The organism is Aquabacter sp. DMC10, from assembly GCF_056314145.1.
In genome coordinates this window covers 226657-341999 of the sequence record NZ_JBQUYX010000004.1, presented here as the reverse complement: position 1 = coordinate 341999, position 115343 = coordinate 226657, and the positions used below count along the sequence as shown (strand labels likewise).

The 115343-nt window shown below is 67.8% G+C and carries 74 protein-coding genes (1 of these 74 running past the window's edge); 42 read left to right on the top strand and 32 right to left on the bottom strand.

All coding sequences use genetic code 11. The features are described 5' to 3' along the window. Positions 1 to 82 precede the first annotated feature (82 nt). From ACT54L_RS13185 to ACT54L_RS13140, 10 genes are all read right to left on the bottom strand, one after another. Positions 83 to 787, bottom strand: a complete 705-nt coding sequence (locus ACT54L_RS13185; RefSeq protein WP_476086041.1) for an invasion associated locus B family protein — start codon at positions 785 to 787, stop codon at positions 83 to 85. Positions 788 to 866: 79 nt separating this feature from the next. After that, complete coding sequence (locus tag ACT54L_RS13180; protein ID WP_476086040.1) at positions 867 to 1109, bottom strand: hypothetical protein; 243 nt, start codon at positions 1107 to 1109, stop codon at positions 867 to 869. 11 nt (positions 1110 to 1120) lie between these two features. After that, positions 1121 to 3469 carry a trypsin-like serine protease gene (locus tag ACT54L_RS13175; protein ID WP_476086039.1) on the bottom strand — a complete coding sequence of 783 codons (2349 nt, stop codon included), beginning with the start codon at positions 3467 to 3469 and terminating at the stop codon, positions 1121 to 1123. Positions 3470 to 3963: 494 nt separating this feature from the next. Then, the gene (locus ACT54L_RS13170; protein WP_476086038.1) at positions 3964 to 4398 is read right to left on the bottom strand and encodes a hypothetical protein; all 435 of its coding nucleotides are present in this window, start codon (positions 4396 to 4398) and stop codon (positions 3964 to 3966) included. After that, positions 4382 to 4819 (bottom strand): hypothetical protein, encoded by a 438-nt coding sequence (locus ACT54L_RS13165; RefSeq protein WP_476086037.1) that lies wholly within the window; start codon positions 4817 to 4819, stop codon positions 4382 to 4384. The genes ACT54L_RS13170 and ACT54L_RS13165 overlap by 17 nt, the downstream gene beginning before the upstream one ends. Then, positions 4819 to 6183, bottom strand: coding sequence for a hypothetical protein (locus tag ACT54L_RS13160; RefSeq protein WP_476086036.1), 1365 nt, complete (start codon positions 6181 to 6183; stop codon positions 4819 to 4821). The genes ACT54L_RS13165 and ACT54L_RS13160 overlap by 1 nt, the downstream gene beginning before the upstream one ends. 318 nt (positions 6184 to 6501) lie before the next feature. Next, a complete protein-coding gene (locus tag ACT54L_RS13155) occupies positions 6502 to 8358 on the bottom strand; it encodes a serine/threonine-protein kinase (protein ID WP_476086035.1) in 1857 nt (618 codons plus the stop codon). Beyond that, positions 8355 to 9128: a PP2C family protein-serine/threonine phosphatase gene (locus ACT54L_RS13150; protein ID WP_476086034.1), complete on the bottom strand. Its 774-nt coding sequence runs from the start codon at positions 9126 to 9128 to the stop codon at positions 8355 to 8357. Before ACT54L_RS13150 ends, ACT54L_RS13155 begins: the two co-directional genes overlap by 4 nt. Before the next feature lie 86 nt (positions 9129 to 9214). Next, the gene (locus tag ACT54L_RS13145) at positions 9215 to 11632 is read right to left on the bottom strand and encodes a caspase family protein (RefSeq protein ID WP_476086033.1); all 2418 of its coding nucleotides are present in this window, start codon (positions 11630 to 11632) and stop codon (positions 9215 to 9217) included. Positions 11633 to 11716: 84 nt separating this feature from the next. After that, positions 11717 to 13273: a hypothetical protein gene (locus ACT54L_RS13140; protein ID WP_476086032.1), complete on the bottom strand. Its 1557-nt coding sequence runs from the start codon at positions 13271 to 13273 to the stop codon at positions 11717 to 11719. Positions 13274 to 15188: 1915 nt separating this feature from the next. Between ACT54L_RS13140 and ACT54L_RS13135 the strand changes: the two genes are divergently transcribed. Continuing rightward, positions 15189 to 20972, top strand: coding sequence for a hypothetical protein (locus ACT54L_RS13135; RefSeq protein ID WP_476086031.1), 5784 nt, complete (start codon positions 15189 to 15191; stop codon positions 20970 to 20972). A 395-nt stretch (positions 20973 to 21367) separates the two neighbouring features. Then, complete coding sequence (locus ACT54L_RS13130) at positions 21368 to 22096, top strand: hypothetical protein (protein WP_476086030.1); 729 nt, start codon at positions 21368 to 21370, stop codon at positions 22094 to 22096. Between the two features lie 154 nt (positions 22097 to 22250). On the opposite strand, the gene ACT54L_RS13125 is transcribed toward ACT54L_RS13130, so the two are convergent. Further along, complete coding sequence (locus tag ACT54L_RS13125; protein WP_476086029.1) at positions 22251 to 23333, bottom strand: helix-turn-helix transcriptional regulator; 1083 nt, start codon at positions 23331 to 23333, stop codon at positions 22251 to 22253. 400 nt (positions 23334 to 23733) lie between these two features. Further along, positions 23734 to 24822, bottom strand: a complete 1089-nt coding sequence (locus ACT54L_RS13120; RefSeq protein ID WP_476086028.1) for a helix-turn-helix transcriptional regulator — start codon at positions 24820 to 24822, stop codon at positions 23734 to 23736. Between the two features lie 452 nt (positions 24823 to 25274). On the opposite strand from ACT54L_RS13120, the gene ACT54L_RS13115 reads away from it, so the two are divergent. Both ACT54L_RS13115 and ACT54L_RS13110 read left to right on the top strand, forming a co-directional pair. Next, positions 25275 to 26396 carry a helix-turn-helix transcriptional regulator gene (locus ACT54L_RS13115; protein WP_476086027.1) on the top strand — a complete coding sequence of 374 codons (1122 nt, stop codon included), beginning with the start codon at positions 25275 to 25277 and terminating at the stop codon, positions 26394 to 26396. A 74-nt stretch (positions 26397 to 26470) separates the two neighbouring features. Then, entirely contained in the window at positions 26471 to 26899 is a 429-nt protein-coding gene (locus tag ACT54L_RS13110; protein ID WP_476086026.1) for a PaaI family thioesterase, read from the top strand. Here the strand turns inward: ACT54L_RS13110 and ACT54L_RS13105 are convergent. Then, positions 26893 to 28269, bottom strand: a complete 1377-nt coding sequence (locus tag ACT54L_RS13105; protein WP_476086025.1) for an aminotransferase-like domain-containing protein — start codon at positions 28267 to 28269, stop codon at positions 26893 to 26895. The genes ACT54L_RS13110 and ACT54L_RS13105 overlap by 7 nt on opposite strands. 314 nt (positions 28270 to 28583) lie before the next feature. Here ACT54L_RS13105 and ACT54L_RS13100 point away from each other — a divergent pair, with 314 nt between their 5' ends. The 11 genes from ACT54L_RS13100 (at position 28584) to ACT54L_RS13050 (ending at position 38359) form a co-directional block, all read left to right on the top strand. Continuing rightward, entirely contained in the window at positions 28584 to 29066 is a 483-nt protein-coding gene (locus ACT54L_RS13100) for an MSMEG_0572/Sll0783 family nitrogen starvation response protein (RefSeq protein ID WP_476086024.1), read from the top strand. 76 nt (positions 29067 to 29142) lie between these two features. Continuing rightward, positions 29143 to 30186 carry a Nit6803 family nitrilase gene (locus ACT54L_RS13095; protein ID WP_476086023.1) on the top strand — a complete coding sequence of 348 codons (1044 nt, stop codon included), beginning with the start codon at positions 29143 to 29145 and terminating at the stop codon, positions 30184 to 30186. Further along, positions 30113 to 31231, top strand: a complete 1119-nt coding sequence (locus ACT54L_RS13090) for an MSMEG_0568 family radical SAM protein (protein ID WP_476086022.1) — start codon at positions 30113 to 30115, stop codon at positions 31229 to 31231. Before ACT54L_RS13095 ends, ACT54L_RS13090 begins: the two co-directional genes overlap by 74 nt. Further along, positions 31228 to 31767: an MSMEG_0567/Sll0786 family nitrogen starvation N-acetyltransferase gene (locus tag ACT54L_RS13085; RefSeq protein WP_476086021.1), complete on the top strand. Its 540-nt coding sequence runs from the start codon at positions 31228 to 31230 to the stop codon at positions 31765 to 31767. Before ACT54L_RS13090 ends, ACT54L_RS13085 begins: the two co-directional genes overlap by 4 nt. Position 31768: 1 nt before the next feature. Then, complete coding sequence (locus tag ACT54L_RS13080; RefSeq protein WP_476086020.1) at positions 31769 to 32746, top strand: sll0787 family AIR synthase-like protein; 978 nt, start codon at positions 31769 to 31771, stop codon at positions 32744 to 32746. Beyond that, positions 32746 to 33915 (top strand): MSMEG_0565 family glycosyltransferase, encoded by a 1170-nt coding sequence (locus ACT54L_RS13075; RefSeq protein WP_476086019.1) that lies wholly within the window; start codon positions 32746 to 32748, stop codon positions 33913 to 33915. Before ACT54L_RS13080 ends, ACT54L_RS13075 begins: the two co-directional genes overlap by 1 nt. After that, positions 33908 to 34216 (top strand): MSMEG_0570 family nitrogen starvation response protein, encoded by a 309-nt coding sequence (locus ACT54L_RS13070; RefSeq protein ID WP_476086018.1) that lies wholly within the window; start codon positions 33908 to 33910, stop codon positions 34214 to 34216. Before ACT54L_RS13075 ends, ACT54L_RS13070 begins: the two co-directional genes overlap by 8 nt. Further along, a complete protein-coding gene (locus ACT54L_RS13065; RefSeq protein ID WP_476086017.1) occupies positions 34213 to 35466 on the top strand; it encodes an MSMEG_0569 family flavin-dependent oxidoreductase in 1254 nt (417 codons plus the stop codon). The genes ACT54L_RS13070 and ACT54L_RS13065 overlap by 4 nt, the downstream gene beginning before the upstream one ends. Before the next feature lie 77 nt (positions 35467 to 35543). Then, positions 35544 to 36359 carry a Pnap_2097 family protein gene (locus ACT54L_RS13060; RefSeq protein ID WP_476086016.1) on the top strand — a complete coding sequence of 272 codons (816 nt, stop codon included), beginning with the start codon at positions 35544 to 35546 and terminating at the stop codon, positions 36357 to 36359. Positions 36360 to 36512: 153 nt separating this feature from the next. Continuing rightward, positions 36513 to 36902 carry a DUF983 domain-containing protein gene (locus tag ACT54L_RS13055; protein WP_476086015.1) on the top strand — a complete coding sequence of 130 codons (390 nt, stop codon included), beginning with the start codon at positions 36513 to 36515 and terminating at the stop codon, positions 36900 to 36902. Positions 36903 to 36979: 77 nt separating this feature from the next. Continuing rightward, on the top strand, positions 36980 to 38359 hold the full coding sequence (locus ACT54L_RS13050) for an aminotransferase-like domain-containing protein (protein WP_476086014.1): 1380 nt from the start codon (positions 36980 to 36982) through the stop codon (positions 38357 to 38359). Between the two features lie 7 nt (positions 38360 to 38366). Here ACT54L_RS13050 and ACT54L_RS13045 read toward each other — a convergent pair whose 3' ends face one another. Then, a complete protein-coding gene (locus tag ACT54L_RS13045; protein ID WP_476086013.1) occupies positions 38367 to 39065 on the bottom strand; it encodes a GntR family transcriptional regulator in 699 nt (232 codons plus the stop codon). Between the two features lie 450 nt (positions 39066 to 39515). Here ACT54L_RS13045 and ACT54L_RS13040 point away from each other — a divergent pair, with 450 nt between their 5' ends. The 4 genes from ACT54L_RS13040 (at position 39516) to ACT54L_RS13025 (ending at position 45733) form a co-directional block, all read left to right on the top strand. After that, positions 39516 to 40709, top strand: a complete 1194-nt coding sequence (locus tag ACT54L_RS13040) for an ABC transporter substrate-binding protein (RefSeq protein WP_476086012.1) — start codon at positions 39516 to 39518, stop codon at positions 40707 to 40709. A gap of 431 nt (positions 40710 to 41140) precedes the next feature. Beyond that, positions 41141 to 42010, top strand: a complete 870-nt coding sequence (locus ACT54L_RS13035) for a branched-chain amino acid ABC transporter permease (RefSeq protein ID WP_476086345.1) — start codon at positions 41141 to 41143, stop codon at positions 42008 to 42010. 1 nt (position 42011) lies between these two features. Beyond that, positions 42012 to 44462: a branched-chain amino acid ABC transporter ATP-binding protein/permease gene (locus tag ACT54L_RS13030; RefSeq protein ID WP_476086011.1), complete on the top strand. Its 2451-nt coding sequence runs from the start codon at positions 42012 to 42014 to the stop codon at positions 44460 to 44462. A gap of 38 nt (positions 44463 to 44500) precedes the next feature. Beyond that, the gene (locus tag ACT54L_RS13025) at positions 44501 to 45733 is read left to right on the top strand and encodes an amidohydrolase family protein (RefSeq protein WP_476086010.1); all 1233 of its coding nucleotides are present in this window, start codon (positions 44501 to 44503) and stop codon (positions 45731 to 45733) included. 4 nt (positions 45734 to 45737) lie between these two features. Here ACT54L_RS13025 and ACT54L_RS13020 read toward each other — a convergent pair whose 3' ends face one another. Further along, positions 45738 to 48023, bottom strand: a complete 2286-nt coding sequence (locus ACT54L_RS13020; RefSeq protein WP_476086009.1) for a transglycosylase domain-containing protein — start codon at positions 48021 to 48023, stop codon at positions 45738 to 45740. A 488-nt stretch (positions 48024 to 48511) separates the two neighbouring features. Between ACT54L_RS13020 and ACT54L_RS13015 the strand changes: the two genes are divergently transcribed. Continuing rightward, positions 48512 to 51316 carry a [protein-PII] uridylyltransferase gene (locus ACT54L_RS13015; RefSeq protein WP_476086008.1) on the top strand — a complete coding sequence of 935 codons (2805 nt, stop codon included), beginning with the start codon at positions 48512 to 48514 and terminating at the stop codon, positions 51314 to 51316. Between the two features lie 15 nt (positions 51317 to 51331). Here ACT54L_RS13015 and ACT54L_RS13010 read toward each other — a convergent pair whose 3' ends face one another. The 8 genes from ACT54L_RS13010 to ACT54L_RS12975 all read right to left on the bottom strand — a co-directional run bounded on the left by ACT54L_RS13010 (position 51332) and on the right by ACT54L_RS12975 (position 69753). Next, positions 51332 to 52486, bottom strand: a complete 1155-nt coding sequence (locus ACT54L_RS13010; RefSeq protein ID WP_476086007.1) for a TIGR03032 family protein — start codon at positions 52484 to 52486, stop codon at positions 51332 to 51334. After that, complete coding sequence (locus ACT54L_RS13005) at positions 52486 to 64380, bottom strand: hypothetical protein (protein WP_476086006.1); 11895 nt, start codon at positions 64378 to 64380, stop codon at positions 52486 to 52488. Before ACT54L_RS13005 ends, ACT54L_RS13010 begins: the two co-directional genes overlap by 1 nt. A gap of 363 nt (positions 64381 to 64743) precedes the next feature. After that, entirely contained in the window at positions 64744 to 65454 is a 711-nt protein-coding gene (locus ACT54L_RS13000; protein ID WP_476086344.1) for an amino acid ABC transporter ATP-binding protein, read from the bottom strand. Between the two features lie 91 nt (positions 65455 to 65545). Further along, positions 65546 to 66427 (bottom strand): amino acid ABC transporter permease, encoded by an 882-nt coding sequence (locus tag ACT54L_RS12995; protein WP_476086005.1) that lies wholly within the window; start codon positions 66425 to 66427, stop codon positions 65546 to 65548. Beyond that, entirely contained in the window at positions 66424 to 67182 is a 759-nt protein-coding gene (locus ACT54L_RS12990; RefSeq protein WP_476086004.1) for an amino acid ABC transporter permease, read from the bottom strand. The genes ACT54L_RS12995 and ACT54L_RS12990 overlap by 4 nt, the downstream gene beginning before the upstream one ends. 150 nt (positions 67183 to 67332) lie before the next feature. Next, entirely contained in the window at positions 67333 to 68151 is an 819-nt protein-coding gene (locus tag ACT54L_RS12985; protein ID WP_476086343.1) for a transporter substrate-binding domain-containing protein, read from the bottom strand. 332 nt (positions 68152 to 68483) lie between these two features. After that, positions 68484 to 69188 (bottom strand): hypothetical protein, encoded by a 705-nt coding sequence (locus tag ACT54L_RS12980; protein WP_476086003.1) that lies wholly within the window; start codon positions 69186 to 69188, stop codon positions 68484 to 68486. 130 nt (positions 69189 to 69318) lie between these two features. Continuing rightward, positions 69319 to 69753 carry a VOC family protein gene (locus tag ACT54L_RS12975; protein ID WP_476086002.1) on the bottom strand — a complete coding sequence of 145 codons (435 nt, stop codon included), beginning with the start codon at positions 69751 to 69753 and terminating at the stop codon, positions 69319 to 69321. A 341-nt stretch (positions 69754 to 70094) separates the two neighbouring features. On the opposite strand from ACT54L_RS12975, the gene ACT54L_RS12970 reads away from it, so the two are divergent. Further along, complete coding sequence (locus ACT54L_RS12970) at positions 70095 to 71594, top strand: phosphomannomutase/phosphoglucomutase (RefSeq protein ID WP_476086001.1); 1500 nt, start codon at positions 70095 to 70097, stop codon at positions 71592 to 71594. A 401-nt stretch (positions 71595 to 71995) separates the two neighbouring features. Then, the gene (locus tag ACT54L_RS12965; protein ID WP_476086000.1) at positions 71996 to 72508 is read left to right on the top strand and encodes a prolyl-tRNA synthetase associated domain-containing protein; all 513 of its coding nucleotides are present in this window, start codon (positions 71996 to 71998) and stop codon (positions 72506 to 72508) included. Positions 72509 to 73000: 492 nt separating this feature from the next. On the opposite strand, the gene ACT54L_RS12960 is transcribed toward ACT54L_RS12965, so the two are convergent. The 5 genes from ACT54L_RS12960 to secA all read right to left on the bottom strand — a co-directional run bounded on the left by ACT54L_RS12960 (position 73001) and on the right by secA (position 85046). Then, positions 73001 to 76135: an efflux RND transporter permease subunit gene (locus ACT54L_RS12960; RefSeq protein ID WP_476085999.1), complete on the bottom strand. Its 3135-nt coding sequence runs from the start codon at positions 76133 to 76135 to the stop codon at positions 73001 to 73003. A gap of 14 nt (positions 76136 to 76149) precedes the next feature. Then, positions 76150 to 77319: an efflux RND transporter periplasmic adaptor subunit gene (locus ACT54L_RS12955; RefSeq protein WP_476085998.1), complete on the bottom strand. Its 1170-nt coding sequence runs from the start codon at positions 77317 to 77319 to the stop codon at positions 76150 to 76152. 109 nt (positions 77320 to 77428) lie between these two features. After that, the gene (locus ACT54L_RS12950) at positions 77429 to 78043 is read right to left on the bottom strand and encodes a TetR/AcrR family transcriptional regulator (protein WP_476085997.1); all 615 of its coding nucleotides are present in this window, start codon (positions 78041 to 78043) and stop codon (positions 77429 to 77431) included. A 155-nt stretch (positions 78044 to 78198) separates the two neighbouring features. Then, on the bottom strand, positions 78199 to 82068 hold the full coding sequence (gene putA / locus ACT54L_RS12945) for a trifunctional transcriptional regulator/proline dehydrogenase/L-glutamate gamma-semialdehyde dehydrogenase (protein ID WP_476085996.1): 3870 nt from the start codon (positions 82066 to 82068) through the stop codon (positions 78199 to 78201). A 197-nt stretch (positions 82069 to 82265) separates the two neighbouring features. Next, the gene (gene secA, locus ACT54L_RS12940; RefSeq protein WP_476085995.1) at positions 82266 to 85046 is read right to left on the bottom strand and encodes a preprotein translocase subunit SecA; all 2781 of its coding nucleotides are present in this window, start codon (positions 85044 to 85046) and stop codon (positions 82266 to 82268) included. Between the two features lie 479 nt (positions 85047 to 85525). Here secA and ACT54L_RS12935 point away from each other — a divergent pair, with 479 nt between their 5' ends. The 4 genes from ACT54L_RS12935 (at position 85526) to ACT54L_RS12920 (ending at position 94306) form a co-directional block, all read left to right on the top strand. Beyond that, positions 85526 to 86788 (top strand): efflux RND transporter periplasmic adaptor subunit, encoded by a 1263-nt coding sequence (locus ACT54L_RS12935; protein WP_476086342.1) that lies wholly within the window; start codon positions 85526 to 85528, stop codon positions 86786 to 86788. Positions 86789 to 86818: 30 nt separating this feature from the next. Next, on the top strand, positions 86819 to 90010 hold the full coding sequence (locus ACT54L_RS12930) for an efflux RND transporter permease subunit (protein ID WP_476085994.1): 3192 nt from the start codon (positions 86819 to 86821) through the stop codon (positions 90008 to 90010). Between the two features lie 132 nt (positions 90011 to 90142). Next, on the top strand, positions 90143 to 93478 hold the full coding sequence (locus tag ACT54L_RS12925) for a transglutaminase family protein (RefSeq protein WP_476085993.1): 3336 nt from the start codon (positions 90143 to 90145) through the stop codon (positions 93476 to 93478). Between the two features lie 318 nt (positions 93479 to 93796). Beyond that, the gene (locus tag ACT54L_RS12920) at positions 93797 to 94306 is read left to right on the top strand and encodes a hypothetical protein (protein ID WP_476085992.1); all 510 of its coding nucleotides are present in this window, start codon (positions 93797 to 93799) and stop codon (positions 94304 to 94306) included. Between the two features lie 73 nt (positions 94307 to 94379). On the opposite strand, the gene ACT54L_RS12915 is transcribed toward ACT54L_RS12920, so the two are convergent. After that, positions 94380 to 94970, bottom strand: a complete 591-nt coding sequence (locus ACT54L_RS12915; protein WP_476085991.1) for a hypothetical protein — start codon at positions 94968 to 94970, stop codon at positions 94380 to 94382. Between the two features lie 437 nt (positions 94971 to 95407). Here ACT54L_RS12915 and nifH point away from each other — a divergent pair, with 437 nt between their 5' ends. From nifH to ACT54L_RS12865, 10 genes are all read left to right on the top strand, one after another. Beyond that, positions 95408 to 96307, top strand: a complete 900-nt coding sequence (gene nifH, locus ACT54L_RS12910; protein WP_476085990.1) for a nitrogenase iron protein — start codon at positions 95408 to 95410, stop codon at positions 96305 to 96307. Positions 96308 to 96368: 61 nt separating this feature from the next. After that, a complete protein-coding gene (nifD, locus tag ACT54L_RS12905) occupies positions 96369 to 97889 on the top strand; it encodes a nitrogenase molybdenum-iron protein alpha chain (RefSeq protein ID WP_476085989.1) in 1521 nt (506 codons plus the stop codon). Positions 97890 to 98083: 194 nt separating this feature from the next. Continuing rightward, positions 98084 to 99622: a nitrogenase molybdenum-iron protein subunit beta gene (nifK, locus tag ACT54L_RS12900; protein ID WP_476085988.1), complete on the top strand. Its 1539-nt coding sequence runs from the start codon at positions 98084 to 98086 to the stop codon at positions 99620 to 99622. A 142-nt stretch (positions 99623 to 99764) separates the two neighbouring features. After that, entirely contained in the window at positions 99765 to 101285 is a 1521-nt protein-coding gene (gene nifE, locus ACT54L_RS12895) for a nitrogenase iron-molybdenum cofactor biosynthesis protein NifE (RefSeq protein WP_476085987.1), read from the top strand. Between the two features lie 10 nt (positions 101286 to 101295). Next, a complete protein-coding gene (gene nifN, locus ACT54L_RS12890; protein WP_476085986.1) occupies positions 101296 to 102678 on the top strand; it encodes a nitrogenase iron-molybdenum cofactor biosynthesis protein NifN in 1383 nt (460 codons plus the stop codon). Further along, the gene (gene nifX, locus ACT54L_RS12885; protein ID WP_209103570.1) at positions 102647 to 103141 is read left to right on the top strand and encodes a nitrogen fixation protein NifX; all 495 of its coding nucleotides are present in this window, start codon (positions 102647 to 102649) and stop codon (positions 103139 to 103141) included. The genes nifN and nifX overlap by 32 nt, the downstream gene beginning before the upstream one ends. 17 nt (positions 103142 to 103158) lie before the next feature. After that, complete coding sequence (locus ACT54L_RS12880) at positions 103159 to 103638, top strand: NifX-associated nitrogen fixation protein (RefSeq protein WP_476085985.1); 480 nt, start codon at positions 103159 to 103161, stop codon at positions 103636 to 103638. 12 nt (positions 103639 to 103650) lie between these two features. Continuing rightward, complete coding sequence (locus tag ACT54L_RS12875) at positions 103651 to 103857, top strand: CCE_0567 family metalloprotein (RefSeq protein ID WP_209103572.1); 207 nt, start codon at positions 103651 to 103653, stop codon at positions 103855 to 103857. Positions 103858 to 103903: 46 nt separating this feature from the next. Next, complete coding sequence (gene fdxB / locus ACT54L_RS12870; protein WP_476085984.1) at positions 103904 to 104218, top strand: ferredoxin III, nif-specific; 315 nt, start codon at positions 103904 to 103906, stop codon at positions 104216 to 104218. Between the two features lie 11 nt (positions 104219 to 104229). Further along, positions 104230 to 104982 carry a nitrogen fixation protein NifQ gene (locus ACT54L_RS12865; protein ID WP_476085983.1) on the top strand — a complete coding sequence of 251 codons (753 nt, stop codon included), beginning with the start codon at positions 104230 to 104232 and terminating at the stop codon, positions 104980 to 104982. On the opposite strand, the gene ACT54L_RS12860 is transcribed toward ACT54L_RS12865, so the two are convergent. Beyond that, positions 104954 to 106411, bottom strand: a complete 1458-nt coding sequence (locus ACT54L_RS12860; protein ID WP_476085982.1) for a peptide MFS transporter — start codon at positions 106409 to 106411, stop codon at positions 104954 to 104956. The genes ACT54L_RS12865 and ACT54L_RS12860 overlap by 29 nt on opposite strands. 212 nt (positions 106412 to 106623) lie before the next feature. Then, complete coding sequence (chpT, locus tag ACT54L_RS12855) at positions 106624 to 107283, bottom strand: histidine phosphotransferase ChpT (RefSeq protein ID WP_476085981.1); 660 nt, start codon at positions 107281 to 107283, stop codon at positions 106624 to 106626. A gap of 282 nt (positions 107284 to 107565) precedes the next feature. Between chpT and ACT54L_RS12850 the strand changes: the two genes are divergently transcribed. Together ACT54L_RS12850 and ACT54L_RS12845 are read left to right on the top strand one after the other, a co-directional pair. Continuing rightward, positions 107566 to 108171: a DUF1134 domain-containing protein gene (locus ACT54L_RS12850; RefSeq protein WP_476085980.1), complete on the top strand. Its 606-nt coding sequence runs from the start codon at positions 107566 to 107568 to the stop codon at positions 108169 to 108171. A 182-nt stretch (positions 108172 to 108353) separates the two neighbouring features. Then, positions 108354 to 109139 (top strand): hypothetical protein, encoded by a 786-nt coding sequence (locus ACT54L_RS12845; protein WP_476085979.1) that lies wholly within the window; start codon positions 108354 to 108356, stop codon positions 109137 to 109139. 34 nt (positions 109140 to 109173) lie between these two features. Here the strand turns inward: ACT54L_RS12845 and ACT54L_RS12840 are convergent, their stop codons facing one another. After that, entirely contained in the window at positions 109174 to 109326 is a 153-nt protein-coding gene (locus tag ACT54L_RS12840) for a hypothetical protein (RefSeq protein ID WP_476085978.1), read from the bottom strand. Between the two features lie 199 nt (positions 109327 to 109525). On the opposite strand from ACT54L_RS12840, the gene ACT54L_RS12835 reads away from it, so the two are divergent. The 4 genes from ACT54L_RS12835 to fdhF all read left to right on the top strand — a co-directional run. Continuing rightward, entirely contained in the window at positions 109526 to 110458 is a 933-nt protein-coding gene (locus ACT54L_RS12835; protein ID WP_476085977.1) for a LysR family transcriptional regulator, read from the top strand. Between the two features lie 247 nt (positions 110459 to 110705). Next, positions 110706 to 111185, top strand: a complete 480-nt coding sequence (locus tag ACT54L_RS12830) for a formate dehydrogenase subunit gamma (RefSeq protein WP_476085976.1) — start codon at positions 110706 to 110708, stop codon at positions 111183 to 111185. Next, positions 111182 to 112744, top strand: coding sequence for a formate dehydrogenase beta subunit (locus ACT54L_RS12825; RefSeq protein ID WP_476085975.1), 1563 nt, complete (start codon positions 111182 to 111184; stop codon positions 112742 to 112744). The genes ACT54L_RS12830 and ACT54L_RS12825 overlap by 4 nt, the downstream gene beginning before the upstream one ends. Positions 112745 to 112754: 10 nt before the next feature. Then, positions 112755 to 115343, top strand: the 5' portion of a protein-coding gene (gene fdhF / locus ACT54L_RS12820; RefSeq protein ID WP_476085974.1) for a formate dehydrogenase subunit alpha. It continues 249 nt past the right edge of the window; only the first 2589 of its 2838 coding nucleotides appear in the window; the start codon lies at positions 112755 to 112757; its stop codon lies beyond the right edge, outside the window.

Genomic DNA, 115343 nt, shown 5'->3' with positions numbered 1-115343 from the left:
CCCTTCCCAAGCGGCAGGCGACGCCGGCCAAGGCGGGGCGAAGCGTGCCCGCCCCGGCAGCCCCGGGCCGAGGAGCAAGCGCCTACTTCATCAACGCAGCGACGCGATCCAGAGCGGGTCCGAATCCCTTGAGCGAGACGGTGAAGCTCTGAACCGGTCCGCCATCGGCGAAGGCATCGATCCGCAGGGTTGCGGCTTTCTTGATATTGGCCAAGGCCTTGGCATCAAAGGTCACCGGCACCAGGCAGCCCTGCGGCAGGCAGGTGGAAAAGCGCAGGGCGGCAAGGTCGGTTTCGCCGAGCTTCAGGGTCACGCCCTTGTCGATGGCCAGCCCGAAGGGCAGGAAAAGCAGCCCCTCCGCCTTGTCGCCCTTGGCCTGCAGCTCAACTGCCAGCAGCCGCTGCTGGCTGCGCGGATCCATCTGCTGCTGAAGGACGGCGCAGCGCTTCACGCTCTGCTGGATGGCGCATTGCACCCGCCAATCCTGGAAATCCTCGCTGACCGACTGGGCACCGCCCGGAAAGGAAAGCGGCGCCTGCGCCAGAGCCGGCGCGGCCGCTGCGGAGAGAAAAAGGCCGGCCATCAGGAGACCGGCCGGGACCGGAAGTTGGGACGCGGCGGCGACCTTGCGCATTCCGGCCCGGAACGCGGCGGCACATGGGGCGAGGAGCATCGTTTTCCTTCGGGTGTCGTGGCGCGTCGATGCGCACGGGGAGGAGTGAGGGTGTGCGTGGCGGGCATGGCGCCATGGAGCGGGGAGCCTCGCGCTGCGCGTCAGGTGCGGCATGGGGGCGTTCAGTGGAAACCACCCCGCCAAAACGGTCCGTTGGCCGTCGCACCACCGGGCGCGTCCACGGCCACCGTCCTCAGAACCCGGTTCCGAGGACGATGAAGGTGGGGCAGCGCATATCACTGCAGGCGCGGGCAAGAGGGCGCTCGCTGCGCGCCACCGGCAGGGGCACCGGCGCCGGCAGGGACTTTTGCGCGTCGGCCAGCCTTGTGGCCGTGGGCGCACGCGGCGCGGTCTCGGCGGTGTCCGCCCGGGTCTCGGCCAGAGCCGGCAGCGAGACCAGCAGGAGCATGGCGGTGGCAAGGGATGTGTTTCTCATTTCATGCATTCCTATCGCGCGTTCGTCTTGGCTTGGCCATCCCGGGTGGCCGCCCGCAGGGTCACGCCCGCCGCCGCGCTGGCGCCCGCGTCGGCCCCGCGCCCGGTGAAGGTGGCGAAGGACCAGGTCCCGTCCACGAGAAGGCCGGTCACCGGATCTGGAAAGCGCAAGCCCTTGATATGGTCGTGCAGGAAGATCAGTGCGCCCATCTTGTCGCCCGCCTCCCCGGCCCGCTCGGGCACATCCAGCACCTGGACGGCCTTCTCGGAGAAGACGGCCAGAAAGATGCCGTCGCGCCGTTCGCCTTCGGACAGGTCCATGAGCGGGATCAAGGTGGGCACATCCGCGCGCACCCGATTGATGTCGCGGGCCGCCCGCCCCGCGGCCACAAGGCGCGCGCGGGCGGGAAAGATCTGGCGCACGCTGCCATCCGGCGCGATGGCGAGCACCACGAGGTAGCCCGCCTTGCGGCTATCCACGCGCAGGGCGCGACCGGGCTCGTCCGCAACCACGGCCAAGCCCGCGGGATTGTCGGCGGCGGGCAGGCTGCGCGCCGCTGCCTGAAGCAGGCTGGCCTTCTTCTCTCCCGGCACCCCCTCTGTCATGGGCACGACCTGGGGCGCGAGGCCAAGGCGGCACAGGCTTGCCTGGGCGGCACAGAACTGGTCCAAGCTGTCCCGCACCATCTGATAGAGGGCGGCCACGTCGCCGGACTGGTTCACCAGATGCAGCGCGCGCACCGCATTCACCCAGCGCCGCGTGAAGGCGCCCATGGGCCGGTCGCCTTGCGCGTCCACAAGGGCCCATTGGTCGGGCGCCGCCGCAAACCACACGGTTGAGCCGGCCGCCGGCGGAAGGGGAAGGCGGGTGGCGCCAGCCGCCACATCGCGCTGCGCGGGCGCAAGGTCCACCACCGCCTCCACCGCGCGCACGACGCCGACCTCGCCGGACCGTGCGGGGGCGGGACGCTGGAGGGCACGCCTGGAGATTTGAGTGGTATCGAAGATGGCGGTGACGCTGCGGCCGGACAGGCGCTCCAGGGTCCGGGCCAGCTCGGCGGGGGAAATGGCGCGGCCCACGTCGCGCACCGTTCCGTCGGCGGCGCGGATCAGCTCCAGGTCCACCGGTGCGATGCCGGCGCCCTCGCGGCCATCCCGGAGCGCTGGAAAGGCCCGGGTCTGAAAGCCCTGGCCGCTGTAGAACAGGAACACCCGGCTGCCCGGTGCCGAGCCGCGCACCAGCCAGGCATCGATCGCGGCCAGGATGTTGCTGCGCGTGGCCCGCTCCTGGGTGAGCACCATGACCTGGTCCCGGCGAAAGCCCAGTGCCTCCACCAACAAGGCCGACACCGCCTCGGCATCACCGACCGACCCGGTCAGGGTCAGAGGCGCCGGATAGGCATCGATGCCGATCACGAGGGCCCGGTCGCCCGGAGGAACGGACATGGCCGCGCGCTCCACGTCATCGGGCGCGAGCGCGGCCGGAGCCCCGGCCGCCTGCGAAGCGGCGGCGCTCGCGGCGTGGGGCGCGGCGGCGGACAAGGTGAAGGCGCGGGACGGCAGCGCGCCGGGCGCCATCTCCGCGCCCGTGACCTGGCGCAGCCACGGCTCATAGGCGGCAACGCGGGTGTAGACGCCATAGCGGCCTTGCCGGCCGCAGCCCTCCCCCCAGCTCACCACCCCCGCCTGCGCCCATCCGCCGGCGGCGGCACGCAGCATCAGGGGGCCGCCGCTGTCGCCCCGGCAGGCATCGCGCCCGCCGGCTGCAAAGCCCGCGCACAAAGTCTGCGCGCCGATGACGTTGCCTTCCAGCACGCTGCCAGCATAAGCCGCGCGGCAGGCGGCGCTGGACACCAGGGGCAATTCGGCTTCCTGCAGATCCGCCGGCAGGAGGTCGGCATCGGCGCCCGGTGCCTCCCGCGTCAGGCCCCAGCCCAGCACCGTGCCCGCCAGACCCGCCAGGTCGTCGTCCTTCTCCTCCGCGCCGAGAACCGGAACCACCGGCACTTCCGCCGGCTCCTTCAGCTCGATGACGGCAATGTCATTGGCAAAGGTGCCCGGCTGAAACTCCGGGTGATAGATCACGGCCCGCGCGCCGATCCCCTTGCGCGCAACGGCGTCGCCCTCGGTGATAATGGGGGGCAAGCGCGCGGCGCCCGCCACCACGAGCACTTGCTGGGCAGCGAGCGCCTGCCTCCGACCGCCGCCGGCGGTGGCGCTGACGAAGCAATGGGCCGCCGTGAGCACCCACCGCGCACCGATGACGGTGCCGCCACAATGGGATCTCAAGCGCCCGCGCCCCGCAGGATCGGGCGCATAAATCTTCACTTGCGAGGGCCAGTCGCCATCCCGAGCGCTCATGCCGCCCACCACGCGGGTGAGACGCCGGCCGGCCGGTTCCCCCGTGAGCGCACCCGGCGCCGCCTGTGGCGAACCCTGGGCCGGACTTGGGGCGATATTTGGGGCGATATTTGGGGCGATATTCGGGGCCGTACTTGCGGCCGTACTTGGGGCCGTACTTAGGGCCGAACCTTGGGCAGCGGCTTGGCACGGGGCGAAGAGGGCAAGGCAGAGGCTCAGGGCGCGCGCCAAATGCGCCAGAGGAACCCAGCCTTTGCTTGGGAGGTCGCCAAATTTATTGGAATTTAGACTTAAGGGGCTTGGTCGATGAGAAAGGGTGAGTTTCGTCGCCTGTCTCCACAATCCGGGCCAAGACCCGGTGCGGGACATGGGACCGAGTGCACGGCCGTCTCGCATACCATCCCATGTTCCGCGGCCCCGGCGCGCCGTCGCGCCGATTGCCGCAGCGTTTCACTTATAAAGGGCAATCGGACCCGGCGCCAGGGCCGGACCGGTCACGCGGGGGGCGAAGAAGACCCTGCATCCGCCGGCAAGGGGGCGACAATACGCAGGCGCCATTCCCCGTCCTCTTCCAGATGGCCGCTATAGCTCAACTGGGGCCACGGCCGCTTCTCGCGCTCGAGCACGGCAATGATGTCTCCCACGAGCCGCTCCACCTCGGCGCCGGGCGCGCCGACGGCATCCGCACGGTCCGGGTTGAACAGCGCAATAACCGGCGGCGCCCCCGCTGTTTCCGGCGGTGAGACCGTCAGACGAAAGGCCCGCCAGTCTTCAGGAACGACCTCGAAGAGGGCGTCGACGAGATGGTGATCGAGGGTGGTTTGACTATTGCTATCGCGATGCATTTCGAACTCCGCTTCAGAAGACCAAGCCGAGGAAATGAAATTCAAATTCAACCCGATGTGCCAGTTCTCAAAGCTGCGACCCATAGTCGAAGTCCACATGAACCCAGATCTCACCAGAAACAATCTGGAAGAGCACTTCGTAAAAAATCCTCTTAATTTCAAGAATTTTATGCGAATTATTAACAATCAAATCCGAATCAATACAAAAATCAAATAAGTGCTCGTCAAAAATAATATTATGTAGTTTCAAGAAGTCCGGAACGTAAAACTTATCGCCATTATCCATATTACCCACAATGACATATATTCGGCACGAAACATCAGGATGATTAAAATAGAAAGAAAAATTGATATACCGCCGCAATTTCTCCGATGAAAATTTAACCTCGTATTCAAAGTCATAAATTTTTGAATATTCGCGACCTACAACAGGCCCAACATAACCCATATCTCGCAAAAACGAGACCTCTAGTGCAAAATATTTTGCAAAGTCTCCCTGATCCATCAGAACCACCTCCGATCACTCAACGCACCTCGTTCCATGTCGTAAAAAATGCTTTCACCGGCCTTATTCGGATCCCCAATGTCAATCACGGAATAATTTCCACTTTTTAACCTCTGTATCCACAACCTGTTTTCTTTGTAAATTTTGCTATTAACAATTACATCATCCGGTATTATTCCGTATTTGTCACGCAAACTCCTCCATTCGCTCAACGCACCTGGCGAAATTTGCGGCCCATCGAAAATCTCAACGTCGTATCCTTCTTGTTTCAGTTTTTTCGCATACTTTTTTACACCGGGCGTCTCCCCATCCCCCATACTCCTGCCAATCACCGCGATCTTCTTACCAGTCCCTTCCGATATTCTCTGAGCTTTCACTCCACCCGCGTCAATCTCGCGGAGGCGGAGGAAAGTCTCGCTTAGCCCCGAAGACGGGCGCGGCCTTGATCCGCCTTCACGGGAATCAGCTTCCGCGCTTCCCCTCCCCTTCCCCGCCATCTCCTCCCTGGAGACCGTCTCAACCTTTCGCTGTCCGCCCGCTTTCTTCAGCGAATCCGTGAAGCGGCCGGCGATGCGGGCAAGCGCGGCGGAGAGGATGCCGACACCGACCGCGCTCAGCCCGGCGGCCAGCTTCTCCGCGGCCCGGTCGAGGTCTTTATCGTCGCGGGCGGCGAGGGTGGTGGTGAGGAAGTCCACCAGGTTCGCCGCAGCCTCCAGCGCGGAAAGAGTCGCCTGGAAGACGCCCATGCCCTCCATGACCGCACAGGCGATGATGGCGGTGAGCACGATGCCATCGATCACCTCCCCCGCCGCCACCGCATGCAGCTGAACGAGAATGACGACGGTGCCGACCATGAAAGCGAGGTCGGTGGGATTCTCCACCAGGGTGCGAAGCTGACGTCCCAGTTCCGGCCCCACCCGTGGAACGGTGCGGTGGAAGACCTCGACAAAGCGCTCCGCCCCCCCCATCTGCGCGACGTTCAGCTGCCGCCCCATGGCCGCTGATCCGGGCCGGGTCGGACTGCGCGCCGCGCGGTCTGCCTCGCCACGAAGGGCCTGATGACTGGCCTGGCTGATGTAGGCGGGCTCTTTGAACACATAGGCGCGCAGGCGCCCCGCCTCCACGGCGGCCACCACGGCGGCCACCAGCTCCGCCGGCCTCAGAACGGACAGCACCGGCCCTCCCGCCGCCAGCCAGAAGGTGGACAGCAGCTGGGCGTCCACGCTGTCGCCGGACAGGTGCGCATCCAAGGCGCCCCGAAGCTCGCCGCCGCTGGTCTGCCGCATCTGCGCCGCGCGCGCCGGGACGAGGCTGCGGGTGATGACAATGGTCTGGTGTTGGGAGCGCAGAACGAGCGCGTCCATAGCCGTCATCGGCCACCGGCGGCCACGATGCGGCAAGACAGGACGGCTGGCGAGATCATAGCAAAGAGCCCTGCACTCCCATGCGTCGGCGCGCGGTGATGGTCATCTGGGTTGTCACGGCGAGAGGGTGGAATGGGCCCTTCAGGCGCGCCGTTGCGACGCGCGAGACGGTGCCGCCCCTCATCCACCAGGCCAAGACAGAAATGTTGGCAGCACAGATGAGGCCGCCCCCGCGATCTACCGCCTCCAGTGTGTTAAATCGTCAACCGCCCGGGATTTTCTGTCAATATCTCCAATTATATTGGAGGCCTGGAACGATTACTTAGCCTCCACATAGGCGGGGACAGCGGCGAGGCGCATGCCAGTGGCTTCGACCCGTTCCTGCATCTGGGCGAGCAGGCGTTCCGCGGGCTGCACGGCATCGGGCCGCAATATATCCAGCGGCGCGCTGGAGGCGATGGCCACCAGCAGCAGCGCGGCGCCGGAAGGCAGAAGTCGGGCATCCGGGGTGAAGGCGAAAGGCGTGCTCTGCCCGGTCAGGCGCATGGACGACACAACCACGCGCACCGACCCGTCCGCGAAGGCCGCCAGAAGGCTGACATAGGCCCCCGGCGGACCAAACAGCTCGCCGCTGATCGCCCCGCCCGCAGCGACGGTATAGCCCACCAGTTCGATGGCGGGCACGAGGCTCGCGTTGCCGCGCGCGCCGGACACGAAGGCCAGCATCGGGCATTGCGCCGCCGTGACCGGGTTGAGCCGCACGTCCAGCCTCACGTCATGTGCGGACCGCAAGTCGGATCGCAGCGTGGAAAAAGCCTCCACCGAGCGGGCATAGCCGTCGATGGCGGCGCGGTCGTCGCCGACAATGACCGGGTCCACCAAGGCGCAGGGATCAGCGACTTTCTCTCCCAGGCGCCGGGCAATCTGGGTGGCGGCCGCCTGCATATCGCCGGGTGTGACCTGCAGGACCGCAAAGGCGGGAGGGGCCGGCGGCTCGGGCGCCACCGGGCGAGGCTCGGGGCGCGCGACCACCGGCGCCGGTCCCGGTCCTTGGGCGAACCAATAGGCGCCTCCCCCCACTGCCCCCAGCGCAAGCAGTGCCGCCGCAAGGCCGATCCAAAGCCCAAGCCGGCGCCGGGGCGGCACGGGCGGCGGCAGAGGCTGGGGCGGCGGCTGGGGCGGCGCGGAAGGGTTCGAAAGGGCGGTGCCGGCCATGGTCTGCGGGCGCACCGAGACCACCGTGGGCTCATAAAATTCGGTGCCAAAGCCGCGGGTGAGGCCAGTGAGCGTGCCCCGGCGCAGCCAGGCGGCCACCTCGGTCATGGACCCCAGCCGCTGACCCGGATCGGGCGTCAGCATGCGCTCCAGAAGCGCACGCAGCCTGTCATCCACCCCCGACAGGTCTGGGACGACGCGGCGCTTCTCGATGACCTCCACCGGCGACCCGCGCATGTCGAGCGCGCGCCCGGTGGCCGCCTCCACGAGGACGAGGCCGAGGCTGTAGATGTCAGAGGTCGCGCCCACGTCGCCCCCGAACAGGCCGAGTTGCTCGGGGGAGACATAATTATACTTGCCGGCGAAGCCGTCGCCGACAACCGTCCCTTCGCCGCCCCGGGTCTGCCGGGCAATGCCGAAATCGATGATCTTGGCCTGGGCCACATCGCCATGGGGCAGGATCACATTGTCTGGCGAGATGTCGCGATGGATGATCCCGCGCTCATGGGCGGCCTGGAGGCCCGAGGCGAGGCGAGCGCCGAGCACGCGGACGGCTTCGTATCCCAGCGGGCCGTTGCGCACCATGTTGGACAGGGACGGCCCGGAGACATACTCCATGGCCAGATAGGGCCGCTGGACGGTCGGATCCACCGAGAAGACGTAATAGCGGACGATGGCCTCGTGATAGAGGTTGTGCAGCGCCTGCGCTTCCTTTCGGAACATGGTCATCGCAGCTTCCGTCTCGGCCACGTCCGAGCGGATCGTCTTGATGGCCACGGGATCGCCGGTGAGAATGGCGTGGCCGCGATAGATTTCTCCCATGCCGCCGGAGGCGATGCCTTCGTCGATCTCGTAGAGGTCGTTGAGCCGCGTGCCCGGCTCGAGCCAACTGCCCCTTTGCGTGGTGCCCTTCGGGCCGGTGCCCCTCGGGGCGCCGCTCTGGGCGGGACCGCCGGTCATGCGGGCTGGCTCCAGTCTGGCGCCAGCTTGCGATCGGGCGAGAGCACGGTGGGTTCACGCGGGTCACACCTCACCACCACCACCGTCACATTGTCGAGACCGCCCCGGTCGAGCGCGAGGGCCACCAGGGCGTCGGATGCGGCCTTCGGCTCCTGGCCCGTCACGGCCTCCTGGATTTCCGCGTCCGACACGTGGCCGGTCAGGCCGTCACTGCACAGGACGAAGATGTCGCCCACCTCGGCGCGGCCGTCGACGATCTCAAGCTCCACCTCCCCGGTGACACCCACCGCCCGCGTCACCACATTGCGGCGTGGCCAGTGGCGGGATTCCTCCCGGGTGAGGACCCCCTCGGCCACCAGGTCCTCCGCTTCCGAATGGTCGCGGGTGAGCTGGGTGATCTCCCCGCCATGAATCCGGTAGATGCGGCTGTCCCCCGACCAGATGCAGGCATAGGCGCCGGCATGCACCAGGAGGATCACCACGGTGGCACCGATGAGATCGAGGTTCATGGCCGCCGCCTGGGCCCGCAGCCGCTGGTGCGCGCGCTCCATCCCCCGGGTGCATTCCGCCAGGAGCTCGCTGGCCGTGGCCGCATCATTCACACGCCCCAATTCCTCCACCACCACGGAACTGGCCATCCGGCCGGCGCTGTGACCGCCCATGCCGTCCGACACCGCCCAAAGGCCGCTGCCGGGACGCAGCAGAAAGCTGTCTTCGTTGACGGTCCGCACCCGCCCCTCATGGGTGAGCGCGGCGGACTCAAAAACCATGCTCAATCTGTCCATGCGGCACCTCCCTGCCGTTTCCTGTGGCCACCCGGGGCCGGAGCCCCGGCCAGGTCGCTTTCCGTTCTGCGCTAGTTGCCGAGGATGATGCTGGGTGTCCGCTTCGGCGGCGCGCTTGAGGCCACGGGCGGCGCCGGCTTGGGCGCCTGCTCCTGCCGCGGCGCTTCCGCCTGGGGCGGCTTGGCTTGCTGCGGCTTGGCCTGGGGCGGCTTGGCGTTGGGCGGAGAGCCACTTGGCGCCGTGGCCGGCTTCGCTGCGGGCTTGGCGGGGGGTGGCGACCCCGCGCTCGGACGCGCGGGAACACATTTGCCGTCGCGCTCCACCTCGTCGCCCGTGCAGGTCAGGGGACACACGCGCTGGTCGCCTTCGCCATCGAGGCGCCGGAGGAGGTCGTCCCCGATATCCAGCGAGACCGGCTCCACCCGGCGCGCGGCAAAATAGCGGGCAAGGCCCTTGCGGACGGCCTCGATCGGGAGATCGCCCGCCTCGGCAAGGCAGCCGATACGGCGCAGCGCCGCCGCCCCACGTCGCACCTGCTCGCGCGTGTTCTGCTGCGGCAGGGGCGTGAGAGCGCCGAGCGCGGCCACCACCTGGGGCTTGATGGTCGGGCAGGTGCTCACCGTGCCCAGCCGCTCCAGCTGGTCCCGCCCCTCGCTGCCCAGGCGCCGAAGCCGATCCATTTCCTGCATATCGCGGGCGCAGGCCTGCGCCGCCTGCTCGCGCTCGGCCTGAAGGTGCTGAACCTGCGCCCGCACCGCCACGGCCACCTCAGGGCATTGCACCCGCCCGGCGAAGGCCGACAGGGCCGCCGCATCGGCACGGTCGATCCGTGCATATTGATCCGCCTCGCGCGCGCAGGCCGCACGGGCGGCCTCGTCCACGGCGGCATAGGCCTTGGCGACGAGGGCGGCATTTTCCGGGCAGGTCAGCCCCTTCAGCAGGGCGGAGAGCGCGTCCTTGGGCGCCGCGCCAGAGGCGGCAGCGGTGATCCGGCCGGCTTCCAGCTCGCAGGCCGCCCGGCGCTGGCGCTCGGCGGCCTCCTTTTCCTGCCGCTGACGGTCAAGGGCCGCCGCCTCCTTCTGGCGCCCGAGCTCGGCCTCCTGCTCCAGGCGCTTGCGCTCCAGTTCCGCCTTGCGGGCGGCCTCCGCTTCGTCACGCTGGCGCTGCGCAAGCGCCTGAGCCTGAGCCTGAGCCTGCACTTGCGCTTGCGCTTGGGCCTCTTGCTCCAGCCGCTGGCGGTCGAGCTCCGCCCGCCGCGCCACCTCCGCCTCCTCCCGCCGCCTGCGCTGCTCGGCCTCCTGAGCCGCCTGAGCCGCCGCTTGGGCCGCCGCTTGTGCGTCTTGCGCCTCCTTGGCCCGCTTGGCTTCCTGGGCGGCGAGGACGGCCAGGGCGGCATCCACCCGCGCCGCCGTATCTTTTGGGCAGGCGGCGGCGGCCTTCAGGCGCAGAAGATCCTCCCGGCGGCCCGCCTGACGCAAGCTCTCCACCTCCGCCGCCTCCTTGGTGCACAGGGCCCGCCGACGCTCGGCTTCCCGCATCTCCTGCTCCTCGCGTGCCCGCCGCTGGGCCTCGCGCCGACTGCGCTCGAGCATGTCGAGACGCCGGCTGGCGCTCGGAGCGTGAATTGACAGGGGGAAGCGGGCCAGGAAATCGCGGAAGTCGGCGGGGTCCGAGGAATGGCGGATCCTGAGCCAGACGGCATCGTGGGAGTCCGCCCCGTTGAAGAAATAGTCCCCCTGCATGGCCAGCGTGATCTCCGGCATCTGCCGGCCGCCCGTATCCGCATAGACTTCGCTGGACACCTTGCGGAACAAGGATCGGATCTCGATCCCCGGCTCCTTCAGCCATTTCAGCAGAGTCGCGGTGAACGGGCTGTTTCGCGCCTTGCCATCCTCCGCCACATCGAAGGGGGCCGTGGCATAGGCGACCACCATGCCCTTCCCCCCTTCGGCACCGGCGAGGGCCTTCTGCACCTCCTCGCGGCGGGCCGCGCGGGCCGCTTCCGGCGTCAGGTTTGCCGCCCCTTCGATGGGATCATTGCGGCACGCATCGAAGATCATCACGCGCAGCCCCTTCGCGCCAGAAATCACATCGCGCAAGTCGGCCACGGGCATCATGACATATCTGAGATTGCTTCCCGCCTCGATGGTCGCATCTACCGGAACGAGGTAATACTGCCCGCGAACCTCCAGGGCATGGCCCGCATAATAGACGAGTGCCGTATCCGCCCCCGCCGCCATGCTGGAAAACTTCGCCAGAACGTCTCTCACGTCGGCGCGCTTCATGTCGGTGCTCACCATCACCTCGAAGCCGAGATCGCGCAGGGCGGCCGCCACGTCATTGGCGTCATTGCGTGGGTTCTGCAGGGCCGGCATTCCATTATAGGACGCATTGCCGATCACCAGCGCCACCCGGCGCTCGGCGTGCGCGGCGGATGCGCCGGCGATCACCAGGCCCCACAGGGTGCACAGGAGCAGGGCCCATTGCACTGCCCGCAGGCCCGCTCGACCGGATGGGCGGACCCGCCGGCCGGACGGTCCCCTGGAACGGATCCCGCGCGCCCCCATGGCGGCTCAATCCGTCAACAGCGGGTAACGGACGGGGACGTAGCCCCGGGCCAGCAGCACCGAAAGCGGGTAGATGTTGCGGCACACACGTCCATTGCAGGTCCCGGTGGCCGCTTCCAGCACCTCCACCTTGCGGTCGGGGGTGAACTGGACGAAGAGCATCACATGGCTCCCCGCCTTGTTCAGGGCATCGCCGGGCCGCAGATCCCAGGGATTGTCCAGGCGGCGCGTGATGCTGGGAATGTCGACCGTCGTATATTGACGCTGCAGCCCCCAGGCGGCGCTCACGAAGGCCGAGCAATCCACTCCCACCGGTTCAGGAAGGGGGTCTTCCCGCGTGCACCAGTTGCCAGCCAGCGCGCCATTCTCGATGCGACGCTGCACCTGGGCGAGGGTGCCGAAGCACCCCCAGCAATAGGGAACCCCGCGCACCTCCTGGTTGACCTTGCCCTGCAGGTAGGAGGGTCGGCGCCCCCGTCCGTCAAACCCCAGGCACGCCTTGTCGGGATCGGTGCCATAATTGGCCGGCCGCACCCGCCATTTCAGCCCCTCGAAGGCGAGCCCCGTCTGGATGACACCGGCCCGCGAGTTCGCCCGCACCGCGGTCACATAGCCCGGCCCGGCATCGGGGGCGGTGCCCCCCTTCGCCGCTGGCCGCTTTTCCGGCTCGAGCACGGCGGAGCGCGGGCGGCGCGACGGAAGGTCGAGGATCGACACGCCCGAAGCATCGGAGCGCAGGAACAGCACCTTTCCCTCGGGCGAGATGGTGACGAAGCGGCGCGTGGAAATCTGGTCGGGCGTGATGGGCAGGTCGAAGACCGCCTCCAGCCGGCCCCGGCCGGAATAACGCGCCACAAAGGTGGAGGGGGGCTGATCGGGCTTTGCCGGAACGTTCTCGGTGAAGACGAAGAGGCGCCCGCTGCTGTCCAGATCGAGCACTTCCACCAGTCCGAGCTTGTCGGCGACGCGCACCTCGATCCGGCGGGCGTTCAGGGGGTCGGCCTCCCGGCGCACCTCCACGAGCGCCGTCCGGCCGTCCTTCTGGGGCAGGATGTCCGCATTCACTTTGCCCAAGGTGCGCGTCATCAGGACCTGGCGGACGGGTCTTTCGAGCGCATCCCCCGGCATGCTGCGCCCTGCGGCAGCAAGGGCTTCTCCATCGCTGGCGGGGGCCTGGGACCCCATCTGCGCGAAGGCGGAGCGGGCCACGTCATCGTCATCAGATACGGCGCGCGCTTCCAGCCTCTGGGCCGAGACGCCCGCCCCCCCGGACGCGCCCGCCCGCTCCAGCGCATAGGGGCGGCCATCCCAGACATAAAGCCTGTTCTGCATGGCGACGAGATCGCTGGGGGCCACGGTTTCCGGCAGGCGAATGGAACCGGGCGGGCCCGCGCCGCCGCCGGCATCCAGGCTGAGAATGCGCCCATTCACCTGGTCCAGCAGATAAAGCTTGCCATCGTCATCGGCATAGAAGGCCGCGGGCCCCACCGCCTCGGCATCCACCCCACCGGGCACGAGGCCGACCGCGCCAGCGCCGGTGCCGGCCGGGAGATGGCGGAGCACCTTGCCGCCCTGGGCATGGGCACCAGACGCGGCGGCGAGAACAAGTCCAAGGGCAAGAGCAAATCCAAGGCTAAGAGCAAGTCCAAGACTAAGAGCAAGTACAAGGCTAAGCGCCAGTCGAAGGTTAAGCGCTAGTCCAAGGCGAAGGCGGCGAGCAATCATCATCGCCCGAGCGGCGCAGGCGATGCGGGCTTTAGCGCGCGGGGCCTTCGGGAGTGGGGGGGGGGCGATGGCGGTGCGGGCAGGTCGGGGGCGGGCGTGTCCCGGCGCGGCGGGTCGCGCCTCGGTGCGGCCGGCCTGGGAGCGGACTGGCTTTGCCCGGGCGATCCCGTGCGGTGCGTCGGCATGCCCCGCCCGGCGCTTTCCGGCCGCCAGCGCACGCAGACCGCCTCCCGGCCCCGCCCCGACCATAGCCACAATTTGCGGCGCGACGGGCCCCTCGACCAAACGCCCCTCCGCAAGGACATGACCCGCAGGCCCACCCAAGGCGGCCGGCCGATCGTCCGTCCGACGGCGGGGAGCGGGGCACAGACCTCGCGCCTCAGGCGCGACGCCAGGCGTAAGTCCCCGCTCCGCCCCATGGCCGCCATCAGCAGCCGGGCGGCCAACACCGCGCACGCATCTGCCGGTCTTTCTGGTGGGCGTCCGGGAGGCCGACATTCTCAGACACGCACCCCCGTCCCCACCGCGATCGCGCCTGCTTTTGAGCGTGCGGTCCGCTCGGATTGACGCCGTCCGGCACGTGGACCGCCGCCGATTTCCCTGAAAGGACATACGGTGCGCGAAGACCACCGGCCCCTTAAGGTCCAGCCCTCGCGAACCCGTTTCCCGCTGCGCATGCGCCCTGCGCCGCTCCGAGGCATGCGGCGCCTCCGCACGCTCATGGCAGGCAGCCGCGCCTGAAAGCACCCGCCCCGCCCGTCCGGGCTCATCACAGTGCGACACCGAAGAAGGCGACACCGAACAAGGCGACACCGAACCGGAACGACGTCGCCGCTGTTCAGTTGAATTTTCTACCATGCCCCTCCCGCACACGGGAGGGTTCAATTTACTTTGAGCCCTCCCAGTTCTTTTTCATCCGGGGCAGCATTGCTCGCCTCTGTCGGGGCGCCGCGCCACTTCACTTAAAGACTTGCATCCGACAGCCGTGGGCCAGAGCGTCAGAACGGACCTACGTCCCGCAAGGAGCATGCACTGCCGCTGACCTGCCGCCCGCCCAATAGACACGGGGCACCAGGACTGTGAGGGGCTCGGCTGCGCGCGATCAATAGACGGGCCGTTCGCGAGATCATACGGGACCTGTAATGCCTCGATTCCTGATCGACGGCGTTTATCTGCTTAGGCCGCGAACGGAAGCATGAAGTTTCCCGCCCGGATTACAGATCTTAACGCGCACAGAGACGTATCGACCGCCTCAATCGCGCGATTCGACGGATTGAATCACCTTACCATTTTGTTGGCGCCCTGCATGCTACACGCCAATGTTGCAGTTGCGCCACAATGGCACGGAAGCGCGCGGTGGGACGGATCGCGGCACACGGTCGAATAATCGGTATCATATAGCCTCTACCGTGCCGAAACCGGGAACCGTCCGGTGCTCAAGAGGCGGTAACCGCCTTTAATACCTGCATATCCTGCCCGCTTCATCATTCGGAAGACAGAAGGCAAACAAGTATTTCCCCACACATTTGCTAGCCTCCAACTTTTTTGCAAGCATATAGCGACACTTGTTCGTCACTTCCGTTGCGTTTAGCTTCCCAGATTGAAGCATCATGCCGGTTGTCATCGGCTTGCGGGTCAGGGGCAAATAATGACACGCGGAATTTCGGTTCAGGCGACGGGTGCGTCTGCGCGCGCGCACATCTCCATTTTTAAATCGTTGCAACATGAAGTGCAGATCACGCCTGCGCGAAGCTTGCGCCAGACCCTGAAGAGCAGCACCATTCTCGCGCTCTCCCTCGGCGCGGGCCTGTTGCTGGCGGGACCGCGGACGGTCTCGGCCGCCAACGTCACGCTTAACCTTGACGGAACCCCCGCGACATTCACCGTTCCCGCCGGCGGAGCGGGAACTGCCTGGAACGACACCTTCCTCTTTACGTCCGTTAATCCCGCCCAGGTCACGGTAATCTCGGTCAGCCCTGACACCCAGCGCTACCGGGTGACCGACTACGGCGCGACGAAGGCGGACAGCAATTCGCCCCCGCCCACACCGGTCTCCGCGTCTTTCGAGGTCTCTTCCGGCTCCCACGAGATCACTGGAACTAGCATTGCCGCAGCCACGGCGGGATCAGGCGAGATTTCGGTCAACTCCCTTTGGATCGACCAGACACGGGCCACTTTTAATCAGAATTCCCTTGCGGTGACGTCCGTTATCCCAACGGACATCACCTTTGCGGGTGGCGTGCTGAAAGTGACGTCGGCCTCGACATTTTCCAAGCCCGTCGTGATCCGCGGCACATCCTACGATGGCACGCCTCTGCCAGCCGGCACGCCCGGCGGAACGGTGGATACGACCGATGGGGCGGTGACGTTCAGCGGCGAGGTCTCGAACGTCGCCAATGGGTCGTTTGTCAAGACGGGTGCCAACACCCTGACCTTCAGTGGCGGCGGCACGTTCGCGGCCATCGACAACCAGGCGGGCAGCTTCGTCTTCGCCGGCCCCGCAACGACCATCTACACTGCGGACAGCATCTCCAATTCGGGCACCATGAGTGCCGAAGCCGGAGTCAGCCTCGTCACGGGTGTCATCACCAACACGGCCACCGGCACATTCACAGGTAAATCCGGTGCGCGGGTCATGGCAGACCTCGCCAATTCCGGCGCGGCGAGCAATTCCGGCATCTATGTCGGCAACGTCAACAGCAACGCCGCCGGCGGCACCATCACCAATACCGGTTCAAGCGCCAATTGGACCGGCACCGTCGTCACCAATGCCGGAACCCTCAACAATGAGGCCGGCGGCAAGTGGGTTGGCGGTGTGACGACCAATTCCGGCACCATCACCAATACCGGGTCCGGCACGAGCTGGAATGGCGACATCGCCGCGAACGGGGCGACCGGCACCATCACCAACACCACCGGCGCCACATGGGGCGGCAAGGTCGTGTCCAATAACGGCACGATCAACAATGATCAGGGCGCCACGTGGAACGGCGATGTGGTCGCCAACGCGAGCCAGATCACCAACGGCAACGGGTCGACCTGGAACGGCACGGTTGAAGGCAACACCGGCACCATCACCAACAGCGCCTCCACTTGGAACGGGGCTGTCGCCGGCAATGGCGGGACGATCCTCAACACGCTCGGCGCGACCTGGACGGGCGCGCTCGGGACGGTGAGCCCGAACACCGGTACCGTCACCAATACCGGCACGGGAACCACCTGGACCGGCGCCGTGACCGCCAATGCGGGCACCATCTCGAACGCGGCCGGCGCGAAATGGACGGGCGACGTCGTCGACAACCAGGCGGCGGGGAGCATCACCAACACCGGAGCCGGGACGACCTGGATCGGCAACATCGCCAATTCCGGCACCATCCAGAACACGGCCGGTGCCACCTGGAGCGGGACACTCACGTCCAACGCGGTGAGCTTCGACAACAACGCTTCGACGTTCAACGGGAATGTGGCCGCCAACAGCGGCACCATCCTCAATCGCAACATCGCCTCCTGGAATGGCAACGTCGTGTCCAACGGCGGCACCATCACGAACTCCACCGGCTCCACCTGGACCGGCAATGTGGTGGCCAATTCCTCCGGCAGCCAGATCACCAATGACGGCACCGGGACCAAATGGACCGGCACCGTCGACAGCAATGCCGGCAGCATCACCAACCAGAACGGCGCGACCTGGCAGAACGGCACGGTCGTGGAAAATGCCAACACGATCTTCAACACCTCCAGCGCCCAATGGACCGGAGACGTGAAGAAGAACCTCGCGGGCGGCCAGATCACCAACGACGGCGCCGGGACCACCTGGACCGGCACGGTGGAGAACAATGCCGGCACCGTCCTGAACCAGAACGGGGCGACCTGGCTGAACGCCACCGTGATCGGGAACGTCGGCACGCTGACCAATAGCAGCGCGTCCAGCTGGGCCGGCGAGGTGCGGACGAACCTTGCGGGCGGCCAGATCACCAATAGCGGCGCCGGCACCACGTGGACGGGAGCGGTCGCGGACAATGCCGGCACGGTCGCCAACCAGAATGGCGCCAGCTGGCTCGCGGGAACGGTGGGCCAGAATTCCGGCACCCTGACCAACGCCGCCGCCGCCCAATGGACGGGCGACGTTCAGAGGAATCTGGCGGGCGGGCAGATCACCAATACCGGTACCGGTTCCACGTGGACCGGCGCGGTGGCCTCCAATGCCGGCACCCTGTTCAACCAGAACGGCGCCACCTGGCTCGGCGGCGTGGTGGGCGAGAATTCCGGCACGCTGACCAACAGCGCCAGCGCGAAATGGACCGGTGACGTCCAGAAAAACCTGGCCGGGGGTCAGATCACCAATACCGGTACCGGCTCCACCTGGACCGGGGCGGTCGCTTCCAATGCCGGCACGGTGACCAACAGCGGCAGCGCCGCTTGGACCGGCGACGTGCAGAAGAATCTGGCAGGCGGGCAGATCGCCAATACCGGCGCAGGGTCCACCTGGACCGGAGCGGTAGAGTCCAATGCGGGCGCCCTGTTCAACCAGACCGGCGCCACCTGGCTGGGCGGCGTGGTGGGCGAGAATTCCGGCACCCTGACCAACAGCGGCGCCGCCCAATGGACCGGCGACGTGAAGAAGAACCTGGCCGGCGGCCAGGTCACCAATACCGGCACCGGCTCCACCTGGACGGGCGCGGTTGACAGCAATGCCGGCGTTCTCTCGAACCAGAGCGGCGCCAGCTGGCTGGGCGGGGTCGTGGGTGAGAATTCCGGCACCCTGACCAACAGCGGCAGCGCCACCTGGACCGGCGACGTCCAAAAGAACCTGGCGGGCGGGCAGATCACCAATGACGGCGCCGGGTCCAGCTGGACCGGCGCGGTCGCCTCCAATGCCGGCGCCCTGTTCAACCAGAACGGCGCCATCTGGCAGAACGGCACTGTCGGCGAGAATTCGGGCACCCTGACCAATAGCGGCGGCGCCCAATGGACCGGCGACGTGACGAAGAACCTGGCCGGCGGCCAGATTACCAATACCGGCGCGGGCTCCACCTGGACCGGGGCTGTGGTGGCCAATGCGGGCGTGCTGGCGAACCAGAACGGCGCGACCTGGCTGGCCGGCGCCGTCGGCGAGAATTCCGGCACCCTGATCAATAGCGCCGGCGCCCAATGGACCGGCGCCGTCGCGAAGAACCTGGCCGGCGGCCAGATCACCAATACCGGCGCAGGGTCCACCTGGACCGGCCTCGTCACCGCCAATGCCGGCACCCTCACCAATGCGGATGGCGCCAAGTGGACCGGCGATGTCCTCGGCAACGCGGTCGGAGCCCTCATTACCAATACCGGGGCCGGCACCCTGTGGATCGGCGACATCACCAATGATGGCACCATCCACAATTATGCGGGCGCGGTCTGGACCGGAACGCTCAAGACCAACACCTCCAACAATACGTTCGACAACAACGGGTCGACCTATAACGGCGACGTGGTCTCCAACAGCGGCACGATCCTCAATCGCAACGCGGCCACCTGGAACGGCAATGTGCTGTCCAACAGCGGCACCATCGCCAATTCCACCGGATCGGCCTGGAACGGCAATGTGGTCGCCAACCTGGCGGGCGGGCAGATCAGCAATGATGGGGTCGGCACCACGTGGACGGGGACGGTGCAGAGCAATGCCGGCACCATCTCGAACCAGAATGGCGCGGCCTGGCTGAACGGCACCGTCAGCCAGAATTCCGGCGCGATCTTCAACCTGTCCGGGGCACAATGGACCGGCGCCGTGACGGCGAACCTGGCCGGCGGCCAGATCACCAATGACGGCACCGGCACCACATGGACCGGCGGCCTCGACAGCAATGCGGGCTCCGTTTGGAACCAGAACGGCGCCGTCTGGAAGGGCGATGCCCTCAACAGCTCCCTCGGCCGCATCGTCACTACCTCCACATGGGACGGCAGCATCTTCAACAGCGGCTATGTGGCGGCGTCCGGCACCATCTCCCAGAACCTGACGAACGTTGCGTCCAGTGGCACCATCGAGGTGACTGGCGGACTGACGGTCGGACAAGCTCTGGCCAATGCCGGCACCCTGAGCATGCTCGCCCCCACCGGCAATCTGACCGTCACGCAGGGACTGACCAATTCCGGCACGATCAATATGGGGGCCACGGGCGGCACCCTCCAGGTCGGGCAGAATTTCACCAATTCCGGCACCCTCAACATGTCATCCGCCTCCGGCTCGGCGCTCTACAGCCAGGTGTCGGTCGGCGGAACGTTCAAGGGCGACGCGGGCTCCAACGCCACCATGGACATCAATCTGTCCAGCTCCGGCACCGGCATCCGCTCGGACCAGATCCATGCCGCAACCGTTGAAGGCACGACGGCCATCAACTTCAACAGCATCGCCACCAAGGGGCTCTTCAGCGAGAACATCGTGGTTGCCACCGGCAAGGGCGCGGCGGGCGCCTTCACGGCGGCCAGCGGGCTCTCCTCCCAGGGCCTGGTGGATTACAGCTTCGACTATATCGCCAACCCCACCGGCGCTGACCAATGGGTGGTCCGGTCCAGCCTCAACCCGAGCGGCGCCTCGCTGTCGCAGACGATCGCAGCCACGTTGACCACCATCACGACGGGCTTCCTGGAATCGGTCAGCGCCTTCGTGTCCGGTCCGGCCGATCCGGCCAAGGACCAGATTTCCTACGGCATCTGGGGCCGTGTGAAGGGCGGCTCCTACGACATTGACAGCGTGGCCACCACCCAGGTTGTGGGGTCCCCCGTTGCGGTCTCGGCGCCCGGCACCTTCAGCACCAACTTCACCGGCTTCCAGCTGGGCATGGACCTGTCCCGGTCGGACATCGGCGGGTCCGGTTGGAACGCCCATTTCGGCCTGACGGCGGGTGACGTGTGGCTCGACACCACCATGCAGAATGCCATCGGCGTCTCATCCAAGGTGGATGCGCCCTTCTACGGCATTTATGCCGCTCTCATCGGCCATGGCATGTTCGTCGACGTGCAGGTGCAGAGGAACCAGTACAATATCGACCTGACCAACACGTCGGCCTACCTGCAGGGCTCGGGCACGTCGGCATCCGGCTGGACCATTGTCGGCACCGCCGGCGGGGTGATCCCCTTCGCGGAAACCTGGTTCATCGAACCCTCCGTCGGCCTGAACTATGCGACCGCCACGGTGGACGACGTGGTCCTGCCGTACGGCCTCGGCACCTTGCAGACCAACGCCTATGAGAGCCTCATCGGCAGCCTGCGCCTCCGGCTTGGGACCAGCTTTGCCGCCAATTCCAACCTCATCCTGCGCCCCTCCATCCAGGGTGGCGTGTGGTACGAATTCTCGGGCGACGGCGCCGGCACCTTCATCGACAGCTCAGGCGGCGCCGCCGTGTTCGGCGTCACCAATATCGGGACCTTCGGCCAGGTCGGCGTCGGCCTGTCCGGCCAAGCCCTGGACACCGGGCTTCTCGGCTATGTGCGTGCCGACTACCGCTTCGGCGAGAACATCCAGGGCGGATCGCTCACGGGCGGCCTGCGCAAGCAATTCTGATGAGGGGCGACGGCAAGCCCGGGGACACCCCTCGCGCCTTGCCGTCGTGCCCGCTTTAAGATCAGGGGACGCGCACCACGCCCCCTCGCATGTATCCAATGTGACGCTTGTGTAACAGACGACCCCTCTCCCTCGGCCGGGCCGTCTGATGGTCTTAAGGGGCGACCACGATCGCCATAGAAGACCTGAGGTCCCTAAAACGTCATCTTCTCGAACCTATCCGCACTGCGTTGCGGGAAAGAACAAAAAGCAAACAGGGAGCGCGAGAACAAAAAGTTCCACGCCCCCTCCCCCGTTTGGGGTATGTGCAACCCCAGGATTGTATTTACGTTGAGAAACATTGTGCGCCTGGAGAACGAGCAAGCAGGTCGCTACCGATTTGGCAGGGCATTCCGATGTACACCGCAAATATCGATAAGCCTGATGGCATTTCAGGATTGACGATAATCGATTCCCTTTTGGAATATCGTAAAGTCTTTTTCAGTTGCCTTCTGAGTCAGGTTCACGAAAGGGACAATAACGTCGAGGCGATGCTTGCCTCGGACGCTAGCCTGGTGATCGCGCAGTTTTTCTATCGGATCCGCGAGGCCGGGGTCGAAAGTGTCGAGGACATCCGCGAGATCGCGTTGCGGCACAATCTGGAGCTGTCCCGCCTGACACGATCCGAGGCGGAGGCCCGCCATGTCCGGCTGAAGCCCGAGCGCATCCAGCGGGCGATTTTCAACGGCGACGTGATGCAGCGCCTGATCCAGAACTGGCGGGATCAGAAGGGCGCCATCGACCAGTCCAACCTGGCCCGTTTCCTGGTGCTGGAAATGTCCACCGAAACCTGTCGCAAGGCGGTGGTCGCGCTGTCTCAGGCGGGGTGCCTGGACCGGGTCCCCACGCCTTATGGCACCACGCTGGTCATTTCCAATGGCCGGCTCGAAAGCATCGTGGAGCGGTCCATCAGCGTGCTGCGCCGACAATTGCATGGCCGTGCGCCGGAGGCTCGGAGCGCGGCCGATCGGGGCCCTTTCCAGGGGATGACTGAGCACTGCCGGGCGACAGAGCGCGTTCTGGACGGTGAGATGCCGTTCCCCGTGGTGCTGGAACCGCAATCGGGACAGATTGGCTCGCGCTGAGGGCCGCGCACCGGCACCACCGGGGCGCGCCTCACCTCCTGCCGCCGAACGCCGGCAGAGTTGAGCAAGACGCCTCGCGTGCAAGACTGTCGCAGTATTTTGACAATGAGGGATGGCCCGCGAGCCGCCCCCACCCGCGATGATCTTGAGCGATCTATCTGATCTTCATAATCATGGAGGCGACCTCCGACTGCCGGCGCGCGCCCATTTTCAGGAACAAATACTTGATATGCGTCCGCGCAGTCTCGTAGGAAATCTGCCTCTGTTCGGCGATGTCCTTGATGCCCTCGCCCTGCGCCAGCAACATGGCAATGGCGGTTTCCGCCGGGGTCAAGCCGAATGCGCTCTGAACGACTTGGGACTTGTCGATGGCCTGGCCGTCCAGGTCGTCAATCACCGCCATGGCCTTGATGTCTGAAAAATAGTCATTCAAGAAGCCGCCGATCCGTTGGCAGCGGATCACAAGCGGCCTCTTCCCCTGCCGCCGGATGAGGACGGCGCGCTTGTCCTTCAGCGTCTCCAATCCTCCGGTGGCGGCATGGATGCAACCGCGCAGGGCGCGCGTCTCCTCCGCCGTCCCCGCCCTTATCTCGCCGTGCGAGACGTTCAGATCGTCCCCCATCAGTCCTTCCGCGGCTCCGTTCATGCGAACCACCTGACCTGCGCGATTGAAGAAGATCACCGCGAGGTTCATGTAATCGAACGCTTCGGAAAGACCCGCCGCCTTGGACTCCGCCACCGCCCGGGAAATGGACGAGGCGAGCGACAGCCGTTCCGACAGGCCCTGAAGGAGCCGGGCGTCGTGCGCCTGAAATTGCGGCTTGTCGAACCGGCGATGGAAGGCGCAACAGGCAATGTCCGACTGGGTCCTGAAAATAACGAGAGCGCAGTATTTCAAATTGAAATTCGACATGAACTTGAAGAATTCATCGCCATAATCATCTGGCATCATAAAATCGCTATCAAGAATAACCTTGCGCTCCAGCACAAGAGGGGCCGCCTTTGCCCGGTAATCCCGCTCCGCCCACCCTTCCGCATAATAGCGCTCCAGCGGCCGGGCCAAACTCTGGGAACTGGGATTGCCCGGCACCCGACCCACCACGGGCAGGATGGTCACGCCATCGGACTGGGTTGCGATCTCAAGATCATCCAGAACCTGGTTCCAATTCTTGGGCCCGATTGCCGCATGAAGCAGATCATCAGCCGCCATGCTGAATCGGGAAAGATCGAACTGCATCGGATGCCCCTGCCCGCTGCCCGGTGGCGTCTTATCACCATACCACGTAACTCTCGGTTGAGGACAGGACAAACCGGCAGCGGAACTGACCTATCATGCCCCGCGCCTTCTCCGGGGGACACGGGGGCATCAGGCCGCCAGGGAGAAGGCCAGCCATCGCCGAGAGGTCAGCCGGCGCAGCACCAGGCGATGCACAGGCCGGGAAACCGGAAGCCGCGCGGACGGCGGGACACGTGGGTCCGCGCATTCCCGCCCAGAGGGGCGCGGCGCGGCATGCGAGGCCACATGCCCCAGCGCGCCCGAAGATCGTCCCTAACATTCCGCCCGTGCGTGGTGGATTGGCAGCCCGGGCGCATGCCGCCCGGTCTCGACCGCCCCCCAAAGGGCGGCACGGGTCCCCTCAGGTGGCGGACGCCTCGCCCACCGCCGCCACCAGGCGCGCCAAGGCCGCCTGGGAGCCGAGGCCGGTCTTGGCATAGATGGTCTTGATCTGGGTGCGGACGGTCTCGCGGGAGACACCGCAGGCGCGGGCAATCTCGGCCGGGCTCTGAAGGTCGGCCACCGCGCGCGCAATGCGGGCCTCTGCAGGCGTGAGGTCGAAGAGGGCGGACAGGAGGCTGGCGCGTGGAGAAGGTGCAAGGGCCACCGTGTTGGCAATGACGAGGAAGGCCCCGCCCGAAAACACATCATGGGCCGCCCGCCGCACCGGCAGCACATGGATGACAAAGCCCCGCTCAAGATCGCTGCGGCCCTTGATGGGAATGGAGGCCACGTCAGCCACGCCACCCGCCGCAAGCTGCGCCAAGGCGCGCCCCAGCAGGTCGTCCGCCGGCCTTTGGGAAAGGCTCAGTCGCCTCCGCCGATCCAGGAAGATGTCGGGGATGAGCCCTTCCAACTGCGGGTTCGCCGCCAGAAGGCGGCCGTTGGGGCGGACCACGGCCGCCGGCGTGTCCACGGCGGCAAGCGCCGCGACCGTGGTTTGCGCATGAGCCATGGCGAGGCGCATGGACAGAAAGGCGGACCGGCCGAGATGGGGGCGCAGGGCGTCGAGCGCGCCGATCTGGTCCGCCGGAAACGGCCCGGCCGCATAGGCCCGCTCCATGGTGAAGAACATGCTGTCGCCGTCGGGCAATTCCATCGCCGTGCCCGCGCCCCAGCCGCCGCCCGCCTTGCGAAAATAGTCCACATAGACCGGCTCGCGCTCCAGTTCCTCCCGCGTGAAGAGGTCGAGGTCGTGCACCCAGCCCGCATGATCGAGACGCAGAAGGCGCTCCGCGCGGCTGTTCCGCTCCAGCCACCCTCCCGCGACGAAGCCCTCCCACAGGGCGCGCGCGCCAGGCGAGGCGATGCAGCGGGTCTTGGCGTCGCGCAGAACGAACAACAGCCCGCCAATCCCGCCCACCCTCTCCGCCACGTGCTGAAGGGTCCCCTCCCACAAGTCCGGGAGGGCGGCGGATTCATAGATGCGGTCGATGAGCGGATCGGTCATCCCAGGCTGACAATAGCTGAATGCAGCCGCGTTCCAACAGCCTGCGCGCCGCGCGGGGATGACAGGCGGAAAGAGGGCCCGGGTCGGCGGAAAACTGACATCACGCCCACACCCCGTCCCGGGTTGCCCCACTGAATACGCAGGGTTTGAGCGGACGACACGACCGTATCCGTCCCTCCCAAGGGGCAAAGTCCGGCCTCTGCCGGCTTATGGCCTGCGGCGAGGACAGCAGGCAGGTGCCACGCCTCCATGGCCGGACGGGCGACAGCCCTGATGCCGTCCCGGCCCGGCCACGAAGGCACTGACTCCAAATTGCCCGAAGGGAAAGCACCGCGCATACCCCATTTGGGTTATGCCCCAGCGGCAACCGCCCGATAGACTTGCTTTCCTGCGGGTCGGGCGGTGAGGGCCACCTCCCGGCGATCAAGCCGGCCGTTGCCTGTGGAGGCCTCATGTCGGGTTCCGATCTCCTGGACGCCATCGACAAGCTCTACGCTGCCGCTCTGGAGCCCCATCGCTGGGATGAGGCGCTGGGCGCCGTCTCACACGCGCTTGGAGCCGTCGGCGTGAGCATCGTTCCGCTCGGGACCGAAGGCGTCATGCGGGCGCTGGTCTCGCAGAGCCTCACCGAGGCCAATGCCCAATACCAGGCCGGATGGTGGCGCTACGACACGCCGTCCGGCCGCATTCTCTCCCTGCGCATTCGGCCGGGCACAGTCGCCACCGACCGGATCGTCATGCGGGAGGAGGAGATCCGGCGCGACCCCTTCTACCAGGACTTCCTCAGATCCCATGGCATCCAGCAGTCCATGGCGGCCCTGCTGCCGGTCGGCTCCGGGCGGTTGGTGTCGGTGGCGGCGCAACGGGGGCTCGGGCGGGAGCTCTACCAGAACGCAGACGTGGAGGCGCTGACGCGGCTCGCCCCGCACATCCAGCGCTCCCTCACCTTGGCCACCTCCATGGTGGAGGCACGCCGCCTCGCCGACGACCTGTCCGGCGCCATCGCGCAACTGGCCTGGGGCGTGGTGCTTCTGGACATGCACGGCGGTGTGCGCACCATGAACGGCGTCGCCCGGGAGGCCATCGGTGATGGGCTGACCTATGCCCACGGCCGCATCCACGCCGCATTGCCGGACACCGATGCGCGCCTCCAGGCGGCCATCCGCGCGGCCCTGCCCGCCAGTCCCGTGCCGCCGGTGAGCGGCGTCCTGGTCCAGCGCCCCAGTGGCCGGGAGCCCTATTATGTGGAGGTGGCCCCCATCCGTCCGAAGCTCGATGCCCTGGAAGTGATGGCCTTCGGCGATGGCGGCGCCATGGTGCTCATCCGCAGCCTGGAGGCGGGGGCGCGGAATGTGGGCCAGCATTTGCGGGACATGGGCCTCACCCCCGCCGAAGCGCGGCTGGCGGAAGCGCTGGGAGCTGGGGCATCGCTGCGCGCGGCGGCCGATCTCAATGCCATCGCCTATGAGACGGCCCGCTCCCATTTGCGGTCCATCTTTCAGAAGCTGGGGGTCCGGCGCCAGTCGGAGCTGGTGGCGATGACCACGCGGCTGATGTCGCTTGCCTCTCGCTGAAAAGCCCCGGCACGGGGCGACGGCGCGCGCTGCATCGGCTAAGCAGGCCTCCCTCAACAGGCGGAAGGCGGATCATGCGGCCGAGCGACATGCGCAAACAGGGCTGGAGCGAAATGCCCGACGACGGGTTCCTGGCCCTGGTGGGGCCGCTCTGGCACAAGGAGACCGAGGAAGGCACGGCCTATGCCATCCTCACCGGCGCCAAGCACCGCAACCGCTCGGGCGTGGTGCAGGGCGGGCTCATCTGCACGCTGGCAGACCGGGCCATGGGCATGGCGTCCCGCGCGCGCAGTGGCAATCGCCGGCAGGTGACGATCACGCTGACCATGCAGTTCCTGGACAAGGTGGAGCTGGGCGAACTGCTCATCGCCAGGCCCCGCGTCATCCGGCAGGTGCGCACCTTGAGCTTCGGCGCGGTGGATCTCTTCGCCGATGAAAGGCTGGTGGCCAGCGCCACCGCCACCTTTCGCCTCCAGTCGGAAACCCCTCCCCCCGCTCAATAATAGCCCGCCGCCACCTCCGGCGGCGCCTCCAGCACATGGGCCATGAATTCCAGGCCCCGCTCCAGGCGCTCCCGGCTCACCGGCCCGCCGAGCCCCACCCGCACCGCCTCGGGGGGCGGGCCGAGCACGGTGAAGGCATCGCTCGCCACCACGCCGAGGCCGGTGCCGCGGATGTGGCTGGCGAAGGCCGAGCGCGTCCAGCCATTCTTCAGCGGCAGCCAGATGTTGAAGCTCATGGGGTCGGACAGATAGGTGCCCGGCTCGAAATGGCGGGCGGCGATCTTCTGGCGGGCGGCGGTTTCGGCGCGGATAAAGCGCAGGATGGTGTCGGCGGTGCCATCGTCGATCCAGCGGGTCGCCACCGCCGCCATCACCGGCGATGCCATCACCGAAACCGCCCGCATGGCCCCGGTAAAGGACCAGCCGGCCTTGGCGTCGGGCGCCACCACATAGGCGAGGCGCAGACCCGCGCCGATGCATTTGGCGAGCCCGGCAATGTGCCAGCAGATGTCGGGGGCGATGGCGGCCAGCGGCGGCGGGCCGTGGGAGGCGATGAAGCCATAGGCATCGTCCTCCACCACCGGCACGCCATGGCGCCGGGCAATGGCACAGATGGCGGCGCGGCGCTGCTCGGAGGTGGTGATGGTGAGCGGGTTCTGGAGGGTGGGATTGATGTAGAGCGCCTTCGGGGCGTGGCGACGAATGGCGGCTTCCAGCGCCTCGGGGAGAATGCCGTCCTGGTCCATTTCCACGCCTGCGAGGGTGAGGCCAAGCTGGGCGGTGATGGCGCGGGCGCCGGGATAGGTGATGGCTTCCGACAGCACCACGTCCCCGGCGCTCGCCAGCAGCGAGAAGATGCCCACAAGGGCAGGATGGGCACCGGGCGTGATGAAGATGCGCTCCTGCGCCGGCACCAGCGCCCGTCGGCCAAGCCAGGCGGAAGCCGCGTCCTTGTCCAGCGGCGAGCCGCCGAAGCCCTGGTAGCGCAGCAAGGGCAGCAGGTCCCGCGCCACCGCCGCATAGCCTTCCTGCATGCGGGCAATGAGATCGGGATCGTCCGGCTCGGGCGGCATGTTCATGGTGAAGTCGGCCGCCCGCAGCCGCTCCGGCTGGGGCGCCTTGCGGGCGGAGGCGCGTACGAAGCTGCCGCGCCCCACCGTGGATTCGATGAGCCCCCGCCGCGCCGCCTCCACATAGCCCCGCGCCACCGTGGTGAAGTCGAGGCCGAGCGCCGAGGCAAGGCGCCGCTGGGGCGGAAGCTGGTCGCCCGGCACCAGCACGCCGGCGGCGATGTCGGCGGCGATGGCATCGGCGATGGCGAGGTAACGGGGCCCCTGCCCGTCCTCCATGCGGGGCATCCAATCCTTCATTGAACCCCTCATTTTGCCGATTGACTGGATCTTGTTTCTATATTGTATGGCGCAATCCCCAGGGGATGGCGAGGATTTTATTGACCGCACATTGTTGCGGGGCGACCTGCGTCGGACTTAGCCAGAATGCCGCCTTTCGCGAGGCAGGCCGAATGCGACAATCGGCTCATTGATGGCATTCAGGGGCGACTTGATCGGATATTTCCCTGCAAAGCGTCCGAAATGATCGGATTTTTGATCGCCACATTGTTGGCACGCCCCTTGCTCACCTGATCCCGTCCCCACCGGGGCGATCCAGCGATCAGGAGAGAAGCATGCCCGCCGTGACCCACCCGCCCCACAAGACCGGCGACTTCTTTGTCGATTACGAGCAGAAGCTGTTCGAGGACGTGAAGGCCGCGCCCGGCGAGAAGGCGCTGGTGACCTTCCACACCGTGGCCTTCGAGGGCTCCATCGGCCTCGTCAACCTGCTCCAGGCCACCCGCCTGCTGCGCAAGGGGTTCGAGACCTCCATCCTGCTCTACGGCCCCGGCGTCACCCTGGGCGTGCAGCGCGGCTTTCCCAAGCTCGGCGACGAGGCCTTCCCGGGCCACCAGAATTTCAACAACCAGATCAAGAAGTTCATGTCCGAGGGCGGCAAGGTCTATGCCTGCCGCTTCGCGCTCCAGGCGCTCTATGGCCATGGTGAGCCGTCCTTGATCGAGGGCATCACCCCCATCAACCCGCTGGACGTGCTGGACCTCGTGCTCCTGCACCGCCGCGACGGCGCCTTCATCCTCGACACGTGGACCCTGTGATCCCCGCCTCGCGGCACCAACGAAAAACCGGGCGCGCGGGCTCTCCCGCCGCCCCCTTTCCACCGAGGACCGCACCATGAAAGACACCGCGACCGTGCGCGCCGCAGCCGTCCAGATCGCCCCCGATCTGACCTCGCGCGCGGGCACCATGGACAAGGTGCTGAACGCCATCGCCGAGGCGGCGGGCAAGGGCGTGGAGCTTCTGGTCTTCCCCGAGACCTTCGTGCCCTGGTACCCCTATTTTTCCTTCGTGCTGCCCCCGGTGCTCACCGGCCGCGAGCATGTGCGGCTCTACGACCAGGCCGTCACCGTGCCCGGCCCGGAGACGGAAGCGGTGGCCACTGCCGCCCGCCGCGCCGGCATGGTGGTGGTGCTCGGCGTGAACGAGCGCGACCATGGCTCGCTCTACAACACCCAGCTCGTCTTCGATGCCGACGGCACCTTGTGCCTCAAGCGCCGCAAGATCACCCCCACCTTTCATGAACGCATGATCTGGGGTCAGGGCGATGGCGCCGGCCTGAAAGTGGTGGAGACGGCGGCGGGGCGCATCGGCGCGCTGGCCTGCTGGGAGCATTACAATCCCCTCGCCCGCTACGCCCTGATGGCGCAGCACGAGGAGATCCACGTCGCCCAGTTTCCCGGCTCCCTGGTCGGCCCCATCTTCGCCGAGCAGATCGAAGTGACCATCCGCCACCATGCGCTGGAGAGCGGCTGCTTCGTGGTCAATGCCACCGGCTGGCTGACCGAGGAGCAGATCGCCTCCATCACCCCCGAGGCGGGCCTCCAGAACGCCCTGCGGGGCGGCTGCATGACCGCCATCATCTCGCCCGAAGGCAAGCACCTGACGCCCCCGCTCACCAGCGGGGAAGGCCTGCTGGTGGCCGATCTCGACCTCGGCCTCATCGTCAAGCGCAAGCGCATGATGGATTCGGTGGGCCACTATGCCCGGCCGGAACTGCTCCATCTGGTGCTCGATCCCCGGCCCGCGCGGCCGCTGCACACCCCCTCCGATTTCCAGGCTGAGCCGCAAGCAAGGAGCCTCTCCGATGGAGACCTCGACCCCGCTGCCGACCGAGATCCTGATCAGCGAGCTGCAATCCTTCGGCGCGCGGCTGGTTGACCCCAAGGCCGGCGCCGAAAGCCGGCGCGGCGGGGCCGGCCCCTCCGACCACAAGGCGCTGACCATAGACGGCATGACGGTGATGGTGCCGGTGCACACCGCACCCGCCTTCACCAGCCCCTATCTGGTTGAGAAGCCCGACGCCTTCGGCCGGAGCCGCATCAGCCGGGAGGGCCGCGCCGTGGGGGAGGTCTCCTTCCCCGTGCGTCCGCGCTTCTATGACCTGAAGACGGCGGATGGCATTCCCTATTCCCACATCGCCACCCTGCACGGGCGCGACGTGCTCGCCACCACGGTGCTCCAGACCTGCATCCGTTATCAGAGCCGCACCAAGACCTGCCAGTTCTGCGCCATCGGTCAATCCCTGGCGGCGGGGCGCACCGTCGCGCACAAGACCCCCGCCCAGCTCGCGGAAGTGGCTAAGGCGGCGGTGGCGCTGGATGGCGTCACCCACATGGTCATGACCACCGGCACGCCCAAGGGCGAGGACCGGGGCGCGGCCGTGCTGGCGGACAGCGCCCGCGCGGTGAAGGCGGCGGTGGACCTGCCCATCCAGGCCCAATGCGAGCCGCCGGGCGATGCCGCCTGGTTCGGCCGCATGAAGGAGGCGGGCGTCGACGCGCTCGGCATGCACCTGGAAGCGGTCACGCAGAACGTGCGCGCCGCCATCATGCCCGGCAAGGCGCAGATCGGGGTGGAGGCCTATATGGCCGCCTTCGCGCAGGCGGTGCCGGTGTTCGGGCGGGGGCAGGTTTCCACCTATATCCTCGCCGGCCTCGGCGACAGCGCGGAAGAGATCCTGGCCATCTGCGCGCGGCTGGTGGCGCTGGGCGTCTATCCCTTCGTGGTGCCCTTCGTGCCCATTTCCGGCACGCCGCTGGAGAGCCATCCCACCCCGAGCCCCGCCTTCATGCAATCCATCCTCGCCCCCCTCTCGCGCCTGCTGGTGGAGAGCGGGCTGAAGGCCGTGGACATCAAGGCCGGCTGCGGCAAGTGCGGGGCGTGCTCGGCACTTGCCTCTTATGAGCGGGTGCTGGCGCCATGATGATCCCCACGCTTCCCTTCCTCGCCGCCGAATATCGCATCAAGTTCGCCGCCTCCCGCTGGGAGCGGGAGGGGGCCAAGGCCCTGCGCGAACAGGTCTTCTGCACCGAGCAGAAGCTCTTTTCCGGCTCTGACCAGGACGCAATCGACGCCTATGCCATTCCCATCGTGGCGCTGGCCATGCTGGGGGTGGCGGCCGACCAGGTGGTGGGCACCGTGCGCATCCATGAGGAGACGCCCGGCATTTGGTGGGGCTCGCGCCTCGCGGTGGACGCCGACTATCGCCGCATCGGCGCGCTGGGCGCCACCTTGATCCGCCTCGCGGTGTCCTCGGCCCATGCCATGGGCTGCCACACTTTCCTCGCCCATGTGCAGGAGCAGAACGCGCTGCTGTTCCGGCGCCTGCACTGGCGCGTGCTGGAGGAGGTGGAGCTGCACGGCAAGCGGCATTTCCGCATGCAGGCGGACCTTGCCCATTACCCGCCCTGCCATTCGCCCGAGATCGGCTTCACCGCTCTGCCGCGAAAGGCCGCCTGACATGGACGCGCCCGCCTTCGATGCTCTGGTGGCGAGCCTGCGCCACAGCCGGGGCCTTGCCGCCAAGGCCGACATCGGCACAGTCGCCGCCCGCCTCGGCCTTCACGCCAGCGCCGTGCCGGTGGGCGATGATTGCGCGGCCTTGCCGGATGGGGACGGTCATCTGCTCTTCGCCATCGAGGGATTCCTGGAAGCCTTTGTCGCCCGCGATCCCTGGTTCGCCGGCTGGTGCGGGGTGATGGTGAACCTCTCCGACATCGCCGCCATGGGCGGACGCCCGCTCGCCGTGGTGGATGCCCTGTGGGCGCGGGACGCCGACCATGGCGCGGCGATCCTGGACGGCATGAAGGCGGCCGCGGACGCCTATGGCGTGCCCATTGTGGGCGGGCATTCCAATTTGAAGGCCGGCGGCGAGCATCTGGCGGTGGCGGTGCTGGGGCGGGCGGACCATGGCCTTCTCACCAGCTTTGATGCCCGCCCCGGCGACGTGCTGGTGGCCGCCATCGACCATCGCGGCGCCTATCGCGAACCCTTCGACAATTGGCAGGCGGCCCTGTCCGCGCCGCCGGAGCGCCTGCGGGGAGACCTTGCCTTGCTGCCCGAGATCGCCCGGCGCGGCCTTGCGCATGCGGCGAAAGACATCAGCCAGGCGGGGATCGTCGGCACCGCCATCATGCTGGCGGAATGCTCGCGCGTGGGCCTTGAAATCGATCTGGCCGCCCTCCCCGTTCCCGCGGGCGTGCCTCTCCAACGCTGGCTCGCCTCCTTTCCGAGCTTCGGCTTTCTCCTGTCCGCCCCGCCCGCTTATGTGCCGGAGCTTCTCGCCCTGTTCGATGCCCGCGCCCTCACCGCCGCCGCCATCGGAACGGTGACGTCGGGCGCGGCCGTGGCGGTGCGGCATGGGCCGCACCGGGCCGTGGTGCGCGACCTCGCCGCCTCCCGCCTCATGGGCTTTTCGCCTGCCGGGGAGGCTGCCTGATGACCCAGCCGCTGCGCATCGCCATCCTCACCCATTCCACCAATCCGCGCGGCGGGGTGGTCCATGCCATGGCGCTCGCCGAGGCGCTGGAGGGGCTCGGCCATGCCCCCGTCCTGTTCGCGCCCGACGCTCATGGCACCGGCTTCTTCCGCGCGCCGAAATGCCCCGCCGTCGCCTTCAAGGTGGCACCCGCAGCGCCTGGCATGACGGCCATGGTGGAGCAGCGCATCGCCGATTATGTCAGCCATTTCGAGGCAGCGGGCACCGACGGCTTCGACCTCTTCCATGCCCATGACGGCATTTCCGGCAATGCGCTGGCCACCCTGAAGGCGCGCGGCCGCGTCCCCGCCTTCGTGCGCACGGTGCATCATATGGATGCCTTTGCCGATGCCCGCCTTTTGGATCTCCAAGCCCGCTCCATCCGCACGGCGGACGGCTGGCTGGCGGTGAGCCGAACCTGGCAGAACCAGCTGGCCGACGGCCTCGGCATCGACGCCCATCTCTCCGGCAATGGGGTGGATGGCACGCGCTTCTCGCCTCGCCCGGACGGGCGCGAAGAGGCGCTGCGCGCGCGGCTGGGGCTCGGCGCCGGCCCCATCTTCCTGAGCGTCGGCGGCATCGAGGCGCGCAAGAATACGGTGCGCATGCTGGAGGCCTTCCTCCAGGTGCGCCAGATGCGGCGGGACGCGCAACTGGTGATCGCCGGCGGCGCCTCGCTGCTGGACCATGGCGCCTACCAGGGTGAATTCCGTCGCCTGCTCGACCGCGCCGGCACCGGCGGCGTGCTCGTGACCGGGCCTTTGGCGGATGCGGACATGCCCGCCCTCTACCGCCTCGCCCATGCCTTGCTCTTTGCCTCGGTGAAGGAGGGCTTCGGCCTCGCCGTGCTGGAGGCGCTGGCGAGCGGCGTGCCGGTGATCGTCTCCGCCATGGCGCCCTTCACCGAATATCTGGGCGAACGGGACGCTTTGTGGTGCGACCCCGCCCGCCCAGCCGCCATCGCCGACGCCATGGCGCTCTCGCTTCAGCCAGCGGAGCGCGCGCGCCTTGCCGCGCTCGGGCCCGGCATCGCCGCGCGGCACCACTGGACGAACGTCGCCCGCGCCCACCTGCCCCTCTATGGCCGTCTCGCCGCGAAGGCCAAGGCCCGGGAGCCCCTCCATGCCTGAAATGCGCTTCCACATTGCCTGGCCCGACGGACGGGAGGAGAGCTGCTATTCGCCCTCCCTCGTGGTGCGCGAGCATCTGAGCGAAGGCACCGCCTATGCCCTGCCCGATTTCATGGCGCGGGCGCGCACGGCGCTCACCATCGCCTCGGAGCGCGTCGCCGCCAAATATGGCCATCCCTGTTCCCTGGCGCTCGGCCAATTGGCGCGCCTGGAAGCCACCTCCCGACGCTTCGCCGACGATCCCACGGCGCAGGTCACCTGCCTCGCTTTCCTCTATTCCCATCAGGACATGCCGTCATGACCAAGCTGAAGTCGCACTATCCCGCCATCGTCATTGGCGGCGGCCAGGCGGGGCTCTCCGCCAGCCTTCACCTCACCCGCGCCGGCATTGAGCATGTGGTGTTCGAGAAGAAGACCATCATGCACAAATGGCGGGATGAGCGCTGGGATGCCTTCTGCCTCGTCACCCCCAACTGGCAGTGCCGCCTGCCCGACCATCCCTATGATGGCGACGACCCCAACGGCTTCATGGTGAAGGACGAGATCCTCGCCTATCTCGACCGCTTCGCCGCCAAGGTGAAGGCGCCGGTGCTGGAGCACACGCCGGTGACCGCGCTGGAGAAGGCGGACGGCATCTTCTATCTGGAAACCGCCGCCGGCCCCGTCAGCGCCGATGCGGTGATCCTGGCGGTGAGCCTTTATGGCGAGCCGGACATTCCCCGCCTCGGCGAGCGCCTGCCCGACGGCATCGTCCAGCTCCACACCGCCTCCTACCGCAATGCCGGCACGCTGCCGGAGGGCGCGGTGATGGTGGTGGGCTCGGGCCAATCGGGCGCGCAGATCGCGGAAGACCTGCATCTGGCCGGCCGCAAGGTGCATCTCGCCACCGGCAATGCCCCCCGCTGCGCCCGCTTCTATCGCGGACGCGACGTGGTGGACTGGCTGTGGGACATCGGCCATTACGAGATCACGGTGGCCGATGACGGCATGGGCCGCAAGAAGCACGACACCAACCATTATCTCACCGGCCGCGAGGGCGGGCGCGACATCGACCTCCGCGCCTTTGCGCTTGAGGGCATGGCGCTCTACGGCCGGCTCACGGGCATTGCCGGCGGACGGATGCAGTTCGCGCCCAATCTGAAGGACAATCTGGACGCCGCCGACAAGGTCTATAACGGCATCAATGCCCTCATCGACCGGCACATCGCTTCAGCCGGCATCGCTGCCCCGCCGCCCTCCGTCTACACGCCCGTCTGGGAGCCGGAGGGCGAGACCACCCAGCTGGACCTTGCGGAAGCGGGCATCACCTCGGTGATCTGGGCCACGGGCTTTCGCCCCAACTGGTCGTTCGTGGGCCTGCCCATCTTCGACGGCACCGGCTATCCCGTGCACAAGAGAGGCGTGACCGTGGTGGATGGGCTCTATGTGCTCGGCCTGCCCTGGCTGTGGACCTGGGGCTCCGGCCGCTTCCTGGGGGTCGCGGCGGATGCGGCCTATGTGGTGAGCGCACTTCAGGCGCGCGCCGCGCCGCCGCTCGCCAGGGCCGGCTAGAGCATTTCCGAGCGAAGTGGGAACCGTTTCGCGTGAAGGAAATGCGTTAAACCAATGAGATAGAAGGCGCGCGCCACATGAGCCTCCTGCCTCCGCCCTCCCGCCTCGTGACCGATCCCGGGCTTGCCGGATCGGTGCATCTGGGCATGCCCCATCTGGTCCCCGGCGGCCTGTCGGAGACCTGGCTGCTGCGGCATCTGGGCGATGTGCATTGGCAGATGCTGGCCCGCCAATTGGGCTGCGCCCCCTCCCGCATCACCGACCGCACCGGCGCGCGCGTCTATGCCGCCTTCCGGCATGTGGCGCTGGAAGGACTGCACCTGGATGCCGCGCGGGAGGACGGACGCCTGGAGACGCGCTCCCATTTGTGGCGGCTCTCGCGCACCCAGGTGCTCAGCCGCCATGCCTTGGCGCTGAACGGGGTGGCGGCGGGCAGCGCGACCCTGGTCTCCGCCTTTGTGCGGCGGGAGGCGGCGAGCAACCACCGCATCTGCCGCGTGGAAGTGCCGGGGCTGGCGGACCTGCCCGCCTGGGATGGCGCCCGGCCGCCCCCCTTCCCGCCGGGCGATGCGCCGCCGGGGGCGCGCCTCACCTTCACCCCGTGCCCGGCGGAGGACTTCAACGGCGCCGGATTCCTGTATTTTTCCAGCTATGTGGGGCTGGCGGAGCGGGGCCTCTTCGCCCACGCCCCGCGCCTGGCATGCACCAACACCACGCGCCAGCGGATCATCACCTATCACGGCAACATCGACCCCGGCGACGCGGTTGAGATCCTCACCCACCTGGCGGACGACCCCCGGGGTGGACGGATCTGCACCACCCAGCTGGTGAGGGTGACGGATGGCATGAGGCTGGCGCAAATGGTGACGCTCAAGGCCAGCGCCTTGCCCTGAACGCGGGTCTGCCTCCAGCCGATTGTATGGCAATCACTGTTTACAACGGCCGAATGTATGGATTAAAAAGCATACATACGCGGCGCCAGAGGTGCACAGCCGGACACCGGCCCACCTCTCCCTGAGAAGGAGCAGGCGCCCACGGAGGATTGCATGTCCCAGCACCGCCATTGGCCGCCTCTCTCCCCCATGCAGGTGGGCCTGCGCGGCCGCTGCCCCCGCTGCGGCGAGGGCAAGCTGTTCAACGGCTTCCTGACTCTGCGCAAGTCCTGCGACGTGTGCGGCCTGGACTATTCCTTCGCCGACCCCGCCGATGGCCCGGCCTTCTTCGTCATCTGCTTTGCCTGCATTCCCTCGGTTGTGTTCGGCATCTGGATCGAGGTGGCCTATGCGGCGCCCTATTGGGTGCATCTGGTCACCACCTTGCCGGTGATGCTGCTTACCTGCATCCCACCCTTGCGACCGCTGAAGGGATGGCTGGTGGCCAGCCAATATTATTACAAGGCCGAGGAAGGCCGCCGCGTGCTGCGGGGGGAAGGCTGAGCTTCCGCAGTGCCTCCATGCATGTTAGCAAAATGTAGGGATCGCGGCGCCGGCAGACGCGGCGGGGGAGAGGACGCATGTGGCACCCCAGGCTGCTGGCGGGCGCGCGACTGAAATATCTCGGCATTGTCGATGCGCTGGAGGCGGACATCCGCTCCGGCCGGGTGGCGCGCGGCGACCGCCTGCCGCCCCAGCGCGCCATCGCCGAGGCCCTCGACGTGGACCTCACCACCGTCACACGCGCCTTCAACGAGGCGCGCCGGCGGGGTCTGGTGGACGCCCAGGCCGGGCGCGGCACCTTCGTGAGCGAGGCGCTTTCGGTGCCGGGCGAAATGCCTGCGCCCCGCCCACTCATCGACCTCAGCATGAACATTCCGCCCCAGCCGGAGGAGGCGCAATTCGCCCGCCGCATTCCCGAGGCCATGGCGAGCCTGCTGGCCGGCCCGCGCGGCCTCCTGATCCTGCACTACCAGGACAGTACGGGCACGCCCGCCGATCGCGCGGCCGGCGCCCGCTGGCTCTCCGGCCGGCTGCCCGATGTGACGGCGGAGCGCCTGGTGGTGGCGGGCGGGGCGCAATGCGCGCTGTTTGCGGTCTGTGACGCCCTGCTGAAGCCCGGCGATGTGCTGCTGGCCGGCGAGGTCACCTATCCCGGCCTGAAGGCCGTGGCCGCCCAACGGGGCCTGCGCCTCCTGCCGCTGGCCATGGATGGGGACGGCATCCGCCCCGAGGCGGTGGAAGCGGCCTGCACGGCGGGCACGCCCCGCGCGCTCTATGTGATCCCCACCCTCGACAATCCCACCACCGCGACCTTGCCCGCAGCCCGCCGGCAGGCGCTGGCGGACCTCGCCCGCCGGCACGACCTGGCTGTCATCGAGGACGATCCCTATGCCCCGCTCTGCCCGGCGCATATTCCGGCCCTGGCGGCGCTGGCGCCTGAGCGCAGCTGGCACATCGCCACCCTCTCCAAATGCGCCACGCCGGCCTTGCGCACCGCCTATGTGGTGGCGCCCGAGGCGCGCGCGGCGGAGCAGCTCGCGGGCATATTGCGCGCCACCAGCCTGATGGCGCCCCCGCTCATGACGGCGGTGGCAAGCCGCTGGATTCTGGATGGCACGCTGGACCTCCTCACCCGCGTCATCCGGGCGGAAAACACGGCCCGCCAGGCGCTTGCGCGGGCGGCGCTGAAGGGCCACGCCTTCGCCGCCGATCCCCATGGCCACCATGTGTGGCTGCGCCTGCCCGCCTATTGGCGGGCCGCGGATTTTGCTGAACATGCGGACCGGGCGGGGGTGTCCATCGTCGCCGGCTCCGCCTTTGCCATCGGCACCCCGGGGGAAGAGGCGGTGCGGCTGTCGCTTGGCGTCGCGCCGGATCGCGGCGCGCTGGAGGACGGCCTCGCCTTGCTCGCCGGCCTGCTGGCCCGCCCGGCGGCGCCGCTGCGGGTGGTGGTGTGAGAGCCCGCTAGGCGCCCCGCGAGGCGTCCGCATAAGGCGCGAGGAGGTCGCGCAGGATGCGGTCCTTGTCGCGGCCGGCGGTCTCGATGGCGCGGGTGAGCACGGCCTCCAGATGGTCGTGCATGAGATGTTCCAGCCGGTCCCGGTCGCCGGAGACGAGGCAGGCGACCAGATCGCGATGCTCCTGCACCGAGCAATCGGTCCAGCGCGGGCGGCCATAAAGGCCGAGGATCAGCGCACTGCGGCCAACCAATTGGCGCATGTAGCGGGCGAGCAGAGGCGAGCCGGTCATCTCGGCCAGCACCAGATGGAACTCGGCGGCATGGCGGATATATTCCGGCCGGCCTTCCCGGTGCGCCTTTTCCTCCGCCGTGATCTGGGCGTCCAGGCGCTTCACCTGGGCGGGGGTGAGGTTGCCGCACAGGCGGCGGATGACCAATTGCTCCACATCCTGCCGGACGCTGAAGAGATCCCGCGCCTCTTCCAGCGACGGCTTGGCGACGGTGGCGCCGCGATTGGGGCGGATGTCCACCAGTTCTTCACTGGCCAGGAGTTCCAGGGCGCGACGCACCACCGTGCGGCTGGCGCCGAACTGCTCGCCAATGGCATCCTCGGGAAGCTTCATGCCCGGCTGGAGCACCTGCTCCAATATGGCGAGGCGCAGGCCCGCATAGATCGCGTCGACTCGCTCGCCCCGCTGCTTCATCTGGGTCTCCATTCCACCTTTGAATGGCACGAGAGCGGTTCGGGCTCAAGATCAGAGAAAATCGTATACGATATTGACGCGCCTTTTCGTGCACCTCCTCGCGCCGTCATGCCCGGGCTTGTCCTGGGCATCCACGCCTCTCCGCCGGGGAGGACCTGTTTCGGTCAGACCAAACCAATCCCCGTGGATGGCCGGGACAAGCCCGGCCATGACAGTGTGAGGGAGGCCCACACTAGGCGCCTCGTGCCGCATGACGGGGCCTCGCGCTAAAATCGTATACGATTTTGACTATCCTTCGTGCACAAAATGCCCAATCCTTGGGCGATTGGGAGCGCGAAGCTGCCCCCATCCGCCCATCCCTCCGGCACGGGCCCAGCGAGTCCAGTGCTGGCGCCCCCTGGCACGATGCTTGCGGAAGGGGATGCGACGTCCGGGAGAGGAGTGATCCCCATGAGCAGGTCCTCGCAGCATCGAAAGTTTCCCGCCTTCACCCGCCGCGCCGCCATGCTCGGCCTTGGCGCCGCCTTGGTGATGGGCGGTGCGGCCCGCGCCGACGACACCATCAAGGTGGGCCTCGTCGCCGCCCTCTCCGGCCAGTCCGCCAAGTCCGGCGAGGCCATCACGCGCGGCCTGGAAGTGGCCATCGACGAGATCAACGGCGCCGGCGGCGTGCTCGGCAAGAAGATCGAGCTGATCCGCCGCGACGACGAGAGCAACCCCGCCAAGGGCGTGGTGGCCGCCCGCGAGCTGGTGCAGAAGGAGAAGGTCGCGGCCTTCTTCGGCGGCATCGACACGCCGGTGTCGCTGGCCATCGTGCCCTTCGCCAACCAGGCGAAAGTGCCCTTCATCGGTGTCTGGGCGGCGGGCACCGCCATCACCCGCAATGGCGCGGCGGAAAACTACGTGTTCCGCGTCTCGGCCGTGGACGAACTGGTCGACCAGGCCATGATCGATTACGGCATGAAGACCTACAAAACCAAGAAGCCCGGCCTCATGCTCATCAACAATCCCTGGGGCGAGGGCAATGAGAAGGGCCTGAAAGCCGCGGCCGCCGCCAACAACCTCTCCGTCGCCGGCGCCGAAAAGTTCGACAATAACGACGTGGACATGGTGCCCCAGCTCACCCGCCTGAAGGAGGCGGGCGCCGACACCATCTTCCTCGTCGCCAACGTCCAGCCCGCCGCGCAGGTGGTCAAATCGCTCGATCGCATGGGCTGGGACGTGCCGGTGGTCTCCCATTGGGGCCCGGCGGGCGGCCGCTTCACGGAACTGGGCGGCCCGAGCGCGGAAAAGGTGCGGATGGTCCAGACCTATTCCTTCTCGGGCAACCTCTCCAAGAAGGGCGAGGTGGTGCTAGCGGCGCTGAAGACCAAGTATCCGCAGATCACCACGCTCGCCGACGTGACCCCGGCGGTGGGCATCGCCAATGCCTATGACGCCATGCACCTGCTGGCGCTGGCCATCGCCAAGGCCGGCACCACCGACGGCCCGGCGCTGCGCAAGGCCTTCTACGAGATCGGCACCTATGAGGGTCTCATCAAGACCTACTCGAAGCCCTTCTCGCCGGAGAACCAGGATGCGCTCTCCAAGGACGACTACATGTTCACTCACTTCAAGGGCGCCGAGATCGTGCCCGTGAACTGAGGACCTCGCACCCCCTGCCCCCTCTCCCGCTCGCGGGGGAGGGATGGGGAGGGGGCAAAGACCAGGAGAACGGCGGGCCTGCCGGGAACGACGCCCCCCTCCCTGCCCTCCCCCGCAAGCGGGAGAGGGTGAAATTGGAGAGGGCGCACGGGGCTGGTGGGGCGCATCGCCTGCAAGGCCGCGGCACCGGGATGAACGGCAGCCCCCCGCACACCCTTCCCCCTCTCCCGCTCGCGGGGGAGGGATGGGGAGGGGACAAGGACCAGGAGGACGGCGGGTCTACCGAGAACGCCCCCTCCCTGCCCTCCCCCGCAAGCGGGAGAGGGTGAAATCGAAGCGGGCCCACCAAGAGGCCAGACGGCTTGTCTGAAACAAGCCGACCCCAAGGGCGAAGACCGCCCGCCACCGACAAGAACGAGGACCCCCGCATGCTGATCGTCTCCGCCTTGGTCTCCGGCCTCTCGCTTGGGGCCATGTATGGGCTGATCGCGCTCGGCTACCACGTCACCTATGCGGTCTCGAACACCGTCAACTTCTCCCAGGGCTCCTCGGTGATGCTCGGGGCCGTGCTCTGCTACACCCTGTGGGTGACGCTGGGCGCGCCGCTGGCCGTGGCGATCATCGGCGCGCTGGCCTTGGCGGCGCTGTTCGGGCTGGTGGTGGAGCGCTTTCTCGTCCGCCCCTTCGCGGCGCGCGGCTCCAATGCCTGGCTCATGGCCACGGTGGCGGGCGGCATCATCCTCGACAATGCGGTGATGTTCACCTTCGGCAAGGAGCCCCGCTCCCTGCCCTCCCTGCTCGCCACCAAGCCGGTGAGCCTGTTCGGCGCCGGCGTCTATCCGCTCCAGCTTATCATCCCAGTCGTGGGCATCGCCATTGCCGCCGGCCTCCACGTGCTGCTGCGCCACACCAAGGCGGGCAAGCGCCTCCTGGCGGTGGTGCAGAACCCGTCCGCCGCCCGCCTCATGGGCATCGACGTGAAGCGCGCCATCGCGCTGTCCTTTGCCGCCTCGGCCGTGCTGGCGGCGGTGGCGGGCATGCTGATCGCGCCGCTCCTGTCGGTGGCCTCCGACATGGGGCTGATGTTCGGCATCAAGGCGTTCGCGGTGGCGATCCTGGGCGGCATTGGCTCGGCCACGGGCATCATGGTGGCGGGCTTCCTTTATGGCCTCGCCGAGGCGCTCATCACCGCCTATCTGGGCTCGTCCTACACCCAGATCCTGGTCTTCTCGGCGGTCATCGCCGCCCTCGCCTTCCTGCCCAATGGCCTGTTCGGCCGGGCTGCCGTGAAGAAGGTGTGAGATGGGACGCTTCTTCCTGCCCCTCGCCATCCTCCTCGGCGCCAGCGCCGTCGCCGCCTTCTGTTTCGTGGCGGAGAGCTACACGCTGTTCGTCATCGCGCTCATCGCGCTCACCGTGATCGTGGGCGTCGGGCTCAACATCCTCCTGGGCCTCGCAGGGCAGGTGTCGCTGGGCCATGTGGGCTTCTATGCCATCGGCGCCTATGTGGAAGGCATCTTGATCCTGAAGGGCTGGGACTTCTTCGCCGCCCTGCCGCTGGCGGTGCTGGTGGCGGCGGCGCTGGGTGCGCTCCTGGCGCTGCCGGCGCTCCGGGTGTCCGGGCCCTATCTGGCCATGGTCACCATCGCCTTCGCCTTCATCGTCGAGCATGCGCTGATCGAGTGGAAGGACGGCACCGGCGGCGCCAACGGCCTCATGGGCATCCTGCCGCCGGTGGTGGGTCCCATCATGTTCGCCGAGCGGGAAATGGCGCTGCTGGCACTTTTCCTCGCCACTCTATGCCTTCTCGGCTTCTGGGCCTTGGCGGGCAGCCGGCTCGGGCGCGCCATGCGGGCAGTGCGCGACAGCGAGGTGGCCGCGCAATCCGTGGGCCTCAATCCCGTGAGCCTGAAGACGCTGGCCTTTGCCCTTTCGGCGGCATTGGCGGGGCTGGCGGGGGCGGTGTTCGCGCCGCTCCTCATGTTCATCAGCCCCGGCTCGTTTCCCTTCTCCCAGTCCATCCTGTTCCTGTTCGCCGTGGTGCTGGGCGGGGCGGGAACCGTGCTCGGCCCGGTGCTGGGCGCGCTGGTGGTGGCGGGCCTGCCGGAACTGCTTTCGGGCCTCGCCGAATATCGCCTGCTGCTGTTCGGCGCGCTGCTCCTCGCGGTGCTGTGGATCGCGCCCGAGGGCATTGTGGGCCTCCTCGCCCGTCTGCGCCGGCCCGATCCGCGCCCGGCGCGCGACGGCCTGCCCGTGCCCACGTCCTGGCTGAGGCCTGAGAATGGTGCCCCGCTCCGGGTGGAGGGGCTCGGCATCTCCTTCGGCGGGGTGAAGGCGGCGGCGGGGGTGAGCCTTGAGGCGCAGCCCAGGGCGGTGACCTCTGTCATCGGCCCGAACGGGGCCGGCAAGACCACCGTGCTCAACATGATCGGCGGCTTCTACCGGCCCGATGCCGGCTCCATCCGCCTGGGCGAGGGGGCGGACCTCGCGGGCGCGCCAGCCTATCAGGTGGCCCGCGCCGGCATCGCCCGCACCTACCAGACCACCCAGCTGTTCGGCACGCTCTCGGTGCTGGAAAACGTCCGCATTGCCGGCGCCGATGCCGCCACCGCCGAGGCGCTGCTGGCCTTCGTGGGCTATGCCGGCGCGCTGGCCGCCCGTGCCGACGATTTGCCCCATGTGGACCGTCGCCTGGTGGAGATCGCCCGGGCGCTGGCCACCCGTCCCCGCGTGCTGCTGCTGGACGAGCCCGCCGCCGGCCTGATGCGGGCGGACAAGGATGCCCTGAGCGGGCTTTTGCGGCGCATCGCGGACGCCGGCATCGCGGTCATCCTGGTGGAGCATGACATGGCCATGGTCATGGGCATTTCCGACCATGTGGTGGTGCTGGATGCGGGGCGCCCCATCGCCGCCGGCGCGCCCGCCGCCATCCGCGAGAACCCGCAGGTGATCGCCGCCTATCTGGGCGGCACGCAGACCCGCGCCCGGGGCCGCGCGGCGCCCTGGGACGGGCCACGCGACGCCGTGCTCACCGCACTCCGCCTCACCGCCGGCTATGGCGCCGCCCCGGTGCTGGAAGACGTGGGGATCGAGGTGCGGCCGGGCGAACTGGTGGCGCTGCTCGGCGCCAATGGCGCGGGAAAGTCCACCGCCATGAAGGCGCTCACCGGCCTGCTGCGGCCGGTCTCCGGCGACATCGTGCTGAAAGACGTGCGCATCTCGTCTCTGTCGGCCCACCGCATTGCCCGCATGGGCCTCGCCTTGGTGCCGGAGGGTCGGCAGGTGTTTCCCGAACTCAGCGTGCGCGACAACATCCTCCTGGGCGCCACGTCCCGCCGGGATGCGCCCGATGCCGCTACCCTGGAGCGCGACCTTGCCGCCCAGCTCGCCCGCTTCCCGCGCCTGAAGGAGCGCATCGCCAGCCGGGCGGGTCTCCTCTCGGGCGGCGAGCAGCAGATGCTGGCTTTGGCGCGCGGCCTGATGGCGAAGCCCGACATCCTCCTGCTGGACGAGCCTTCGCTGGGCCTTGCCCCGGCCATCATCAATGAGGTGTTCGACGTGCTCGCCGAGCTGCGCGAGGAGGGCGTGACCATCCTCCTCGTCGACCAGATGGCCGCCCTCGCCCTCACCGTCGCCGACCGCGCCTATGTGCTGGAAAGCGGGCGGGTGGTGAAGGCCGGCAGCGCGGCGGAGCTGACCGGCGATGCCGCGCTCGAGGCCGCCTATCTCGGCGCCAAGCCCGCCGCCCAATAGGTCCCGGCGGCCCACTCGATTTCAAGGAGCCCTTTCCCATGAGCCTCGATCATATCTTCCGCAATGCGCGCGTCGCCGGCCGCGAGGACACCCTTGTCGACATCGGCATCAAGGACGGCCGCTTCGCCGCCATCGAGGTGAAGCTGGAGGCGGATGGGCCGCAGGAGGATCTGGGCGGCCGGCTTGTGGTGCCCGGCTTCTGCGAGACCCACATTCACCTCGACAAGTCCTGCCTGCTCGGCCGCTGTCAGTGCCAGAAGGGCACGCTGGACGAGGCCATCGCGGCGGTCGCCGCAGCCAAGAAGGGCTTCACGGAGGAGGACGTGTATGACCGCGCCTCCCGCACGCTGGAAAAGGCCATCCTCCAGGGCACCCAGCGCATGCGCACCCATGTGGAAGTGGACCCGCGCATCGGTCTCACCTCGGTGAAGGCGCTGTTGAAGCTGAAGCAGGCCTATGCCTGGGCCATCGACCTGAAGCTCTGCGTCTTCCCGCAGGAGGGCCTCTTGGACGATCCCGGCTGCGAGGAGGTGATGGTGGCCGCATTGGAGGCCGGCGCCGATGTGGTGGGTGGGGCGCCCTATATGGACAAGGACAGCCACGGCCAGATCGCCCGCATTTTCGCGCTCGCCCAGCGCTTCAACGTGGACATCGACTTCCACCTGGATTTCGGGCTCGACCCCTCGCACCTGGATCTCTTGGAAGTCTGCCGACTGGCGGAAGAGACCGGCTGGAGCGGGCGGGTGGCCATCGGCCATGTGACCAAGCTTTCCGCCGTGCCCGAACCCCGTCTCCTGGAGTTGGGCAAGCGCCTCGCCGAGGCCGGGGTGGCGCTCACCGCCCTGCCCTCCACCGACCTGTTCCTGATCGGCCGTGAATACGACCACAATGTCCCGCGCGGCGTGGCGCTGGCGCACAAGCTGAAGGAAATCGGGGTCACCTGCTCGCTCTCCACCAACAATGTGCTGAACCCCTTCACCCCCTTCGGCGACTGCTCCACGGTGCGCATCGCCAACCTCTATGCCAATGTCGCCCAGGTGGGGACGCCCGCCGGCATGGCCGATTGCCTGGACATGGTGAGCGCGTCCTCCGCCAAGCTGATGAACGTTTCCGATTACGGCATTGAGGTCGGCCATCCGGCGAACCTGGTGGCGCTCGCCTGCGAGACCCGCGCCCAGGCGGTGGCGGAACTGGCCCAGCCGCTCTTCGCCATGAAGGCCGGGCGCCGCACGGTGACCCGCCCGGCGCCGACGCTCCACCAGCCGGAATAAGAGTTTATCTGCGCCCGCCCAGGAACGTATCCACGAACCAGCGGTCCAGCGTCATGGGCTCCTGCTGCTGCGGGGGCGCCTGCTGGGGGATGGAGCCGACCACGGCGGGCGGCAGATCGTCCGGCTGGCCGCCCTGCGGGAAGGGGAAGCCGAAGCCCGGCGCGCGGCCGCCGCCCGGCAGCTCGGCCACCGGAAGGCCCTGGTGCGCCACCTTCATGTAGCGGCTCCAGATCTCCGCCGGCAGATTGGCGCCGGACGCCTTCTTGGTGGGCGATGAATCGTCATTGCCCAGCCAGACGGCGGTGACATAGCGGGCGGTGTAGCCCACGAACCAGGCGTCGCGATAATCCTGCGAGGTACCGGTCTTGCCGCCCGCCTGCCAGCCGGGCAGTTCCGCCCGGCGGCCGGTGCCGGCAATGAGCACCTCCTGCATCATGCGGTTCATCTCGCCCACATATTCGGGCGCGATCACCCGTCCCGGCCCCTGCCCCGCCCGGGCATAGAGCACCTTGCCGTTGGCGGCCTTCACGTTGTCGATCACGTAGGGGATGACGCCGATGCCGCCATTGGCAAACGGCGTATAGGCCGCCGCCATTTCCAGCACCGACACCTCGGACGTGCCGAGCGCGATGGAGGGGTTGGGATCGAGGGTGGAGGTGATGCCAAGCCGCTTGGCGGTGGCGACCACCGCCTTGGGTCCCACTTCCAGCACCAGGCGCACGGAAACCGTGTTCAGCGACAGAGCGAGCGCCTGCTGCAAGGTGACCGGCCCGCGATAGTCGTGGGTGGCGTTTTCCGGCCGCCAGCCCTTCAGCTGGATGGGCGCATCCTCGCGCACCGTGTCCGGCGTGAGGCCATGCTCCAAGGCGGTCAAATAGATGAAGGGCTTGAAGGACGAGCCGGGCTGGCGGCGGGCGACGACCGCGCGGTTATATTGGCTCTCCTCATAGGACTTACCGCCCACCAGCGCCTTCACCGCCCCATCCGTGTCGAGGGAGACGAGCGCCCCCTGCCCCACGCCATACTTGCCGCCGGACTTGGCCAGCGCGTCGGTGAGCGCGGCCTGGGCGGCGCCCTGGAGGGCGGCATCGATGGTGGTGCGCACGATCACGTCGCCGGAGAGTTCGCCCACATAGGAATCCAGTTGGTCCATGACCCAGTCGGCCACATAGCCGGAGGAATCGGGCGCCGCCGGGCGCACGAGAACGGCGGGGCGGGAGAGCGCAGCCGCTGCCATGTCCGGCGTGATGAGCCCCTGGTCGCGCATGGCGGCCAGCACCAAGGCGGCGCGGTCCTGGGCGGCCTTCAAATTGCGGGTAGGGGCAAGGCGGGAGGGCGCATTCACGATGCCCGCCAGCATGGCCGCCTCGGCCAAGGTCACGTTGCGCGCGGACTTGCCGAAATAGCGCTGCGCGGCGGCTTCCACGCCATAGGCGCCGGCGCCGAAATAGACGCGGTTGATATAGAGGTCGAGGATCTCGTTCTTGGTGAATTTCTGCTCCAGCCAAAGCGCCAGCACCAATTCCTGGATCTTGCGCGAATAGGTGCGCTCCTGGGTCAGGAACAGGTTCTTGGCCAATTGCTGAGTCAGCGTCGAGCCGCCCTGGCGCACCCGTCGCGAGATGAGGTTGGCCGCCATGGCGCGGGCAAAGCCCTGGGGGTCGACGCCCATATGGTCGTAGAAGCGCCGGTCCTCGATGGCGATGAAGGCCTTGGGCAGATAGGCCGGCACCTCCTTCAAGGGCACCGCCGCCCCGCCCATGTCGCCGCGCGTGGCCAAGGGCTTGCCGTCCGCCGCCTGGATCATGACGGTGGGCGGGCGCTTGGGCACCATGAGGGTCTGCATGGGCGGCAGCTTGGAGGCCTCGTAGGCGATGACGCCGCCGACCACCAGCACGCCCCATACCCCCAGCACGAAGCCCCATTTGATGAAGAACCACAGGATGGACCCGCGCCGGCGGCGCGGTGCCTTCTGCGCCCGCGCGGCCTTGCCGCTGCGCGCGCCACCGCCATGTCCGCTGCCATGTCCGCTGCCCGAGCCGCGCGCCGGCTCCCGCCGAGCGCTCATGTCCGGGACCACCCGGGACGGGGGCACGCGGTCCGGCCCGTCGTCCGGCCCATCCTCCGGCGGGGCGGACAGGCGGGGCTCGGCCCGGGTGACCTGCGCGCGATCCGCCTTGCGGTCGGGCTTGCGATCAGTCTTGCGCTCCGCCCGGGGCGGCGCGCCGGCGGCGCGGTCATTGGCATCAAGGCGGATGTCGAAGCGGGCATCCGGGCGCGCGCCCAGCATGGGCTCGCGTCGTTCCCCGTCTCCGTTGCCGTTCCACGCCATGCGACTTGGTCCACCATTGTGTGACTTTCGACGCGCCGTCTCCGCCTGGATGCGCGGGGGAGCATGACGGGGCGGCCACCCGTGCGCACGCCCGGGGCCCAGTGCCACTGGAACAGCGCCACCTGGAGCGCGGCCCGGCTCTCCCGCGCCTGATTCGCCCAACGGGAGATCCGAAGGGACGGTTGGTCCCCAAAGCGCCGGATCCGTCATCACCCCCGGCGCAGGCGAAATGCGGCCCGTCCGGTTCGATGTCCCTATTCGACCTTCGATTGCGGCCATTTAAGGGGCGGTTAACGGCGCGGCCGGGGCCTTCCCCAGCGGCCCGGCGGTCAGGCGCCAGCTTCCCATGGGTCATGCCGCGCCGCGCCGTGACGGCGGGCTGTGTTTGCGTTAAAGCAAATTTCTCATCCCCCCGGGGCCAACGCCAGCAAGGTCGTCGGTATCGCATGAGTACGCAGCGGACGAACCGGTCTTCCCGCACCATCGCCGAGCCGTTCCTCGGCACCAAGATGAAGGCGGACGTCCTCGCCATCGCACGGGAGCACAAGGGGCCGGAGCCGGACCTGCGCCGCGCGGTGGTGGCGCGCATGAAGCAGGCCCTCGCCGAGGGCCGCGCCGAGGCCCAGCGCCTGCTCATGGAAGATGGGTTGGGACGCACCTGCTCCCAGCGCCTCTCCGCCCTTCAGGATGCGGTGATCGCCGCCGCCTTCGAGGTGGCGACCACCATTCTCTATCCGGTGGACAATCCCTCCCGCTCCGAGCGCATGGCGGTGGTTGCGGTGGGCGGCTATGGCCGGGGCATGATGGCGCCGGGCTCGGACACCGACATCCTGTTCGTACTGCCCTACAAACAGACCGCCTGGGGCGAGAGCGTCGCCGAGGCGGTGCTCTACATGCTGTGGGACCTGGGCCTGAAGGTGGGCCACGCCACCCGCTCGGTGGATGAGTGCCTCCGCCAGGCGCGGGCCGACATCACCATCCGCACCTCCATCCTGGAAGCCCGCTTCCTGGTGGGTGAGAAGGTGCTGTTCGAGGATCTGGAGCGTCGCTTCGATGCCGAGGTGGTGGAAGGCACCGCCGCCGAGTTCGTCGCTGCCAAGATGGCCGAGCGGGAGGAGCGCCTGCGCAAGGCCGGCTCGTCCCGCTATGTGGTGGAGCCCAACGTCAAGGACGGCAAGGGCGGCCTGCGCGACCTGCATACCCTCTTCTGGATCGCCAAATACGTCTATCGGGTGCGCTCCGCCAATGAGCTGGTGGCCAAGGGCGTGTTCACCCGCGACGAGGTGCGCCTGTTCACCCGCTGCGAGGATTTTTTGTGGTCGGTGCGCTGCCACCTGCATTTCCTCACCGGCCGGGCGGAGGAGCGCCTGTCCTTCGACCTGCAGCGGGAGATGGCCGAGCGCCTCGGCTATACCGAGCATCCCGGCCAGCGGGATGTCGAACGCTTCATGAAGCACTATTTCCTGGTGGCCAAGGAAGTGGGCGACCTCACCGCCATCCTGTCGGCGGCGCTGGAGGCGCGGCACGACAAGCCGGTGCCGGGCCTCAAGGGCATGGTGGGCCGCCTGCGCATGGGCTCCAAGCGCACGCGGCTGAAGGAAAGCCCGGATTTCGTGATCGACAATGAGCGCCTGAACGTGGCCGATGAGGCCGCCTTCGAGCGCGCGCCGATCAATCTGATCCGCATGTTCCATATCGCCGACAAGCGCGACCTCGCCTTCCATCCGGATGCGCTGCGCCTCGCCGCCCGCTCGCTCTCCCTCATCGATGGCAAGCTGCGCGAGGACGTGGAGGCCAACCGCCTGTTCCTGGAGGTGCTGTGCTCGCGCAATGCGCCCGAGACGGTGCTGCGGCGCATGAATGAGGTGGGCGTACTCGGCCGCTTCCTGCCGGAATTCGGCAAGGTTGTGGCCATGATGCAGTTCAACATGTACCACCATTATACGGTGGACGAGCATCTGCTGCGCTGCATCGGCATCCTCTCGGAGATCGAGCGCAAGACCAACCCCGAGAATGCGCTGGCCAACGAATTGATGGGCACCATCAAGCCGCGCCATTTGCTCTATGTGGCCCTCCTGCTGCACGACATCGCCAAGGGCCGCCCCGAGGACCATTCCATCGCCGGCGCCCGCGTCGCCCGCCGCATCTGCCCGCGCCTCGGCCTCACGGCGGCGGAGACGGAGACGGTGGCCTGGCTGGTGGAGCAGCACCTGGTCATGTCCACGGTCGCCCAGTCCCGCGACCTGTCCGACCGCCGCACCATCGAGAATTTCGCCGCCGTGGTGCAAAATCTCGACCGCATGAAGATGCTGCTGATCCTGACCACCGCCGACATCCGCGCGGTGGGCCCGGGCGTGTGGAACGGCTGGAAGGCGCAGCTTCTCAAGACCCTTTATTACGAGACCGAGCCGGTGCTGACCGGCGGCTTCTCGGAAGTGGATCGCGGCAAGCGCGTGCAGATCGCCCAGAACCAGTTGCGCCATGCCCTGTCGGACTGGTCGGACGAAGCGTTCGCGGCCTATGCGGCGCGCCATTATCCGCCCTATTGGCTGCGCATGGACCTGGACACCAAGGTCCGCCATGCCCGCTTCATCGCCGCCACCGAGGCCGCCGGCAAGGCGCTCTCCACCCGCGCCGACATGGAGCAGGCGCGCGGCATCACCGAATTCACCGTGCTCGCCCCCGATCATCCCAAGCTGCTGGCGGTGATCGCCGGGGCCTGCGCGGCGGCGGGCGCCAATATCGTGGACGCGCAGATCTCCACCACCACGGACGGCCTCGCGCTCGACACCATCTCGGTGCGCCGCGCCTTCGACCGGGACGAGGATGAGGAGCGCCGCGCGGGCCGCATCTGCGAGGCCATCGAGCAGGCGTTGACCGGCTCCGTGCGCCTGCCGGAGGTGATGGCCCGCAAGCTGCCCAAGGCCCGGCGAACCTTCACGGTGGAGCCTGAGGTGACGGTCAATAACAGCTGGTCGAACCGCCACACCGTGGTGGAGGTCTCCGGCCTCGACCGGCCTGGCCTCCTGTTCGAGCTGACCACCACGCTCTCGCGCCTCAACCTCAACATCGCCTCGGCCCACGTGGCCACCTTCGGCGAGCGGGCGGTGGACGTGTTCTATGTCACCGATTTGATGGGCGCGAAGATCACCTCCGCCGCCCGCCAGTCGGCCATCCGGCGCGCGCTCATCAGCGTGTTCGAGGGCACGTTCGACGAGGAAGAGCCCCCGCGCCGGGCGGCGCGGGGCTGATCTCTTCACCCCACCTCAGGGCGGGCCGGGCGCGTCCAGGGAGCGCGGCGGGGCTTCCACCGTGATGAGGTTGGCAAGGTCGGGCCCCTGGAGCGGGGCCGCCATGGGGCAGGCGACGCCGGGAATGACCGTGACGTCGAACAATTCACGGATATGGCCGTCAAGCCGGATCCACTGCACGATGTCGCCGGTGGCAAGGTTGATGACCTGCACCCCGCACCAGGGCTGCCCGCCCCGCCGGGCGATCTCCTCATCGATGGGCAGGCCCTTGAAGTTCAGGTAACGCGGCAGGGACAGCGTGACGATGGCGTGCCCGTCATGGAAGGCGAGGCCGCGCAGGAAGCCGGGGCAGAAGGCCACGTCCTGCCGTTCGCCGGTGGCCGGATCGATGCGCACCAGATAGCCGCGCCCGGAATCCAGCACCCACAGGAAGCCGCCATAAAGGCGCGGCGAATGGGGCATGGAGAGGCCCTCCGCCACCACCGCGTCATCCTCCACCCGGATGACGACGCCGCCGCCCGCCTTGTGCTCGCGCCAGCCATCCACCACGTCCGTGCGGCTGACCGCCGTGACATAGCGCACCTGCCCGCCCTCCATGCACATGCCATTGAGATGGCAGCGATCTTCCGCCGCCAGGCGGGAGATGAATTTGGGCTTCCAGACCGGCTGGAAGGAATGGGTGAGGCTAAAGGTGGCGAGGCACGAAAACTTGGTGTTGACGAAAATCACCCGCCCGCGCCCGTCCACGCCCAGTTCGTGGGCGTCCACATCGCCGGTGATGCGCGCCGTGCGCGGCACGTAGAGATGGTCGAAATGCTGGTTCGCCCGCTCGTGGTCCGCCAGCACATTCTCCAGCCGCCAGACCTGGAGCAGCGAGGCGAGGAACAGCCGGCCGGGCTCGGCCCACAGCCCCATGGCGCGCACGAAGTCGCGCTGGTGGAAGGAAACCGTGCCATCGGGAAAGCGGCCGATGAGGAAGAGTTGCCCGCTCTGGTAGGAGGAGAAGGCCAGGCTCACATTGTGCTGGGCCAGCCAATCGGCGAAGCCGCGCGAGCAGCTCAGCTCGGTGGTGAGGGGGACAGGCACGCCCTCTCCCGCCCCCGGAAGGGTGGGCGCCGCCTCCGCCGCCGCGCCCTCGCTTCCGGCCTCGATCACGTCTTGGTCCTGCATCAGAAGTGCACCGCCATACGGGCCATGCCGGCCTGGGACAGATAGTCTTGGCCGACGGATAGCCCATAGTCGAGCTTGAATTCCACGTTCTTGACCGTCAGCACCTGCAGGCCCAGCTCGAAATTGCCCACGAAGCTCGGCATGTAGGTGATGGTATCGAAGGTCCCCGAACCCGCCGTCGCCCCGATGAGGCTGGCCGTGGTGACCCAGCTGTCATTGGACAGGAAGGACACGCCCGCCGTGGCATAGGGACGGAGCACCGTGCCATCGGCGAGGTTGAAGCGACCGCCAATCTCCACATTCGGGCTGAAGATGAAGGTGGTCTGGCTCTGGCCCTGGATCTGCAGCTCGGACCCGCTGAAGCCGGATTCCGAATAGCCCGGCACGGTCACATAGGACACGTCGAAGTCCGCATAGGGCCGCAGGTACCAATCCTTGAAGGGAATGTCATAGGCGACACGGAAGCGGCCGGTGAGGCTGTAGGTGTCCGACGAGCTTTGCGGGCTCGCCCCCATGGCCGTGATGGTGCGGGTGCTGTCGGCGCTCATATAGCCGAAGTCCCCGGCCAGCGCGAACAGCCACGGCCCCACCTGATGCTTCAGGGCCGCCGTCACGTCGAGGCCGCTGGCGGAGGTCCAGCTGCTGTTGCCCGCCCCCGAGGTCCAGGCCTCCTGATAGGCCACCGAGAAGGCGCCGAACCAGTCCGGTGCCAGGCGGGCCTGGATGCCGGTCTGGGCGGTGATGGAATTGGTGGAGAAGCCCTGGTTGCTGGCGGAGGTGGTCTGGGTGGTGCGCCCGAGAATGAGGCGCGCCCAGGCGCACTGGTCCTCCACCAGCAGCGTGGTGTCGTCGGCGAAGACCGGGCAGCTCATGGTGCGGTTCATCACCGCCCGCGATTCCGTGGTGCGCGCCGAGGCCACCGCGCCGAGCAGTTCCGGCGAGAGGTTGTTGAGCGCGGCCTGGTAGGCCGCCGCCGTGGAGGCGGAGGCGAGCGAGGAATAGAGCCTGTCGGAATTCTTCGTGCCGCCCGCATTCCAGGTGGACTGGAGATGCTGGGCGGTGGCCTGCTGGTTGGCATTGAGCGACACGCCCGCGGGCACGAAGTTGGCCTGCGTGCTCAGGCCAAGACCCGTCAGGTTGCCGCCAGTATATTGCGGCACCAGCGACCAGTGATAGGCAATCGAGGTGTCCGCCACCGTCAGGGCCTGGGTGGTGATCTGGCCGGCGGTGAGGAACACCACCTCCCCGTTGGGCACCACCTTCGCGGGCACCACCTGCACCGTGCCGGCCAGCTGCGCGGTGCCGGAGACGGTGACAAGGTCAGCCTGTTGCTTGCGGAAGTCCGCATCCACCAGCAGCGTGCCGGAGGTCATGGTGAAATTGCCGGCGATGGCTGTGGTGGCGATGGTGCCCTTGCCACCGGGCGAGAGCACGGCGGAGGGACCGGCCATGCTCAAGGTGCCGCCGCCCAGCTGAACCACGGCCCCGGAATTGAACAGGCCGGAATTGGCGAGGCTGGACTGGCCGGTGCCCAGGTCCACGCTGCCGGTGAGCGTTCCCGCATTGATGACGCTGTCATTGCCGGAACCGGCCAGGATCGCCTGCCCGCTCACCGCCGAAAGCACGGCGCCCTGCGCGATGGTCACCAGATTGTCCGCCCCGCCCGAGAGCAGGATGCCGGCGCCGCTGCTCCCCGATCCGCCACGCACCACCGCGCCCGTATCGAGCGCGACCGTGATGTTGCCGGCCCCCGTGCCGCCGGTGCTGAGCGCGAAGATGGCGGCGGAGCCGGCGCCGGTTGCCGCGACCTTGCCGCCCACCGAGACATTCACCGCCCCGCCGGCGCCGGATCCGCCTGCCGTGCCGACGCCGCTGACGCTGGCGGTGTTCACCGACCCGCCGCCGCCGCCGATGGACTGGGCATTGATGGCCGCCGCATTGGCGCCGGTGGTCAGGATGGTGCCGGTTGAAGTGACGGAGACAAGGCCACCATTGCCGGTGCCGCCGCCCGTACCCACCTGGCCGTCCGCGACGGTGAGGACGGTGCTGGAGGCATCGCCCGCCAGCCCGCCGCCGCCGCCGATGGACTGCACGAGAATGCCATTCGCCCCTGCCCCGGCGGTCTCGATGGTGCCGGCGGAGGTGATGGTGACCGCGCCGCCATTGCCACCGCTGCCGCCATTGCCGCCGAAGGCGAGGCTGGCGATGGACTCCGCCGAGCCGGTGCCGCCAATGCCGCCGCCCCCGCCGATGGATTGGGCGAGGATGCCATGGGCATTCTTGGCCGCGGTGACGATGGCCGCCGCGCTGGACAGGTCCACATTCACCGCGCCGCCATCATTGCCGCTGCCGCCGGAGCCGCCCAGCGTCAGAGCGAGGGCGACCTTGGTGCTGGCATTGGCGCTGGAGCTGAGCGCCAGGCCGCCGCCGCCGCCGATGGACTGGGCGAGAATGCCCGCCGCAGCGCCGCCGCTGGTGGCGATGGTTCCGGTCAAGGTCACGTTCACCGTGCCGCCGGTATTGCCCGAGCCGCCGCTGCCGCCCATGGCGAGCGATCCGTTCACCGTGCCGCCGGTCGCATCGGTGCTATCAGCCGAGGTGCGGCCGCCGCCGCCGCCGATGGACTGGGCGACGAGCGCGCTGGCGCCTTCGCCCTCAGTCATCAGGATGCCGCCGGAGGTCACGTTCACCGTGCCGCCTGTTCCGCCCGAACCACCGGACCCGCCAAGGCCCAGCGACAGGTTCACCGTGCCGCCGGTGCCGGTGGAGGTGGTGGCGCCCGCATTGCCGCCGCCCCCGCCCACCGACTGGACGAGGATCGCGTGGGCGAAGCTGCCATAGGTGAAGATGTCGCCCGAATTGGTGGCGGTGGCGGTGCCCCCCGCCCCGCCGGTGCCGCCGGACCCGCCGAGCGACGCCGAGAGCTGGAAGTCGGAACTCTGGCCGGTGCCAGTGGTGCCCGCCAGCGTCGCCGATCCACCGCCACCGCCGATGGACTGGACGAAGATGCCCGAGGCATGTCCGCCCTCGGTGACGATGGTGCCGGCATTGGTGACGGTGGCATTGTAGCCCGTCGCCCCACTGCCGCCCGCCCCGCCGATGCTGGCGGACAAGGTCGCCTTGGCCGTGCCCGCCGCCGCCGAGGCCGCATGGCCGGACACGCCGCCACCACCGCCGATGGACTGCGCCACCAGGCCATTGGAGCCGAAGCCCGTGGTGTGGACGGCGATCGTCGTAACGCCGCTCCCGCCATTGGTGATGCTTGCCGCGCCGCCGGTGGCGCCGGCGCCGCCGGAGCCGCTGAAGCTGCCGCCCAGCGCCGCCTGCGCCGAGGCGCCATTGCCGCCGGCGCCGGTGGCCTTGCCGTCGCCATTGCCGCCGGTGCCGCCACCGCCGCCGATGGACTGCACCAGCACCGCATCGGCGCTGTTGCCGGCCGTGGCGATGACGAGGCCCGCCTTCGCCCCCGCCAGCGTGACGCCCGCCGTTCCACCCGCTCCGCCCGAGCCGCCGTCGCCCGCCAGCGCCGCGCCCAGCGCGATCTTGCTGGTTGCCGCGCTGGTGGCGCTGCCGCCCGTGCCGCCGCCGCCGCCCAAGGACTGGACGAGGACGCCGGTGGCGCCCTGGCCGGCGGTGGAGATCGCCGCGCCGACCGTCACGGTCACCGTGCCGCCATCGCCGCCGGTGCCCCCCGAGGCGCCGAGCGTGAAGCCCACATCCACCTTGCCGCCGGAGCCCTTCTCCGACGTGAGCGCGGCCGCGCCGCCGCCGCCGCCAATGGATTGGGCGAGGATGCCGAACGCGAAGGCGCCGGTGGTGGAGATCACCCCGTCCGAGGCCACCGTTACCGTGCCGCCGTCATTGCCCGAGCCGCCGGCCCCGCCGATGGAGGCGCCCACATTGGCGTCGCTCGCCGCATCGGAGGCCACCGAATTGGACAGGACCGCAAGGCCGCCGCCCCCGCCGATGGACTGGGCGAGGATGCCCAGTGCATGGGCCCCGCTGGTGGACACCGCGCCGAAATTGTCCAGCGTCACCGTGCCGCCTGCACCGCCGGTGCCGCCCGTGCCGCCGATGCTGGCGGACAGGGCCGCCACCCCGGTGCCGCCCGCGCTGGAGGTGGAGCCGCCGCCCTTGCCGCCGCCGCCACCGATGGATTGCACGATGATGCCATTGGCCCCATCGCCGTGGGTGAAAATGGCCTGTCCCGCGCGGGTGGCGGAGCCGTTATAGAGGTTGGCCGCGCCGCCCGTGCCGCCGGTGCCCCCCGTGCCGCCCAGCGCCACCGTCAGGCTGACGCCATCGCCTCCGGCGCCATCGGCCTTGCCGGAGCCCGTGCCCGCATTGCCGCCGCCGCCGCCGATGGACTGGACCAGCAGGCCGTCCGCCGCCCTGCCCTTGGTGATGATCTCCGACCCCGCCACGGCGGCGAGCGTCACCGTCACGGTGCCGCCCACGCCGCCTGCGCCGCCGGTGCCGCCGAGGTCGGCGCCCAGCCCGATCTTGGCGGTGGCGGCATTCACCGCGCTGCCGCCATTGCCGCCGCCGCCACCGATGGATTGCGCCACCAGGGCGGTGGCATTCTGGCCCTCCGTGCTGATGGTGCCGGCATTGGTGATGGTGAGCGTGCCGCCGGTGGAGCCGGCGCCGCCCGTGCCGCCGAGGCCCAGCGTCACCGCCGCCTTGCCGCCCTTGCCGGTGTCGGCGGTCGCGCCCGCATTGCCGCCGCCGCCGCCGATGGACTGGGCGAGGATACCGAACGAGAAGGCGCCCTTGGTCACCAGGGTGCCGCTTTGCGTCACATTCACCGCGCCGCCGGTGGACCCGGCGCCCCCCGACCCGCCGAGAGAGGCGGAGATGCTGACATCGCTCTTGGCATCGGCGCTGGTGGAACTGGCCAGCACCGCATTGCCGCCGGACCCGCCGATGGACTGGGCGATAAGCGCATCCGCATGGGCACCGGCCGTGGAAACCGTGCCCGCATTGGTGAGGGTAACGCCGCCGCCGGTGCCGCCCGCCCCGCCTGCCCCGCCCAGAGCCGCGCTCAGCGTGCCCACCCCTGTGCCCCCCGTGGTGGAGCTGGAGGCCCCGCCCCGGCCGCCGCCGCCGCCGATGGACTGGGCCACCAGGCCATTGGCATGGTCGCCCGAGGTGGAGATGGCCGCCAGCGTGGCGCCCGCATTGGTGAGGGTGACTGTGCCGCCCGTGCTTCCCGCCCCGCCGGCGCCGCCCAGCGTCACCTCCAGGCTGCCGCCCTGTCCGCCTGCGCCGTCCGCCTTGCCATCGCCCGAGGCGGCATTGCCGCCGCCGCCGCCGATGGACTGGGCCAGCACCGCATCGGCGCCAAGCCCGGTGGTGACGATGGTGGAGGCCGCAAGGCCGGTGCCCAGGGTCACGGTCACCGTGCCGCCATCGCCGCCAGCCCCGCCGGCGCCACCGATGGAGCCGCCGAGCGCGATCTTGGCGCTGGCCGCATTGGAAGCGCTGCCCGCATTGCCGCCGCCGCCGCCCACGGACTGGGCGAGGATGCCAAGCGCATTGGCGCCCACCGTGGAGATGTCGCCGGAGGCGTTGACGGTGACCGCCTCGCCATCGCCGCCCGAGCCGCCGGACCCGCCGAGACCGAAGGTGAGCGACACCTTGCCGCCCGAGGCCTTGGCCTGGCTCACCGCCGCGCTGCCACCGCCGCCGCCCACCGACTGGGCGATGAGGGCGGTCCCCGCCGTGCCCTTGGTGAAGAGGGCGCCGAGGCTGGTCACATTCACCGCGCCGCCATCCCCGCCGGACCCGCCGGAGCCGCCCAGCGTCGCGGAAATATTGGCGTCCGCCTTCAAATCGGAGGACGAAGTGCTGGTGGCCGAGGCATTGCCGCCGCCGCCACCGATGGATTGGGCGAGGATGGCGCTGCCATGGCCGCCCTCGGCGCTGACAATGCCGTAGCTGACCACATTGACCGTGCCGCCCGTGCCGCCGGACCCACCGGACCCGCCAAGCGTCGCCGAGACATTGGCGATGCCCGAACCGTCCGTAGCGCTGGAGGACGCGCCGCCGCGCCCGCCGCCGCCGCCGATGGACTGGGCGACAATGGCGCTAGCCTCCTCGCCCTTGGCCACCACGATGGCTGCCGGCAGGGCCTTGGTGCCGTTATAGACGTTCACCGTGCCGCCATTGCCGCCATCGCCGCCGGCCCCGCCCATGGACAGGCTGACGCCCACGCCCTTATTGCCCGCGCCGGCCGCCTTGCTGCTGACCGCAGAGGCATTGCCGCCGCCGCCGCCGATGGATTGCGCCAGGATGGCGTCCGCATGGGAGCCGGTGGTGGCCACATAGGTGGTGGAGCTGCCGCCGGTGGAGGCCGTCACGGTCACCGTGCCGCCATTGCCGCCGCCGCCCGCCGCCAGACCGAGCGATCCGCCCACGCCGATCTTGGCCTGCGCCGTGTCCGAGGCGCTGCCCGAATTGCCGCCGCCGCCACCGATGGACTGGGCGAGAATGCCGGTGGAGCCTTCCCCGGTGGTGATGACGCTGCGCGTGGTGGACACCTGCACGGTGCCGCCATAGGCGCCGCTCCCGCCCCCGCCCGAAAGCGTGAAGCTGACCGCCACGCTGCCGCCATTGGCCGAGGAGGCCGCGCCCGCCGCGCTGCCGCCGCCGCCGCCCACGGACTGAGCGAGGATGCCGATGGACTGGTCGCCGGAGGTGCGCACCACCCCCGTATTGGTGACCGTGACTGCCCCGCCAAAGGCGGCCGCGCCGCCCGAGCCGCCGAGAGCCGCGGAAATATTATAGGCGCCGCCTGCCCCCTTGGAGGAGACCGCGCCGCCCTTGCCACCGCCGCCGCCAATGGACTGGGCGAGAATGCCGTCCGCATGGTCGCCGCTGGTGGTGATCGCCGCGCCATTGGCCACCGTCACGGTGTCGCCGATGCCGCCCACGCCGCCCGAGCCGCCCAGCGTCGCCGCCAGCGACACCGACTGCTTGCCGGCCGCATGGGCGTCCGCCCCGGCCGTGGAGCCGACGCCGCCGCCGCCACCAATGGATTGGGCGAGGATGCCGTCCGAGAGGTCGCCCGCCGTGGTGATGGTGCCGCCCGTGGTCACGGTGACCACGCCGCCCATGCCGCCGCCCGCGCCATTTTCGCCCACCGCGCCGCCAAGCCCGATCTTGGCGGAGGCTGCGCTGTTGGTATTGCCGGCATTGCCGCCGCCGCCGCCGATGGATTGGGCGAGGATGGCGATGGAATCCGTGCCGGCGGTGCTCACCGTGCCATAGCTGGTCACCGTGACCGCGCCCGCCTTGCCGCCCTCGCCGCCCGTTGCGCCCAGCGAGAAGGTCAGGCCCACCTTGCCGCCGCTCTCGGTGCCGGCCGCCGCGCCGCCCTTGCCGCCGCCGCCGCCCACCGATTGCGCGAAGATCGCCACCGCATGGTCGCCGGTTGTGGTCACGGTGGCGCCCGCCGCCGCCGTGCCGGACGTGATGGTCACCGCCGCGCCATCGCCGCCGCCGCCGCCCGAGCCGCCCAGGGCGACGCTGAGGCCGAAGGACGAGGAACTGGAATTGGTCAGCTTGCTGCTGAGGTCGGCCAGATTGTCCGTCCCCGCCTTGGTGGTGCTGGACGCGCTGCCGCCCACGCCGCCGCCGCCGCCGATCGACTGGGCGAAGATGGCGTCCGCATCATCCCCGGTGGTGGTGATGGTGCCGGTATTGGTCACGGTCACGGTGCCGCCCGCGCCCCCACCGCCGCCGGACCCGCCCAGCGTCACGCCGATGGCCACCTGGCCGCCATTGGAATTGGCGACGCCGCCCCCCGCCGCGCCGCCGCCGCCGCCCACCGACTGGGCGAACACGCCCTTGGCGCTGGCGCCTTCCGTGCCGATGGTGCCGGAATTGGTGACGGTGACGCCATAGGCATTGCCGGCCTCGCCGCCCGAGCCGCCGCCGCCCAGCGACAGGGAGATGGAGGTCTTGCCGGTGAGGTTGACCGCATTGGAGGAGGTGGAGCCCACGCCGCCATTGCCGCCGCCCCCGCCAATGGCCTGGGCCTGCACGCCGTCGGCGAAATCGCCGGAGGTGGTGACGGTGCCGGAATTGGTGACGCTCACCGTGCCCGAATTGGCGCCCGAGCCGCCCTTGCCGCCCAGCGCCGCCGAGACGGAGATGGAGGGCGCCGTGGAGGCCGAGACCGACAAAGCGGAGGCATCGCCGCCGGTGCCGCCGCCGCCGCCGATGGACTGGGCGAGAATGGCGGTGGCGCCGGCGCCGGACGTGGCGATGGTGCCGGAATTGGTGACGCTGGCATTGCCCGCCGTATTGCCCGAGCCGCCGGAGCCCCCCAGCGCCGCGGACACCGAGGCCGCCCCGTCAATGCCGGCGGCAATGGCATAGGCCGCCGAGGAGCCGCCATTGCCGCCGCCACCGCCGATGGACTGCACGAGGACGCCGAAGGAATCCGCGCCGGCGGTGGAGATGGTGCCGGAATTGGTGGCGGAGGCCGCCGCGCCCGCCCCGCCGCTGCCGCCGGAGGCGCCCAGCGCCACGGCGGCCGCGAAATAAAGGCCCGCGCTGGCGGCCAGCGCCGCCCCGCCCGAGCCGCCGCCGCCACCCACCGATTGCACGATGATGGCTGAGGCCCGGTCGCCCGTCGTCTTGATGCCGGCCTCGTTCACCACGGCGGCATCCGCCGCGCTGCCGCCGCCGCCGCCCGTGCCGCCAATGGCCAGCGCCACGAAGCCGATGGTGGCCGCCACCGCATTGCCGCCCGCGCCGCCGCCGCCGCCGATGGACTGGGCGAGGATGCCGGTGGCATAGCGGCCGGTGGTGGAGACCGTGAGCGTGGTGGCGCTGGCGCCGGAATTCTTCACATAGACATTGCCGCCCGCACCGCCGCCGCCGCCGCCGCCACCGATGGCCGCCGCCTCGCCCGGCCCCACGGACATGGCGCCGCCGCCCCGGCCGCCGCCGCCGCCGATGGACTGGGCGGTGATGCCGATGGCATCGCGGCCGGAGGTGGCGACGAGGCCGCTATTATAGACCTTGGTGACATCCGCATTGCCGCCGGAGGCGCCCTGGCCGCCCAGCGATCCGAGGCCGCCCGCGCCGCCGCCATTGCCGCCGCCACCGCCGATGGACTGGGCGAGGATGCCATCCGAGAAGGCGCCGGTGGTGGTGACCGTGCCGGAATTGCGCACCAGCGCCTCGGCACCGCCGCCGGTGCCGCCGGAATCGGCGGTGCCGCCCACGGAAATGGACGAACCCGCGCCGCCCAGGAGGCTGCCGCCGCCGCCGCCCACCGACTGCACCAGCATGCCGTGGGCATAATTGCCGGAGGTGGAAATGGCACCGGAATTGATCGCGGTCACCCCGCCCGCATCGCCGCTGGCCGCGCCATTGCCGCCCATGGGGGCGATGATGGCATCGGAGGAACCGCCATTGCCGCCGCCGCCCGCCACCGACTGCACGACCACCGCGATGGACTGGTCGCCGCTGGTGGTGATGCGCCCCGCATTGTTCAGATAGACGAAGCCCGACGTGCCGCCCGGGCTGCCTTGCCCGCCATCGCTGCCGAAGAAGCCGCCGACGCTCGCCCCGTTGGCGCCCGCCCCGCCCAGGCTCTGGGCGATGACGCCGTTGGAGGCCAAGCTCTTGGTATAGACATTGGCGCCGGCCTGGATGACCACGCTCACCGCCGTGCCGGAGGCGGCATTGCCGCCATTGCCGCCATTGCCGCCGGTCTCGTTCAGGCTGTCATCGGGCGCGGCGCCCGCGCCGCCGGCCCCGCCATTGGCCGTCACCTGGATGGCGGCGGAATTGTTGCCGCCGGTCCAGACGGTGACAGTGCCGCCCACAGTCAGCGCGGCGGTGCCCCCCGTGCCGCCCGTGCCGCCATTGGCGCCCTGCGCGGACCAGTCGGACCGGGCCGCGCCGCCCGGGCCGCCGGTGCCGCCGTTGGCGGAGAGCGCCACCGCCGGGGCATTGGCGCCGCCGGTGGACAGGACGACCCCGTTGGACAGCGTCACGTTGACCGTGCCGCCATTGCCGCCGGCCCCGCCCGTGCCACCCCAGGAATCGGAAGTGCCGCCATAGCCATAGCCGCCGGTGCCGCCCGTGCCGCCATTGGATTGGGCGACCAGGGCCGCCCCCCACGGCTGGACCGTGCCGCCGGAGACGGAGACCGTCACCGCACCCGCATTGCCGCCCGCCCCGCCATTGCCGCCGGTGGCGTTGGCGACGGTGGAATCCCCCTCGCCGCCAGTGCCGCCGGTGCCGCCGACGGATTGCACCAGGATGCCCACCGCCCCGGCCACTGCCGCGCCGGACAAGGACAGCCCCGCCGCCCCGCCATTGCCGCCCGTGCCGCCGAGGCCGCCCTGGGCGCTGTCGCCGGTGGAATGGCCCTCCGACGCAGCACCGGCCGCGCCGCCCGCCGAGGAAATGACGATGGCCGTGCCATTGGCGCTGAAGATGCTGCCGCCGGAGATGCGGGCATAGGCATAGCCGCCATTGCCGCCCTGGCCGCCATTGCCGCCCGTGCCATGGGCGGTGCCGCCGGAGCCCGATCCGCCCGCACCGCCGGCGCCGCCGCCGGACCATACGGTGATCCCGTTGGTGCTGCCGCTGACCGTGGACCCGGACAGGATCAGCTTGGAGGTATTGCCATTGCCCCCGCTCCCGCCATTGCCACCATAGGAGCCGGAGGTGTCGCTGGAGGCCCAGCCCGCCGCCTGCGACAGGCCGCCCACGGAGGAGACGATGATGGCCGCCCCGCCATTGGCCGTGATGGTGGAGCCGGAAATGTTGAGCCCGGTCACTCCAACCACGTTGCCGCCATTGCCGCTGGCGCCGCCATAGGAATTGCCGGTGCCGCTGGAGGCATCTCCGCCGAAGCCGCCCCAGCCGGCGGTGGACAGCATCTGAATGCCGCCCGCCGCGCCGGTGATGGTGGAATTGCTCATCGTGCCATAAGCGGAGACGAAGGTGCTGGACGTGCCGCCCGCGCCGCCGGCGCCGCCGCGGGCCGTGGTGGTGCCTGAGCTGGCATAGCCGCCGGTGCCCCCGGTCTGGCCGGCGGACTGGGCGAACACGGCAAAGCCGTTGCCGCCCGCACCGCCCGTGACGGTGGAGCCGGAGATGGTCAGGTCGATCCAATTGCCGACGCCGCCTGTGCCGCCTGCGCCCCCGGTGCCGGACGCAGTGAGGGAGGTCCCGTAATTGGCCGCACCGCCGCCGCCGCCCATGGTGAGGATGAAGATGGCCTGCGAACCGGTGGACAGGGTCGAATTGGCCACGCTCAGCGTCACCGCCCCACCGCCCACGCCGGCGCCGCCCGCGCCCCCCTGCGCCCAGTCGGAGCGGCTGAAGCCGTAGCCGCCGGAGCCGCCGGCGCCGCCCAGGGACTGGATGGTCACCGTATCGCCGGTGGTCGCCGCCGTCACATTCGTGATGGTGATGGTCTGTTCGCCGCCCCATCCGCCGGCGCCGCCAGCGCCACCCGAGCCATAGCCGGTCCAGCTGTGGCCATATCCGCCCGCACCGCCGACGCCGCCGGCATTGAGGATGGCCAGCGCGGTGGACGTACCGCTGGTGCTTCCGCTGACCTGGAAGGTGCTGAGGCCGAAGCCCTGGCCCCCGCCGCCGGATCCGCCCTGGGCGTCGGAGACGTGGTAGTCATCGCTGCCCCCATTGCCCCCGCCCGCGCCCACGACGGTGGATATGTAGGGGACCGAAACCACCGCCTGCGCAAGGGCCACCCCGTCGACGCCGGCGCCGACCATGAAGGCGAGGCCGGCCAAGGTGCTGGACAGGGCAGTGGACAGTTTCAGCCGCGCCGTGGAGGCTTGGTACAGGCTTGCAACGCTCTTGCCGGACGCACCTGCCCCGTCTCGCACCGTTGCCATGACCGCCCCCAGTCCATCTCATGGTCGTGCTCAAGCCACTAGCATGCAGCGCGCCCAAGCTCCAGGTGCAGAACCGGACGGGAACGGACATTGCCAAATATTAATGCGCCAATTTAGAGCGTTTGCCGGGGAAACTACATGGCGATGACGGCACGGCAGCGGCACAGCAAGTGAAACGGCCCATCTTCCCCGCGCCGAACGCTGCGCTGCACATATTTCAACTTCTGATTGCCTGGCGCCCCAGGGGAAGGAGGCGACGGACGCCTCTGCCCGGCCGCCGCGCGCGGGCCCGTGCGCACCGCGCATGACGGCCGGCCCGCCCGCGGCGGCGGCGGGTTGGCGGCGAAGGACGCCCCGGTCCGGTCAGAGGATCTGGCCGAGAAAGGCCTGGGTGCGGGGGTCCTTGGGGGCGGCGAAGAATTCGGCGGGGGGGCCGTGCTCCACGATGACGCCCGCATCGGTGAAATAGATGTGGTCCGCCACCTCGCGGGCAAAGCCCATTTCGTGGGTGACCAGGATGCAGGTCATGCCCTCTTCCGCCAGCTCGCGGATGGTGACCAGCACCTCCTTCACCGTCTCCGGGTCGAGGGCGGCGGTCACCTCGTCGAACAGCATCACGTCGGGCCGCATGGCGAGCGAACGGGCGATGGCCACGCGCTGCTGCTGGCCGCCGGACAATTGGCCGGGATAGGCATCCTCCTTGCCGGCAAGGCGCACCTTGGCGAGGAGCGCGCGGGCGCGGGCTTCCACCTCCTTCTTGTCCTGCTTCAGGACGTGGAGGGGGGCCATCATCACGTTCTGAAGCGCGGTGCGGTGGGGGAAGAGATTGTATTGCTGGAAGACCATGCCGACCTTGCGGCGCAGCGCCAGCTTGTCGAGATCGGGGTCATTCACCTCCTGCCCTTCCACGCGGATGGTGCCGGAATCGATGGGCACCAGCGCATTGATGCAGCGGATGAGGGTGGACTTGCCCGAGCCGGAGGGGCCGATGATGCACACGACCTCGCCCTTGCGCACGTCGAACGACACGCCCCGCAGCACCGGCAAGGTGCCGAAGGATTTGTAGACATCCATCACCCGCACCAAGGGCTGGTCGGGGGTCCAGCCGAAATCCTCGGCCGGGTTGGAAGAGTGGGGAGCCGTCAACAGGGCCTCCGCGCGCCGGTCACTGGTGGAGTTGGAAGCGCCGCTCCAGATAGAGGGTGAAGCGCTCGATGGGATAGCAGTAGAGAAAGAAGCACAGCATGGCGAAGCCATAGAGCGGCGCCAGCAGATCCGGCCGTCCGCCCTCGGCGGCGTGCACCTGCGCCGTCAGGGTGAGCATTTCCGTCACCCCCACGATGGAGGCCTGCACGGTGGCCATGGTGACCAGGGAATAGAGGTTCATCCAGGGCGGCAGCATGCGCTTGATGCACTGGGGCAGGATGATCCGCCACATGGTCTGGCGACGGGAGAAGGCCAGCGATTCCGCCGCCTCCCACTGGCCCGACGGCAGCGAGGCCACCGCGCCGCGCACGATCTCCGACACGTTCGCCATCACCGGCAGGGCAAAGCCAATCACCGCCTTCACCCAGTCGGGGAAGGGAATGGTGGTGCCGAAGATCCGGAACTGGAACGGGATCATGAACATGGCGAAGAACAGGAGCACCAGCCAGGGCGCGTTGCGGAAGAACTGGGTGACGCCCCAGGCCGCCTTGCGCAGGAGCGCGCTCTCGCCCACCTGCACCAGGCCCAGCACCAGCCCCGCCGCCGTCCCCAGCGACATGGACAGCACGGAGATGAGGATGTTGAAGGCAAAGCCCGACATCAGGAGGGGCAGCCATTTCCAGATCACCGCGATCGCCGAGAGCCGGTCCGCTCCCGACTGGGCATGGGCGATGCCGCCGATGAACAAGGCAAGGCCAGCAATCCCCACAAGGGAGACCAGCCCAAGCCGCGGCCAGCGCAGCGGCGCAGTCGGCCGCAGGCGATAGGGCAGGAGAACGGGCAGCACGCTGTCCGGGCCGGTGGGGGTGGCGGGCGCCATGGGGGATGAGGCCTTGCTCATTTCGCACCCGCCTGGCCGAAGCCGGGAATGGCCAGCATCTTCTCCCACCGGTGCATGATGAAGACCAGGAGGCCCACCAGCGCCGTATAGACGATGAGCAGCACGGTCATCATGACCGGCACGTTCTGGCTGTCGGTCCAGATCTGCTTGGAGACATAAAGCGTCTCCGGCACGGCGATGGCATAGGCCAGCGTCGTGGTCTTCAAAAGGTTGACCAGATTGTTGTTCAGCGCCGGCAGGCAGATGCGCAGGGCCAGCGGCAGCAGCACATGGCGATAGACGCCAAGGCGGGTATAGCCGAGCGCCTCCGCCGCCTCGGTCGTGGTGCGCGGCACGGCTTCAAGGCCGGAGCGGAAGATCTCCACGTTGAAGGCGCCGGCGAACAGGGACAGCGAGACGATGGCCCATTGCACATTGGACAGGATGGGCACGCGCATGCCGTCCGCGCCCTCGATGCGGGGCAGGATCTGGCCGAGGCCGAAATAGAAGAAGAAGATCTGCACCAGCGGCGGGGTGTTGCGGAAGATGATGACGAAGCCGTTCACCAGCGCCCGCACGATGCGCAGCGGGCTGCCCTGCGCCCAGGCGCCCACCGCCCCGATGACGAGGCTGATGAGGATGCACACCACCGACAGATACACCGTCATGCCAAGGCCCGACAGGAAGCGCTGCCGGTCATAGGCGTCATAGACGATGGTCAGGTTGATGCCCGTGGTTTCGTAGAGCTCACGAAACCAGTCCGAGACCATTTCCATGGATGAGCCGCCGCAGGAAGCCGGGGGCGAGGCCCCCGCGAAACGCCGAAACTTGGACGCCGGGCGCGCGGGGCGCGACCGGCGGCAGAAGCGGAAAGCGGCCGGACGGCGCCTTTAGGGCGCGCCCGGCCGGCCGGATCAGGCCTCGGCTCAGCTGCCCTTGTACTTCTCGTGCATGCGCTTGGAGTAATCGGTGGGCTCGATGCCCCACTTCTTCTCTTCGCTGACGATGAAGCCGGTCTTCATCCAGTCGATGGTGGTGTCGGTCATGAACTTGGCGAACTTGTCCTCGCCGGGGGCCACCGCCAGGATCCAAGGGGCTTCCATCACGCCCGGGAGCGGCATGGCATAGTCGGTGTTCCACTCGGCATCCAGCAGCTTGCCCTGCACGAAGGTCTGGTCATACAGGTAGCCGATGCACTCGCCGCCCTTGAGGGCGAACAGGGGCTTCTCCGAACCGTCGAAGGCTTTCACCTCGGCGCCGTATTTGGCGGAGACTTCCTTGTTGTACCAGGCGCCCGAGGTGCCGCAGAGCACCTTGCCCTTCAGGTCGTCCCAGCTGGCGAGCTTGGCCTTCTTGGACAGGAGGATGTTGACGCTGTCGGAATAGTATTGCGGGTCGATGGCCAGCACCGCTTTGCGGCGCTCGGGCTTGTCCGACATGGTGGCGATCATCAGGTCGATCTTGCCCTGCTGCAGGAACTCGATCCGGTTGGCGGAGATCACCGGCACCAGTTCCAGCTTCACGCCGAGGCGCTTGGCCACATCTGCCGCCAGATCAGGCTCGATGCCCACAATCGCGCCAGACGGATCGCGGAAGCCGAAGGGCTTGTAGTCGGCCTTCACGCCCACCACCAGCACGCCCTTTTCCTTGATCTTGTCGAGCACGTCGGCGGAAGCGGGCAGGCTTCCCACGGCCAGGCTTCCCACGGCCAGGGCGAGGCCCGCTGCGATCAAAAGCTTCTTCATCATCTGGCTTCCCTCTGCGCCGCCTCGACGGCGGCCTTGACGTGTGGAGCGGTGTCCCGGTCCGCGCTTGCCGACGGCGCCTGCAAGACCGGGACCAGATTACGTCGAAGCCGCGCCCTCCGCGAAAGAAGGCCCGGCAGCCTGCCCCAACGGAAGAGGTCGGACAGGCGGGACCCTCAGCTTAGAGGCAGTTGGGGAAGTCTGCACGGGGTATTGCGGAGGTCTGTGGAGGACGCGCACCGGTGGGACGGCACGCGTCGGCAGGTCCGAAGGCCAGGTCCACGCCGGGCATGCGGCGCGGCCGGCGAGGCGAAGAGAGGGCGAAGAGAGGACTAGCCTCCAACCTTCTCCAGGTTGAGACCCAGATAGAGGCCCTTGGCCGCCACCGAGCTGTCGCCGGTGCGCTGGGCATTGGCGCCCGCGCTCAGGCCGAGCGAACGGATGACGGCATTCTTCACCTCCGCGGACACCCCTTGCTTGAAGGTGACCTGATAGGTAACCGTCGCCCGCACCGCCTGCAGGGTCTGATAGGCTTTACCCTGGTTCCGATACTTTTTCAGAAGCGCTTTGCAAGTCGGACCCAGACCTTGGACAACGGCTTCCAGGTCGTCCAGCGCCAGTTGCTCCACGGTCACGTCCGACAGGGAAAGCGTCACGCTCTCCACCGCCTCCGCCTTGCCCCCGACGCCGATCGCCTTGAGCACGGTGGCCTCCACATTGAAGGCGCCGCTGAGGCTGAGTGCGGTCTGCGCGGAGGCCGCCGGGTCCACAAGCGGCAGCGGCGCGGGCGTATATCTGGGGTTGCAGATATAGGCGAGCCGCAACGGCGGACTCACGCCGCCGCTGCCTTTACGGGACGTGACGAGCGATCCGGGGCCATAGGCGGTCGAGGGCAGAAGGACATCTTCATAGCCCATTAGCCGGATCGTCGGCCCCAAGTCCCGATAGGCGGGCGTCGCCGGCGCCAGCGCGGTGCCGTCCGTCTGGCAGCCGGCGACCATGAGGCAGGCGAGGCCTGCCGCAAATGCACGCTTCATGTGATCCCCCATCCCAATGGGGATCACTGAACCAATATTAACTTAAAGTTGCAATATAAAATTAAACACAACCAAAAGAACACATCACACCCCCGGCCGGGCGGGTTGCGGCGCCCGGCCGGGGACGGGGTCAGCCGTAGACGAGAACCATCCAGGAGACCCCGAACTTGTCCCGCACCATGCCGAAGGCGGGCGAGAAGAAGGTGGCCATGACCGGCTGGATCACCGCGCCCCCCTCGCCCAGCGCGGCGAAGACGCGCTCGCAGCTGGCCGTGTCCGACACCGAGATGGAGAGCGAGAAGCCGTCGAACTTGGGCGCGCCGCCGCAGTTTCCGTCAGAGGCCATGATGACCGTGTCGCCCACCCGGAAGGAGGCGTGCATGATCTTGTCGGCATTCTGCGGCCCGGGGCCGCCGTCGCAGCCCTCCGAGGGCGCGCCGCCCGGGGCGGGCGGCGCCTCGCCGAAGCGCATCATCATTTCCACCTCGGCACCCAGCGCCGCCTCGTAGAAAGCCAAGGCCGCCTCGCATTGGCCGTCGAAGAACAGATAGGGCTGAACGATCATGAAGCCTCCCCTTGCTTGGCCGGCGACGCCCGGCCCTGCGTTCGATCCGCCCATCCCCGGCGGGAGGCACGGGCCGCGCGCCCATCCTCCCATGGAAGACGCAGCCGCCCCGGGCATTCCGACACCCCCTTTCGGATTTCTTTTGCGGTCACCGGATCGTTGCGCTGCAACAGTCTTGCCGTTTCCGCGAAGACGTCATGGAACCTTCGCAGTTCGGTCGCATTGAAGGCTCGGTTTGCAGGCACCCAAAAGATCGCCCGAAGGCGGCAAGTTTTTCTCCTTGCTTTCGTGTGTCGGGCGAGGCTTGTCGTGTCATCCCATTGTTGCCGGAGAGGCCGTGCATGTTTCCGACCCCGAAGCCCGCTCTGACGCCCAACACCTATGCTTATGAATCCGAGCCCATGGTGAAGCCGACCGGCTTTCGGGAATATGACGCGCGGTGGTTGTTCCAGAAGGAAATCAACCTGATGGGCATCCAGGCGCTCGGCATGGGCCTGGGCACCTTGATGCATGAGATGGGCGTTAAGCCCGAAATCGTCACCGGCCACGACTTCCGCAGCTATTCCTCCTCCATCAAGCTGGCGCTGGTGTCCGGCCTGATGGCGGCGGGCATCAAGGTGCACGATATCGGGCTGGCCATGTCCCCCATGGCCTATTTCGCCCAGTTCGCGCTGGACGTGCCGGCGGTGGCCATGGTGACCGCCTCCCATAACGACAATGGCTGGACCGGCGTGAAGATGGGCGTCAATCGCCCCTTGACCTTCGGCCCCGACGAGATGACCCGCCTGAAGGAGATCGTGCTCGGCGCCAAGTTCGACCTGCGCGGCGGCGGCTCCTATGTGTTCGTCGAAGGCTTCCCGGAGGTCTATATCAAGGACCTCACCAATCGGCCGAAGCTGCAGCACCCCATCAAGGTGATCTGCGCCTGCGGCAACGGCACGGCCGGCGCGTTTGCCCCGCGCATCCTGGAAGCGCTGGGCGCGGAGGTGATCCCGCTCGATTGCGAGCTCGACCATTCCTTCCCCAAATACAACCCGAACCCCGAGGACATGGAGATGCTCCATGCCATGCGGGACGCGGTGCTGGAGCACAAGGCGGACCTGGCGCTGGGCTTCGACGGCGACGGCGACCGCTGCGGCGTGGTGGATGATGAGGGCGAGGAAATCTTCGCCGACAAGATGGGCGTCATGCTCGCCCGCGACCTCGCCAAGCTGCACCCCGGCGCCACCTTCGTGGTGGACGTGAAGTCCACCGGCCTTTTCGCCACCGATCCCGAGCTGATTAAGCTCGGCGTGAAGGCGGACTATTGGAAGACCGGCCATTCCTACATGAAGCGCCGGGTGAACGAGACCGGGGCTCTCGTGGGCTTCGAGAAGTCCGGCCACTATTTCTTCAACGCCCCGGTGGGCCGGGGCTATGACGACGGCCTCGTCTCCGCCATCGCGGTGCTCGACATGATGGACCGCAACCCCGGCAAGAAGCTCTCCGAGCTGCGCCTGGCGCTGCCCAAGACCTGGTCCTCGCCCACCATGTCCCCCCACTGCGCGGACGAAGCCAAGTATGGCATCGTCGCCAAGGTGGTCAGCCATTTCGAGCGTCTCCAGGCCGAGGGCGCCCTCGTCACCGGCCAGAAGATCCGCGACCTCGTGACGGTGAACGGCGTGCGCGTCACCACCGAGGACGGCTCCTGGGGCCTCGTGCGGGCCTCGTCCAACAAGCCCGAACTGGTGGTGGTGGTGGAAAGCCCCGTCTCCGAGGCGCGCATGCGCGAGATGTTCGAGGCGGTGGATGCGGTGCTGCGCACCCACCCGGAAGTGGGCGAATACAACCAGAAGATCTGACCTCAGGCGCAGATTCATCGAAAGTGGGATGGGGAGCCGGCTTGCGTCCGGCCGCTGTCCGACGCACTGTGTTGCGCCGCACCTGCTGCGGCGCAGCGATCCCCGCTCCGGCGGGGTGACAAAGGACCAGTCCGGCCGGCTCCGCCGGGCTGGCGCAAGCTCACCGGGTGGCATCTGCCGGCTGGTGCAAGCTTCAGGGAGTAGATGCGCGGGGAGTTCGGGCTTCGGCCAGGGCAGAGCGACGCTGTCCGAAGTCGGCGGCAGCCGGGATTGTTGAGGGTTCCGGTGCGGCGCAAGAGGGCAAGAGCAGAAGGCGGGACGCACGCCGCGTCCTTCCCGATCCGCTTGCCCGCGGCCCGCATGCCGTCCAGCTCCGCTCGCGACCGGATCAGAGTTGAACCATGCCTCTCACGCCCGACGGCCTTCTGAACTTTCTCGACGCCCACGGTATCGCGGCCACCACCCACTCCCACCCTCCGGTGCACACGGTGGCGGAGTCGCAGGCGCTGAGGGGCGAGATTCCCGGTCTCCACACCAAGAACCTGTTCCTGCGGGATTCCAAGAAGAACTATTACCTCGTGGCCATCGAGGAAGGCACGCCCGTGGACCTGAAGGGCCTGCGATCCAAGATCGGCGCCCGGGGTGGCCTGTCCTTCGGCTCGGCGGAAGCGCTCTATGAGAAGCTCGGCGTCCTGCCCGGCGCGGTGACGCTTCTAGCCGCCGCCAACGATCCCCAGCGCGAGGTCACCATCGCCATCGACGAGGTGCTGCTGGCGGCGTCCTATGTGAACTGCCATCCGCTCACCAATGAGAAGACCACGACGCTGGCCCCCGGCGAGCTGCTGCGCTTCCTGGCCGTCACCGGCCATGAACCGCTGCGCATCTCGCTGCTGGAGGAAGCCGTCGCGGTCTGACCGACGACCGGGGGCCACAGGCGCTCGGCCGCGATGTCCAGACGGAGCCGGTGGCTCCGCGTCCCCTCCCGCGCCAGGCCTGTGATCGGCATCGATCTCGGCTTCCCCAGCGGGAGTCCCCCGCATCCGGTCCTTGGGGGCGATGACCGGATGCGGGTTTCCCCGCTCTGGCGCGCAGCCCGGGTGGGGGCTTGGGCCGCGCAGCCGGCGGAGGGTAGAGGTGGGGCAAGGTACCGCCACCTCAATCTGAAGCGCGCCCGGATGCCGGGCCGCGCATGCGGCGCGCTGACCTTTGCTCGGTCTCGCGGCTGCCTCCCCCTGATATTAGCGCTTTACCTCCCGTTAGGGTAGCTGCCCCGCATCCGGCCGAAGGGGGCGGTGGCCGGATGCGGGGTTCTCCACCAGCATGAGGCCCGGTTGCGGTCGGGCCGGTCGCTGGCGAACGGGAGAGGCGGCGAACGGGTCCGCCGCCCCAATGGAAAAGGGCACGCCTCAGCGGGCCACCGGCACGGCGGACGAGGGCGCGGGGGCGCTGGAGGGAGCGGGCGCGGACACCTTCACCCGGAACCAGGCCGCATACATGGCCGGCACCGCCAGCAGGGTCAGAAGGGTGGCCACCAAGAGGCCGCCCATGATGGTGATGGCCATGGGACCCCAGAACACCGAATGGGTGAGCGGGATCATGCCCAGCACCGCCGCCAGCGCGGTGAGCACCACCGGCCGGGCGCGGCGCAGGGTGGCGTCCACGATGGCCTCGGCCGGGGCATGGCCGGCGGCGATGTCGGTGTCGATCTGGTCCACCAGGATGACGGTGTTGCGCATAATCATGCCGGCAAGCGCGATCAGGCCGAGCAGGGCCACGAAGCCGAAGGGCTGGTGCGCGATGAGCAGCGCCGCCGTCGCCCCGATGAGGCCGAGTGGCGCGGTCACCAGCACCAAGGCAAGGCGCGAGAAGCTCTGGAGCTGGATCATCAGAATGGACAGCATGGCGATAATCATCACCGGGAAGACCGCGGCGAGCGCCTTGTTGGCCTTCTCGCTTTCCTCCACGGAGCCGCCCACTTCCACCCGATAGCCCGCCGGCAGGCCGGCCTTGAGGGCGGCGAGGTTGGGCAGGATGCGGGCGGTCACGTCCGGGGCCTGCACGCCTTCCGTGATGTCCGCCCGGACGGTGAGGACCAGGTCGCGGTCCCGGCGCCACAGAATGGGCTCCTCATAGGCATAGGCGATGCGGGCCACCTGCCCCAGCGGCACGGCGACGCCATTGCGGGTGCCCACCGTGAGGGTGGAGAGCTTTTCCAGGTCGATGCGCTCTTCCGGCACGGCGCGGGCGACCACGTCGATGAGCAGATTGCCTTCCCGGTGCTGCGTCACCGTATAGCCGGAGAGCAAGGTCTGGAGGGTCTGCGCCATGTCGGTGGTGGTCAGGCCGATGGCGCGGGCGCGGTCCTGGTCCACTTCCAGGGTGATGGACTTCACCCGCTCGCCCCAGTTCAGATGGGGATCGATGACGTCCCCGTCCCGGGCCATGACGGTGCGCACATCCTCGGCGATCTTGCGCACCAGGGCCGGATCGGGCCCCACCACGCGGAACTGCACGGGGAAGCCCACCGGCGGGCCGAAAACAAAGCGGTCCACCCGCGCCCGCGCCTCGCCCAGCGCACCATCGGCAATGGCCGCGTCGAGCTTGGCCTTCAGCCGGTCGCGGGCCTGCGTGTCCTTGGTGACGATGACGATCTCGGAGAAATTGGGGTTGGGCAGCACCGGATTGAGGCCGAGCCAGAAGCGCGGCGTGCCCTGGCCCACATAGGTGGTGGCGGTGACCACGTCCGGGTCGCCGGCGAACAGGCTCTCGGCCTTGCGGGCGGTGGCCTCGGTGACCGAGATGGAGGTGCCCTCCGGCAGGCGCATCTGCAGGAACAGTTCGGACCGCGTGGAGGTGGGGAAGAATTGCTGCTGCACGGCGCCGAACCCGACCACCGAAAGGGCGAACAGGCCGAAGGTGACGCCGATGACCAGGAAGCGGTGGCGCAGGCACACGCCCAGCATGGACCGCAGGATGCGATAGAGCCGCCCGTCGTGCAGGTCATGGGCGGAATGGCCCCCCTCGCCCGGCTTCTTCTTGAACTCCGGCAGCAGCATGTAGCCCAGATAGGGCGTGAAGATCACCGCCACGAACCAGGAGGCGATGAGCGCGATGCCCACCACCCAGAAAATGCCGCCGGCATATTCGCCCGACGAGGACTTGGCGAAACCCACCGGCAGGAAGCCCGCTGCCGTCACCAGCGTGCCGGTGAGCATGGGGAAGGCGGTGGAGCTCCAGGCGAAGGTGGCCGCGCGGGCCCGGTCGAATCCCTCCTCCATTTTCACCACCATCATCTCGATGGCGATGATGGCGTCGTCCACCAGCAGGCCCAGCGCGATGATGAGGGCGCCGAGCGTGATGCGGTGGAGGTCCATGTCCATGGACATCATGACCACGAACACGATGGCCAGCACGAGCGGCACGGACAGCGCCACCACGATGCCGGTGCGCCAGCCCAGCGAGAGGAAGGACACCACCAGCACGATCACCAGCGCTTCCGCGAAGGTGCGCAGGAACTCGCCCACCGACAGGGAGACGATGTGCGGCTGGTCGGCGATCTGCGTGACGTCGATGCCCACGGGCAGTTCGGCGATGGCCTTGTCCATGGCCGCCTTCACGTCTTCGCCCCAGGAAATGATGTTGGCGCCCGGCTCCATGGTCACGCCGATGCCCACCGCATCCCGGCCGTTCTGGCGGATCAGGAAGCTGGCGGGGTCCTCATAGCCGCGCTTGACGGTGGCGATGTCGCCCAGGCGGAACACCGCATTGCCCGCCGCCACCGGCACGGCGGCGATGGCCTCCGGCCCGGAAAAGGCCCCCGACAGGCGCAGGTTGATGCGGTCCGCCTTGGTGTCCACGGCGCCGCCCGAGACCACCGCATTCTGCCGTGCCACGGCATCGAACACCTGCTGCGGGGTGATGCCGAGGGTGGCCAGGCGGGCGTGGCTGAACTCGATATAGATGCGCTCGGGCCGCTCGCCGATGATGTCCACCTTCTGCACGTCGTGCACGCGGCGCAGCTTCTGGCGGATGATTTCCGCCTGCCGCTTCAGCTCGGCGGGGGCGACCTTGTCGCCGGAGAGCATGTAGAGGTTGGAATAGACGTCGCCATATTCGTCGTCGAAGAAGGGACCGATGACACCGGAGGGCAGGTCGCCCTTCATGTCGTCCACCTTCTTGCGCACCTGATACCACAGGGCCTTCACCTCGCTGGCGGGGGTGGAGTCCGACAGGGTCACCTGGATGAAGCTGACACCGGGGCGGGAATAGGTCTCCACCCGGTCGAGATGCGCGAGGCTCTGCAGCTTCTTCTCGATGGGATCGGCCACCAATTCCTGCATCTGGGTGGAGGTGGCGCCGGGCCAGGCAGCGCTCACCACCATCACCTTGATGGTGAAGGAGGGGTCCTCGGCGCGTCCCAGGTTGAAGTAGGAATAGACCCCCGCCGCGGCCACCAGGAGAATGGCGAACAGCGTCAAGGCACGGTGGGTGATGGCAAGGCGGGAGAGGTTGAAGCCGTCCGCCGGCGCGTCGTTGGACATGGTCGGCCCCCCGGTCACTTGGCGGATGCGGGCGCGGGCGTCGCGCCGGCCACGTTCACCGCCGCCGGCACCGTGCGCACCACGCGGCCGGGGTCGAGCGTCTGGACGCCCATGGTGACCACCTGCTCCCCGCCGGTGAGGCCCTCGGACACCAGGGCGGAATCGGAGGTATAGCCGGCCACCGTCACGGGGCGCGCCTCCAGGGTATGGGTGGTGGCATCGACCACGAACACTCGCGCGCCCGATCCCTTGTCGAACACGGCCGAGAGCGGCAGGCGGGCCACATTCACCAGATTGGTGGGACGCAAGATGACGAAGGTGGTCATGCCCAAGGCCACCGTGTCGTCGGCATTCTCGATGGTGAAGCGGGCGGCATAGGTGCGGCTGGTCGCGTCGGCCTGGGGGGACAGTTCGCGCAGGCGCGCCTTGAACACCCGGTTGGGCTCGGCCCAGAGGGTGACCGTGGCGGTATCGGCGCGGGCCGAGGCAAGGGCGGTTTCCGGCAGGGCGACGGCGGCCTCCTTCTCGTCCAGGCGGGCGATGCGGGCCACCGTCTGGCCGGCGGTGACCACCTGGCCGGGCTCGGCGGAGGTGGACATGACCACGCCGTCCGCGTCGGCCTTCAGGTCGGTGTAAGCCAATTGGTTGCGGGCCAGATCCAGGGCGCGGCGGGCCCGCTCAAGCCGGCCGGCGGCCTCTTCCTTGGCCACCGTCTTGCGGTCGAGGTCGGCATTGGAGGCAAAGCCCCGGGCGGTGAGGGTGCGGTAGCGCCCGTCCTCGGCCGTGGTCTGGGCGAGATTGGCGGTGGCGGCGGCAAACTCGGCTTCCGCGCTTTCCAATTGCAGGCGCAGGTCCTGCGGGTCGAGGGTGGCGATCACTTGCCCCGCCTTCACCCGCTGGCCCACATCCACGAAGCGCTGCACCACCTTGCCCGCCACCCGGAAGGACAGGTCGATCTCCCGCCGCGCCCGCACCACGCCCACGAAGCTCTTGTCCGCCTCCAGCGGGGCCATCGCCACCGTCATCACCTGCACCGGGCGGGCAGGCGGACCGGCCTCCTCGGCGGGGGCGGGATCGCCGCAGCCGGCCAGCAGCAGGCCGAGGCCGAGGACGGGGAGCAGGCGCAGCAGAAGCGCGCGCCCGGAGGCGGGCTGGACCGGAACAGGGGACGAGAGGGCGGGCATGGCGCGAAGTCCGGTTCAACGGGGTGAAGGGTTACGTGTCATGACTGACGAAAGTTCATCTTCGTCAGAAAAAAGGGACAAAAAGACCCCGGCGCAGAGCGCCGGGGGCTCAGAGCGGCGCCGGCGCGGTGGAGATGGCGCGCAGGAGGAAGCGCATGGTGTTGCGCAACTGGCCGTCCAGATCCTCTTCGATGCACTGGACCACCAGCACCGGATGGCAGAAGGGCACCATGCAGCCCATGATGATCTCCGGCACGTCGGTGTGGGGATGGGGGAGGAAAACACCGGCCTCCACCCCCTCCTTCAGCAGCCCGGCGATGATCGATTTGATGTTTTCCTTGTGGCCCTCGATGGAGTCCCAATTGTTCTCCATGGCCACCAGGACCATGTCGTGCACCCGCCGCTCCACCAGGAAATTGTCCCGGTGATACTTCAGGATGGCGAGAAACATCTCCTCCAGCCGCTGGCCGGGGGGCACATCGGCCCGCGCGATGGCTCGCGCCTCCTCCTCGATCTCGCCGAGGCAACGGTTGCAGATGGTCTCCACGATGGCGGTCTTGGACGGGAAGAAGCGATAGACATTGGCCGGCGACATGCCCACCTCAGCGGCGATGTCAGCCACTGCCGTCTTGGCAAATCCCATGCGGCGGAACAGCTCTTCCGCCACCCGCGCGATGCGTTCGCGGGTTTCCTCTGCCGTTTCCTTGGGCCGTGTCACTGCCATGGGTTCATCCGATCTGATTGCTGATGAATATCGAAATTCATCAGCAATACGCAAGCGGATTTTTCCACATTCGGACACGGTCCCCCCCAGGGCACGAAAAAGCCCTCCCCCCGTCGGGGAGAGGGCGCGGCAGCACCGGCCGTGTCGCCGGGCGGTCAGCCGATGGTCATGAGCGAGGCATTGCCGCCGGCCGCCGCCGTATTGGTGCTGATGGAGCGCTCTTCCAGCAACCATTCCAGCGGATAGTCGGCCCCCTCCCCCAGTTCGGAGGCGGAGAGCCCGTGCACCGCCACCAGCGGCCCGTCCCTTTCCGCCAATTGCCGGTCGAGGGCGAGCAAGGTGTCGGCGTCGCCCTCGAACAGCACCGCATCGAGCCGCCCTTCCGGCAGGCCGCGCACCCGCGTGATCCGGGCGGCCACCGCCGGGGGCAAGCCCTCCAGCAGGCCGTCGAGGGAGGTTGGCGCGTCCAGCAGCACGCCATTGCCCGCCGCGAGCGCCGCACCCACCTGGAGCACCAGGCCGAGCGAGGTTGCGGGGTGGCAGAGCACCGTGCCGCGCGGCTTCAGGGCATAGAGATTGGATTCGCCCACCGGCCCCGCCAGCTCCTGCACCCGGCCAGGCAGCGCCCGTGCCGCCAGCCGCGCGCAGCGGGCCACCACCGCCTCCGGCACGCCCTTGGCTTCCAGATGCGCGCCCCAGGCCAACGCGGCGGCGTCCGGGGCCGGAGCGTTGCCCTCCCCGGGCGCATAAGCCGGGCGCACCGCCAGAAGCCGGTTCACATAAAGCGGCCCACCCGCCTTGGGGCCGGTGCCGGACAGGCCGTGCCCGCCAAAGGGCTGCACGCCCACCACGGCGCCGATGAGGTTGCGGTTCACATAGAGATTGCCGGCGCTGGCCTTCGCCGTCACCTCGGCGATGGTCTCGTCGATGCGGGTGTGAAGGCCGAAGGTGAGCCCATAACCGGTGGCGGCGATGGCCTGAAGCAGCGCGTCCCGGTCCTCGCGGGCATAGCGCACCACATGGAGGACGGGGCCGAACACCTCGCGGGTGAGCGCGCCGATGGCGTCGATCTCGATCAGGGTCGGGGCGACGAAGGTGCCGTGCCGGCATTCCTCCGGCAGCGGCGCCTCCTCGATGGCAAAGCCCTTCTCCCGCATGGCAGCCACATGGGCGAGAATGCCCTCGCGCGCGCCGGCGGTGATGACCGGCCCCACATCGGTGGCGAGCCGCGCGGGATTGCCGATGCGCAATTCCTTCAACGCACCGCGCAGCATGGCGAGCGTCCGGTCGGCGACCTCCTCCTGGAGGCACAGGATGCGCAGGGCCGAGCAGCGCTGGCCGGCGGAATCGAAGGCGGACGCGATCACATCCGCCACCACCTGTTCCGCCAGTGCGGAGGAATCCACCACCAAGGCATTCTGCCCGCCGGTCTCCGCGATGAGGGGAATGGGCCGCCCATCGGGACCCAGCCTCTGGGCGAGCGTGGCGCGGATCAGGCGGGCCACTTCCGTGGAGCCGGTGAACATGACGCCGCGCACGCCGGCATCGGCCACCAGCGCCGCGCCCACCGTGCCATCGCCGGGAAGGAGAATGAGCGCACCGGGAGGCACCCCGGCCTCCCGCAGCATGCCCACCATGGCGGCGGCAATGAGGGGAGTCTCCTCCGCGGGCTTGGCGATCACCGTATTGCCGGCGGCGAGCGCCGCGGCCACCTGGCCGGTGAAGATGGCGAGCGGGAAGTTCCAGGGGCTGATACACACCACCGGACCCAGCGGGCGATGGGTGTCATTGTCGAAGCCCTCCGCCTGCGCCGCATAATAGCGCAGGAAATCCACCGCCTCGCGCACCTCGCCCACCGCATTGGGCAGGGACTTGCCGGCCTCGCGCACGATGAGTCCGAGCAGGCTCGGCATGCGCTCTTCCAGCAAATCCGCTGCCCGGCGCAGGCAGCGCGCCCGCTCATGCGGCGGGGTCGCCGGCCACACGGCGCCAAGGCGGGCGCTCTCTTCCACCGCGCGGGAGGCGAGGGCTGGGTCCGCCTCCACCACGCGGCCCACTTCGTCGCGCAGATCGGCGGGATTGCGCACGGGGCGCCCCTCCCCTTCCATCGCGCCGTCGGCCAGCAGCGGCTCGGCCAGATGCGCCTCATGGGCGCTGGCGAGCAGCGCACTGCCCAGCGCCGCCAATTGCTGCTCGTTGGAGAGGTCCAGCCCCGCCGAATTGACCCGTCCGTCCGGGAACAGCCGGCGCGGCAAGGCGATGCGAGGATGGGGCGCGCCCTGGGGGCGGATGGCGGCGGCTTCCGCAACGGGATCGGCGATGAGCGCCTCGATGGGGATGTTCGCATCCGCGATGCGGTGCACGAAGGAGGTGTTGGCGCCATTCTCCAGGAGGCGCCGCACCAGATAGGCGAGCAGCGTCTCGTGGGTGCCCACGGGGGCATAGATGCGGCAGGGCCGGTTCAGCTTGTCCGCGCCCACCACCTCTTCATAGAGCGGCTCGCCCATGCCGTGCAGGCACTGGAACTCATACTGGCCGGGATAATAATTGCCGCCGCCCATGGCCAGGATGGCCGAAAGCGTCTGGGCATTGTGGGTGGCAAATTGCGGGAAGACCGCGTCCGGCGCGCGCAGCAGCTTGCGGGCGCAGGCGAGATAGGAGACGTCGGTATAGACCTTGCGGGTATAGACCGGGAAGCCTTCCAGGCCATCCACCTGGGCGCGCTTGATCTCGGCATCCCAATAGGCGCCCTTCACCAGGCGCACCATCATGCGCCGGCCGCTGCGGCGGGCGAGATCAATGACGAAGTCGAGCACGAAGGGCGCCCGCTTCTGATAGGCCTGCACCACGAAGCCGATGCCGTTCCAGCCGGCAAGGTCCGGGTCGAAGGCCAGTTGCTCGAGAATGTCGAGGGAGAGGTCCAGCCGGTCGGCCTCCTCCGCGTCGATGTTCAGCCCGATGTCATAGGAGCGCGCCAGGTGCACGAGGGCGCGCACGCGGGGCAGCAGTTCGGCCAGCACCCGCTCGCGCTGGGCGCGGGAATAGCGCGGATGGAGCGCGGACAGCTTGATGGAGATGCCCGGCCCCTCATAGATGCCGCGCTTGCCGGAAGCCTTGCCGATGGCGTGCACCGCCTGCTCGTAGCTGGCGAAATAGCGGTCCGCATCGGCCGCCGTCATGGCCGCCTCGCCCAGCATGTCATAGGAATAGCGGAAGCCCTTCGCCTCCATCTTGCGGGCATTGGCAAGCGCTTCGGTGATGGTCTGGCCGGAGACGAACTGCTCGCCCATCATGCGCATGGCCAGATCCACGCCGGCCCGGATGAGCGGCTCGCCGCCCTTGCCCACAAGGCGCGTCAGGGCCGAGGACAGGCCGCTTTCGCTGGCGGTGGCCGTGAGCTTGCCGGTGACGAGCAGCCCCCAGGTGGCCGCGTTCACGAACAAAGAGCGGCTGTGGCCGAGGTGGGAGAGCCAGTCGCCCCGGCCGATCTTGTCGCGGATGAGAGCATCGCGGGTGGGGCGGTCGGGGATGCGCAGCAGCGCCTCGGCCAGGCACATGAGGGCGACGCCCTCCTGGCTGGAGAGGTCATATTCCCGGATCAGCGCCTCCACCGCGCCCCGGCCCGCCTTCTCGCGCAGGGCGGTGACCAGGGTGCGGGCGGTGGCGGCCACCTCGTCGGCCAGCGCATCGGGCAGGCTCGCCTCGGCGACGAGGCGCGGCACGCATTCGTCTTCCGGCAGGCGATAGGCGGCGGTGATGCGGCTGCGCAGATGGCCCTCCGCCTTCACGGAGCGGGCGAAGTCCAGGAAGGGGTTCTCCCCGCCCGAGCCCGCCAACGCCTCGGCCAAAGTCGCGTCCGCGCCGGAAAGATCGGTGGCGCCGCCTTCCGCCTCCAGGCGGTCCAGCAGGGTGACGAGGGCCTGCTTCAGCATCCAATGGGGCGTGCGCCCATGGCGCTCGGCGGCGAGGCGCAGCCGCTCCCTGAGGGTGTCGTCGACCTTGATGCCGAGGGTGGTGGTGACCATGGCGGGGCTCCGGGGTTCTGCCCGGCAGAGAACAAGGTGCAACCCACTCTGTCAATCAGGTTAACCTGACCGATGCAAAAGTTTCACCCGCCGTGTGCACGGCGCCTCACCCCACCCGCGCGCAAACAAAAAAAAGGGCGCCCCCAGCGGGAGCGCCCTTCTTCAATTCACCCCAGCGCCCGAAGGCGCGGCCCGCCTCAGGCGAAGCGGCCGTGGCAGTGCTTGAACTTCTTGCCGGAGCCGCAGGGGCAATTCTCGTTGCGGCCCACCTTGCCCCAGGTGGAGGGGTCGTTGGGGTCGCGGTTGGCAACGGCCACGTCGCCCGCCACTTCAGGGGCGGGACGGAACCCCAGGGCCGCGGCGGCCGAGGCCATCTCGTCCTCGCCGGTGACCGGGTCCATATGGTGCGCCTCCATGGGCGGCAGTTCCTCCTGGGGCGGCGGGGAGGTGACGATCTCCACCCGCATCAGCTGGGTGGTGACGATCTCCCGCAGCCGGCCCAGCATGGCCGAGAACAGCTGGAAGGCTTCCGACTTGTACTCGTTCAGCGGGTCGCGCTGGGCATAGCCGCGCAGGCCCACCACCTGGCGCAGATGGTCGAGCATGGCGATGTGCTCGCGCCACAGATGATCCAGCGTCTGGAGAAGGATGGACTTCTCCACATAGCGCATCAGATCGGGGCCGTACTTGGCGACCTTGCCGGCCATCCATTCGTCGGCGCGCCGGGTGATGCGCTCCACCACCTCGGGGCCGCCGATGCCCTCTTCCTTGGCCCAGTCCTCAATGGGCAGGTCGAGCGTCAGCACGTCGCGCACGGCGAAGTCGAGGCCCTTCACGTCCCACTGCTCGGGATAGGAATTGGCGGGGATATATTTGGCGACGAGGTCGGCGATGACGGTGTGGCGCATCTCCTCCACGGTCTCGGCGACATTGTCGTCGGTCATGAGGTCGAGGCGCTGCTCGAACACCACCTTGCGCTGGTCGTTGAGCACGTCGTCATATTTCAAGAGGTTCTTGCGGATGTCGTAGTTCCGCGCTTCCACCTTCTGCTGCGCCTTTTCCAGCGCCTTGTTGATCCAGGGGTGGATGATGGCCTCGCCTTCCTTCAGGCCGAGGCGCTGGAGCATGCCGTCGAGCCGGTCGGACCCGAAGATGCGCATCAGGTCGTCGTCGAGGGAGAGGAAGAACTTGGAATGGCCGGGGTCGCCCTGGCGGCCGGAGCGGCCGCGCAGCTGGTTGTCGATGCGCCGGCTCTCGTGACGCTCGGTGCCGAGCACCATCAGGCCACCCGCCGCCAGCGCCTTCTTCTTGAGCACCAGCACCTCGTCGCGGATGGCCTGCTCGCGCGCGGCGCGCTCGGGCGAATCCGGCGGCACGTCGGTCAGCTCGTGGGCAATGCGCATGTCCGCATTGCCGCCGAGCTGGATGTCGGTGCCGCGGCCGGCCATGTTGGTGGCAATGGTGATGGCGCCGGGGACGCCGGCCTGGGCGACGATATAGGCTTCCTGCTCGTGATAGCGGGCGTTCAGCACCGCGAACACCTTGCCGGGGGTGTGGCCGCTGAAGGCCTCGGGGTCTGAGAAGTCCTTCTGGATGAAGCCGGCCTTCACCAGGAGCGAAGCCAGAAGCTCCGACTTCTCGATGGAGGTGGTGCCCACCAGCACCGGCTGGCCCTTCTCGTGCGCCTCGCCGATCACCTTGATGATGGCGTCATATTTCTCGGCGGCGGTGCGATAGACCTCGTCATCGTCGTCGATGCGGGAAACCGGCACGTTGGTGGGGATCTCCACCACGTCGAGGCGATAAATGTCGGCGAACTCGGCCGCCTCGGTGGAGGCGGTGCCGGTCATGCCGGCGAGCTTCTCATAGAGGCGGAAATAGTTCTGGAAGGTGATGGAGGCCAGAGTCTGGTTCTCCGGCTGCACCTGTACGCGCTCCTTGGCTTCGAGCGCCTGGTGCAGGCCTTCCGAATAGCGCCGGCCAGGCATCATGCGGCCGGTGAACTCGTCGATGATGACCACTTCGTTGTTGCGGACAATATAGTCCTTGTCGCGCTGGAACAGCGTGTGGGCGCGCAGCGCCTGGTTCACATGGTGGACCACCGAGACATTCTCGATGTCATAGAGCGAGTCGGACTTCAGCAGCCCGGCCTCGGAGAGCATCTGCTCCATCTTCTCCATGCCGGCCTCGGTCATGGCGACGGAGCGCTGCTTCTCGTCCACCTCATAGTCTTCCTTGGTGAGGCGGGGGATGTAGGTGTCGATGGTGTTGTAGAAGTCGGAGCGGTCGTCCAGCGGACCGGAAATGATGAGAGGCGTGCGCGCCTCGTCCACCAGGATGGAGTCCACCTCGTCGACGATGGCGAAGAAGTGCGGCCGCTGCACCATCTGCGAGCGGTCATACTTCATATTGTCGCGCAGATAGTCGAAGCCCAGCTCGTTGTTGGTGGCGTAGGTGACGTCGCTGTTATAGGCGGCGCGGCGCTGCTCGTCGTCGAGGCCGTGGACGATGATGCCCGTGGTCAGGCCGAGGAAGCGGTAGATGCGGGCCATCCATTCCGCGTCGCGGCGGGCCAGATAGTCGTTCACCGTCACCACGTGCACGCCCTTGCCGGCGAGCGCGTTCAGATAGACCGGGGCGGTGGCCACCAGCGTCTTGCCTTCGCCGGTCTTCATCTCGGCGATGCCGCCCTCGTGGAGCACCATGCCGCCGAGCATCTGCACGTCGAACGGGCGCATGCCCAGCACGCGCTTGGCCGCTTCGCGGGCGGTGGCGAAGGCAGGCACCAGCAGATCGTCGAGGCTCTTGCCGGCGGCCAGCTGGGCGCGGAACTCGGCGGTGCGCCCGCGCAATTCATCGTCGCTCAGCGCCGCCATCTGCGGCTCCAGGGCATTGATGGCCTGGAGTTTGGGGCGCAAGCCCTTGACCCTGCGGTCGTTCGCGGAGCCGAAAATCTTGCGGGCAAGTCCACCGAACATCGTAAAATCTCTATCCGTTCCGTCTCGGAGCGCGGAGGGGGCAGACGGGCGGCCCGGCCCTCCGGAAATCTGGTCCCTCGTCGCGCCGGAACCTTGGACACCGGGAAGACGGCATCATCAAGTCCCGGACATGCCGCGCCCCACTTCCCAAAGGGGAGGCGCGCACGCCGGCGCACGGCATGGGGCAAGGGTCGCCACCATACCGCGGGGACACTTATGAACGGGGGGGAGGCTTGTCAATGCAAGCCGCCGCCCGCGGTGCCGCTTTGCCGGACGCGCCAGGGGAGGACACGGCGCGGACCAGGGGGTCGGCAAGTGGTACCGGAGGGCGCGCGCAGCGGCGGACAAACGCCAGAAACATAAGCCGTGGCGCGGGCACCACGCGAGTGAAGGAACCGATTTGGACCATTCTCTTTCATGGACACGTCAGAGGTCGCTGCTTAGTATCCGCGCGATCGCTCGATCGGGGGTTGGGTATGATGGTATTGGTACGCGGTACGTGTGCGCGCAAGTCTGAACTCCGGCCCGGTCGCCCGGGGTTCATCTTGGCAGCAACGGCGCTCGTCTCGGTCGCGCTTGCGGGCTGCGAGGAGAAGAACACCTACGTCGCCCCGCCCCCGCCCACCGTCACCGTCGCCGCCGCGCCCCTGCAGCCGGTGACGCGATACCTGGAGCTGACCGGCAACACCGCCTCCATCAATACGGTGGACCTGAACGCCCGCGTCCAGGGCTTCCTGACCGGCATCAAATATAAGGACGGCGCCCTGGTGAAGAAGGGCACCGTGCTGTTCACCATCGAGCAGGACCAGTATCTGGCCAGCCTCGACTCGGCCAAGGCGACGCTCGCCGCCAACCAGGCGCTGCAGGTGCAGGCGGAAGCCGAGTTCAACCGCCAGAATCAGCTGGCCAAGCAGGACTTCGCCTCCCAGGCCGCCCTCGACCAGGCCCGCGCCAAGCGCGACCAGTCGGTGGCCAACGTGCAGAACGCCCAGGCCCAGGTGGAAACCGCCAAGATCAATCTGGGCTACACCCAGGTCATGGCGCCGTTCGACGGCGTGGTCACCGCGCACTTGCAGGATGTGGGCGCGCTGGTGGGCTATAGCGGGCCCACCAAGCTCGCCACCATCGTGGAAGTGAACCCCATCTATGTGTGGTTCACCGTCTCCGAGAACCAGGTGCTGCGCATCAAGGAAGCGCTGGCCGCCCAGGGCAAGACGCTCGCCCATCTGGCCGAGAACCTCACCGACATCCCCGTGGAGATCGGCCTCCAGACCGAGGACGGCTACCCCCACAAGGGCAAGCTCGACTATGTGGCGCCGCAGGTGGATGTGAACACCGGCACGCTGACGGTGCGCGGCATCTTCGACAACAAGGATCTCAGCCTGCTGCCCGGCCTGTTCGCCCGCGTGCGCCTGCCGCTCGGCAAGCCCGAGGACATGGTGGTGGTGGACGACACCGCGGTGGGCGCCAATCAGAGCGGCTCCTACGTGCTGGTGGTGGGCGCCGACAACAAGGTGGCGCAGAAGTCGGTCCAGCTCGGCCAGCTTCAGGACAACGGCCTGCGCGCCATCACCAAGGGCCTTGCGGCCGGCGACCGGGTGGTCGTGAACGGCATCCAGCGCGCCGTGCCCGGCGCCACCGTGACGGTGGAGACCGGCACCATGACCGCTCCCCAGAAGAAGAAGGCCATCAGCCCCGCGGACAACACGCCCGGCACCCCCGCGCCGGCCACCAAGAACTGACGTCGGCTCCTCGAACCCAAGGCAGCGAACATGATCTCGCGCTTTTTCATCGAGCGACCGGTTCTGGCCAACGTCCTCGCTCTGCTGTTCGTGCTCATCGGCGCGGTGTGCCTCTTGCGCCTGCCGGTGGCCCAGTATCCCAACATCGTGCCGCCCACGGTCACGGTGTCCACCTCCTATCCCGGCGCCAGCGCCAAGACCATCGTCGACACCGTCGCCTTGCCCATCGAGCAGCAGGTGAACGGCGTGCAGGGCATGCTCTACATGCAGTCCTGGGCGGCCTCGGACGGCACCTATACGCTGGTGGTGACCTTCGCCATCGGCACCGACCCGAACATGGCGCAGGTGCTGGTGCAGAACCGCGTTTCCATCGCCATGGCCTCGCTGCCCACCTCGGTGCAGACGCAGGGCGTGACCGTGCTCCAGAAGGGCACGTCGATCCTGGAATTCGTGTCACTGACCTCGCCGGACGGGCGCTATGACGGCCTGTTCCTGTCCAACTACGCCGCCATCTATGTGCAGAACGAGCTGGCCCGCCTGCCCGGCGTCGGCAACGTCTTCATCTTCGGCGTCGGCGACTACGCCATGCGCATCTGGCTCGACCCGGACAAGATGCAGGCGGTGGGCGTCACCCCCTCCGACGTCACCCAGGCGGTCAAGGGCCAGAGCCAGGAGGTCACCGCCGGCCAGGTGGGCGCGCCACCGGCAGGCGGCAAGGCCAGTTTCCAATATACGGTGAACATCCAGGGCCGCCTTAACGACGTGCCCGATTATGAGAACATCATCGTCAAGGTGGACAACCAGGATGGCGGCCGCATCGTCCGCATCCGGGACATCGGCCGGGTGGAGCTGGGCGCGCAGTCCTATTCCAAGACCTTCACCCTCGACAACAAGCCGGCCACCGGCATCGCCATCTTCCAGCTGCCGGAGGCCAACGCGCTCGACGTGGCGGCCGCGGTCAAGGCCAAGATGGAGGAGCTGAAGCCCGCCTTCCCCGAAGGCGTCGCCTACGAAATCCCCTTCGACACCACCAAGTTCGTCTCCGCCTCCATCGACGAGGTCTACAAGACCTTGTACGAAGCCGGCATCCTGGTGCTGGTGGTCATCATCCTCTTCCTCCAGGACTGGCGCGCCACCCTGGTGCCCGCCACCACCGTGCCGGTGACCATCATCGGCGCCTTCGCCGCCATGGCGGCGCTGGGCTTCACGGTGAACCTGACCACCCTGTTCGCGCTCATCCTGGCCATCGGCATCGTGGTGGACGACGCCATCGTGATCGTGGAGGGCGTGGCGCGGCACATCGAGGAAGGCATGGACGGCCGCCCGGCGGCGGAAAAGGCCATGGACGAACTGTTCGGCCCGGTCATCGGCATCACGCTGGTGCTGATGTCGGTGTTCCTGCCGGCCTCCTTCATCCCCGGCCTGTCGGGCGAGATGTTCAAGCAGTTCGCGCTGGTCATCGCCGCCACCGCGGTCATCTCGGCCATCAACGCCGCCACCCTGAAGCCCACCCAGTGCGCCCTGTGGCTGCGCAAGCCCACCCCGCCGGAGCAGCGCAACTTCTTCTTCCGCGGCTTCAACGCGGTCTATGACAAGTGCGAGCACTGGTACGCGGGCCTCATCAGCCGCATGGTGCATCATTCCAAGCTGATGGTGGTGGTGGCCCTGGCGCTCATCACCGCCGCCATCTACGGCATCAGCCGCGTGCCCACCTCGTTCCTGCCCATCGAGGACCAGGGCTATGTGGTGCTGGCGGTGCAGCTGCCCGAAGGCTCCTCCATGGAGCGCACCCAGCTGGTGGTGAACCAGGTCTCCGCCATCGCCCAGAAGGTGCCCGGCGTCGACACGGTGCTCGGCATCACCGGCATCTCCGCCCTCGACAACAACGCCACCTTGTCCAACGCGGGCGTGCTCTATGTCACCTTCACCGACTGGAGCGTGCGCGAGAAGAACAAGGGCGAGGACCTGCTGTCCATCTACCTGCGCATGAACAAGGACTTCGAGCAGGTGCAGGACGCCTCGGTGATGGTGCTGGTGCCGCCGGCCATCCAGGGCATCGGCAACGCCTCCGGCTTCACCATGCAGCCGCAGATCCGCGACGGCAATTTCGACTACCAGTTGCTCTCCAAGGTGGCCGACGCCATCATCGAGAAGGCGACGGCCCAGTCCGCCCTGTCGCACGTGTCCACCTCGTTCCGGGTGGGGGCGCCGCAATTGCAGGTGGAGGTCAACCGCATCAAGGCCGAGACCCTGGGCATCGGCGTGAACCAGGTGTTCTCCACCATCTCCACCTATGTGGGCTCCAGCTACGTCACCCAGATCAACAAGTTCGGCAACGTCTTCCAGGTCTATGCCCAGGCCGACAGCAAGGCCCGCATCCTGCCGGAGGACCTGAACAATCTGAAGGTGAAGGCCGGCAATGGGACCATGGTGCCGCTGGGCACGCTGATCGACATCCGCGTGTTGCCGGGCGCGCCGCTGATCTCGCTCTACAACCTGTATCCGACCGCCACCATCGTGGGCGTCAACTCGCAGGGCTATTCGTCCGGCCAGGCGCTCGACCTGATGGCGCAGATCGCGGCCGCCACCTTGCCGCCCAGCATGGGCTATGAGTGGACCGCCATGTCGTATCAGGAGAAGCAGGTCGGCAACCAGATGTACTATGTCTTCGGACTGGCCATCATCCTGGTCTACATGGTGCTCGCCGGCCAGTATGAGAGCTGGATCCAGCCGCTCTCCGTGATCCTGGCGGTGCCGCTGGCGCTGCTCGGCACGGTCTCGGCGCTGCTGGGCATCGGGATTGCCAACAATCTCTACACCCAGATCGGCCTCGTGCTCCTGATCGCGCTCGCCTCCAAGAACGCGATCCTGATCGTGGAATATGCCCGAGAACGGCGCGCCGAGGGCATGGATGTGATGGAGGCGGCGGTGGAGGCGGCACGGTTGCGGTTCCGTCCCATCCTCATGACCTCCTTCGCCTTCATCCTGGGCGTGCTGCCGCTGGTCTTCGCCACCGGCGCCGGCGCCAATTCCCGCAAGTCCATCGGCATCGCCGTGGTCTCGGGCATGCTGGCCTCCACCTGCCTGGCGGTGCTGTTCGTGCCCTCCTTCTTCACCGTGCTGCAGCGGTTCGAGGAGAAGGTGCTGAAGAAGAAGCCGCCGCAGCCCGCGGCCGGGGACGGGCCGGAGCCCGCCAAGGGCGGCGCCGCGCATCCCGCGTGACACGCAAGGGCAGGACGGTCTCCGTCCTGCCCTTATTTTCGGCAGGGCGCGCCGCAAAGACGCGCTTCCGCGCCGCTAACCCCTTGTCTAACCTTGGGCTTGCCTTTTGCCCACCGCAGCCGGTGACACACCATGCCCATCCTGACGAGCCTGCATCACGTTACCAGCTACACCTATGACAAGCCGGTGGCGCTCGGGCCCCAGATCATCCGCCTGCGCCCGGCGCCCCACTGCCGCACCGAGATACCTTCCTATTCGCTGAAGGTCTCTCCGGCCGAGCACTTCATCAATTGGCAGCAGGACCCGTTCGGCAATTGGCAGGCCCGTCTCGTCTTCCCGGAGAAGACGACGGAGTTCAAGGTGGAGGTGGACCTCCACGCCTCCATGGCGGTCATCAATCCCTTCGACTTCTTCATCGAGGATTATGCCGAGCATTTCCCCTTCGACTATGCGCCCGAGCTGAAGAAGGAACTGACCCCCTATCTGGAGCTGGAGGACGCAGGCCCCCTGCTCGACGCCTATGTGGCCGCCATCCCCCGCGAGAAGAAGCGGATGGTGGACTTCCTGGTGGAGCTGAACCAGAAGATCCAGGGCCAGGTGGGCTATGTGATCCGCATGGAGCCGGGCGTCCAGACCCCGGACGAGACCCTGGAAAAGGGCCTCGGCTCCTGCCGCGATTCCGGCTGGCTGCTGGTGCAGGTGCTGCGCCGCCTCGGCCTCGCCGCCCGCTTCGTGTCCGGCTATCTCATCCAGCTGCGTCCCGACGTGAAGTCCCTGGACGGCCCCTCCGGCACGGAAGTGGACTTCACCGACCTGCACGCCTGGGCGGAAGTCTATCTGCCCGGCGCCGGCTGGATCGGCCTTGACGCCACCTCCGGCCTCCTGTGCGGCGAGGGCCACCTGCCGCTGGCCGCCACCCCCCATTATCGCTCCGCCGCCCCCATCTCCGGCCTGGTGGAGCCGGCGGAAGTGGAATTCGGCTTCGACATGCGGGTGGACCGCATCGCGGAAGCCCCCCGCGTCACCTTGCCCTTCTCGGACGAAAGCTGGGCGGCGCTCAATGCGCTCGGCGAGACCGTGGATGCGGACCTCAAGGCCCACGACGTGCGCCTGACCATGGGCGGCGAGCCCACCTTCGTGTCCATCGACGATTACGAAGGCGCGGAATGGAACACGGCGGCGCTGGGCCCCATGAAGCGGGGCAAGGCGGACGAGCTGATCCGCCGCCTGCGCGGGAAGTTCGCGGCCGGCGGCCTCCTCCATTATGGCCAGGGCAAGTGGTATCCCGGCGAGGACCTGCCGCGCTGGTCCTTCGGCCTGTTCTGGCGCAAGGATGGCAAGCCCATCTGGCACGACGAGGCGCTGATCGCCTATGAGACCACCCATTATGGGGTGGGCGCCAGCGAGGCGCAGCGCTTCTCCAGCGCGCTGGCCGAGCGGCTCGGCCTGAAGGACGAGAATGTCATTCCGGCCTATGAGGACATTGCCTACTTCATCCTGAAGGAAGCAAACCTGCCGGAAAATCTGGAGCCCGGCGATCCCCGCATCAAGGACCCCATCGCCCGCAAGGCCATGGCGGATGCCTTCGCCCAGGGGCTGGGCACCCCCAAGGGCTTTGCCATTCCGGTGCAGCGCCTGAATTCCCGCGCGGGTGGCGGCTGGCTGAGCGAGGCCTGGCGCTTCCGCCGCGGCCACATGTTCCTGGTGCCCGGCGACAGCCCCATCGGCTTCCGCCTGCCGCTGGATTCGCTGGCCTATATCCCGGCCACCCTCTATCCCCACACCATTCCCGCCGATCCGCTGGACCCGCGACCGGACCTGCCGGACCCGGACGAGATCGCCCAGGCCTATCGCCGCGACGGCACCACCGGGGCCATTCCGGCGGCCGAGCGGGCCCGCGCCAATGTGCGGGAATATCTCTCCTATTCCCCGCCCGCCGGCCCCTTCTATGTGCGCACCGCCATCGCCATCGAGCCGCGCGACGGTCATTTGTGCGTGTTCATGCCGCCGGTGGAGGCGCTGGAGGATTATCTGGAACTGGTCACCGCCGTGGAGGCGGTGGCGGAGGAATTGAAGCTTCCCATCCATCTGGAAGGCTATCCCCCGCCCTACGACCCGCGCCTGGAAGTCATCCGCATCGCCCCCGATCCGGGCGTGCTGGAAGTCAACGTCCACCCTTCCGACAATTGGCAGGGCTGCGTCGAGACCACCCGCATTCTCTATGACGAGGCCCATCAGACCCGCCTCGGCACCGAGAAATTCATGCTGGACGGGCGCCATTCCGGCACCGGTGGCGGCAACCATGTGGTGGTGGGCGGCCGCACCCCGGCCGACAGCCCCTTCCTGCGCCGGCCGGACCTGCTGAAAAGCCTGATCCTCTACTGGCAGCGCCATCCCTCGCTGTCCTATCTGTTCTCGGGCCTTTTCATCGGCCCGACCTCGCAGCATCCGCGCATCGACGAGGCCCGGCACGACAGCCTCTATGAGCTGGAAATCGCGCTCTCCAAATTCCCCTATCCGGGCACGGACCTGCCGCCGCCGCCCTGGCTGGTGGACCGGTTGCTGCGCAACATCCTCATCGACGTGACCGGCAACACCCACCGCACGGAAATCTCCATCGACAAGCTCTATTCGCCGGATGGCCCCACGGGGCGGCTCGGCCTGGTGGAGTTCCGCTGCTTCGAGATGCCGCCGGATTGGCGCATGAGCCTTGCCCAGCAATTGCTGCTGCGCGCGCTCATCATGATGTTCTGGAAGCAGCCCATCACGGGGGGCTGCGTGCGCTGGGGCACCACGCTCAATGACCGCTTCATGCTCGGCCATTATGTGTGGGAAGATTTCAAGGACGTGCTCTCCGACCTGACGGACGCGGGCTACGCCTTTGATCCCGAATGGTTCCGCGCCCAGTTCGAGTTCCGCTTCCCGGCCTATGGCAAGGTCCATTATGCCGGCGTCGACCTGGAATTGCGCAGCGCGCTGGAACCCTGGCACGTGCTGGGCGAGGAAGGGGCCATCGGCGGCACCGTGCGCTATGTGGATTCCTCCGTGGAGCGCATCCAGGTGAAGGTGGAGGGCTTCAATCCCGCCCGCTTCGTCCTCACCTGCAACGGCCGCCGCGTGCCGCTCGCCCCCACCGGGCGCAACGGCACCTATGTGGCGGGCGTGCGCTACAAGGCCTGGCAGCCGCCGGAGGGCCTGCACCCCACCATTCCCGTGCACACCCCGCTCACCTTCGACATCATCGACACCTGGAGCGGGCGGTCGCGCGGCGGCGTGGTCTATTATGTCGCCCATCCGGCGGGTCGCAATTACGAGACCTATCCGGTCAATTCCTACGAGGCGGAGGCCCGCCGCCTGGCGCGCTTCCAGCCCCACGGCCATACGCCCGGCATGACCCATGTGCCGGCCGAGACCGCGCCGGACGAGTTCCCCACCACGCTGGACCTGCGCCGCCCCATCGGCGTGTGAGGCGGGGGCGACCCCATTCGGGCCGCCTTCCCCGCCACAGGCTGCGGACGGTGCGCACCGCCCCCTTTGAGGCCGGCCCGCCACACGGGCCGGCCTTTTTGCTGCCAAGGGCGCCAGCCCCCGCGCCGCGACGCACAACCGCCTCGCCAGGGCGCGGCGGACGTGCTTATAGACATGGGATCAGGCGCGGCGGCGCACCCGGCAAACCATAGCGGGGCACCGCCACCGGGCCGGGCGAAAGCCGCGCTGAACCAAGAAGACAAGCCGCTTGCGCGCGGCTGCAGCAGGCCGGGTGGCCGGGTGCCAAGAGGGGGTCGGATGATCTTTTCGCTTCTGCCGGCGCACCTCGCGCCGGTCCTCCTTTCGGCCAGCCTGTTCGCGGGCGTGGTGCCGGCGCCGCAGGCGACGCCCGCCTCCGATCCCGCGCCGGTGGAAACCAAGTTTTCCGAGGTGAGCGGCTGGACCATCACGGCGGTGAGCGTGGACGGCCAATATGTGCGCTGCGCCGCCCTGCCCCCCGCCACCGCCCACATCGACGCCAGCTTCGAGAAGAGCAGCGAGGGCTGGGTCCTGCTGGTGCCCTCCGAGGCCCGCGGCGACGAGGTGAAGGGGCGCATCGAGATCGACGGCAAGGCCGCCAAGGCCACCTTCTATCGCCTGGACGACGACCGCGTGGGTGCCTTCCTGAAGGAGGGGCAGCTCAAAGCGCTGCGCACCGGCAAGCTCCTGGCGGTTACCATCGGCCCCGAGCAGACCAAGGTGCCGCTGGAAGGCGTGCCGCCGGTGCTCACCGCCCTCGCCGCCTGCGACAAGAAGGGCGGCGCCTGAGGGCGCCAGCCTCCCCCGCCCCCTCCCCGCCGAGCCCGGCCGGCGGACGGCCGACCCGGCAGGGCACAAGCGCTCACACCGGCCGGTTCTCGCCGGGGTCCCGCACCGGCCCCATGAGGGCGAGGCCCTCGGCAAAGGTCAGCTCTGGCCATTTGGCGGAGAATTTGGCCGCCTTGTCGGCGATAAAGTCCTGCTTGCCGGCCGTATCCAGCTTTTTCAGGTCGTTCTTGTCGATCTTCAAGAGGTCCAGCAGCTCGTTATAGACGGTGGCCTCGTCGATGGGCAGAACCAGGAAAGTCGCCCCGCCCAGCGCCACCTTGAATTTCTTGTCCAAGGGGATGTTGTTGCAGAAGAGGAAGTATTTTCCTTCCGGCGACAGCGTGTCGCCCAGCACGTCCGCCAGGATGCCGGCATATTCAAACGACAGGAGATAGGCCGCGAAGAAGGAAATGGTCGCCTCCCCCTCCCGGCTCACCGAGAGCACCTGGTCCACCGCCAGCTCCGGCGGCCGCTTCTCGCCGGCGACCGTGGGGGTGAACTTGAGCGCCAGCTCGCCCCGGAAGCCGAACCGGCCGGGCTTGTGCGTCGGGCCCTTCAACACGGGGTTCAGGAGGCGCCCCTCGCTTTCCAGGCGGGCGAAAGCGGTCTGGTCGATGACGGTCATGGCGAAGTCCTTCTCAAGTAAAGCCGCACGCCGCGGTGCAAGTTCGGCACCAGCCCCCTAAGCCTTGAATTGCGGTGTTCCGCGCGGTGAACGGGCGCTCCAAGCCGAGATCACCGTCCATTTCCGGCCCCTCGCCGACATCCCTGTCGCTCACCCGACAAAGCCGTCCGACAATCCTGACGGGATGGGAAAAGGCCGACACGGCTTTTCGGAAGCGCACAGGGCTGTCGTGTTTTGTCGGTTTCGAGACAGCCCCAATTCGGCCGACACCGCCCCGACACGACCGCACAAGCCATTGTTTCAACAGCATTTTCAGAAGTGGCACGCCCCGCCCCGGCGCTTGGCACGGCGGTTGCGGGAGGAAGTGCGGTGGCGGCGAGCGCCGCGCGCCAATGGTGGCATCGCAAGATGTCGGAACAACCAAGTGGGGTTTGACCATGGCCGGTCTGCGCCAAATTGCTTTCTACGGGAAGGGTGGCATTGGAAAGTCCACCACTTCCCAGAATACCCTCGCCGCGCTCGTCGAAATGGGTCAGAAGATCCTGATCGTCGGCTGCGATCCCAAGGCGGATTCCACCCGCCTGATCTTGAACGCCAAGGCCCAGGACACCGTCCTGTCCCTGGCGGCCGAGGCTGGCTCCGTGGAAGATCTTGAGCTCGAGGACGTGCTCAAGATCGGCTACAAGGGCATCAAGTGCGTCGAGTCCGGCGGTCCCGAGCCGGGCGTCGGCTGCGCCGGACGCGGCGTCATTACTTCGATCAACTTCCTCGAAGAGAATGGCGCCTATGATGATGTGGACTATGTGTCCTACGACGTGCTCGGCGACGTGGTGTGCGGCGGCTTCGCCATGCCCATCCGCGAGAACAAGGCGCAGGAAATCTACATCGTCATGTCCGGTGAGATGATGGCCCTCTATGCGGCCAACAATATCGCCAAGGGCATCTTGAAGTATGCCCATTCCGGCGGCGTGCGCCTGGGCGGGCTCATCTGCAACGAGCGCCAGACCGACCGCGAGTGGGACCTGGCCGATGCTCTGGCCAAGCGCCTGAATTCGCAGCTCATCCATTTCGTGCCGCGCGACAACATCGTCCAGCACGCCGAGCTGCGCCGCCAGACGGTGATCGAGTACGCGCCCGACAGCAAGCAGGCGCAAGAATATCGCATGCTGGCGAACAAGGTTCATGGCAATGCGGGCAAGGGAACCATCCCGACCCCCATCACCATGGAAGAACTGGAAGAGATGTTGCTGGACTTCGGCATCATGAAGACCGAGGAACAGCAGCTCGCCGAGCTCGCCGCCAAGGAAGCCGCCAAGGCCGCCGCCGCGGCCGTCTGACCCAACGCGGCCCGGCACCCCGCCGGGCCGCCCCGCCGCTCACTTTGAGAGGTCGACTGCCATGAGCCTCGATTACGAAAACGACGGCGCGCTCCACGAGAAGATCATCGAGGACGTGCTGTCCGCCTATCCCGACAAATTCGCCAAGCGCCGGCGCAAGCATTTGTCCGTCGCCAAGGGCGTCGATGAAGTCGAAGAGACAGCCGAGGGGGAGGAGAAGCTCCTCACCGAATGTGATGTCAAGTCCAACATCAAGTCCATCCCGGGCGTGATGACGATCCGCGGCTGCGCCTATGCTGGATCGAAGGGCGTGGTGTGGGGTCCGATCAAGGACATGGTCCACATCTCCCACGGACCTGTTGGCTGCGGCCAGTATTCCTGGTCCCAGCGCCGCAACTATTATATCGGCACAACGGGCATCGATACCTTCGTGACCATGCAGTTCACGTCCGACTTCCAGGAGAAGGACATCGTCTTCGGCGGCGACAAGAAGCTCGACAAGGTCATCACCGAGATCGAGACTCTGTTCCCTCTGAATCACGGCGTGACCATCCAGTCGGAATGCCCCATCGGCCTGATCGGCGATGATATCGAGGCCGTGGCGAAGAAGAAGAACAAGGAAATCGGCAAGACCATCGTGCCCGTCCGGTGCGAAGGCTTCCGTGGCGTTTCTCAGTCGCTCGGCCATCACATCGCCAACGATGCGATCCGGGACTGGGTCTTCGAGAAGCAGGACGGCACGCTGGAGTTCGAGACGTCGCCTTATGACGTCAATGTCATCGGCGACTACAATATCGGCGGCGATGCCTGGGCGTCCCGCATCCTGCTGGAAGAAATGGGCCTGCGCATCGTCGGCAACTGGTCGGGCGACGCGACGCTCGCCGAGATCGAGCGCGCGCCGAAGGCCAAGCTCAACCTCATCCATTGCTACCGGTCGATGAACTATATCTGCCGCTACATGGAAGAGAAGTATTCGATCCCGTGGATGGAATACAACTTCTTCGGCCCTTCCCAGATCGCCGCCTCGCTGCGCAAGATTGCCAAGCATTACGGGCCGGAGATCGAGGAGAAGGCCGAGGCCGTGATCGCCAAGTACCAGCCTCTGGTCGATGCGGTCATCGCCAAGTACCGGCCGCGCCTCGAAGGCAAGAAGGTGATGCTCTATGTGGGTGGCCTGCGCCCCCGCCACGTCATCACCGCCTATGAGGACCTGGGCATGGAAATCGCCGGAACGGGCTATGAATTCGCCCATAACGACGACTACCAGCGCACCGGACATTACGTGAAGGAGGGCACGCTCATCTATGACGACGTGACCGGCTACGAGCTGGAGAAGTTCATCGAGAAGATCCGCCCGGATCTGGTGGGCTCCGGCATCAAGGAAAAGTATCCGGTGCAGAAGATGGGTATTCCCTTCCGCCAGATGCATTCCTGGGACTATTCGGGCCCCTATCACGGCTATGACGGCTTCGCCATCTTCGCCCGCGACATGGACCTGGCCATCAACAATCCGGTCTGGGGCCTGTTCGATCCGCCCTGGAAGAAGAAGGACTCCGCCCCGCTGCTCCAGGCGGCGGAGTGACATCCCCCTCCGGCCCGCCCCGCGCGGGCCGGATCTAACCCTTTGATCCGCAAGGATTACCAGCGTGCCCTTGGGCGCGATCGGGTGAACCTTGCCTGAGCCGAACCCGGCCGCCCCATGCGGGGAGACCGTCCTAATCCCGAGCCGTGTGCCGCCGTATGGCGCGGCCACGCCGAACAGGACAGGAGTTGACCATGCCGCAATCAGCCGACCGCGTGCTCGACCACGCCCCGCTGTTCCGCGAGCCCGAATATCAGGAAATGTTCGCGCGCAAGCGGGAAGAATTCGAGTGCCCCGCGTCCAATGAATCGGTGGACGCGCAGCGCGAATATGCCAAGACCTGGGAGTATCGCGAGAAGAACCTTGCTCGCGAAGCCCTGGTCGTGAACCCCGCCAAGGCGTGTCAGCCTCTCGGCGCAGTGTTTGCCTCCGCCGGCTTCGAGAAGACCATGAGCTTCGTTCATGGCTCACAGGGCTGCGTCGCCTATTACCGCTCGCATCTGTCGCGTCACTTCAAGGAGCCGTCCTCGGCGGTCTCCTCTTCCATGACGGAAGACGCGGCGGTGTTCGGCGGCCTCAACAACATGATCGACGGCCTGGCGAACACCTATTCGCTCTACGAGCCGAAGATGATCGCGGTCTCCACCACCTGCATGGCGGAAGTCATCGGCGACGACCTTCAGTCCTTCATCACCAATGCCAAGAACAAGGGCTCGGTGCCGCAGGATTTCGACGTGCCCCACGCCCACACGCCCGCCTTCGTCGGCAGCCATGTGGACGGCTACGACAACATGATCAAGGGCATCCTCGAGCACTTCTGGAAGGACAAGGAGCGCGTCGCGGGTGAGAAGATCACCATCATTCCCGGCTTTGACGGCTTCTGCGTCGGCAATAACCGCGAGCTGAAGCGCATGCTCGACCTGATCGGCGTCGACTATACGCTGCTCCAGGACGCCTCCGACACCTATGACACGCCCTCCGACGGCGAGTTCCGCATGTATTCCGGCGGCACCACGCTGGAGGACACCGCCGATGCTCTGAACGCCAAGGCGACGCTCTCGCTGCAGAAATACTGCACCCGCAAGACGCTCGACTATGTGGCGACCAAAGGCCAGGAGGTCGTCAACTTCCACTATCCGCTCGGCATTCGGGGCACGGACGAGCTGCTGTTCAAGATTTCCGAGCTGACCGGCAAGGAGATCCCTCAGGCCCTCACCCTGGAGCGCGGCCGCCTCATCGACGCCATGGCCGACAGCCAGTCCTGGCTGCACGGCAAGAAGTACGCGATCTTCGGCGATCCGGATGTGGTCTATGGCCTCACCCGCTTCATCCTGGAGACCGGCGGCGAGCCGATCCATTGCCTGGCCACCAACGGCACCAAGCAGTGGGAAGAAGAAATGAAGGAGCTTCTCGCCTCCTCGCCCTTCGGTGCGTCGGGCCAGGTCTGGGCCGGAAAGGATTTGTGGCACCTGCGGTCGCTGCTCTTCACCGAGCCGGTCGACTTCATCCTTGGCAATTCCTACGCCAAGTATCTGGAGCGCGACACCAAGACCCCGCTCATCCGCACCGCCTTCCCGATCTTCGACCGGCATCATCATCACCGCTTCCCGGTGATGGGTTACCAGGGTGGCCTGCGCCTGCTGACGACGATCCTCGACAAGATCTTCGATACGCTGGACCAGGAAACCATCACGCCGGCCAAGACCGACTATTCGTTCGACCTGACCCGTTGAGCCCGAGGCGGGTGCGCCCGCCTCCGCACGAGACCCGTCGCCGCACAATTTCTGCCCCCCATCGCTCGCGGCGACGTTCCTTGCGCTCCCGGACATAAGGTCCGGGAGCGTCTTTCAAGTCATCAGGATCGCGCCGGAGGGCATGGCCATGCTCAAGGACAAGATCGCCGACGTCTTCAACGAGCCAGGTTGCGACAAGAACCAGGCCAAGGGCGCGAAAGAGCGCAAGAAGGGTTGCTCGAAACCCTTGACGCCCGGCGCGGCCGCTGGCGGTTGCGCGTTCGACGGCGCGAAGATCGTGCTCCAGCCCATCACCGATGTGGCGCATCTCATCCATGCCCCGCTCGCCTGCGAAGGCAACAGCTGGGACAATCGCGGCGCCGGCTCCTCGGGCTCCGACCTTTGGCGGCGCTCCTTCACCACGGACCTCACCGAGCTCGACGTGGTGATGGGCAATGGCGAGAAGAAACTCTACAAGGCCGTGCGCGAGATCGCGCAGCGCTTCAATCCCCCCGCCATCTTCGTCTATTCCACCTGCGTCACGGCGCTGATCGGAGACGACATCGAGGCGGTGTGCAAGGCGGCCTCGGCCAAATATGGCTTGCCCGTCGTGCCGGTGAACGCGCCGGGCTTCGTGGGCTCGAAGAATCTCGGCAACAAGCTCGCCGGCGAGTCCCTGCTCGACCATGTGATCGGCACGGTGGAGCCGGACGATGCCGGCCCCCTGGACATCAATATTCTCGGCGAATTCAATCTTTCCGGCGAGTTCTGGGCGGTGAAGCCGCTGTTCGAGAAGCTCGGCATCCGCATCCGCGCCTGCATTCCCGGCGACGCGCGCTATCACGAAGTGGCCGCCGCCCACACCGCGCGGGCCACCATGATGGAATGCTCCACCGCGCTCATCAATCTCGCCCGCAAGATGGAAGAGCGTTGGGGTATCCCCTTCTTCGAGGGCTCGTTCTACGGCATTTCCGATACCTCGGAAGCCCTGCGCCAGACCGCGCGCCTCCTGGTGCAGCGGGGCGCCGATGCGGCCATTCTGGAGCGCACCGAAGCCCTGATCGCGCAGGAAGAAGCCCGGGCCTGGGCGCGGCTGGAGGCGTTCCGTCCCCGCCTGCAGGGCAAGCGGGTGCTGCTCAACACCGGGGGCGTGAAGTCCTGGTCGGTGGTGGCCGCCTTGATGGAGATCGGCATCGAGATCGTCGGTACGTCGGTCAAGAAGTCGACGCTCGAGGACAAGGAGCGCATCAAGCAGCTCCTGAAAGACGAGAACCACATGTTCGACAGCATGGCGCCGCGGGATCTCTACGCGATGCTCGCGTCCAACAAGGCCGACATCATGCTTTCCGGCGGGCGCACCCAATTCATTGCGCTGAAAGCCAAGATGCCCTGGCTCGACATCAACCAGGAGCGCCATTTCCCCTATGCCGGCTATGACGGCATGGTGGAACTGGTGAAGCGCATCGACATCGCCATCTCCAATCCCATGTGGGCCGAGGTGCGCGAGCCCGCCCCCTGGGATGCGCAGGGCAACCTCTTGTCCGGCCCGGGTGGCCCTGTGGGCGAGGGGTTGGGCGACGGCGGTGGCGAGGATCCCCATTTCCTCGCCCACACCCGCAAGAAGTTCGCCGGCGCCGGTGCCGACGACCTGGCCGAATGCTGAGGGCGCCGCCATGACAAACGTCACGCCCCTCCTGAAGGCCGCCGCCATCAACCCCTTGAAGTCGTCCCAGCCTCTGGGCGCCGCGCTCGCCTATCTCGGCGTCGACGGCGCCATGCCGCTGTTCCACGGCTCGCAGGGCTGCACGTCCTTCGCGCTCGTCCTGCTGGTGCGCCACTTCAAGGAGACCATCCCGCTCCAGACCACCGCCATGGACGAGGTGGCGACCGTGCTGGGCGGGGCCGATCATCTGGAAGAGGCCATCCTCAACCTGAAGACCCGCACCAAGCCGAGCCTCATCGGGGTCTGCACCACCGCATTGGTTGAGACGCGCGGCGAGGATTTCGCCAGCGATCTCAAACTCATCCGCGCGCGCAACGCTGAGGCGCTCCAGGGCACCGAGGTGGTGCTGGCCCAGACCCCCGATTTCGAGGGCGCCATGGAGGAAGGCTGGTCCAAGGCCGTCCTGTCCATGGTCGAGGCCCTGGTGCCGCACAATGCGGACCGGGTGGTCAGCCTGAACCAGGTGAACGTCCTGCCCGGCTGGCACCACACGGTGGCGGACCTGGAATATATCCGGGAGACCGTGGAGGCCTTCGGGCTCGATCCCATCATCCTGCCGGACATTTCCGGCTCGCTGGACGGCACGGTGCCCGACCGCTGGGTGCCCACGGCCTATGGCGGCACGCTGGTGCCCGACATCCGCGCCATGGGCCGCTCGGTGCACACCATCGTGCTGGCCGAACATGTGCGCGGTGCGGCGGCGGCCATCGAGGAACGGGCGGGTGTTCCCTTCACGCTGTTCGAGACCCTGACGGGGCTGAAGCCGGCGGACCGTTTCATAAGCCTGCTCGCCCAGCTTTCCGGCCGGCCCGTTCCCGCCAAGCTCCGGCGCCAGCGCAGCCAGCTCCAGGACGCCTTGCTGGACGGTCACTTCCATTTCGGTGGCCAGAAGATCGCTATCGCCGCCGAGCCGGACCTGCTGTTCGCGCTCTCCACCTTCTTCGTCGGTCTCGGCGCCACGGTGGAGGTGGCGGTCACCACCACGGGCGCCAATCCCATCCTGCGCAAGGTGCCCACAGCCGAGGTGCTGGTTGGCGATCTTCAGGACCTGGAAGACCGGGCGGCGGGCTGCGATCTTCTCGTCACCCACAGCCATGGCCGCCAGGCCTCCGAACGCCTCGCCATTCCGCTCATGCGGGCGGGCTTTCCCATCTTCGACCGGCTCGGCAGCCAGCACCGCCTGACCATCGGCCACGAAGGCACGCGGAACCTCATCTTCGAGGTGTCCAACATCTTCCAGGCCAGCCGGCACGAGCCGACCCCCCAATCCCTCAACCCGTTCCGTGATCGCGGAGAGACCGATGACAGCCACGCGCAGACTGCGGCTCGTTGAGACCGAAGAGGCGGCCGCCCCGCGCACGGGGCCGGCCGTCCGGGTCGCCATCGCCACCCAGGACATGAAGGGCCTGAACGCCCATTTCGGCTCGGCCAAGAAGTTCGCCGTCTATGACGTGACGGTGGATGGCTGGTCCTTCGTGGAAACCGTGGCGTTCGACCAGGTCTCGGACGAAGGCGGCAAGCACCAGACCGACGGCGACGACAAGATCACGCCCAAGGTGGAGGCGCTGCGCGGCTGCCACCTCCTGTTCTGCCTCGCCATTGGCGGACCGTCCGCAGCCAAGGTGGTCACCGCCAAGATCCACCCCATCAAGATCGCCCAGGCCCAGCCCATCGACGTGGTGCTGGAGCGCACCCGCGAGATGCTGGCCGGCTCGCCGCCGCCCTGGCTGCGCAAGGTGCTGGCGGAAGCGGGCGCCGTCGCACCCAAGCCCTCTTTCATCGACGACGAAGACTGACCATCGAGGAGCATGCCATGACCGACGCCGCTGTGCTTGAAGGGGTCGACGCCGATGGCGCGGCCCTCGCCACGCCCTTCCTGAAATCCCTGGTGCGCCTGATGCGCGCCCAGGACACCTATGGCAGCTGGGAGGGGCGCTCGGACGCCCTGCTGCTGAAGGACTTCATCCTCACCAAGGAACAGCGCCGGCAGATCCCCATCATGGGCGATCCCGACCCGGAAGTGCTGTGGCGGGTGGAGATGTTCTACACCGCCGTCGGCCTCGCCATCGAGGCGGAGACCGGCCTCATCGCCAGCCCCATGATGAAGATGAGCCACGAGGGCTTCGGCCGCGTGCTCCTCACCGCCGGCAAGCTGGTGGTGCTCTCCAAGCACCTGCGCGACGTGCACCGCTTCGGCTTCGAGACCCTGTCCAAGCTGGCGGAGGCCGGCTCCAAGGCCCTCGCCGACGCGGTGGACGCCATCAACACCTATCCCGAAGTCGCCCGCATCTGAGAGGAGGCTGAAATGTCCGACGTCGACACCCTGAAGGCGGAGATCAAGAAGCTCTCCTCCAAGTCCGTCACCTGGAAGATGAACCTGCACGACCTGTCCGAGGACCTGCCCACCAACTGGCAGAACATCCTCGAAGTCGCGCAGGAAACCTACGCCACCTTCAAGGCGCTGGACGAGGCCCGCAAGGCCCTCAAAGCGCTGGAATCCCAGGCCGCCTGAACGGCGGCGAACCCGCAACGAGGCCTAGCCAGCAAGGGGATCAGCCATGGCCTATACGACGCGCGACGGCAGCGCCTGGACGCCGGACTATCTGGTCGCCATCGACGAGACCACCTGCATCGGCTGCGGCCGCTGCTACAAGGTGTGCTCGCGGGATGTCATGCATCTGTGGGGCGTGGGCGAGGAAAACGCCATGCTCGGCAAGGTGGATGAGGACGAGGACGACGATTTCGACGGCGAGCTGGTTCGCAAGGTGATGGTGGTGGACAATGCGGGAGCCTGCATCGGCTGCGGCGCCTGCTCCCGCGTCTGCCCCAAGAACTGCCAGACCCACGTCACCGCCGACAAGATCGCGGCCTGAGGGAGGCGTAGATGGGCCTCTCCCACCGTCCCCCCTCTTCCGCCGCCATTTACGGCGCGCTGATGGCCGCCCACGAGGCCGGGGCCGCGCTGGAGCCGTGCAGGCGGGAGGAGCGGCGTGGGAGTATAGCTGACCGCAAGGCGGACGAGCCGGCCGGCCTGGATCTGGGGTTCGACGCGCACATCTTCGCGTCCATCATCGCCATCGCCGCCGCCGAGGCGGATGCGGAGGATCACCCCCTTGCCCGGCATCTCGGCGTCGGCAGCCAGGATCTTGAAGACGTCTTTGCACGCTATTTCTCTCCCCGCGCCTTCCTCGCCCTCGCCGTGCCCATCGGCGAAGGCGAGGCGGGCGAAGAGGAGGAGATGCTCGCGGAGTTGCTGCGCCAGCACGCGCGAACGCCTGAAGGGCGTATCCTGGCGGGCATGATCGCGCGCCGGGCCATGGAGCCGGATCACCTGTGGCAGGATCTCGGCCTCGGCAATCGCGGCGAGCTCTCCCGCCTGCTCGGCCGGCACTTCCCGGTGCTGGCGGCCGGCAATGTGCGCAACATGAAGTGGAAGAAGTACTTCTACCGCCGCCTTTGCGAGGCGGAGGGCTTCGTCCTGTGTTCCGCGCCCTCTTGCCGGGATTGCTCCGACTTCGAGGCCTGCTTCGGTGACGAGAGCGGCGAGAGCCGCCTCGCCCAGCGCCGACGCGCGGTGCAGCTCAACCCGCTGCCGTCCGCCGAATTCCTCAATGGTGCGCCTGAAGCCGTCGCATGACAGGCAGCAGCACCAGAAACACCGCCGCCGCCCCAAATCCCAGAAGCGCCACCTTCACGTAGACGTCGGCGCAGGCGGCCGCATAGGTGGCAATGTTGGCCGTCGCCCCTTCCGGCACCGTAGCGAGCGTTCCGATCCAGCCGGCGGCATAGGCGCCGAAGGAGGTGGAGAGGAACCAGGCGCCATACATCAGGCCAGTGAGGGAGGGCGGGGAGAGCGCCGAGACCATGGCAAGACCCACCGGCGAGAGGCACAATTCCCCGCACGTGAGCAGGAAGATGGCGCCCGCCACCCACAGGAGCGAGGCCGCCTGGCCCGACGAGGCCGAATAGGCCGCCCCCGCCACCAGCGCGAAACAGCCACCGGCGAACAGCAGGCCGAGGAAGAACTTCACGCCCGTGGAGATCGGCTTGCCACGCGCGGCGAAGGCCGCCCAGATGCGGGCGAAAATGGGCGCCAGCACAAGGATCATGAAGGGGTTGAACGAGGTGAACATGGCGGATGGCATCTCGAAGCCCAGCACATGCCGGTCGATGGCCCGGTCCACCAGCAGCAGCAGAGGCCCATCCTTCTGTTTGTACAGCGCCCAGAAGAAGCTGGCGAACAGCACATAGATGAGGATGGCCACCAGGTGGCGGCGATATTCCGGCTCCGAGGTGAAGGCGCGATAAACCACATAGGCATAGGTCAGCCCGCCGCCCACCAGCATCATCAGCTTTGCGCCATCCGGCTCGGCGAGGAGATAGGTGAGGATGGGAACGGCGACGAGCGCCCCGATGATGGTCGGCAGGATGAGGCGCGGCCGCGGGCACTCCAGCGTCTTGGCAGCATAATGGCGCGTGCCCGTGACGAACACCACCAGGCCGAACGCCATGCCCACCGCGGCGAGGCCGAAGCCCAGGTGCCAGTCCACCTGCTGGCCCACATAGCCGACAATCAAGGTGGCCAGCAGCGAGCCCACATTGATGCCCATGTAGAAGATGGTGAAGCCGCCGTCCCGCCGGGGGTCGTCCTCGCCATAGAGTTGGCCCACCACCGCCGAGACCGAGGACTTGAAGAAGCCCGTGCCCACCACCACGAAGGCCATGCCGGCGAACATGGAGAGCGCGCCGAAAGGCAGCGCCAGGACGATATGGCCGATCATGATGATGACGCCGCCAACGATCACCGCCCAGCGAAAGCCCAGAACGCGGTCCGCCAAGGCGCCGCCGGCAATGGGGGTCAGGAAGACGAAGGCGGCATAGGCGCCGTAGGTGAGGCTGGCGCGCGCGTCGGTAAAGCCCAGCACCTTGCTCATATAGAGCACGATCAGGGCCTGCATGCCGTAGAAGCTGAACCGCTCCCACATCTCGGCCAGGAACAGGAAGGCCAGGCCCTTGGGTTGACGAACCCGCGCCTCGCCTGCGTCGGCGACCCCCGCGACACTCATGATGCCCCTCATTCCCGCCCGTCGTGCGCGGGCACCGCGCGGGGTGCGTTCACCGCCCCTCCGCTCCTCACCGCCCTCATCCTCCCCGCAAGTCTTGCGGGGCAGGTAAGGACGTGCCTTGTAAATTCGGGCGCGGGAAGACCGCCTGTCAATCGCGATCGATCAACAGTTTCGCCTCGAGCAGAAGCACTTGGTTAAGGGCGAGCAGCCGATCAGGCGGCGAAGGCCGTCAGCGTCACGCGTTCCCCCTCGATGGCAAAGCTCACGGTGATGCCGCAATCGCGCGCCAGGAGGCCAGCATAGAAGGGCTGCACCGCATGGGCGTCGAGTCCACCCTCGGGCGCCTCGCCCGCAAGGAGGGGAGGCACCGCATGGGGAATGCGCGCGCTCACACCCTCGGTGGTGAGGACAAAACCCGCGGCAATGCCACCCGGGGCGGCATCCACCTTGATGAGGCCGCCACGCGGGATGGTGGTACCGGCCAGCAAGGCCAGATTGAGGAGCAGCTTGACCCGGTTCTTGGGCTGGAACTCGCGCGGCAGGCTCCATTCGATGCGGGTGCGCGCATCCTCCATCATCCCGCGCACCACATTCTCGGCGTCGCCGAGGTCGATGGTGGCGCCGGCAGAGCCGGCCGCGCCGAAGGCGAGCCGGGTGAATTGCAGCCGCGCCGAGGCCTGGCGCGCGCTCTTGGCGATCAATTCCAGGGCGACGTCGCGCATATCGGCGGAATCGTCGTCCTCCAGCACCTCAAGGCCGTTCACGATGGCGCCGACAGGGCTGATGACGTCATGGCACACGCGGGAACACAGCAAGGCGGCCAGGTCCAGCGCGGAAACGGCGAAGGTCACGGGGGCGTCGGAGGCAGGCATGGGGAGTCCGGCAGAGTTCCAGTCCATGGACGAGGCACACCGGCATGCGGCCTTCAGGCGCACGCCCGCACGCACCGCGGCGAAAGCGTGAGGTCTGATAAACCTCCCCCCGCCCTTCCACAAGCGCAGCAGGGCGAACAGGTTCCGTTAACCCCCAAGGCCCATGCTGTTGCTTAACGGGGCGGAAGCGCGCGCCTATGCGCCACGCCTTCTCCGCGTCACACTGTGCGGACAAGGTCCGCTGCCGATTCGCGTCTGCCCGAAGCCCATCGCGAGAGATCCATGCCCTTCCTGACCTCCGCCGTCGCCCGCTTCGCCGCCGCCGTCCTCCTCCTGGCCACCTGCGCCGCGGGCGCTCATGCGCAGCAACCGCCACCGGCGGCGGCGGCGCCCCGGCAGCAACCCGCGCCCTATTCCACCAATGAACTGGTGAGCAAAGGCCATTCCTTCTTCGGCACGGTGTCGAAGGACTTGGCCCTGGCCATCGAGAAGGCGGTTGGCCAGTGGGGCCAGCCCAATGGCTATATTCTCGGCCAGGAGGGATCTGGCGCCTTCGTGGGAGGCCTGCGCTATGGCGAGGGCGTGCTCTACACCCGCAATGCCGGCGATCTGAAGGTCTTCTGGCAAGGCCCGTCGCTGGGCTGGGATTTCGGCGGGGACGGCGCCCGCACCATGATCCTGGTGTACAACCTGCGGACCGTTGAGGACATTTTCCGGCGCTTCGGCGGTGTCTCGGGCTCGGCCTATCTGGTGGCCGGCTTCGGCATGACGGCACTGACGGCGGACAATATCGTTGTGGTTCCCATCCGCTCGGGCGTCGGAGTGCGCCTTGGCGCCAACCTCGGCTATCTGAAATTCACCCCCACCGCTACCTGGAACCCCTTCTGACCCACAGGGCCGGGGCTGCGGATGCGACTGGCACGCAGGCCGGCGGCAGCGTATGAAGAAGCGTGCGTGAACCACCCCCGCCCAGGCCTTACGGCCTCAGGAACGGGCGTGGGCGCAAGGTTGCGGCAGGCGGGGGCGGCGGGGGCCAGCTCTTCCTGCCCGTATGAAGGCATAGGTTCCGCGTGATCGAGCAGATCATGTTTTTCGTGCTCGGCGTCCTGGTGGCGACGCTCGTGGCTCTCATGGTCCTGCCCGCCATCTGGCATCGGGCGGTGCGCCTGACCACGCGGCGCATCGAAGCCGCGGTACCGACCTCCATCTTTGAAATCCATGCGGACAAGGACCTTCAGCGGGCCGGCTTCGCCCTGAACCAGCGTCGGCTTGAAATCCAGATCGAGACGTTGCGCGACGAGCTCATGCGGGACGCTCGCATCCTGGAAGAGCACCGCCTCGCGGCGGTCGATCTCGGCCACCAGCTGGCTGCCCGAACGCAGGACATTGCCACCCTGACAGCGGAACGGGACGATCTCGCCGCGCGCCTGGCACAAACGGAACGCACGCTGGAAGATCGGGTCGCGGCGCTGGCGGAAACCTCCATCGCGCTCGCCGCGCGGGAGGCGGATGTGCAGGACAGACAGACCGCGCTCTCGGCTGCGCGCCAAGCTCTGTCCGCAGAGGAAGGCCGCACGGCATCGCTCGCGGCCGCCCTCGCGGAGCGGGAGAAGGAACTGGCAGTCGCGCGCGCCGAGGCTGCCACCCGGGCGGAGGATGTGTCCCTCGTGCGCCAGCGCCTGGCCGACATCGCAGAGCGGATCGCCCGCTCGGGGCCAACGGCCGGCGAGGACGCCCGCTTCCAGGGTCACGCGCAGGATTTAGGACGCGAGCCGCTTGTGGACGGGGGCGCCCCGGCGACCGCCGTGCCGGACCGACCCGACGTGCCGGCGCCTCACCAGGCCGCCGCCTCTTGAGAAGAGATGCGGCTCCCGCTCTGATACCAATCCCTCACGCGAACAGGGCGGGTCCGGTATAGCGCGGGGCGTCCGGCGCCTTTTGGGGCGCAAGGCCCGACCCCGGCGCCACAACGGCAGTGGCGGACGCGGTCATCAGAACCGCCATCATCGAGATCACCACGAGGCCACGTGCAATCACAGGCATGGCACAACTCCCCAAGAGCGGCGTCCCAAGCTTCGCTTTGCCCTTGCCTCCTGCCGCAGGGAGGCGTCTGACAGGAGAACGGTTTCTTAACCGTGAGGTTCCGGCCGCGCGATTGCGACGCGCGCATTTGTGAACAGTGCCTTGGGGCGGAGCAAACAGGGTGAAGCGGATCGGGTCACCCGAGCCGGCGGAGAGGGACATGATCGACAAGCTGGAATATCTCATCGCCCTCGCCCGCGAGCGGCATTTCGGACGCGCCGCAGAGGCCTGCGGGGTGACACAGCCCACGCTATCGGCCGGCATCAAGCAATTGGAGGACACGCTTGGCGTGCTCCTGGTGCAGCGCGGCTCCCGCTTTATGGGCTTCACGCCGGAAGGAGAGCGGACGCTGGAATGGGCGCGGCGCATCGTGGCCGATTCCCGCGCCATGCGTCAGGACATCGATGCCCTCAAGCGCGGCCTCTCCGGCCCGCTGCGCATCGCCGCAATCCCCACCGCCCTGCCCATGGTGGCGGCGCTCACCACCCCCTTCCGCGCCCGGCACCCCGACGTGCGCTTCACCATCATCTCCCGCACCTCCATCGAGATCCTCAACCACCTGGAGAATCTGGAGATCGATGCGGGCCTGACCTATCTGGACAACGAACCGCTCGGCCGGGTGAACACCGTTCCGCTCTATCGGGAGCGCTATCGCCTCGTCACGTCGCCCAAGGCCAAATATGGCGACCGGGAGCAGGTGACCTGGGCCGAGGTGGCGGAATTGCCGCTCTGCCTGCTGACACCGGACATGCAGAACCGGCGCATCGTGGATGGGCTTCTCTCCGCATCCGGCGGGCCGCCCAAGCCCTCGCTCGAATCCAATTCCATGATCGTGCTGTTCACCCATGTGCGCACAGGCCATTGGGCGAGCGTGATGCCGGCCATGCTGGCCGACTCCCTGGGTCTGACGTCCATCGTGCGGTCGATTCCCATCATGGAGCCAGAAATCACCCATTCCATCGGCCTGGTGGTGCCCCATCGCGAGCCAACCACACCGCTCACCGCTGCCCTGGTGGCGGAGGCCCGGCGCATCGCCCCGCGCCTGGAGGCCGCCGTCCTACCGGACCCCGCCCTCGCCGCGCTGCAGCAATAGGGTAACGGCGCCGCTCCTGCGGAGACATAGAGAAGCGCGATTGATATACAAAATTTCAGACGATTTTCGCGCTTTCGCCGCACCTGAACGCCTTTAGCGGCGGCGATAAATATTATAATACCTCCATTTTCAATAGGCATGTTCTATCGCAACATCCCACAGGCCGCTTGATTGGAGTTGTTCTTGTGAGACACTCCTTCGAACGATCTCAAAAAAGTGGCCGCGTCATGTGGCCGGGGGAGAGAGCATGCCGACGGCCGGCTACGAACCGTGGAGCGCGGAACGCGCCTCCCAGATCATCGCATCCCACCAGCATATGGCGGGCGCGACCATGCCCATCCTGCACGCCATCCAGGAGGCCTTCGGCTTCGTGCCGGATCCGGTGGTGCCGATGATCGCCGAGACGCTGAACCTGTCCCGGGCGGAAGTGTATGGCGTCGTCACCTTCTATCATGACTTCCGCCGCGAGCCCCCGGGCCGCCATGTCATCAAGCTGTGTGCCGCCGAGGCCTGCCAGGCCATGGGCTGCCAGGGCCTGGCTGACTATGCCGAGGAGAAGCTCGGCATCCAGATGGGGGAGACCACGCCGGACGGGCGGGTGACGCTGGAGCCCATCTACTGCCTCGGCCTGTGTGCCTGCGCCCCTTCCGCTTTGATCGACGGCCGCCTCGTCGGGCGCCTGGATCGCGAGACCATCGACGAACTGGTTGCGGAGGCCGGCCGATGAGCGTGGTTCGCATTTACGTCCCCAACGACGCCGCGGCGGTGGCCTGCGGCGCGGACCGGGTCGCCCATGCCTTTGCCGACGCCTTTGCGGCCCGTGGAACGCTGGTGGACATCGTCCGCAACGGCTCGCGCGGCCTGTTCTGGCTGGAGCCTTTGGTGGAGGTGGAGACGCCCGCCGGCCGTGTCGGCTATGGCCCGGTGAAGGCATCCGACGTGGAGGGCCTGCTCGCCGCCGGCATGCTGGATGGCCACCCCCATCCTTTGTGCGTCGGCCTGGTGGAGGAGATCCCCTATCTGAAGCGGCAGACGCGGCTCACCTTCGCCCGCTGCGGCATCATAGATCCCCTCTCGCTCACCGATTATCGCGCCCATAGCGGCTATAAGGGCCTGGAGCGGGCACTCACCCTGGGCCCGGCGGCCATCGTGGAAGAAGTGTTCCAGAGCGGCCTGCGCGGCCGCGGCGGCGCGGGCTTCCCCACGGGCATCAAGTGGCGGACGGTCGCGGCCACGAAGGCGGACCAGAAATACATCGTCTGTAATGCGGATGAGGGCGATAGCGGCACCTTCGCCGACCGCCTCATCATGGAAGCGGACCCCTTCTGCATCATCGAGGGCATGACCATCGCCGGCATCGCGGTGGGGGCGACCAAGGGCTACGTCTATTGCCGCTCGGAATATCCCCTCTCCATCCTGGTGATGGAGAAGGCCATCACCAAGGCGCGCCAGGCCGGCCTGCTCGGCAAGAACATCGCCGGCTCGTCCTATGACTTCGACCTGGAAATGCGCATGGGCGCCGGCGCCTATGTGTGCGGCGAGGAAACCGCGCTGCTCGACAGCCTGGAAGGCAAGCGGGGCGTGGTGCGCGCCAAGCCCCCGCTGCCGGCGCTCAAGGGTCTGTTCGGCAAGCCCACCGTCATCAACAACCTGATCTCGCTGGCCACCGTCCCGGTCATCCTGGAGAAGGGCGGGAATTTCTATCGCGACTTCGGCATGGGCCGCTCGCGGGGCACCATGCCCATCCAGCTCGCCGGCAACATCAAGTATGGCGGCCTGTTCGAGACCGCGTTCGGCATCTCGCTGGGCGAATTGGTGAATGACATTGGCGGCGGCACCGCGTCCGGCCGTCCGGTCAAGGCGGTGCAGGCGGGCGGCCCGCTCGGCGCCTATCTGCCGGTCTCCCAGTTCGACACGCCGTTCGACTATGAGGCGTTCGCGGCCAAGGACGCCCTCATCGGCCATGGCGGCATCGTGGTGTTCGACGACACGGTGGACATGGCCCACATGGCGCGCTTCGCCATGGAATTCTGCGCCCACGAAAGCTGCGGCAAGTGCACGCCCTGCCGCATCGGCTCCACGCGCGGCGTGGAGACTCTGGACAAGATCATCGCCGGCCAGCGGCGCGAGTCCAATCTCGCCATCCTCACCGACCTTTGCCAGACCATGAAGCTTGGTTCGCTGTGCGCGCTGGGTGGCTTCACGCCCTATCCGGTCATCAGCGCACTGACCCACTTCCCCGAAGATTTCGGCGCGGCGCCCAAGCTGCCCGCAGCCGCCGAATAGGAGGAACGCCATGTCCCTCGTTCATGAAATCGACTACGGCACCCCGGCCTCCAAGTCGGAGAAGCTCGTCTCCCTCGTCATTGACGGCATGAAGGTGGAGGTGCCCGAGGGCACGTCCATCATGCGCGCCGCCATGGAGGTGGGGAACCAGATCCCCAAGCTCTGCGCCACCGACATGCTGGACGCTTTTGGCTCCTGCCGGTTGTGCCTGGTGGAGATCGAAGGCCGCGCCGGCACGCCCGCCTCCTGCACCACCCCGGTGATGGACGGCATGGTGGTGAAGACACAGACCGAGCGGCTGAAGCAGATCCGCAAGGGGGTGATGGAGCTCTACATCTCCGACCACCCGCTGGACTGCCTAACCTGCTCGGCCAATGGCGATTGCGAATTGCAGGACATGGCTGGCGTCGTCGGCCTGCGTGAAGTGCGCTACGGCTATGAAGGCGAGAACCACACCAAGCTCGGCAAGGACGAGTCCAACCCCTATTTCACCTACGAGCAGTCCAAGTGCATCGTCTGCAATCGCTGCGTCCGCGCCTGCGAGGAAGTGCAGGGGACGTTTGCGCTGACCATTTCCGGCCGCGGCTTCGGCTCGCGCGTATCGCCGGGCATGGACGAGCCGTTTTTGTCCTCAGAGTGCGTGTCCTGCGGCGCCTGCGTGCAGGCCTGCCCGACCGCGACGCTCAATGAAAAGGCCATGTTCGAGATCGGCACCCCCGAGCATTCGGTGGTGACCACCTGCGCCTATTGCGGCGTGGGCTGCGCCTTCAAGGCCGAGATGCGCGGCGACGAACTAGTCCGCATGGTGCCTTACAAGGACGGCAAGGCGAACCGGGGCCATAGCTGCGTGAAGGGCCGCTTCGCCTATGGCTATGCCACCCACAAGGACCGCATCCTCAAGCCCATGATCCGCGCCTCCATCCACGAGCCGTGGCGGGAAGTCAGCTACGAGGAGGCGATCAACTACGCCGCCTCTGAGTTCAAGCGCATCCAGGCGAAATATGGCCGCCGCTCCGTGGGTGGCATCACCTCCTCGCGCTGCACCAATGAGGAGACCTATCTCGTCCAGAAGCTGATCCGCGGCGCCTTCGGTAACAACAACGTGGACACCTGCGCCCGCGTCTGCCACTCGCCCACCGGCTATGGCCTTTCCCAGACCTATGGCACCTCGGCGGGCACGCAGGACTTCGATTCCATCGAGGCCACGGACGTGGTGCTCATTATCGGCGCCAATCCCACGGACGGCCATCCGGTGTTCGGCTCGCGCCTTAAGAAGCGGCTGCGCCAGGGCGCCAAGCTCATCGTGGTGGACCCCCGCCGCACCGACATCGTCCGCTCGCCCCATGTGGAGGCGGCCTACCACCTGCCCCTGCGCCCCGGCACCAATGTGGCCATCGTCACCGCGCTCGCCCATGTGGTGGTGACCGAGGGCCTGGTGAACGAAGCCTTCGTGCGCGAGCGCTGCGACTGGGACGACTTCCAGGAATGGGCGGCCTTCGTCGCCGATCCCCGGCACAGCCCGGAAGAGGTGGAAAAGTACACCGGCGTGAAGGCCGCGGACGTGCGCGGCGCCGCCCGCCTCTATGCCACCGGCGGCAACGGGGCCATCTATTATGGCCTCGGCGTCACCGAGCATTCCCAGGGCTCCACCACGGTGATGGCGATCGCCAACCTCGCCATGGCCACTGGCAATATCGGCCGCGATGGCGTGGGCGTGAACCCGCTGCGGGGCCAGAACAATGTGCAGGGCTCCTGCGACATGGGCTCGTTCCCCCACGAGCTGCCGGGCTATCGCCACATCTCGGACGACGCCACCCGCGCCTCCTTCGAGGCGCTGTGGGGCGTGACGCTGGATGACGAGCCGGGCCTGCGCATCCCCAACATGTTCGACGCGGCGGTGGATGGCACCTTCAAGGGCATGTATGTGCAGGGCGAGGACATCCTCCAGTCCGACCCCGACACCAAGCATGTGTCCGCCGGCCTTGGCGCGCTGGAATGCCTGGTGGTTCAGGACATCTTCCTGAACGAGACCGCCAACTACGCCCATGTCTTCCTGCCGGGCTGCACCTTCCTGGAGAAGGACGGCACCTTCACCAATGCGGAACGCCGCATCCAGCGGGTTCGCAAGGTGATGGCGCCCAAGAACGGCTATGCGGACTGGGAAGTCACCATCATGCTCGCCAAGGCGCTGGGCTATGAGATGGACTATGCCCATCCCAGCGAGATTATGGACGAGATCGCCCGGCTGACGCCCACCTTCACGGGCGTGTCGTACAAGAAGCTGGACGAGATGGGCTCGGTGCAGTGGCCCTGCAACGAGAAGGCGCCGGAAGGCACGCCCATCATGCATATCGGTGGCTTCGTGCGCGGCAAGGGCAAGTTCATGCTCACCGAATACGTGCCCACCGACGAGAAGACCGGGCCGCGCTTCCCGCTGCTGCTGACTACCGGACGCATTCTGAGCCAGTACAACGTGGGCGCCCAGACCCGGCGCACCGCCAACGTGGCCTGGCATGCGGAAGACGTGCTGGAGATCCACCCCCACGATGCTGAAAACCGCGGCATCCGCGATGGCGACTTCGTGCGGCTGGAAAGCCGG

What these genes read in the sequence shown, in the direction of transcription:
- ACT54L_RS13185 (WP_476086041.1), bottom strand. Translation starts at nt 787, where the DNA reads ATGCCGCACCTGACGCGCAGCGCGAGGCTCCCCGCTCCATGGCGCCAT.
- ACT54L_RS13180 (WP_476086040.1), bottom strand. Translation starts at nt 1,109, where the DNA reads ATGAGAAACACATCCCTTGCCACCGCCATGCTCCTGCTGGTCTCGCTG.
- ACT54L_RS13175 (WP_476086039.1), bottom strand. Translation starts at nt 3,469, where the DNA reads ATGAGCGCTCGGGATGGCGACTGGCCCTCGCAAGTGAAGATTTATGCG.
- ACT54L_RS13170 (WP_476086038.1), bottom strand. Translation starts at nt 4,398, where the DNA reads ATGGGTCGCAGCTTTGAGAACTGGCACATCGGGTTGAATTTGAATTTC.
- ACT54L_RS13165 (WP_476086037.1), bottom strand. Translation starts at nt 4,819, where the DNA reads ATGGATCAGGGAGACTTTGCAAAATATTTTGCACTAGAGGTCTCGTTT.
- ACT54L_RS13160 (WP_476086036.1), bottom strand. Translation starts at nt 6,183, where the DNA reads ATGGACGCGCTCGTTCTGCGCTCCCAACACCAGACCATTGTCATCACC.
- ACT54L_RS13155 (WP_476086035.1), bottom strand. Translation starts at nt 8,358, where the DNA reads ATGACCGGCGGTCCCGCCCAGAGCGGCGCCCCGAGGGGCACCGGCCCG.
- ACT54L_RS13150 (WP_476086034.1), bottom strand. Translation starts at nt 9,128, where the DNA reads ATGGTTTTTGAGTCCGCCGCGCTCACCCATGAGGGGCGGGTGCGGACC.
- ACT54L_RS13130 (WP_476086030.1), top strand. Translation starts at nt 21,368, where the DNA reads ATGTACACCGCAAATATCGATAAGCCTGATGGCATTTCAGGATTGACG.
- ACT54L_RS13125 (WP_476086029.1), bottom strand. Translation starts at nt 23,333, where the DNA reads ATGCAGTTCGATCTTTCCCGATTCAGCATGGCGGCTGATGATCTGCTT.
- ACT54L_RS13120 (WP_476086028.1), bottom strand. Translation starts at nt 24,822, where the DNA reads ATGACCGATCCGCTCATCGACCGCATCTATGAATCCGCCGCCCTCCCG.
- ACT54L_RS13115 (WP_476086027.1), top strand. Translation starts at nt 25,275, where the DNA reads ATGTCGGGTTCCGATCTCCTGGACGCCATCGACAAGCTCTACGCTGCC.
- ACT54L_RS13110 (WP_476086026.1), top strand. Translation starts at nt 26,471, where the DNA reads ATGCGGCCGAGCGACATGCGCAAACAGGGCTGGAGCGAAATGCCCGAC.
- ACT54L_RS13105 (WP_476086025.1), bottom strand. Translation starts at nt 28,269, where the DNA reads ATGAAGGATTGGATGCCCCGCATGGAGGACGGGCAGGGGCCCCGTTAC.
- ACT54L_RS13100 (WP_476086024.1), top strand. Translation starts at nt 28,584, where the DNA reads ATGCCCGCCGTGACCCACCCGCCCCACAAGACCGGCGACTTCTTTGTC.
- ACT54L_RS13095 (WP_476086023.1), top strand. Translation starts at nt 29,143, where the DNA reads ATGAAAGACACCGCGACCGTGCGCGCCGCAGCCGTCCAGATCGCCCCC.
- ACT54L_RS13090 (WP_476086022.1), top strand. Translation starts at nt 30,113, where the DNA reads ATGGAGACCTCGACCCCGCTGCCGACCGAGATCCTGATCAGCGAGCTG.
- ACT54L_RS13085 (WP_476086021.1), top strand. Translation starts at nt 31,228, where the DNA reads ATGATGATCCCCACGCTTCCCTTCCTCGCCGCCGAATATCGCATCAAG.
- ACT54L_RS13080 (WP_476086020.1), top strand. Translation starts at nt 31,769, where the DNA reads ATGGACGCGCCCGCCTTCGATGCTCTGGTGGCGAGCCTGCGCCACAGC.
- ACT54L_RS13075 (WP_476086019.1), top strand. Translation starts at nt 32,746, where the DNA reads ATGACCCAGCCGCTGCGCATCGCCATCCTCACCCATTCCACCAATCCG.
- ACT54L_RS13070 (WP_476086018.1), top strand. Translation starts at nt 33,908, where the DNA reads ATGCCTGAAATGCGCTTCCACATTGCCTGGCCCGACGGACGGGAGGAG.
- ACT54L_RS13065 (WP_476086017.1), top strand. Translation starts at nt 34,213, where the DNA reads ATGACCAAGCTGAAGTCGCACTATCCCGCCATCGTCATTGGCGGCGGC.
- ACT54L_RS13060 (WP_476086016.1), top strand. Translation starts at nt 35,544, where the DNA reads ATGAGCCTCCTGCCTCCGCCCTCCCGCCTCGTGACCGATCCCGGGCTT.
- ACT54L_RS13055 (WP_476086015.1), top strand. Translation starts at nt 36,513, where the DNA reads ATGTCCCAGCACCGCCATTGGCCGCCTCTCTCCCCCATGCAGGTGGGC.
- ACT54L_RS13050 (WP_476086014.1), top strand. Translation starts at nt 36,980, where the DNA reads ATGTGGCACCCCAGGCTGCTGGCGGGCGCGCGACTGAAATATCTCGGC.
- ACT54L_RS13045 (WP_476086013.1), bottom strand. Translation starts at nt 39,065, where the DNA reads ATGAAGCAGCGGGGCGAGCGAGTCGACGCGATCTATGCGGGCCTGCGC.
- ACT54L_RS13040 (WP_476086012.1), top strand. Translation starts at nt 39,516, where the DNA reads ATGAGCAGGTCCTCGCAGCATCGAAAGTTTCCCGCCTTCACCCGCCGC.
- ACT54L_RS13030 (WP_476086011.1), top strand. Translation starts at nt 42,012, where the DNA reads ATGGGACGCTTCTTCCTGCCCCTCGCCATCCTCCTCGGCGCCAGCGCC.
- ACT54L_RS13025 (WP_476086010.1), top strand. Translation starts at nt 44,501, where the DNA reads ATGAGCCTCGATCATATCTTCCGCAATGCGCGCGTCGCCGGCCGCGAG.
- ACT54L_RS13020 (WP_476086009.1), bottom strand. Translation starts at nt 48,023, where the DNA reads ATGCTGGGCGCGCGCCCGGATGCCCGCTTCGACATCCGCCTTGATGCC.
- ACT54L_RS13015 (WP_476086008.1), top strand. Translation starts at nt 48,512, where the DNA reads ATGAGTACGCAGCGGACGAACCGGTCTTCCCGCACCATCGCCGAGCCG.
- ACT54L_RS13010 (WP_476086007.1), bottom strand. Translation starts at nt 52,486, where the DNA reads ATGCAGGACCAAGACGTGATCGAGGCCGGAAGCGAGGGCGCGGCGGCG.
- ACT54L_RS13005 (WP_476086006.1), bottom strand. Translation starts at nt 64,380, where the DNA reads ATGGCAACGGTGCGAGACGGGGCAGGTGCGTCCGGCAAGAGCGTTGCA.
- ACT54L_RS13000 (WP_476086344.1), bottom strand. Translation starts at nt 65,454, where the DNA reads ATGGATGTCTACAAATCCTTCGGCACCTTGCCGGTGCTGCGGGGCGTG.
- ACT54L_RS12995 (WP_476086005.1), bottom strand. Translation starts at nt 66,427, where the DNA reads ATGAGCAAGGCCTCATCCCCCATGGCGCCCGCCACCCCCACCGGCCCG.
- ACT54L_RS12990 (WP_476086004.1), bottom strand. Translation starts at nt 67,182, where the DNA reads ATGGAAATGGTCTCGGACTGGTTTCGTGAGCTCTACGAAACCACGGGC.
- ACT54L_RS12985 (WP_476086343.1), bottom strand. Translation starts at nt 68,151, where the DNA reads ATGAAGAAGCTTTTGATCGCAGCGGGCCTCGCCCTGGCCGTGGGAAGC.
- ACT54L_RS12980 (WP_476086003.1), bottom strand. Translation starts at nt 69,188, where the DNA reads ATGAAGCGTGCATTTGCGGCAGGCCTCGCCTGCCTCATGGTCGCCGGC.
- ACT54L_RS12975 (WP_476086002.1), bottom strand. Translation starts at nt 69,753, where the DNA reads ATGATCGTTCAGCCCTATCTGTTCTTCGACGGCCAATGCGAGGCGGCC.
- ACT54L_RS12970 (WP_476086001.1), top strand. Translation starts at nt 70,095, where the DNA reads ATGTTTCCGACCCCGAAGCCCGCTCTGACGCCCAACACCTATGCTTAT.
- ACT54L_RS12965 (WP_476086000.1), top strand. Translation starts at nt 71,996, where the DNA reads ATGCCTCTCACGCCCGACGGCCTTCTGAACTTTCTCGACGCCCACGGT.
- ACT54L_RS12960 (WP_476085999.1), bottom strand. Translation starts at nt 76,135, where the DNA reads ATGTCCAACGACGCGCCGGCGGACGGCTTCAACCTCTCCCGCCTTGCC.
- ACT54L_RS12955 (WP_476085998.1), bottom strand. Translation starts at nt 77,319, where the DNA reads ATGCCCGCCCTCTCGTCCCCTGTTCCGGTCCAGCCCGCCTCCGGGCGC.
- ACT54L_RS12950 (WP_476085997.1), bottom strand. Translation starts at nt 78,043, where the DNA reads ATGGCAGTGACACGGCCCAAGGAAACGGCAGAGGAAACCCGCGAACGC.
- putA (WP_476085996.1), bottom strand. Translation starts at nt 82,068, where the DNA reads ATGGTCACCACCACCCTCGGCATCAAGGTCGACGACACCCTCAGGGAG.
- secA (WP_476085995.1), bottom strand. Translation starts at nt 85,046, where the DNA reads ATGTTCGGTGGACTTGCCCGCAAGATTTTCGGCTCCGCGAACGACCGC.
- ACT54L_RS12935 (WP_476086342.1), top strand. Translation starts at nt 85,526, where the DNA reads ATGGTATTGGTACGCGGTACGTGTGCGCGCAAGTCTGAACTCCGGCCC.
- ACT54L_RS12930 (WP_476085994.1), top strand. Translation starts at nt 86,819, where the DNA reads ATGATCTCGCGCTTTTTCATCGAGCGACCGGTTCTGGCCAACGTCCTC.
- ACT54L_RS12925 (WP_476085993.1), top strand. Translation starts at nt 90,143, where the DNA reads ATGCCCATCCTGACGAGCCTGCATCACGTTACCAGCTACACCTATGAC.
- ACT54L_RS12920 (WP_476085992.1), top strand. Translation starts at nt 93,797, where the DNA reads ATGATCTTTTCGCTTCTGCCGGCGCACCTCGCGCCGGTCCTCCTTTCG.
- ACT54L_RS12915 (WP_476085991.1), bottom strand. Translation starts at nt 94,970, where the DNA reads ATGACCGTCATCGACCAGACCGCTTTCGCCCGCCTGGAAAGCGAGGGG.
- nifH (WP_476085990.1), top strand. Translation starts at nt 95,408, where the DNA reads ATGGCCGGTCTGCGCCAAATTGCTTTCTACGGGAAGGGTGGCATTGGA.
- nifD (WP_476085989.1), top strand. Translation starts at nt 96,369, where the DNA reads ATGAGCCTCGATTACGAAAACGACGGCGCGCTCCACGAGAAGATCATC.
- nifK (WP_476085988.1), top strand. Translation starts at nt 98,084, where the DNA reads ATGCCGCAATCAGCCGACCGCGTGCTCGACCACGCCCCGCTGTTCCGC.
- nifE (WP_476085987.1), top strand. Translation starts at nt 99,765, where the DNA reads ATGGCCATGCTCAAGGACAAGATCGCCGACGTCTTCAACGAGCCAGGT.
- nifN (WP_476085986.1), top strand. Translation starts at nt 101,296, where the DNA reads ATGACAAACGTCACGCCCCTCCTGAAGGCCGCCGCCATCAACCCCTTG.
- nifX (WP_209103570.1), top strand. Translation starts at nt 102,647, where the DNA reads ATGACAGCCACGCGCAGACTGCGGCTCGTTGAGACCGAAGAGGCGGCC.
- ACT54L_RS12880 (WP_476085985.1), top strand. Translation starts at nt 103,159, where the DNA reads ATGACCGACGCCGCTGTGCTTGAAGGGGTCGACGCCGATGGCGCGGCC.
- ACT54L_RS12875 (WP_209103572.1), top strand. Translation starts at nt 103,651, where the DNA reads ATGTCCGACGTCGACACCCTGAAGGCGGAGATCAAGAAGCTCTCCTCC.
- fdxB (WP_476085984.1), top strand. Translation starts at nt 103,904, where the DNA reads ATGGCCTATACGACGCGCGACGGCAGCGCCTGGACGCCGGACTATCTG.
- ACT54L_RS12865 (WP_476085983.1), top strand. Translation starts at nt 104,230, where the DNA reads ATGGGCCTCTCCCACCGTCCCCCCTCTTCCGCCGCCATTTACGGCGCG.
- ACT54L_RS12860 (WP_476085982.1), bottom strand. Translation starts at nt 106,411, where the DNA reads ATGAGTGTCGCGGGGGTCGCCGACGCAGGCGAGGCGCGGGTTCGTCAA.
- chpT (WP_476085981.1), bottom strand. Translation starts at nt 107,283, where the DNA reads ATGCCTGCCTCCGACGCCCCCGTGACCTTCGCCGTTTCCGCGCTGGAC.
- ACT54L_RS12850 (WP_476085980.1), top strand. Translation starts at nt 107,566, where the DNA reads ATGCCCTTCCTGACCTCCGCCGTCGCCCGCTTCGCCGCCGCCGTCCTC.
- ACT54L_RS12840 (WP_476085978.1), bottom strand. Translation starts at nt 109,326, where the DNA reads ATGCCTGTGATTGCACGTGGCCTCGTGGTGATCTCGATGATGGCGGTT.
- ACT54L_RS12835 (WP_476085977.1), top strand. Translation starts at nt 109,526, where the DNA reads ATGATCGACAAGCTGGAATATCTCATCGCCCTCGCCCGCGAGCGGCAT.
- ACT54L_RS12830 (WP_476085976.1), top strand. Translation starts at nt 110,706, where the DNA reads ATGCCGACGGCCGGCTACGAACCGTGGAGCGCGGAACGCGCCTCCCAG.
- ACT54L_RS12825 (WP_476085975.1), top strand. Translation starts at nt 111,182, where the DNA reads ATGAGCGTGGTTCGCATTTACGTCCCCAACGACGCCGCGGCGGTGGCC.